A 108,075-nucleotide genomic window follows, 5' to 3' on the forward strand; every position below is an offset into this window, starting at 1 on the left:
AAGCAATTTCGTACACAGCCTAACCTACGCCGAGAAGTCACAAAGCGCGCCGAGAGTAGCAGCTTTGCCGAGGGTCGACTAGAGCCAAACATGGCCCCTACAGTCATAAACATGACTCAAGAATACCAATCAGTCATTTTAGAGCAAAAATTCTATTCTTCTAATTTTCCGCTCTAGAGCGGGGTTTTCAGGAGCAAAAAAGCTTCGCGGGCAAGCCGCGCTCCTACAGTTCAATGTCGTACGTTCCATTGATGGATGACCCTGAACTGTAGGAGCGTGGCTTGCCCGCGAATGGGCCCGCAAGACCGCCGCTGTTTCCCGCTAGGCGATATCGCGCAACTCCCGCCGCAGAATCTTGCCCACCGGCGTCATCGGCAACGAATCACGCAGCACGATGTGCTTGGGTACCTTGTAGCCGGTGAAGTTCTCCTTGCAGTAGGCCTTGAGCTCCTCGACGCTGACCCCGGCCTCCCGCGCCACCACGAACAGCTTCACCGCCTCGCCGGAACGCTCGTCCGGTACGCCGATCACCGCGCAGTTGGCGACTTTCGGGTGAGCCATCACCACGTCCTCGATTTCATTGGGGTACACGTTGAAACCGGAGACGATGATCATGTCCTTCTTGCGGTCGACGATGCGGACAAACCCATCCGGGTCGATCACCGCAATATCGCCGGTCTTGAACCAGCCCTCGTCATCGAGCACCTCGGCCGTCGCCTGTGGCTGCTGCCAGTAACCCTTCATCACCTGCGGGCCCTTGATGCACAGCTCGCCAGGCTGCCCCAGCGGTTGCTCGACACCGTTGTCATCGATGACCTTCAGCGCCGTGCCCGGCAGCGGCAGGCCGACCGTGCCCAGGCGGCCAAGCTCGCCATAGGGGTTGGTGCAGGCCACCGGTGAGGTTTCGGTGAGCCCGTAGCCCTCGGTGATGCGGCAGCCCGTGGCCTTCTGCCAACGCTCGGCCGTGGCCTTGACCAGTGCGGTGCCGCCGGAATTGGTGAGCTTGAGTGCGGAGAAATCCAGGTTCTTGAACTCCGGATGCTCCATCAGCGCGACGAACAGCGTGTTGAGCCCCAGCAATGCGGAAAATCGCCACTTCTTCAGCTCCTTGACGAAGCCGCCGATGTCCCGCGGATTGCCGATCAGCACGTTGTGGTTGCCGGTGACCATCATGCACATGCAGTTCGCGGTGAAGGCATAGATGTGGTACAGCGGCAGCGGCGCAATGATCACCTCCTGGCCTTCCTTGAGCAGCGGATGGCCGTCGGTGCCCGTCTGGGACATGCAGGCCCGCGCCTGCTGCATGTTCGCCACCAGGTTGCCGTGGGTGAGCATCGCGCCCTTGGCCAGGCCCGTGGTGCCGCCGGTGTACTGCAACACCGCGATATCGTCGAGGCCGACCTGCAGCGGCCGAATGCTCTGGCCGCGGCCCATGTGCAAGGCGCTCTTGAACGAGATGGCCTGGGGCAACTGGTAGGGCGGCACCAGCTTCTTGACCTTGTCGACCACCAGGTTGGTCAGCCAGCCCTTGGCCGGCGACATCAGGTCGCCCATCTTCGCCTCGATGAGGAACTCGATGCCGGTATCGGGCAGCACTTCCTGGACCCGCGCACCGAACAGGTTCAGGTAGACCAGTGCACGGGCACCGGAGTCCTTGAACTGGTGGCGCATCTCGCGCACGGTGTACAGCGGATTGGTATTGACCACGATCAGCCCGGCGCGCATGGCGCCGAACACGGCGATCGGGTAATGCAGGACGTTGGGCAACTGGACCGCGATGCGGTCGCCCGGACGCAAGTCGGTGTTGGCTTGCAGGTAACCGGCAAAGGCCGCGCTGTAGCGCTCCAGCTCGGCGTAGGTGAGGGTCACGCCCATGCTGCTGAAGGCCGGGCGATCGGCGAATTTCTTGCAGGAACGCTCGAAAACCTCGACCACCGACCTGAAGGCCCCCACGTCGATGTCCAGGGGTACGCCGGCCGGGCGTTTGTCATTCCAGAAATCAGGTTGCATTGTTCTTGTCCTCTTGCCTGAGCCTATCCGGAGTCGCTTCGCCAAAGCGAAAAAGCGCTGCTTAGCGGACGGTAGCAGCAATGGGGAATCAGGCAAATATGCCGGACACACTCATTAACATCATGAATCTTGCCGCCAATGTGCAGCTTGGTCTGCTTCCTGACCGAGGATGCGCTATACAATGGGGCGACTGTGTATTCATCACCTGCCCCGTTTCGTCCCGTGCAAAGGAACCGCCATGATCCATGACACTTTCTGGCTGAGCGTGAGTGACCACAGCCGCCTCTACGTCAATCGTTGGCTGCCCCAGGGCGAGCCCGTGGCGCTGGTGATGCTGTCCCATGGCATGGCCGAGCACAGCGGGCGTTATGCACGCCTGGCCCAAGCGCTGTGCGAGGCCGGGTATGGCCTGTATGCCCCCGACCAGCGCGGGCATGGCAAAACCGCCGAACAGGGCGTGCTCGGACACTACGCCGACCGGGATGGCTGGAGTACCGTGGTCAGTGACCTGGCCAGCCTCAACCAGCGCATCGGCGAAGAGTATCCGGGCAAGCCGATCATCCTGCTCGGCCACAGCATGGGCAGCTATATTGCCCAGGCCTACCTGCTGCACCACAGCGCCAGCCTGCAGGGGGCGATCCTCAGCGGCTCGAACTTCCAGCCCGTGGCGCTCTATCGCGCCGCCCGCGCCATCGCCCGTTTCGAACGCTGGCGCCAGGGACCGACCGGCCGCAGCGCATTGATCGACTGGCTGTCGTTCGGCTCCTTCAACAAGGCCTTCAAGCCCAATCGCACGGCCTTCGACTGGCTCAGCCGCGACCCGGAGGAGGTCGACAAGTACGTCGCCGACCCGCTCTGTGGCTTCCGTTGCACCAACCAGATGTGGATCGACATGCTGGGTGGCCTGCAGCAGATCAGCAAGGCCAGCAACCTGGCGCAGATCGATCCCGGCCTGCCCTTGCTGGTGATCGGCGGCGAACATGACCCGGTGAGCGAAGGCAGGCGCCTGAAGGATCTTGCCGATGCATTGCGCAATGCAGGTAGCCAGAACCTGCAATTGAGCGTCTACCCACAGGCGCGGCATGAACTGTTCAATGAAACCAACCGCGACGAAGTGACCGCCGACGTGCTGCAGTGGCTGGAACAGACCCTGGCGCATCGTCGGCCGGGGCATGCCGAATAATTTCCAACGTTTAAAATCAATGGTTTGATTTTAAGAATCTCTTCACAGGACAGGTATCAGATGACCCAGGTGACCAACACGCCTTACGAGGCACTCGAAGTCGGCCAGACCGCCAGCTACAGCAAGACCGTGGAAGAACGTGATATCCAGCTGTTCGCCGCGATGTCCGGCGACCACAATCCGGTGCATCTGGACGCCGAGTTCGCCGCCGCCAGCATGTTCAAGGAGCGCATCGCCCACGGCATGTTCAGCGGCGCGCTGATCAGCGCGGCGGTCGCCTGCGAACTGCCCGGGCCGGGCACCATCTACCTGGGCCAGCAGATGAGCTTCCAGAAGCCGGTGAAAATCGGCGACACCCTGACCGTACGCCTGGAAATCCTCGAGAAGCTGCCGAAGTTCCGCGTGCGTATCGCCACCCGTGTGTTCAACCAGCGCGATGAGCTGGTGGTGGACGGGGAGGCGGAGATCCTGGCGCCGCGTAAACAGCAGACCGTAACCCTGACCAGCCCGCCACCGATCACCATCGGCGGCGTCTGACCGGCCCCTTCGCGGGCAGCCCGCGAATACCAGGGTCGGCCCACAGCGCTTCAACGTTACCGGGAACCCATGAAAAAACGCCGGCTGAGCCGGCGTTTTTCATTCAGGCAGACACTCAGCTCGCACGAGCGATGTTGCGCAGCGCCTTGACCTGGTCATGGTTGCGCAACACACCCTGGTACTGGCGATCGACCAGATCACGCAGCCCCAGCATGTTGTGCTTGACCAGCTTCTCCAGCGCCTCGCGATAGGCCTTCTTGGCATGGTCCTCACCGCGCTCGGCCTCGTTGAGCACCGCTTCCTCACCCTTGCCGGTGAACAGCGCCTTCACATCGACCCAGCGCCGGTGCAGGTCACCGGAAAGGCTGGTGGTGGTTTCCGGGTCGCCGCCCAGCTTGCGCACTTCAGCCTGCAACTCTGCCGCCGCGGCGGCACATTCGCTGGAGCGTTTGACGAACAGCGCCTTCAGTTCAGGGTGCTTGATATCCTCGGCACAGGTCTTGAAGCCTTCCTGGCCATCCTTGCTGACCTCGATCAGGTGGTTGAGGATCGAAATGGCTTCTTTGTTCACGTCGGTCATGACTCAATTCCTTCTGGTGGTGGAAGTTGAGTCGTATATTGCAGAGCGCGTGCCAGCCTTGAATCTGGATTTTTACCTTTTATTTTCAATAACTTACGAATATCCGAAAAATCTGTATCACTGCTATTTGCATGATCTGTCAATTGGCCTGCATGCAGAATGCCGGTATTTTTCCCGTTGCTTGAACACCTGAGGCAAGCCCGCATGAACCCTGAAAAACTCGAACTGCTGGTCACGCGCGAGATGCCCTTCGGCAAGTACAAGGGACGCATCCTCGCCGACCTGCCCGGCCCCTATCTGAACTGGTTCGCCCGTGAAGGCTTTCCCCACGGCGAACTCGGGGGCCTGCTGGCGCTGATGCACGAGATCGACCACAACGGCCTCGGCGACCTGCTCGACCCGCTGCGCGCCAAACACGGCAAGCCCAAGCCCCGTCACTGAAACCCGCCCCCGAAGGAAAGTGCACGCATGCCAAGGAATCAAGACAACGCCCGCGACGAACACTTCTGGCAGGCAGTGGCCCGGCGCTACGACGTCGAGCCGGGCCCGATCAACCTGGAGAACGGCTACTTCGGCCGCATGACCCGCCGGGTGGTCGAGGAGTACCAGCGCAATATCGACTTCATCAACCGCAGCAACTCGGTGCATGTCCGCCAGCATTTCGACAGGACCGGGGGCGCGGCGATTCGCGCCGAGCTGGCCGAGCTCATGGGCGTCAGCGAACAGGCGATCACCTTCAGCCAGAACGCCACCGATTCCCTGCAGGTGCTGATCCGCAACTACAACCGCCTGCAGCCAGGCGACCAGGTGCTGTACAGCGACCTGGAATACGAGACGGTCAAGGGCGCGCTGAACTGGCTGGAGCGCCATCGTGGCGTGCAGGTGGTCCGTATCGGGCACACGCATCCGGCCAGCTACGACAGCCTGCTCGCGAGCTATCGCGAGGCGTTCGCCCGCTACCCGCGCCTGAAGCTGATGGCGCTGACCCATGTCACCCACCGCACCGGGCTGGTGATGCCGGTCAAGGCCATCGTCGACGCGGCCACCGAGCATGGGGTCGATGTGATTCTCGACGGCGCCCATGCCCTGGGGCAGCTCGACTTCGACCTGCAGGAACTGGGTGTGGCGTTCGCCGGCTTCAACCTGCAGAAATGGATCGGCGCGCCACTGAGCCTGGGGGTGCTCTACATCGCCCCCGAGCGCCTGGGCGACATCGACCCGGACATGGGCGAAACGCACTTCCCCATCACCGACGTACGCTCGCGCACGCCCCACAGCACAGCGAACATTCCGGCACTGATGACCCTGCCGACGGTGCTCGCCGAGCATTGGGAAATCGGCGGCGCCGCGGCCAAGGGTGCGCGCCTGGCCTACCTGCGCGACCTGTGGGTGAGCGAGGCACGCCAGCTGCCCGGCATCGAGGTGCTGACCCCGGACGATCCGCGGCTGTATGGCGCGATCACCTCGCTGCGCTTCACCCGCCAGGCGAACCAGCAGGTGATGGTCGAGCGGTTGCTCAAGGAATACAACCTGTTCACCGTGATGCGCAGCGGGTCGGCTTGCGGGCCCTGTATCCGGATTACTCCGGGCTTTACCACTTCGCCGCAGGAGATGGGTCAGTTGATCAGGGCGCTGGCCGAACTGAGTGGCTGACCTGGGGTCGGTGTGAAGCCCGTTCGCGGATGAGTCCAGCGCCCACCGGCGTACACCCGACACCGGGTTGGCCACTGGGAGCCGGACTCATCCGCGAACAGCCCCGCCACTTTCCCAAGGCAAAAAAAAACGGTGCGCCGACCAAGCGCACCGTAAAGCCGTAGAACACACAACGAATTCGGTAAGGGGTGAATCAGTCCAGCAGCGACAGGGCCTGGGCCGTGCATTCCTGGATGCGGCCCCAGTCACCGTTCTTGATCCACTCCGGATCGAGCATCCAGCTGCCGCCGACGCACATGACGTTTTTCAGCGCCATGTAGCTCTTGATGTTGCCCGGACCGACACCGCCGGTCGGGCAGAATTTCACTTCGCCAAACGGCCCGCCCAGGGCCTTGATCGCTGCCACGCCACCGCTGACTTCCGCCGGGAACAGCTTGAAGCGGCGATAGCCCAGGGCGTAGCCCTCCATGATCCCCGAGGCGCTGCTGATGCCCGGCAACAGCGGGATCGGGCTGTCGACGCCAGCCTCCAGCAGATCACGGGTAATGCCCGGCGTGACGATGAACTGCGAACCCGCCGCCTCGGCTGCCGCCAGCATCTGGCGATCGAGCACGGTACCGGCACCGGTCACCAGTTCCGGACGCTGCTCACGCAGGATCTCGATGGCCTTGAGGCCGAACTGCGAGCGCAGGGTCACTTCCAGGGCGGTCAGGCCACCAGCGGCCAGGGCATCGGCCAGTGGCAGCACGTCCGCCACGCGGTTGATGGTGATGACCGGCAGGATCCGCGCACGGGTGCACAACTGATCGATCAGGGCGACCTTGTCTGCCATGGAGACGGTCGGGGCATTTTTTGTCATAGCGGCTGATCCTTGGCTCATGGGCACCAGTAAATCTCTAGGGGGGGTTGCAGAAACGCACGAACCGGCATGGCGGCGAGGTCATCGCCGGCCAGGGCGGCATTCAGGGTGGTCAGTTTCGACTGACCGGAAATCGCCAATACGGTAAAGGTCGCCGAAGCCAGCAAGGCCCGGCTCATGCTCAGCCGCTGATGCGGCACGGTCGGTGCCAGCATCGGCCAGACCCGCCGGCTGCCGTCCACCTGCAAGGCGGCCTGCAGGTTCGGGCTGTCCGGGAACAGCGACGCGGTGTGGCCGTCATCGCCCATGCCGAGCACCAGCACGTCGATGTCCGGCAGTTCGGCGAGGAACTGGTCGGCCTGCTGCGCCGCTTCGTCGAGGTTGGCCGCGGCGTTGTACAGGCCGATGAAGCGCGCCTTGGCCGCCGCACCCTGCAGCAGATAACGCTTGAGCAACCCGGCATTGCTGTCGGCGTGCTCGACCGGTACCCAGCGCTCGTCCGCCAGGCTGATCACCACCTTGCTCCAGTCCAGATCCTGTTTGACCAGGTGCTGGAAAAACGCCACCGGGCTGCGCCCGCCGGAAACCACCAGGGTTGCCACGCCACGGGCGGCAATCGCCGTACGCAATTGTTGCGCCACGGCCAGGGCCTGGCCTTCGGCCAACAGCACCGGCGTGCGGAACTCGTGCCCGACCACGCCCTTGGGCAGTTTCAGTTCAGATATCGCCATACCACGACCTCCCATCCCGCGTGATCAGTGCAATGGAGCTCATCGGTCCCCAGGACCCGGCGGCGTAGGGCTTGGGCGCATCGCCGGATTTTTTCCAGCCGGCGATCAACTGGTCGCACCACTTCCACGCGGCCTCGATTTCATCCTTGCGGACAAACAGGTTCTGGTTGCCGTGCATCACTTCCAGCAGCAGACGTTCGTAGGCATCCGGAATCCGCGCACTGTGATAGGTGTCGGAGAAATTCAGTTGCAGCGGCCCGCTGCGCAGTTGCATGCCCTTGTCCAGGCCCTGGTCCTTGGTCATCACCCGCAGGGAAATGCCTTCGTCCGGCTGCAGGCGGATGATCAGCTTGTTGCTGATCTGCAGGCGCTGCTCGGGCGCGAAGATGTAGTGCGACGGTTCCTTGAAGTGGATGACGATCTGCGACAGCTTCTGCGGCATGCGCTTGCCGGTCCGCAGGTAGAACGGCACGCCGGCCCAGCGCCAGTTGCGGATGTCGGCGCGCAGGGCGACGAAGGTTTCGGTGTCGCTCTGGGTGTTGGAATTCTCTTCTTCCAGGTAGCCCGGCACGGAGCGGCCTTCGCTGTGCCCGGCGATGTACTGGCCACGCACCACCTGGGTGGTCAGCCCTTCCGGGCTGATCGGCGCCAGGGCCTTGAGCACCTTGACCTTCTCGTCGCGGATACTGTCGGCGGACAGGTCGGCCGGCGGGTCCATGGCGATCAGGCACAGCAACTGCAGCAGGTGGTTCTGGATCATGTCGCGCAGTTGCCCGGCCTTGTCGAAGTAGCCCCAGCGGCCTTCGATCCCGACCTTCTCGGCCACGGTGATTTCCACGTGGGAAATGTAGTTCTGGTTCCACTGGGTCTCGAACAGGCTGTTGGCGAAACGCAGGGCGATCAGGTTCTGCACCGTCTCCTTGCCCAGGTAGTGGTCGATGCGATAGGTGCGGTTCTCCGGGAAGAACTGCGCCACCGCGTCGTTGACCTTGCGCGACGACTCCAGGTCCGAGCCGATCGGCTTCTCCAGCACCACCCGGGTGTTGTCGGCCAGGCCGACCTTCGCCAGGTTCTCGCAGATCGCGCCATACACCGCGGCCGGCGTGGCGAAATAGGCGATCAGCTGTTCGTTGCGCCCGACGGTATCGGCCAGGGCCACATAGTCGTCGGGCTTGAGGAAGTCCACATGCAGGTAGCTCAGGCGGCCGAGGAAACGCTCGACAACCGCCTCATCGATCTCCTTCGCCTCGACGAACTCGCGCAGCTCGCTGGCGATGGTCGCCAGGTGCTCGTCGACGCTGCCCGGCTCACGGGCCAGGGCGAGAATGCGCGTGTCCTCATGCAGCAGGCCGGCGCCATCCAGGTGGTACAAGGCAGGAAACAGCTTGCGCAGCGCGAGGTCGCCCAGGGCGCCGAACAAGGCAAAGGTGCACGGTTCAACCGTTATCGAAGGCATGATGTTTGTTCTTTTATCAAGTTAAACGATAAATACCTTTTTTCGAGGCATCACTCAAGGAAAAAATGTAGTAATAACCACAACATTTCTTCAAAATCACGATTGCGAGTGGTGGTCCACAAGCGCCATCAGTAGGATAGGCCACCGCCGAGAACTGCCAAAACGCGTTCTCCCATGCATTGCAGAACCAAGGAACACCAACATGGACCGCGTGCGAAATCTGCTGGAACAGATCCAGAATCGCCTCGAAGACCTGAACAAGGCCGAGCGCAAGGTCGCCGAAGTCATCCTGCTCAACCCGCAGCAGGCGACCCGCTACAGCATCGCCGCCCTTGCCCAGGCGGCATCGGTCAGCGAACCGACGGTCAACCGTTTCTGTCGTTCGTTCGACGTCAGCGGCTACCCGGAACTCAAGCTGCAACTGGCGCAGAGCCTGGCCAGCGGCGCGGCCTATGTCAGCCGGGCGGTGGAAGCCGACGACAATTCCGAGGCCTACACGCAGAAGATCTTCGCCAGCGCCATCGCCTCCCTCGACAGCGTCAGCAAGGTGCTCGACCCCGAGCAGGTCAACCGGGCCGTCGACCTGTTGACCCAGGCCCGGCAGATCCACTTCTTCGGCCTCGGCGCTTCGGCACCGGTGGCCATGGACGCCCTGCACAAGTTCTTCCGTTTCAACATTGCGGTCACGGCCCACGCCGACGTACTGATGCAACGCATGATCGCTTCGGTGGCCCATACCGGCGAACTGTTCGTGATCATCTCCTACACAGGCCGCACCCGGGAACTGGTGGAAGTGGCACGCATCGCCCGGGCCAACGGCGCCTCGGTCCTGGGGCTGACCGCTGCCGGCTCGCCCCTGGCCAAGGCCAGCACCCTGAGCCTGAACATCCCGTTGCCGGAGGACACCGACATCTACATGCCGATGACTTCGCGGATCGTCCAGTTGACCGTGCTCGACGTGCTGGCCACCGGCATGACCCTGCGCCGCGGCGTGGACTTCCAGCCACACCTGCGCAAGATCAAGGAAAGCCTCAACGCCAGCCGTTACCCGGTGGGCGACGAGTACGACTGAGGATGTGAACCGACAGCCTGCGCGCGTGCCTGCAGGCTCAGGTGCGCCTGCTCCCCCGGGGCCAGGCACAGGCTGTCGGTGCCGCCACCGGCGGCTTCGACACAGACGAAGCCCATCACCTCGTTCCAGCTCACCCCGAGCAACGGCCGCGGCCCCGGGTGCCAGACCACGGTATCGCCGCTCTCCCCGGTATCGATGCACAACTCACGCTGCCAGGCATGGTCCTTGAGGTGCAATTCGCCCTCGTGCTGGAACACCCGCTGACAGCCACCCTCGACCCGCAACTCGCCGCGCTGCCGGCAGACCTGGCGACTCAGATGGTCGTATCCCTCGGCGCCATCGAGCCCAGACAGCGCTACCTCACCCACGTCGCCAATACGCCAATAGGCGTGCAAGGCATGACTCAACTGGCAAGGTTCGCTGTCCTGGTGCTCGGTGCTCAGGCGCAGCTCCATGCTTTCGCCAAGGCGCGCCTGCAGATCCACCTGCCAGTCGCACAGTTGCAGGCGCCAGTGCAGGCTGACCCCCTGTTCGTCGGAACTGCTCTCCAGCAACTTCCAGTCGATCAGCCGCGCCCAGCCATGGGACGGCCAGGCATTTTCGCTCGGATGGCGGCCATACCACGGCCAGCACACCGGCACCCCGCCGCGAATCGCCCCGACCTGCGGCCACTTCGCCGCACACCACAACCAGGGCTTCTGCCCGCGCGGCTGGAAGTGCAGCAACTGCGCCCCCTGGCGACTGAACACCGCCTGGCACAGCGGATGGTCGATCACCAGCACTTCACGCTGTTGGAAGCGCTCCCACTGGAACACCGGCTGTTCGCGCCGGGATTTGAAGAAACGTTGTAGCGGTTGCTCGTGCATGTGCCGCGAATCCTGGAATCTCTATCGTCGTGAAGCCAACGCGTCCTGATGCGCAAAAAAAAGCGGACGGTCGGGTGACCATCCGCAAGATGCGCACATAGAGAGAGAGCTTATCAGCCGAAGCCTCAGAAAACCGACTGAATTTTCAGGCCGGCCACCAGGGCGTTGTCGACTTGATCCACACCACCCGGATGGGTGATGTACTGCAGGTTGGGCCGTACGGTCAGCCAGTTGGTGACATGGATGCCGTAGTTGAGCTCGTAGTTGTACTCGGTTTCGCGCAGTGGCGAGTACAGCGGGTTGTCATAGTCGCTGACACCGATGGCGGCGTTGGCCAGCTCGGCGTTTTTCTTCACGTCGTCGTTGACATGGATACGGGCGACGCCGAAGCCGATGTCATCCTTGGGACGTGCATCGAACGGCCCCTTGTACACCAGCATCAGCGACTGATAGTTGTCGACGACGTTGGTGTCCTTGTCGTGGAAGGTCGCGTTGGCGGCGATGTTCAGGCCACGGGAGGCGTCGCCGTTGTGGCTGGTCAGCTGCTGCTGCGCAACGAACCAGTAGCCGTGCTTGCTATCGTGAACGCGATAGGCGTTGCCGGTGGTTGCGGCATCGGCACCATTGACGTCCTCGCGCACGTCATTGGCCGGCGCGGTGCTCTTGTAGTAGCCGACCCGGTATTCGCCCGGCAGGCTGTTCAGCTTCGGCGACCAGACCAGTTCGACCGGCAGCACGGTACCCTTGGTGCCGCTGCCGCTGAGCTTGAAGCCGTTGCCATGCTCCAGCTGCGATGGGTTCTGGTTGTAGGCGCCGACCTGCGCATACAGCTCAGGGGTGATGTGGTACTTGACCCGCAGCGCCGCCTGGCTGACCGGCCAGTTGTACCAGATGCCGGTTGCCCAGTTGCCCACCTGGGAGCCACAGAACGCCAGGTTCTGGAAGTCGCAGGGGAAGGTGTTGAAGTCTTCGCCTTCGCCGAAGTAACCGGCCTTGACGTCGAGCTTGCCGTCGAGGAACTGGTGCTGGATCCACAGTTGGGTCAGGCGGACCATGTGGCCACGGCCGTAGACTTCCTGGGAGGAACTGAGGGTGCCGGCACGCGGGTCACCGACCCGGTCATTGGAAATGTTGTAGCCGTTGCGGTTGGTCAGTTGGATCTTTGCCTGGGTGTTGTCCCAGCCCCACAGTTTCTGCAGGTCCAGCGCCACGCCGAGGCCGAACTGGTCGGCGTAACGTGCGGTCTTGTCGTCGTTGTAGCCGCCATGCAGGTTGCCACCGACTTCACCGACGTAGTCGGCCTTGATATCGATGCCCTGCTCGATGAGCCGGGTACGTTCGCCCCCCCAGTCGCCGGTCATCCACTTGGAGTCGGCGCTGAACGCCTCGTCCGCCACCGCATGGCCAGCCATGACCAAGGCCGCCGCCGCTGACAACTGGCAGATCAAGCGGGTGTTGGTGTTCCTCTTTTTCATCCCTACATCCTCGTCTTTATTGTTATTAACAGTCTTTATTGAACGTGGTTTACATCGAACGCGACGAGCGGCAAGCCGCCCGCCCTGAATTCAGCGGCCCTTGAATTGCGCCACATTGTCGCCACTGGCCTGGGGCCGGGACTGCACCACCTGGCCCAGGCGCTCGCCGGTCGCGGCGTCGAACAGCAACACCTTGGCCGGGTCGAACTGCAGGGTCAGGGTCTCGCCCACCTGCGGCGCCACATCCGGCGCCAGGCGGCAGCAGACCTTGCTGTCGTTGAGGGTGACGAACACCAGGGTGTCCGGGCCGGTCGGCTCGGTGACCTGTACCTCGGCGCGGATGCTCGGCAGATCGGCATCGCCATTGGCCAGCAGGATCTGCTCGGGGCGCAGGCCCAGTACCACTTCACGATCCTCAAGGCCGGCCTGGCTGGTGTTCAGCGGCAGTTCGCAGCGCGCCTGGCCACTGTCGAGCAGCGCCACCAGGCGACCGTCCTTGCGCTGCAGGCGCAGCGGAATGAAGTTCATCGGCGGCGAACCGATGAAGCTGGCGACGAACTGGTTGGCCGGGTCGTTGTAGATCTCTTTCGGCGTACCGAACTGCTGGATGATGCCGTCCTTCATCACCGCCACCTTGTCGCCCAGGGTCATCGCCTCGATCTGGTCGTGGGTGACGTAGACCGTGGTGGTCTTCAGGCGCTGGTGCATCAGTTTCATTTCGGTGCGCATCTCGACCCGCAGCTTGGCATCGAGGTTCGACAGCGGTTCGTCGAACAGGTAGATCTTCGGCCGCCGCGCCAGCGCCCGGCCCATCGCCACGCGCTGCTGCTGTCCACCGGAGAGCTGGCCCGGCTTGCGGTTGAGCAGGTGTTCGATCTGCAGCAGCTTGGCGACCCGGGCGACTTCCTCGTCGATGGCCGACTGGCTCATCTTGCGGATCTTCAGGCCGAATTCGATGTTTTCGCGCACGCTCATGGTCGGGTACAGCGCATAGGACTGGAACACCATGGCGATGTCGCGATCCTTGGGGCTCATGCCACTGACGTCCTGGTCGCCGATCATGATCGCGCCGCCGGTGATGTTCTCCAGGCCGGCGATGCAGTTCATCAGGGTCGACTTGCCGCAACCCGAAGGGCCGACGAGGATCAGGAACTCACCGTCCTTGATCGACAGTTCGATGTTCTTCAGGGTGTCCGGCAGGCCGGCGCCATAGGTCTTGTTTACGTTGCGAAGTTCGAGCGTTGCCATGATTACCCCTTGACTGCGCCGGCCGTCAGCCCGCGCACGAAATACTTGCCTGCGACCACATAGACCAGCAGCGTCGGCAGCCCGGCGATCATCGCCGCCGCCATGTCCACGTTGTATTCCTTGACCCCGGTGCTGGTGTTGACCAGGTTGTTCAGCGCCACGGTGATCGGTTGCGAATCACCGCTGGAGAACACCACGCCGAACAGGAAGTCGTTCCAGATCTGGGTGAACTGCCAGATCAGGCAGACCATGATGATCGGGGTCGACATCGGCAGGATGATCCGCCGGAAGATGGTGAAGAACCCCGCGCCATCCAGGCGTGCCGCCTTGACCAGCGCATCGGGGATGCTCACGTAGTAGTTGCGGAAGAACAGCGTGGTGAAGGCCAGGCCATAGACCACGTGCACGAACACCAGGCCGGTGGTGGTGCTGGCCAGGCCCATCTTGCCGAGGGTGAAAGAGGCCGGCAGCAGCACGGTCTGGAACGGCAGGAAGCAGCCGAACAGCAGCAGCCCGAAGAACAGCTGCGAACCGCGAAAGCGCCACATCGACAGCACGTAGCCGTTCAGCGCACCGATGGCGGTGGAGATCAGCACCGCCGGAACGGTGATCTTGATCGAGTTCCAGAAGTAGCCGTTGACCGTGGCCCAGGCCTTGATCCAGCCGATGTCGGTAAACACCGTCGGCCAGCTCAGCAGGTTGCCGGTGCTGATGTCGTCCGGCGACTTGAAGCTGGTCAGCAGCATCACCACCAGCGGCACCAGGTACAGCAGCACGGCGATGATCAGGACCGCGTGGATGGCGATGCGGCTCAGGCTGATGGAAGGTTTGTCGGTGAGACTAGTCATGACGCTTGGTCCTAAGCTCGGAGTACAGGTAAGGCACGATGATCGCGAGAATCGCACCGAGCATCAGAATCGCACTGGCCGAACCCATGCCCATCTGGCCGCGACTGAAGGTGAAGGAGTACATGAACATCGCCGGCAGGTCGGACGAGTAGCCGGGACCGCCCGCGGTCATCGCCGCCACCAGGTCGAAGCTCTTGATCGCGATATGCGCCAGGATCATCACCGCACTGAAGAACACCGGGCGCAGGCTGGGCAGCACCACCTTCCAGTAGATCTTCGGCATGCTCGCGCCATCGATCTGGGCGGCACGGATGATCGACTGGTCGACGCCACGCAGGCCGGCGAGGAACATCGCCATGATGAAGCCCGAGGCCTGCCAGACCGCGGCGATCACCAGGCAGTAGACGACGCGATCGGGGTCGATCAGCCAGTCCAGGCGGAAGCCTTCCCAGCCCCAGTCACGCAGCAGCTTGTCCAGGCCCATGCCCGGGTTGAGCAGCCATTTCCAGGCGGTACCGGTGACGATCATCGACAACGCCATCGGGTACAGGTAGATGGTACGGATGAAGCCTTCGCGACGGATCCGCTGGTCGAGGAACACCGCCAGCATCACGCCGATCGCCAGGGTGATGGCGATGAACAGGCCGCCGAACAGCGCCAGGTTCTTGCTCGCCACCCACCAGCGGTCGTTGTCGAACAACCGCGCGTATTGCGCCAGGCCGACCCACTTGTAGGTCGGCAGGAAAGTCGAGTTGGTGAACGACAGCACGAACGTCCACAGGATGTAGCCGTAGAAGCCCACCAGCACGATGAACATGCTCGGCGCCAGCACCAGTTTGGGTAGCCAGCGCTGCAGGAAATCGAACGGCGAGGCCTTGCTGAACACAGCAACAGAGCTCATGGGAAAATCCACTACAGGAAAAAAGGAACTGCTTCAGCGCCCCCTGTAGGAGCGTGGCTTGCCCGCGAAAGCGGTGTATCAGTCAACGGATGAACAGGCTGACAGACCGCTTTCGCGGGCAAGCCGCGCTCCTACGGGGAGGGCTTGCCTACGGGTTACTTGGCGGACTTGACCGCCGCGCCGAGCTTCTTCGCCGCGTCGGCCGGGTCGGCTTTCGGGTCGTTGATGTAGTTGGTCACCACATCAAAGAACGCGCCCTGAACAGCCAGCGTGGTCGCCATGTTGTGCGCCATGCTCGGCTGCAGGCCGCCGGTCTTGGCATCGGCCAGGAAGTCCTTGGCAGCGGTCTGCGCGCAGGAGTCGAAGCCATACTTGGCCATGTCGCCCAGCATGTCGTTGCGCACCGGGATCGAACCCTTGTTGATGCTGAAGACCTTCTGGAAGTTTTCGCCCAGCACCACCTTGGCGATGTCCTGCTGGCCGGCCGCGGTGCCCTTGTCCTTCTGCTTGAACACCGCCAGGGAGTCGATGTTGTAGGTGAAGGCCTTGTCGGTACCCGGGAAGGCTACGCACTCGTAGTCCTTGCCGGCGACTTTCTTGGCCGCGGTCCATTCGCTCTTGGCCCAGTCACCCATGATCTGCATGCCGGCCTTGCCGTTGATGACCTTGGCCGCTTCCAGGTTCCAGTCCTGGCCCTTGCCGTCGACGTCCATGTAGGTCGCGACTTTCTTCAGCTCGGTCAGGGCCTTGACCATTTCAGGACCGGTCAGGGCAGCGTTGTCCAGGTCGACCAGGGCTTTCTTGTAGCCATCGACCCCCATCACCGAGAGCACCACCGCTTCGAACACGGTGCTGTCCTGCCAAGGCTGGCCACCGTGGGCCAATGGGATGAAACCCGCCGCCTTGAGCTTGTCGCCGGCTGCGTAGAATTCCTGGAGCGTGGTCGGCGCCTTGGCGATGCCGGCCTTCTTGAAGACCTCGGGGTTGATCCACAGCCAGTTGACGCGGTGGATGTTCACCGGCACGGCGACGTAGTCACCGTCGTACTTCACGGTATCGGAGACTTTCTTGTCGAGCAGGCTGTCCCACTTCTCTTCCTTGGCCACGTCCTTGAGGACGTCGGTGTCGAGCAGCCCGGTGGAGGCCCACTCCTGAATGTCGGGCCCCTTGATCTGCGCGACGCCAGGCGGGTTGCCGGCTACGGCACGGCTTTTCAGCACGGTCATGGCCGTGGCACCGCCACCGCCGGCGACAGCCCCGTCCTTCCAGGTGAAGCCGTCTTTTTCGACCTGGGCCTTGAGCACATCGACAGCCGCTTTTTCCCCACCGGACGTCCACCAGTGAACCACTTCCACACTCCCTTTGGAGTCGGCAGCCAGTGCACTGAGGGGGAACAACGAGGCGAGGGAAATCATTGCGGCGAGGCGAGAAATCGAATTCATCTGAAGTACCTTTCTTGTTGTTATGCATGCAAGTCTGGTGCTTGCGCTGCATCGGATTCTAGTAAAGGCGAGTGCCCTCGCAGGTAACGAAGGGACGCGCAAATGTCACCGTCTGGTTACATGAGTCAGACCGCGGTTTTCGACGCAAAGTGCCGGGCCAGAGCGCTTGCCAGGCTTGGCGCCAACGGCAGGCAGGGTAACAGGAGTGCCTGGTAGGCGTGATAGAGGTCGGGCTTGCCACCCCAGATCCGCGCGCTGGGCCGGTTGTGATCGTCCAGTTCGTGATGCCAGCTGCCATACTGCCGGTCGATGAAATGCAGCTCGTTGAAGTCCCAGAAACGTCGGTACCAGGTTTCGTACTGCTGCTCTCCCGTACGCCGCAGCAGGGCCGCCGCGGTCGCGCTGGCCTCGCAGTGCACCCAGTGCAGGCGCTCGCTGACCACCGGGCGGTTGTCCCAGTCCAGGGTATAGACCACCCCCGGCCGGCCATCCGCCGCCCAGGCATGGCGACAGGCGGCGGCGAACAGTCCACGGGCGTCCTCCAGCAGCCAGTCTGGGGTTGCCAGCCCGGCTGCGCGGCGGGCCGCTTCAAGATGCAGCAGCAGCCGCGACCACTCGAAGGCGTGTCCCGGGGTGGTGCCGTAGGGGCGGAAACCGTCCGCCTGATTGTCCCGGTTGTACTCGCGCAACGGCTGCCAATGCCGGTCGAAGTGTTCGATGACCGCAAAACCGTTGTCCGCCGCCTGCCGGTGGATCAGTCGCTCGACGATCCGCAGGGCGCGGTCCAGCCAGCGACTGTCGCCCGTCACGTCGGCCAGGGCGAGGAAGGCCTCGGTGCCGTGCATGTTGCTGTTGGCGCCGCGATAGGCTTCCTCGTTGCTCCAGTCGCGGGCGAAGGACTCGCGCAGTGCGCCCTCCTCCTCACTCCAGAAATGCGTGTCGATCACCCGGATCGCCTCGGCCAGCAGGGCCGGGGCCTGCGGGCTGCCGGCGACCACCGCCGAACTGGCGGCGAGCGCGACGAAGGCATGCAGGTAGGCGGCCTTGCCACTGTTGCCATCGCGATGTTCCGGTACCGCGTACCAGCCACCGAAGGTCGCATCGCGCAGCGGCCCCCAGAGCGCGGCGACACCGTGCTCAACCAGCGGCAGGGAGCCGGGAATGCCCTGGACATGGGCCATGGCAAAACAGTGGGTCATGCGGGCGGTATTCATGGTCTCGGCCATGGCGTGGGCCGGCAGGCGCCCCTGGCCGTCGAGATTGCCGAATCCTTCATCGAGCCTGGCGGCCCTGGCGAACGCCAGCAGGCGCCGTCCTTCGTCCATCAACCAGGCACTGTGGGCAGGTGCGTTCAGCCAGCTGCCGAACGAAAATTCAAGGCTGTCGCCTGTCATGCGCTTCACCGTTCTTGTTATTCAGGAGCTTGTTCAGGGGCAGGTCGCGCGCCTGTCGTGCCGAGGATTCTAACCAGCGGCCTGGTGACGACAGGTAACGAAGGCTGACGAGAATGTCACCAACCGGTGACAATTCGCGGGCTCTGCAACGCGATGCCTGTAAGGTTCTTTCATGACGCAAAGTAGGAAAAATGCCGATTAGGCCGCTTCCCTTTTCTCTGTAGGAGCTATCCCTAAAGCCTTTTCCCACATTGAAGCTCGACTTTGCCTGAGCGAATCTCGCCATCCGTCATCCCTGACATGCCCCATGAAAAGCCGACACCCGTTAAGGAGGCACTCCCCATGGTCAACGACAATCCACGCCTGGCACGCCAGTGCTGCATCTTTCCATTGCGCCAGAGCAACCGGCAGTACGCCTGGAAGGAGGAAGTGCGGCGGGGCGGCAAGCTGCTGAGCGAAATATTCACGTTCGAGGAGTACGGTGGCGAAGAGCCGGCGCGGCTGGCCGCCGAGTCGTGCCGCAACGCACTGGTGCTGAAGATGCCGGCCGCGCTGACCTACGAGAGCCGCCAGCGCCTGCTGCCGAACAACACCAGCGGTCATCCGGGGGTGATGCGGATCGAGACCAACAACATCGGCTACTGGCGGGCCAGCACGCGGATCCATGGCTACAACCTGAACCGCAGCTTCAGCGTCGAACGCTATGGCGAGGAACAGGCCAAGCGCCTGGCGCTGAACGAGCGGCAACGGCAACTGGCGCTTTGCGAAGAGCCCTACGAACAGGCCATGAAGATCCTGCAGCAGCATTTCAGCCAGACCAACGCCCGCGTGCGCGAACACCGGATCCAGGCGGCCATCGGCCAGGCCCGGGGGCGCCGCACCTCAGCCGACAGCCAATTGTCGGGCGACCCGGCACAACTGGTCATCACCCCGGAGCAGGCCTCGCTGTCGATCAGTCGGCATTTCGCGGCAGGAACAAAGTAACCCGCAGGCCGCCTTCGCGCAGGTTCTGCAGGCTCACTTCGCCGCCATGGCTGTGGGCGATGTTGCGGGCGATACCCAGGCCCAGGCCATAACCCGGCTGCTGGCCGGACAGGCGGAAATGCGGCTCGAACACCTGTTCCAGGCGCTGCTCGGGAACCCCGGGACCTTCGTCGTCGACATGCAGGATGAACGCACTGTCATCGTCCTCGATGTGCAGGTGCGCCCGCTCGCCATACTTGAGGGCATTGTCGATCAGGTTGCCCATGCAGCGGCGCAAGGCCAGCGGCTTGCCCGGGTAGGTGGCAAGCGCACGGCCTTCGAGGCTGACCAGACCATTGCCGGTAGGCGAGAGGTAGCATTCGACCAGGGTATCGAGCGCCTGGTTGAGGTCCACCGCCTCGATATTCTCGTGGATGTCGGTGTCCTTCACGCATTGCAGCGCCCCCTTGACCAGCATCTCCAGCTCATCGAGATCGCGCCCGAACTTCAACTGCATCTGCTCATCCTCGAGCAACTCGACCCGCAGCCGCAGACGGGTGATGGGCGTGCGCAGGTCGTGGGAAATCGCGCTGAACAGCTGGCTGCGTTCGGTCAGGTAGCGGCTGATGCGCTCACGCATGGTATTGAGCGCACGCCCGACCTCCATCACCTCGCTGCCACCGCCGGCAAGCACCGGCCGCACCTCTTCGGCTCCCAGCGACATGTCCCGCGCGGCACGGGCCAGGCGCTTGAGCGGCCGGCTCTGCCAGTGCACCAGCAGGCCGATGAACAGCAGCAGGAACCCGCTGGTGAGCAGGATGAACCAGACCTGCTGGGCCGGCAGCCCCTCCTCCTCCAGGCTGGTGTAGGGTTCGGGCAACAGCGAGGCGATATAAAGCCATTCGCCGGGCGACATCTGGATCTGCGTCACCAGCACCGGCGGGTTCACCGGCTCCAGGGTCAGGGCGTAGTGGGCCCACGAACGAGGCAGTTCATCGAGTTTCAGGCCGCCGTTGAAGATCCGCAGATTGTCGGGGCTGACGAAATTCACCGTGATATCCACGTCGTTGCCCAGGGACTGGCGCAGCACCTCATGGACCGCCTCGAGCACCGCGGTCTTGCGCGGGGTCGGGCCGAGCAGTTGCATGTCCAGCGGCTTGTCGTTGAGGGTCACGACGAAGCGCGTCCCCCCCATGCTGCGCAACTGGTCGAGCACCAGCGGCCGATAGGCCAGGGGCAACGAGCGCAGGTAGCTGACGCTGGCAGTCATCGAGTGGGCCAGGCTGCGGGCACTGGTGACCAGCCCTTCGAGTTGGGTGGCACGCAGTTGCGAAAGCCAGATGACGCTGGACAGCGCCTGGGCCAGCAACACCGCGAGCAATGTCAGCAGCAGCATCCTTCCGAGCAGCGAACGCGGCACCGGCAGGCGCTGGCGCAGTTCAGAGAACATTGGCGGCCGTGACGTGGGCGGCCAGTTGGTAACCGCTGCCGCGCACGGTGCGGATCAGTCGCGGTGGTTTCCCGGTGTCGCGCAGGCGCTGGCGCAAGCGGCTGACGGCCATGTCGACGATACGGTCGAGGGGCATCAGGTCACGCCCGCGGGTGGCGTTGCCGATGGTGTCACGGTCGAGGATTTCCTGGGGATGGTCGAGAAACAGCTTGAGCAGGGCGAAATCGGCGCCGGAGAGAATGACCTCTTCACCATCGATGTGAAACAGCCGGTGGCTGACCGTGTCCAGCCGCCACTCGTCGAAAGCCAGCACCTCGCTGCCGGCGCGCTCCTGGCCGAACTGGGCACGGCGCAGCAGGGCCTTGATTCGCGCCTGCAGTTCACGGGGGCTGAAGGGCTTGCCCAGGTAATCGTCGGCGCCCAGTTCCAGCCCGATCACCCGGTCGGCCTCGTCGGAACTGGCGGTCAGCATGATGATCGGCACATGGGCCTGACGCGGGTGCTGCCGGATCCAGCGGCAGAGACTGAAACCGTCCTCGTCGGGCAGCATCACGTCGAGAATGACCAGGTCGCCGGGAGCTTCGTTGAACGCCTGGCGAAAACCGGCGCCATCACCGACCGTACGCACCTGGAAACCGGCACGACTGAGGTAGGTGTCCAGCAGTTCACGGATTTCCTGATCGTCGTCGACCAGGAGAATGGACTTACTGACTGCGCTCACGGTGGATGTCCCTGTTGTTGTGGTTAGGACCGAAACGCGGATTATGCCTCAATCGATTAAGCCGTGAAGATGTGTTGTCCTTGAGGACCCATTCGCGGGCAAGCCCAGCTCCTACAGGATTGCGGTGAGTTTGAAATCACCGCTGTGCCTGTAGGAGCCGGGCTTGCCCGCGAAGAGATCCACGCCGAATCAGCCGCAAAGCGCCTGCTGCAGGGCCACCCCCGCCCCGATCAAGCCGGAATACGGCGCCGTCACCAGCCACACCGGAATACCCTTGAAGTAGTCGCTCATGCAGCCCTTGTCGGCAAAGCTTTTGGCGAAGCCACTCTTGATGAAGAAATCGGCAAACCGCGGAATCACACCACCAACGATATAGACACCACCGCGCCCCCCCGTGGTCAGCACGTTGTTGCCCGCCACCCGCCCGAGCCAGCAGCTGAATTGCTCCAGCACTTCCTGGGCCACCGGGTCCCCGGCCAGGCCGGCAGCGGTGATCGCCTCCGGTGTCTCCAGCACCGGCTCATGTCCATCCACCGCGCAGATCGCCCGGTAGACGCGCGGCAGGCCACCACCACTGAGGGCGGTCTCGGCACTGACGTGGCCGATTTCGTCATGAATGTGCCGCCACAGCTGGGTTTCCCGCGGGCTGCTCAGGGGCAGGTCGACATGCCCGCCTTCCCCCGGCAAGGCCATGAAACCGCCGTTGCCAAGATCCAGCAGGGTGCCGACCCCGAGACCGGTGCCCGGACCGATCACCACCGCCGGCCGCCGCGGTTCCGCAGTCCCTTCGCAGACCACACGGAAGTCACCGGGTTCGAGGCGGGTCATGCCCAGGGCCATGGCCGAGAAGTCGTTGACCAGCAGCAACTGGTCGACCTGAAGGGTCGCGCAGAACGCCTCGCGGCTCAGGCGCCAGTGATTGTTGGTGAAGCGGAATTCATCGCCGCTCACCGGCCCCGCCACCGACAGGCACACCGCGCCAATGGCGCCAGGTTGCAGCCCCAGGCCACTCAGGTAGACCCTGATGGCGTCCTCGGGGCAGGCGTGGTCGGCAGTCGCCAGCACCTTGACCGAGTCCAGGCCGTTATCTTTCCACAGGGCGAAACGGGCGTTGGTACCGCCGATATCGCCAACCAGGGCCAATTTCATTCAAGGCTCTCCAGGGCCGAAGTGAAGGCACTGGCCCCCTGCTCCGCCGAGCTGAAGGCCATACGCATGAAGCCGAACAGTTCGCGGCCACAGCCGACATTATTACCCAGCAGACCGACTGCCGGCTCGCGCGCGGCGAATTCGGTGTCATCGACCAGCACCTTGAGCGTGCCCGTCACCCCGTCGACGCGGATCACATCACCGTCGCGTACCCGTGCCAGCGCGCCGCCGACATGGGCCTCGGGGCAGACATGGATCGCCGCCGGAATCTTGCCCGAGGCACCGGACATGCGGCCATCGGTCACCAGCGCGACCTTGAAGCCACGGTCCTGCAGCACACCGAGGAACGGGGTCATCTTGTGCAGTTCCGGCATACCGTTGGAACGCGGGCCCTGGAAGCGCATCACCGCCACGAAGTCCTTCTCCAGCTGGCCGGCCTTGAACGCATCGGCCAGGTCCTGCTGGTCCTGGAACACCAGCGCCGGCGCTTCGACGACCTGGTGCTCCGGCGCCACCGCGGAAACCTTCATCACGCCACGGCCGAGGTTGCCTTCCATCACCCGCAGGCCACCTTCGGGCGAGAACGCACGGGCCACCGGACGCAGGATATTTTCATCGAGGCTCTCGATCGGCCCTTCGCGCCAGACCAGTTCGCCGTCCTGCAGGAATGGCTCGCGGGTGTAGAGGCTCAGGCCACGACCGGCCACGGTATTGACGTCCTCATGCAGCAGGCCGGCCTCGAGCAGTTCACGGATCAGGAACGACATGCCGCCCGCAGCCTGGAAGTGGTTGATGTCGGCCTTGCCGTTCGGATAGACGTGGGCCAGGGTCGGCACCACCTCGGAAAGGTCGGCCATGTCCTGCCAGGTCAGGTGGATTCCCGCGGCGCGGGCGATGGCCGGCATGTGCAGGGTGTGATTGGTCGAGCCGCCGGTGGCGTGCAGGGCGACGATGGAGTTGACCAGCGCCCGCTCGTCGACGATCTCGCCGATCGGCATGAAGTTGCCGCTCTGTTTGGTCATGCGCGCCACCTGGAACGCCGCCTCGCGGGTCAGCGCGTCACGCAGCGGCGTGTTCGGGTTGACGAAGGACGCCCCCGGCAGGTGCAGGCCCATGACCTCCATCAGCAACTGGTTGGTGTTGGCGGTGCCGTAGAAGGTGCAGGTGCCGGGGCTGTGGTAGGACTTCATCTCCGACTCCAGCAACTCCTCGCGGCTGGCCTTGCCTTCGGCGTAGCGCTGGCGGACATCGGCCTTCTGCTTGTTGGAAATGCCCGAGACCATCGGCCCGCCCGGCACGAAGATGGTCGGCAGATGGCCGAAGCGTAGCGAGCCCATCATCAGGCCCGGCACGATCTTGTCGCAGATACCGAGCATCAGCGCCGCATCGAACATGTTGTGCGACAGCGCGACCGCCGTGGACATCGCGATCACTTCGCGACTGGCGATCCCCAGTTCCATGCCCGGCTCGCCCTGGGTCACGCCATCGCACATGGCGGGCACGCCGCCGGCGAACTGGCCGACCGATCCGATCTCGCGCAGGGCCTGCTTGAGCTGTTGCGGGTAGGTCTCATAGGGTTGGTGCGCGGAAAGCATGTCGTTATATGACGAAACAATTGCCACGTTGGCAGCGTTCATCATCCGCAGGGTTTCCTTGTCCTGGCTGCCGCAGCCGGCGACGCCATGGGCGAAGTTCGCGCACTGCAGCTTGCCGCGCACGGGACCGTCGCTGGCGGCACCACGAATCAGAGCCAGGTACGCCTCGCGGGTGGCGCGGCTGCGGGCGATAAGCCGTTCGGTGACCTCAAGAACGCGGGGATGCATGTGTAGAACTCCAGGCTAACGGATAGGGCGACCTGTGCGTCCTGAGGTGAGCGAAGGCCTCGGCTGGCGGGGCTTTTCGTTCATCCGGACCCGTTGATTCAGGTCACTCGTTGTAGATAAAACAAAATATTGCCACTAAAAAGGCTTGTTTTCTATTTCTATGCGAATAATCTTGTAATTCCAACAACAAAATTACGACAGGCGCTTTTCCCATGACGCTAAGAATCGCAATCAACGGATTTGGCCGTATCGGCCGCAACGTCCTGCGCGCACTCTATACCCAAGGTTACCGTCAGGACCTGCAGGTCGTCGCCATCAATGACCTGGGCGACAGCTCGATCAATGCCCACCTGCTCAAGTACGACACCGTCCACGGCACTTTCGATGCCAGCGTGGAACATGACAACGAAAGCCTGACAGTCAACGGCGACCGCATCGCGGTCAGCGCGATCCGCAACCCGGCCGAACTGCCCTGGGCCGCCGAAAGGATCGACGTGGTGTTCGAATGCACCGGCCTGTTCACCGACCGCGCCAAGGCTGCCGCGCACATCAGCGCCGGCGCCCGCAAGGTGATCATCTCCGCTCCGGCCAAGGGTGCCGACGCCACCGTGGTGTATGGCGTCAACCACGATATCCTGCGCCAGTCCCACGAGATCATCTCCAACGCCTCGTGCACCACCAACTGCCTGGCCCCGGTGGCCCAGGTGCTGCATCGCGAACTGGGCATCGAAAGTGGCCTGATGACCACCATCCATGCCTACACCAATGACCAGAACCTGACCGACGTCTACCATACCGACCCGTACCGCGCCCGCTCGGCGACCCAGAACATGATCCCGAGCAAGACCGGCGCGGCCGAAGCCGTCGGCCTGGTGCTGCCGACCCTGGCCGGCAAGTTGACCGGCATGGCCGTACGCGTGCCGGTGATCAACGTGTCGCTGGTCGACCTGACTGTGCAACTCAAGCGCGAAGCCAGCGCCGACGAGATCAACGCGCTGTTCAAGGAAGCCAGCCGGCATTCGAAGATTCTCGGCTACAACGCCCTGCCGCTGGTCTCCAGCGACTTCAACCACAATCCGCTGTCGTCGATTTTCGACGCCAACCACACCAAGGCCAGTGGCAAGCTGCTCAAGGTCCTGGCCTGGTATGACAATGAGTGGGGCTTCTCCAACCGCATGCTGGATAACTGCCTGGCGCTGTGCAACGCGGAATGACAGCACAGCCGGTTTAGTCGGCCAGAAGAAAAAGCCTCGTCAATCGCGAGGCTTTCGGGGAGGGTGGGGGTTCAACTTTGCGGTTTCAAGCCCTGTGAAAGACCGAACATGAGCAGCAACAGGTCATGATCGGGCTTGACACTCACACTGGCCTTGGCCACTCGTGGCAGGGGACAACGCTCAGCGCTCTGGGTCATGCTGAGGACCTGCGGTCGCGGCTGCTCCCAGACCACCAGCGCCAGGGAAGCGATAGCCAATGCCCCGATCAGAAACAAACCTCTAGCCAATTCTAACTTCATCACCGTAAGCCTTTGATGGTGCTGCCGAACGCCATACTGTAAAAGTAGTTCAGCCGCTCCCAGTCCGCTTCATTCCACGACGAATGGCGCCGCAGTTGCTTCATGTCGTGCTGCGCTGCCCGGCGACGGCTCAAGCGCTGGCGGGCTTTCTCGAAGTCCAGCAGGGCCACCTCGACACTGGCCGACTCGCCCTCGCCCACGACCCGGACAAACACGTGCTTGATATACAGGCAGCCATGCTGCCAGCGGCCACGGTGCATGCGCGCCAGCGTACCGGCCAGTTCCTGGAGCAGGCGATCGTGCAACACCTCGCCATGCCGTTCACGCCCACCCTGGGCATACCATTGCTCGATTTCGATGAACCCATCCAGGGCGGCGGTCACCAGCAGGGCCTGCCATTGGCCTTCGGGACCGCGGCGCGCCCCACAGAACACCAGTTCGGGGACACCGACGTCGAGCATGCGCAGGTTGTTCAGCGCCGCCTGCTCACGCAGGACGGTCGGACGACCGAAGGGGTGCAGCAGGCTGCGATAGATATGCCCCACCTGACGCTTCACGTACAACAGCCGACCGCTGCTGCCCGTCACGCGCTGGACCCCACTTTCGCCTCCGCGACGCCGGTTGGGTTCTTCGACCCACTCGCCCTTGCGCGTCCAGAAGTGCTCGAAACGATCCGTGGTGGTCTGTGCGGTATACGAAGCGTACTCAACGGTCATCCTGCTACCTCTTGCGTAAGATATAGACCCGCCACATGGCGTAAAAAGGGAAAAAATCCAGGTGTTGCTGGACGCGAAAACCCACGCGCCTGAACTCTTCTTCGACCTGCGCGGCCGGCAATACAAAACGATTCCGGTAGCTGGACGGCTGCGCCGCGGCCTCCCGCCTGCGCTCCAGGCGCTTGCGGCGCCAGGCCTTGAAATTGCCGTCCACCCACAATGAAACGATCACGCTGTCACGGGTTACCCGATAAAACTCTTTGAGCAACGCCAGCCGATGGGCCGACTCACCGATATGGTGTAGCAGACGCATGCAGAAAATGCTGTCCACCGAGTTCTCCGGCAAGTCGATATCGAATGCCGAGGTCTGCAGCGGGCGTATCCGGCTGACCACATTCGCCGGTTGCGCCTTGAGCGCGGTTTCCAGCATCGGCGCGGAATTGTCCGCGCCGATGATCACGCGGTTCGGCTTCCGTGCCAGCAAGGGCCAGAAACGCCCGGCACCGCAGGGCAGGTCGAGCACCAGGCCCGGCTCACCCGCCAGCGCCAGGGCATGACGAGCCAATTGCTCGTCACGCAGGTGGGACAACCGTCGCCACAAGCCGTTCTGATGCTTGTGCAAATATTCCTGAGCGTGCTGCTCGTCGTACTTGTCGGAAAATTCAAGTTTTACCGGGGAACTCATAACCGTCTCCTGTAAGTGACGGCCAGAGGTTAGGCAGGCACGCGTCAGCTACAGGTCGTTCCCTCGTGAAAAATTCGTACCGTCCAGGGCAAACCATTACAAATTTTTACAGGTCAACAATAATAGCAGGGGGCCACAGTCGTAAACCCCGTGGCAGTTTGTGCCCCAGCGGCGCGGGGCACGGAGGGACGGCTTCAGGAGCTGGAGCGCGCCAGGTCGACCTGGAAGCGGCAACCATTGGGCTCCATGGTCGTCAGGCTGACATGCCACCCCTGGTTCTCGCAGATCCGCTGCACCAGCGACAGACCCAGCCCCAATCCTTCGCCACGCTTTTCATCGCCCCGCACGAACGGCTGGAACATGGCTTCGCGCTTCTCCTCGGGAATCCCGACGCCCGTGTCTTCGACCACGAACCCCTCGGGTTCCAGCGTCAGCCGAATGAAACCCTGCTCCGTATAGTGCAGGGCATTACGTAACAGATTGCCCATCACCGCATGCAGGAATGTGGCGTTATAGCGCGTATTCAACGGCGAGCCCGGCTCGAAGATCAACGTCAGCCCCTTCTCCTCGATCGGGGTGCGCCACAGGCCGATCAGGTCCTCGGCCACCAGACTCAGTGAAACCTGCGGAGACATGCTGGCATCTTCCCGCTGCGCCCGGGCGAGCATCAGGAAGGTCTGTACCAGCTCGCGCATCTCCTCGCTGGCGCGGGCGATCCGCTCGACCTGGTTGCGTCCACGCGGGTCGAGCGCCGGGTTTTCCAGGAGCAGCTCGCAGGAGGTGGCCAGCACCATCAGCGGCGTACGCAGCTCATGGCTGACATCACTGGTGAACAGGCGCTCGCGAGTCAGCGCATCGCGCAGGCGGCCCAGGGTCGCATCGAAGGCCACCGCCAGCTCGCCGACTTCGTCGGCCGCGTAGTCCGGCGCCAGAGGCGGTGCAAAACCGAGCAACTGGTCGCGATGGCGTACCTGGCGGGCCAGCCGTACCACCGGCGCCATTACCCGCCGCGCCAGGATCCAGCCGAGGAAGACCGCCAGCACCAGCGCCAGGACAAAGCCCACCAGTACCACGGCGAACAGCACCCGCTCGCGCTCCTCGAAATCACTCTGGTCCTGCAGGAGCACGTAGCGGCGACCGTCGACCACCTCGACCATCGCGTGATAGGACAGTTGTTCGCGAAACACTTCATGGAAGCCCGGTTCGAGGTGTCGCAGATCCTTGGGCAGTTCGAAATCGCCCTTGCCACCGCTGTAATAGAACAACTGGTCGGGTTCGGGCCGGTGGCTCCAGTCGCTGACGTTGTCCATCAGCAGCAGGCGCTGCAGATCGCCGCCCAATCCGGCGGAGATCAGTTTCTCCTCGACCAGGTGGACCGTGGCCACGATCCCCATGGCGAAAGTGCCTGCCACCAGCGCACTCATCAGGGCGAAGGCGATGATGATGCGCTGGGCCAGACTCTGCTTAAACTCCATCGCGGCCCTCGGCCAGGCGGTAGCCGACACCGTGCACGGTGTGCAGCAGCGGCTTGTCGAATGGCTTGTCGATCACCTGGCGCAACTGGTGGACATGGCTGCGCAGGCTGTCGCTGTCCGGGCAGTCATCGCCCCACAGCGCCTCCTCCAGCACCTCCCGGCGCAATACATGCGGGCTCTTCTGCATCAATACCGCCAGCAGCTTCAATCCTACCGGGTTGAGCTTGAGCAGACGGCCCTGGCGCGTCACCTCGAGGGTATCGAGGTCATAGCTCAGGTCGCTGACCTGCAGGGCCCGCCGCCCACCACCCTGGGCACGGCGCAGGACGGCCTCGATCCGCGCGGCCAGTTCGGACAGCGCGAAAGGCTTGAGCAGGTAGTCGTCGGCACCGGATTTGAAACCCTGCAGGCGGTCATCGAGCTGGTCACGGGCGGTCAGCATGATCACCGGCGTGTCGCGCCGGGCATCCTCGCGCAACCGCTTGCAGAGGGTAAAGCCGTCGATCCCCGGCAGCATGATGTCGAGCACGATCAGGTCATAGTGCTCGGTGGCGGCCAGGTGCAGGCCCGACAAGCCGTCCTGCGCGCAGTCGACGGTGTAGCCTTTAAGCCCCAGGTAGTCGGCCAGGTTGGCGAGGATATCGCGGTTGTCTTCAACCAGTAGAATTCGCATGGGTACTCTCTCCGTGCGCGGTAACGAGCGTCTTGGCTCGCGCAGCTTACGGTGTAGCTCCGCCCACGGCTAGGGCAGGAAGATTTAATGGTTTTTTCACCCGTGGTTCACGAGACAGGCACGACACCACGGGCAAAATCGATCACCGCCGATGCCTTGCCGTCGGTTCGGCAGGCAAATCGCAGGCATGAAAAAGCCCCGCACCAGGCGGGGCTTTTTCATACGGGAGCCGGGTGGCTTACATCATGCCGCCCATACCGCCCATGCCGCCCATGTCTGGCATGCCGCCAGCGGCTGGAGCGTCTTTCTTCGGTGCTTCGGCGATCGCAGCTTCGGTGGTCAGGATCAGACCGCCGATGGAGGATGCAGCCTGCAGAGCCGAACGGGTGACCTTGGTTGGGTCCAGGATACCCATTTCGATCATGTCGCCGTATTGGCCGCTGGCAGCGTTGTAACCGAAGTTACCCTTGCCGTTCTTGACTTCGTTGACCACGACGCTTGGCTCGTCACCGCTGTTGGCGGAGATCTGACGCAGCGGTGCTTCAACGGCACGACGCAGTACAGCGATACCCACGTCCTGATCGGCGTTGTCGCCCTTCAGCTCGCTGATGGCCTGCAGGGCACGGATCAGCGCCACGCCACCGCCAGGAACCACGCCTTCCTCGACGGCTGCACGGGTAGCGTGCAGGGCATCTTCAACGCGGGCCTTCTTCTCTTTCATTTCGACTTCGGAGCCGGCGCCAACCTTGATCACTGCAACGCCGCCGGACAGCTTGGCCAGACGCTCCTGCAGTTTTTCACGATCGTAGTCGGAGGAAGTTTCGGCAACCTGGGCACGGATCTGGGCGATGCGCGCTTCGATATCGCCCTGCCCGCCGACACCGTCGACGATGATGGTGTTTTCCTTGGACAGGGTCACGCGCTTGGCGCTGCCCAGGTGCTCCAGGGTGGTGCTTTCCAGGCTCAGGCCGATCTCTTCGGAGATGACGGTACCGCCGGTCAGAACGGCGATGTCCTGCAGCATGGCCTTGCGACGGTCGCCGAAGCCAGGCGCCTTGACGGCCGCCACCTTGACGATACCGCGCATGTTGTTCACGACCAGGGTCGCCAGGGCTTCGCCTTCGACGTCCTCAGCCACGATCAGCAGTGGGCGGCCGGCTTTGGCAACGGCTTCCAGCACGGGCAGCATTTCGCGGATGTTGGAGATCTTCTTGTCGACCAGCAGGATCAGCGGGCTGTCCAGCTCGGCAGTCATGGTGTCCGGCTTGTTGACGAAGTAAGGGGACAGGTAGCCACGATCGAACTGCATGCCTTCTACGACCGACAGTTCGTTTTCCAGGCCCGAGCCTTCTTCAACGGTGATCACGCCTTCCTTGCCGACTTTTTCCATGGCTTCGGCGATGATGTCACCGATGGAGCTGTCGGAGTTGGCGGAGATGGTACCGACCTGGGCGATCGCCTTGGTGTCGGCGCATGGCTTGGACATCGCCTTCAGTTCCTTGACGATGGCCACGGTGGCCTTGTCGATACCGCGCTTGAGGTCCATCGGGTTCATGCCGGCGGCAACGGCCTTCAGGCCTTCGTTGACGATCGACTGAGCCAGAACGGTGGCGGTGGTGGTACCGTCGCCAGCGTCATCGTTGGCACGGGAAGCAACGTCCTTGACCAGTTGCGCGCCCATGTTCTCGAAGCGGTCTTCCAGCTCGATTTCCTTGGCGACGGAAACGCCGTCCTTGGTGATGGTCGGAGCGCCGAAGCTCTTCTCGATGATCACGTTACGGCCTTTCGGGCCCAGGGTCGCTTTTACCGCGTCAGCCAGAACGTTAACGCCAGTCAGCATTTTCTTGCGGGCGGAGTCGCCGAATTTAACTTCTTTAGCAGCCATGATCGTTTTTCCTTAAATACTTTGTAGTAACGGGAAGAATGAGCGGGGAATCAGCCTTCGATAACGGCGAGGATTTCGTTCTCGCTCATTACCAGCAGGTCTTCGCCGTCTACTTTCACAGTGTTGCTACCGGAGTACGGGCCGAATACGACCTTGTCACCCACCTTCACAGACAGCGCACGCACTTCACCGTTGTCCAGCACACGGCCAGCACCTACAGCGAGAACTTCACCGTGGTTGGCTTTCTCGGCAGCCGAACCTGGCAGCACGATACCGCCGGCGGTTTTCTTTTCTTCTTCGCTGCGACGAATGACGACGCGGTCATGCAGAGGACGAAGCTTCATTGTCGATCTCTCCTAATTATGATTTTCAGCGACCGGAATCTGTACCGGCCGGTTAACGAATCCGGCGTTGCCGGTTACGGCTCGACGAGCGAACCGTGGAAGACTGTCTGGCGATTTTCGCCAAAACCTTGCGGTGACCGTTACATAGGGGCACCAAAATCGATTACAAGGGTGACTGACGATTTTTTTTACACGGTCGCTGAACGACCAAAATGCACACGGCACCCGAAGGTGCCGTGTGCGGGTACAGCGCAGCATTCAGGAGTCACGGTGCTCGAACTCGCCCTCGATCACCTGCGGCTGGCGACTGTTGGCCGGCGCACTACCCGGCTGGCCACGGGCATACAGGTCATCGGCGAAGGCGCGCTGGCGCTGGGCCTGCTCCTCGGCCCGCCGACGCATCCGCCCGGCCGCCAGGCGGCGGGTCATCGGCAGCAGCAACAGCAGGCCGAACACGTCACTGATGAAACCGGGCAAAAGCAGCAGGCCGCCGCCCAGGGCCAGCATCAACCCCTCGAGCATGGTCTGTGCCGGCAACTCGCCACGATTCAGGCTCTCACGGGCGCGCAAGGCGGTGGTCAGGCCAGCCACCCGCAATACCAGCACGCCGATCGCCGAGCCGAGGATAATCAGCGCCAGCGCCGGGAAGAACCCGATCGCCGTGCTGACCTGGAAAAATACGTACAGCTCCAACACTGGAAACAGTAGAAAGAGCAAAAGAAAAGCGCGCATCGAATAAGTCCTCTTCGGAAGAAGTCCTTCCAGTTACTCTCAGATGCCGTCGATAACCCGTGAATTCAACCCTCGACGGCCTGCTTTTTCGGCCAGTGCTCGGCGCGGGCCAGGGAAACCAGGGCTTCGCGGACCTCGGTGGGCGTATTGCAAGGTGTTTCAAAGCCCAGCCAGTACAGCCCCTGGCCAATGCGCAGGTGCATGCCCTCGGTGTCGATTCCCACCAGTTGCGCCGGCTCGCGACTGGGCAGCCCGGCCAACGCCACATAGTGGGCGATGGCCTTGGCGTGATCGCTGTTCATGTGTTCGACCATGCTCGCTTCGGCCTTGCCGGCGAACGGGTTGGCCAGGGTCACCTGATCCAGCCAGTGGATCGCGCCGAAACCGCCGATATAGCGATGACGGACCGGCTCGAGCACCCAGAAATCGAAATCATGGGCCTTGTGGTAGTTCCGCGAGTCCGGGAAGTAGCGGTAGTAGCGCTCGGCGGCGGCGTCGATGGCATCCGCCTCGGTCAGCTTCTGCGCCTGGGCCAGGCAGGTCAGGCGACCGACCGCCTGGACATCCTCGGCCTCACGCTCACCCACCAGCAGCGAACACTTCGGGTCCTTCTGCAAATTGTGGGTGTGCTGGGCGATACGGCTGATGAGAATCAGTGGGCGCCCCTGGTCATCCAGGCAATAGGGCACCACGGAGCCGAACGGGAAGCCGGGCATGGCCTTGGAATGCGTCGACAGCACGCCCCGGTACTCCTTGAGCAACAATTCGCGCGCACTCTTGGCTACTTCAACGCTCACCTAATGACTCCTCATCTAGAATCCGTCACCGACGGACGAGAGGCCCGGGATGGATCCACCCCGGGCCGGCTCTGACTGGTTACTGCATACGCTGCGCATGGATGGCGGAGCATGCGAATGCAACTCAATGACAAGGTAATCATTATCCGCGGCGCTTGCCAGTGGCAGGCGACTGGCCGGACGCCGCAGGGACGAACCTACCAGGCCACGCCGAAACCGACGGTGTAGCGGGTCTTGTTCAGGCTGCTTTCATCGTCGCCATTGATAATGTCGCGTTCAGCCTTGAGGTTCAGCGAGGCCCACTCGGTGACCTTGTAGCGCAACCCGAGCTGGGCATCGAGGGAATACTTCGAAGGACCGCTCAGCGGCCGACCGACCTCGCCATTGGTGAACAGCTCGATGGTCTTGCCGACCAGGTAACGGTTGTAGTCCCACTTCATGCCCAGTGAATAGAAGTTCTTCTTCTCGCCATCGGCATATTCGTAGTGGGTGTTGTTGAGCAGCGAACCGAGGGAAAAGGCTCCCAGTTCGTCATCCCAGAACTGATAGCCGGGACCGGTACCGATGGTGCGCTGGCGCGACAGGTCCTCGACCCGGTCGCGCTTGTAGGTCAGCCGCCCCTGCCAGAACCACTTATCGGTGAGGAAGCGGTCGAGTGCGTACTCGACGCCCCAGTTGTCGGTGGTCACCACACGGTCCTGGAACTCGCGGTTGTACTCGCCTTCGGCATGATGGCGCCAGGCCCCATGGCGGGCGGTGGTCTTGAAGTCGATGTCGTAGTCGTCGGTGTCCTTTTCCGCACGCTTGTAGTCCATGGCCACGTCGACATTGCCTTTCCAGACCATGTCCTCGATCAGCGGCTTGGGCTTGACGATCTGCTGGATGCTCGCCAGCTCGACGGTTTTCGGCGCCTCGCCATTGGCCAGGGTCACCTTGCCGGCATCGGCCGCCTGCAGTGACTTGGCCTTCTCGCCGCTGTAGGCATCCTGCTTGACCAGCAGTTCCTGGTCGCTTTCCAGGGTCTTGACCTGGGACCAGTCCAGCGACACGGTGCCGGCATAGGTGGTCTGGACCACCAGCTTGCCACCGTCGAACAGCTTGATCTTGCCGCTCAGGCGATCACCGTTCTTCAACCAGACGGTATCGGCCAGCAAGGGCGTGGAGGCGCTGAAAACAGCAAGGCACAACAGGGTTCTGGACAACATGGGTAACACTGGACTCGGGTTTGCAAGAAAAAACCGGCATTATCGCGTTGGATGCCGCCTGAACAAGGACTGACCGGGCATCAACTAGCGAGTTCAGTAATCACTCTCAATAATTCAGAAAATACCTACATAAAAGGTAAGAATTGCTACAGGAATGAACGCGTGAGCGAAGAAGCCGCCAGCGAAAGCCCCGCGCAGATGCGCCGTACCGCCCTTTACCTGACCCTGGACCAGGTGCCGGAGGGCAAGGTGGTCACCTACGGCCAGCTCGCCGAGCTGGCGGGACTCGGCCGCGCCGCCCGCTGGGTCGGACGCACCCTGAGCCAACTGCCGGCCGATACCCGCCTGCCCTGGCACCGGGTCCTCGGTGCCGGCGGTCGGATCAGCCTGCCGGCCGGCAGCCCGTCCGGCGACGAGCAGCGCGCCCGGCTGCGCACCGAGGGCATCAGCGTCCTGAACAATCGTGTCGATATCAGGCGCCATGGCTGGCGCCCGATAGAGCACAGCGGTTAGAGTGCGCGCTTTGTTTCCGTCAACCCTGAGGCAGATTCCAGCCCATGCCCCGTAAAACCTGGCGCGCCGCGCTTGCTGCCTATGCCAGCCCCTCGACATTAGTGTTGCTGCTGCTCGGTTTCGCTGCCGGTCTGCCTTACATGTTGGTGTTTTCGACGCTTTCGGTCTGGCTGCGCGAGGCTGGCGTCGCCCGTGAAACCATCGGTTATGCCAGCCTGATCGGCCTGGCGTACGCGTTCAAATGGGTCTGGTCGCCCCTGCTCGACCAATGGCGCCTGCCGCTGCTGGGCAAACTGGGACGCCGCCGCTCCTGGCTGGTGCTGGCCCAGACACTGATTGTCCTGGGCCTGATCGGCATGGGTTTCTGCGACCCGCAGAAGCACCTGTCCTGGCTGATCGCGATCGCCGTGCTCGTCGCCTTCGCCTCCGCCACCCAGGATATCGCGGTGGACGCCTATCGCCTGGAAATCGCCAACGACAGCCAGCAGGCCGCTCTCGCCGCCAGCTACATGTCCGGTTATCGGGTCGCGGCACTGCTGGCGACGGCCGGTGCACTGTTCTTCGCCGAAGGTTTCGGCTCCACCGGTTTCAGCTACAAGCATTCGGCCTGGACCGGCACCTACGTGCTGTTCGGCGTATTGATGATCCCGGCGCTGCTTACCACCCTGCTGATGCGCGAGCCGCCGGTGCCATTGCGCACGCAGCTGTCGGCCGGGCGCTACAGCTTCATCCATCAGTTGGCCTCGGTATTCGTGTTGATCATCCTGCTGGTCTCGGTACCGGCGATGTTCACCCAGCTCTACAACACCGACTTCGCCAGCGTGCTGTTCCACGGCGTCACCCTGCTCGACCTGCTGCTCGAGGACCGCGCCTTCCTGCGCGCGATCCTTTACACCACCCTGACTGCCCTCTGCCTGTCGCGCCTGGGGCGCCGCGGCCTGGCGCCGGTACTGACGCCGGTCAACGACTTCATCGTGCGCTACCGCTGGCAGGCCCTGCTGCTGCTCGGGCTGATCGCCACCTACCGGATGTCGGACACGGTGATGGGGGTGATGGCCAACGTCTTCTACATCGACCAGGGCTTCACCAAGGACCAGATCGCCGGGGTCAGCAAGATTTTCGGCCTGATCATGACCCTGGTGGGCGCCGGCATGGGCGGCCTGCTGATCGTGCGCTTCGGCATCCTGCCGATCCTGTTCATCGGTGGCGCCGCCTCGGCCGCGACCAACCTGCTGTTCATGCTGCTGGCCGACATGGGGCCGAACCTGAACATGCTGATCGTCACCATCTCCCTCGACAACTTCAGCTCGGGCATGGCCACCTCGGCCTTCGTCGCCTACCTGTCGAGCCTGACCAACCTGAAGTTCTCCGCCACCCAGTACGCCCTGCTCAGCTCGATCATGCTGCTGTTGCCGCGCCTGATCGGTGGCTACTCGGGGGTGATGGTGGAAAAACTCGGCTACCACAAGTTCTTCATCGTGACCGCGATAATGGGCATTCCGACCCTGATCCTGATCGCCTTGCACTGGTATCAGGAGATTCGCCGTGGCGGCCCCGCGCCATCTCCCCAGGAAGAAAGCCAGGAAACCCCATAAATACAGGGGGAGCCGGCCTCCCCCGCCTCATGCCTGTACGCCGCCGTATCCCGCCCGTACAATGCTCCGTCATTTCCAGTCATAAGCACCGACAACGGCCAATTCATGCGCACCAGTCAATATTTGCTCGCCACACTGAAAGAAACGCCTTCCGATGCGGTCGTGATCAGCCACCAGCTGATGCTGCGCGCCGGGATGATCCGTAAACTCGCCTCCGGCCTGTACACCTGGCTGCCCATGGGCCTGCGCGTGATGCGCAAGGTCGAGGCCATCGTGCGCGAGGAAATGGACGCGGCAGGCGCCCTGGAAGTGTTGATGCCGGGTATCCAGCCAGCCGAACTGTGGCAGGAATCCGGCCGCTGGGAACAGTACGGCCCCGAGCTGCTGCGCCTGAAGGACCGCCATGACCGCGATTTCTGCGCCGGCCCGACCCATGAGGAAGTGATCACCGATCTGTGCCGCAACGAGTTGAGCAGCTACAAGCAGTTGCCGATCAACCTGTACCAGATCCAGACCAAGTTCCGGGACGAAATCCGTCCACGCTTCGGCCTGATGCGCGGCCGTGAATTCATCATGAAGGACGCGTACTCCTTCCACGCCGACCAGGCGTCGTTACAGGTCACCTACGACCGCATGCACCAGGCGTACTGCAACATCTTCACCCGCCTGGGCCTGCGCTTCCGTCCGGTGGAAGCCGACAACGGCTCGATCGGCGGTGCCGGTTCCCACGAGTTCCACGTACTGGCCGAGTCCGGCGAAGACGATATCGTCTTCAGCAACGGCTCCGACTACGCGGCGAACATCGAGAAGGCCGAGGCAGTACCTCGCGAAACCTCGCGCCCCGCACCGACCGAGGAGCTGCGCCTGGTCGACACCCCGGACGCGAAAACCATCGCGCAACTGGTGGAAGGCTACAACCTGCCGATCGAAAAGACCGTCAAGACCCTGATCGTCCACGCCGAGGAAGAAGGCAAGCTGATTGCCCTGATCGTCCGTGGCGACCACGAACTGAACGAAATCAAGGCCGCCAACCAGCCTGGCGTCGCCAGCCCGCTGGTCATGGCCTCCGACGCCGAACTGCGTGACGCCATCGGCGCCGGCGCCGGCTCCCTCGGTCCGCTGAACCTGCCACTGCCGATCATCATCGACCGTTCGGTCGCCCTGATGAGCGACTTCGGGATCGGCGCGAACATCGACGACAAGCACTACTTCGGCGTGAACTGGGAGCGTGACCTGCCCGTACCGACTGTCGCCGACCTGCGTAACGTCGTCGCCGGCGATCCGAGCCCCGACGGCAAGGGCACCCTGGAAATCAAGCGCGGCATCGAAGTCGGGCACATCTTCCAGTTGGGCACCAAGTACAGCGAAGCGATGAAGTGCCAGGTGCTGGGCGAGAACGGCAAGCCGGTCACCCTGACCATGGGCTGCTACGGCATCGGCGTATCCCGCGTGGTGGCAGCGGCCATCGAGCAGAACAACGATGACAACGGCATCATCTGGAGCGACAGCCTCGCGCCCTTCCAGATCGCCCTGGTACCGCTGCGCTACGAGACCGAGCAGGTTCGCGAAGCCACCGACAAGCTCTACGCCGAGCTGACTGCTGCCGGTTTCGAGGTGCTGCTGGACGACCGCGACAAGAAGACCAGCCCGGGCATCAAGTTCGCCGACATGGAGCTGATCGGTATCCCTCACCGGATCGTGGTCAGCGACCGTGGCCTGGCCGAAGGCAACCTGGAATACAAGAGCCGTACCGAGAGCGAGGCGCAGGTGCTGCCGGTTGCCGACGTCCTGTCGTTCCTCCAGGCCCGTATCCGTCGCTGAACCCGGATAGAGCCCTCATGTCCAGTCGAAGTACCTTGACCCTAGGGGGCGCCGCCTTGTGCGGCGCCCTGCTGCTGGCCGGCTGTGCCAACCCGATGTCACAGCGCAGCGAGCACGAGGAACGCGTCGAGCGCAAACTGCTCGAACACAGCCTGCAGATCGATGTCGGCGAGCCGAAGATCCTCGAATTGCCACAGCGTCGCGTACGCATCCACGAACAGAAGACCTTCGAGGTCACCGAGTTCGATGTCACCCGTCGCTACGACCGCTATACACCCTACCAGCCCTGGCGCAAGGCCTACGAGATACCGCTGGGCGCCGTGGCGCTGGTCGGTGGCATCGGCGCCAACGTGGTCAACGTGTTCGCCCTCGGCTCCCTGCCCACCAGCGTGACCCACGACTGGCTGAGCTACGGTGTCGACGGCCTCAACCCGTTCATGAACATGCAGTCCCATGGCCGGGCGCAGCAGAACCTGGCCGCCATCGAGGAAGTCCAGCGCGACAAGCGCATGGAATACTCGAGCCTGCCCTGGGCCGAGCGTCCGGTCGAGGTGATCGCCGGTCGCCAGACCTACGAACTGACCACCGACCGCCACGGCGTCCTGCGCCTGAACCTGCTCGACAGTCCGTTTGCCGAGCAGGACCTGAACCAAATCGGCAGCCTGACGATTCGGGTCGAGGACACCCAGGACCAGATCCATTCCGACTCCAGCCTGTCCATCAGTAGCAAGCTGCGCGGCAAGCTGGTCGAGGCTCACGCGCTGATCTACGACGACCTCGAGGGCGACGATGTCAGCCAGTGGGTGCATCGGGTCAAGCGCCTGTCGGAGTTGGGCCTGGAAGAGGAAGCCAGCGAGCTGGAACAGAGCCTGATCGAACTGACCCGCAACGATCCCGAGTTGCAGCGGGAGTTCCTCAAGTCGCTGACCAGGAACGCCGGACGCCTGGTGGCCGATCCCGGGGCTATTTGAGTCGATCGGGGGCCCAGCTTCTGCGAGGCGGGCCCTTCAACGACTGAACAGTTCCAGTTGCTCATGCCCGCCGCGCAGATCCTGCAGGCGCACGCCAATTCCCAACAGGCGAACAGGCTTGCCACCCCGGGCGAACGCCTGGCTGAGCAACTGCCGGTAACTCTCCAGATCCCGCGTGGCCCCGGCCTGCTCCAGGGTGGTCTGGGTGAAGTCGTGGAACTTCACCTTGACGAACGGCTTGCCCGGTCGATAGCTGCTGTCCAGCCGCGCCATGCGTCCGGCCAGGGTCTCCATCAATTCCGGCAGTTTTTCCAGGCAATGCTCAAGATCGGGCAGATCGGTGTCATAGGTGTTTTCCACGCTGATCGACTGCCGCCGACTGTCGTTTTGCACCAGACGCTCGTCGATGCCCCGCGCCAGCCCCCAGAGACGCTCGCCAAAACTGCCGAACTCGCGCACCAGGGCCAACTTGCCCCACTCGCGTAACTGCAGGCAGTCGACGATCCCCAGCCGCTCCAGCTTCTGTGCCGTGACCTTGCCGACGCCATGCAGCTTGCTCACCGGCAGCTCGGCGACAAAGTCCTCCACCTGGTCGGGCGTGATCACGAACAGCCCATCGGGTTTTCTCCAGTCGCTGGCGATTTTCGCCAGGAACTTGTTCGGTGCAACACCTGCCGAGACCGTGATGTGCAACTGCCGGGAGACCCGTCGCCGGATATCCTGGGCGATGCGCGTCGCACTGCCGGCAAAGTGCGGGCTGTCGGAAACATCGAGATAGGCCTCGTCGAGCGACAACGGCTCGATCAGGTCGGTATAGTCGCGGAAGATCCCCTGGATTTCCTTCGAAACCTCCCTGTACACCTCCATCCGCGGCTTCACGATCAGCAGGTCCGGGCACAGCCCCAGGGCGTGCCGCGAGGACATCGCCGAACGCACACCGAATGCCCGTGCCTCGTAATTGCAGGTGGCGATCACCCCCCGGCGTTCCGCTGAACCGCCCACCGCCATTGGCCTGCCTGCCAGGCTCGGATCGTCACGCATCTCGATGGCGGCGTAGAAGCAATCACAGTCGACGTGAATGATTTTGCGTTGCGTCATGTAGGACAGTTCTGGAAACGGATGCCATAGAGCGCCAGTATCGCACCAGTAACTGTATATAGCACCAGTAGTTTGCACCTCCTTCGCAGATTGTGCGGATCAGCCCCAATGAATTTATTTTTTCAATCGACGCTTCGACCACAATAGAGCTGAAACCCTTGCCTGGCATGGCCCCGAGCTACCTCAAAGCCTGTCGGCAGAGGCTAAGCAGTTGAACAATAAAGAGGTTTTTTGAAATTAGGGTTTGACAGACCCGCACAGATCTGTAGAATGCCGCCACATCAGACGCGGGATGGAGCAGCCTGGTAGCTCGTCGGGCTCATAACCCGAAGGTCGTCGGTTCAAATCCGGCTCCCGCAACCAAACATCAGGAAAGGCCATATCGAAAGATATGGCCTTTTTTGTTTCTGGCTATTTCTACCCAGCACCACTCCCCTTCGATTCAAAAAAGCCTTGGCTGCCTGAGGCTTATGGAAGCCATAGAGTCATTCCCGGCATTTCTGCATTTTTTTGACCTTTCGGACCATTAATGGTTGACAGCGCGCCGTTCGACTGTAGAATGCCGCCTCACTGACGCGGGATGGAGCAGCCTGGTAGCTCGTCGGGCTCATAACCCGAAGGTCGTCGGTTCAAATCCGGCTCCCGCAACCAAATATCAGAAAAGGCTACTCGAAAGAGTGGCCTTTTTTGTATCCGTCGAAAAAGTCCTTCCAGCCAACCGCACGAACCCTCGACGGAAATCGGAGTCAATCGCTGCACAGGCTATGCTGAATTCGCAACAAACTTCCTCTACAAAAGCCCCGGGGCGTGGGTCGCCGCAAAGCGGCGAGACGCGTTAATATTTGTAATTATTTTGTCCATAGGGATTGGTAACTTGGCTGGATACCTCCATCCTGTCGCGCACAATCCTAGAGGTGATTGATGCGCGCCAACTCGTCTGAACCACAAGACTCCGTCACAGCGACACACCCGATTGCAGCCACCCGTTTGCGCTGGCTGGATCTGTTGAGCAAATATCGCCAATCCGTCGGCTTGGCCGTCACTCTGCTGCTGTTCGCCATTGCCCTGGTCGCCTGTCGCCATCTGCTGATGGAGCTGGACCTGGATGCACTGCACGACTCGATCATGAGCGTGCCCAAGCCGGCCCTGGGCGGAGCGGTGGCGGCCACCGCCATCGGCTTCCTCATCCTGCTCGGCTATGAGTGGTCCGCCAGCCGCTACGCGGATGTCCAACTGCCCGGCAAGACCCTGATGCTCGGCGGCTTCACTGCCTTCGCCATCGGCAATGCCATCGGCCTGTCGCTGCTCTCCGGCGGTTCGGTCCGCTACCGTCTCTACGCCCGCAATGGCCTGGGCGCCGCCGAAGTCGCACGGATGACCCTGTTCGCCAGCCTGTCGCTGGGCTGCGCCCTGCCACCGCTGGCTGCCCTGGCGACCCTGAGCAACCTGCCGGCGGCCTCCCAGGCCCTGCACCTGCCGCCCTATCTGCTGGGCGGCATCGCCGTTGCCATCCTCGGTCTGTCCGCACTGCTGGCGCTGGGCATCTATCGCCGTCGCCTGCCGGAACAACCGATTCCGAACAATCTGCTGGTCAAGGTCGGCCGCCGGACCCTGCGCCTGCCCAGTGCGCGCCTGACCCTGCTGCAACTGGTCATCACCGCCCTGGACGTGGCGGCGGCGGCCACCGTGCTCTATCTGCTGCTGCCGGAGGCGCCGCCGTTCGGTGCCTTCCTGCTGGTCTACCTGCTGGCGCTGGCGGCCGGGGTACTGAGCCACGTGCCCGGCGGTGTCGGGGTGTTCGAAGCGATCCTGCTGGCCGCCTTCACCAATGAACTGGGCGCGGCACCACTGGCTGCGGCGCTGCTGCTGTATCGTCTGATCTATGTACTGCTGCCGCTGCTGCTGGCCTGCCTGGCGCTGCTGAGCACCGAAGCCCAGCGCCTGATCGCCTCGCGCCAGAGCATGCGCGTGGCCTCCGGCCTGGCCGCGCCGATCCTCGCGGTACTGGTCTTCCTCTCCGGTGTGGCCCTGCTGTTCTCCGGCGCCACCCCGGAAATCGACACCCGCCTGGAAGGTATCGACTTCCTGGTGCCGGACCGCCTGATCGACGCCTCGCACTTCGGTGCCAGCCTGGTCGGCGTACTCTGCCTGCTGCTGGCCCAGGGCCTGCGCCGGCGCCTGTCGGCCGCCTGGATGTTGACCATGATCCTGCTGCTGGTCGGCGCCCTGCTTTCGCTGCTCAAGGGCTTCGACTGGGAAGAAGCCAGCATGCTGACGGCCACCGCCTGCCTGCTGGGCATGTTCCGCCGCTCCTTCTACCGCCCCAGCCGCCTGACCGAACTGCCGTTCTCGCCGCTGTACCTGGTGGCCAGCCTGTGTGTACTCGGCGCGTCGGTATGGCTGCTGCTGTTCGCCTACCAGGACGTGCCCTACAGCCATGAACTGTGGTGGCAGTTCGCACTGGATGGTGACGCCCCCCGTGGCCTGCGCTCGTTGCTGGGCGCCGCCGTGCTGCTGGTAGTGGTCTCGCTGACGTGGTTGCTGCGCACCGAACGCCCGGTGATCCACCAGCCCAATGCCGAAGAACTGGACCGCGCCCACAAGATCCTGCTGGCCTCCGACCAGCCCGACGGTGGCCTGGCACTGACCGGCGACAAGGCGTTCCTGTTCCACCCCAGCGATACCGCCTTCCTCATGTATGCCCGCCGCGGCCGCAGCCTGGTGGCGCTGTACGACCCGATCGGCCCGGCGCGCCAGCGTGCCGAACTGATCTGGCAGTTCCGCGACCTGTGCGACACCCATCACGCCCGTCCGGTGTTCTATCAGGTCCGCGCCGAAAACCTGCCGTACTACATGGACATCGGCCTGACCGCCATCAAGCTCGGCGAAGAGGCCCGGGTCGATCTCAAGCGCTTCGACCTCGAGTCCAAGGGCAAGGAGATGAAGGACCTGCGCTACACCTGGAACCGTGGCAGCCGCGACGGCCTGTCCCTGGAGATCTACGAGCCGGGACAGGCGCCGATGGACGAGCTCAAGGTGATCTCCGACGCCTGGCTGACCGGCAAGAACGTCCGCGAGAAAGGCTTCTCCCTGGGCCGCTTCAGCACGGACTACATCAATCACTTCCGGGTGGCGATCATCCACTTCGAAGGTCGCCCGGTGGCGTTCGCCAACCTGCTCGAGACCCACAGCCACGAGCTGGCCAGCCTCGACCTGATGCGCTCGCACCCCGATGCACCGAAGCTGACCATGGAGTTCCTGATGGTCGGCCTGATCCAGCACTACAAGCAGCAGGGCTACGCCCGCTTCAGCCTTGGCATGGTGCCGCTCTCCGGCCTGCAACCGCGGCGGGGTGCGCCACTGACCCAGCGCCTGGGCTCGATGGTGTTCCAGCGCGGCGAGCAGCTCTACAACTTCCAGGGGCTGCGCCGCTTCAAGGACAAGTTCCAGCCTGACTGGGAACCCCGTTACATGGCCGTACCAGCCGGACTCGATCCGCTGGTCGCCCTGGCCGATACCGCTGCCCTGATCGCGGGTGGCTTGACTGGATTGGTGAAACGCTGATGATTCGACGCTCCTGGCGGTTTGTACTGGTAATAGTGGTAGTCCTGGCCGCGCTTCTCGGCGTCGGCTACTGGTTCTCGAAGCGTCCCGCGCCGGAACCGGCCATCGAACACCTGGCCCAGCCCGATGGCTCGCCCCTGACCCGCCTGATTCCCGGCACCAAGCCCAAGGCCCAGGTCATCGTTGCCACGCTCGCCGAAGACGCCCTGAGCGACAAGCAACTGGCGGCCTTGAGCCGCGGTGGCTCGGCGCAGATCGTCCAGGTGATCCTGCCCAAGGACGACTGCAAGCTGCAGCAGGCTGCGCTCGACGCGGCGATGAAGCAGTTGAACGGTCCGGCCACCGTGGTCACCGGCATCGGCCCCGGCGCCTCCCTGGCCTGGAACTGGCTGGCCAGCCAGAGCAACGACAAGGCCCAGGCCATCTCGGTCGGTTTCACCCTCGAGCAGCCGGGCTGCAGCACGCCAGTACCGAAAACCGCGGCCCATGGCCACTGGCTGGTGGCCTGGAACGACGGCCCGGACGATCCGAGCGCGGCCTTCGTGCGCGATCAACCCAACGCCGAGACCAGCATCAGCGACTACGACATCCATCTGCCGCAGGTCCTGAACAACGAACTGCGCAAGATGCTGGTGGGCAACGAGAACGGCGGCCTGGCGATCCCGGTGGTCGAGGTGCCGGCCGGCCAGACCACCGACACCGTGACCCTGTTCCTTTCCGGCGACGGTGGCTGGCGCGACCTGGACCGTGACGTCGCCGGCGAAATGGCGAAGATGGGCTACCCGGTGGTCGGCATCGACACCCTGCGCTACTACTGGCAGCACAAGAGCCCGGAACAGAGCGCCGTCGACCTGACCGAACTGATGCAGCACTACCGGCAGAAATGGGGCACCAAGCGCTTCGTGCTGACCGGTTACTCGTTTGGCGCGGACGTGCTGCCGGCGATCTACAACCACCTGCCGGAAGCCGAACAACAGCGGGTGGACGCGATTATCCTGCTGGCCTTCGCCCGCAGCGGCAGCTTCGAGATCCACGTCGACGGCTGGCTGGGCAAGGCTGGCATGGAGCTGGACACCGGCCCCGACATGGCCAGGCTGCCAGCAGCCAAGGTGCTGTGCATCTACGGCAAGGAAGAGGTCGACGAAAGCGGCTGCACCACCAAGACCGCCGTGGGCGAGCCGATGGAACTGCCAGGCGGGCACCACTTCGACGAGAACTATCCGGCACTGGCCAAGCGCCTGATCGCGGCGATCGACAAGCGCCAGAACAAGGACAAGGCTGAGTAGGCTCAAGCCAGACCGATAAAAAAGCCCCCGCTACCGCCAGGTAACGGGGGCTTTTTCATGCTCCGGGATTACATCTCGACCTGGGTCCCCAGCTCGATCACCCGGTTGACCGGCAGCTTGAAGAACCGCAGGTTGCCGTTGGCATTCTTCAGCATGAAGGCGAACAGCGACTCGCGCCAGCGGGCCATGCCGACCAGTTTCGAGGCAATCACGGTCTCGCGGCTGAGGAAGTAGGTGGTACGCATCGGGCTGAAATCCAGCTCGTCGAGATGGCACAGCTTCAACGCTTCCGGCACGTCAGGCTCGTCGGTGAAACCGAAGTGCAGAATGACCCGGAAGAAGCCCTCGCCATAGGCGTCGACCTCGAAGCGACGCTGGGCCGGCACCCGCGGAATATCCTCGTAGACCACCGTCAGCAGCACCACCTGCTCGTGCAGCACTTGGTTGTGCAACAGGTTATGCAGCAAGGCATGGGGCACCGCATCCGGGCGCGCGGTAAGGAACACCGCCGTACCCTGAACACGGTGCGGCGGCTGCACGCGGATACTGCCGATGAAGATCGGCAGTGGCAGGCCGCCTTCGTCGAGGCGATCGACCAGCAGCTCCTTGCCGCGCTTCCAGGTGGTCATCAACAGGAACAGCACGATCCCCGCCAGCACCGGGAAAGCCCCGCCCTGGACGATCTTCGGCACGTTGGCGGCGAAGAACAAGCCATCCACCAGCAGGAACCCGACCAGGATCGGCACGGTGAGAATCGGTGGCCATTTCCACAACAGCAGCATCACCGCCGACACCAGGATACTGGTGATCAGCATGGTGCCGGTCACCGCCACGCCGTAGGCCGAAGCCAGTGCGTTGGACGATTCGAAACCGAGCACCAGCAGGATCACGCCAACCATCAGGGTCCAGTTCACCGCTCCGATGTAGATCTGCCCCTGCTCGGCGCTCGAGGTGTGCTGGATGTACATGCGCGGGATATAGCCGAGCTGGATCGCCTGGCGGGTCAGCGAGAAGGCTCCGGAAATCACCGCCTGGGAGGCGATGACCGTGGCCAGGGTCGACAGTCCCACCAGCGGGATCAGTGCCCAGGACGGTGCCAGCAGGTAGAACGGGTTGCGCGCCGCCTCCGGGTTCTCCAGCAGCAGGGCACCCTGGCCGAAATAGTTCAGCACCAGCGCCGGCAGCACCAGGGCGAACCAGGCACGGGCGATGGGCTTGCGACCGAAGTGCCCCATGTCGGCATACAGCGCCTCGGCACCGGTCAGCGCCAGCACCACGGCGCCAAGGATCGCCACGCCCATGCCGGGATGCACGATGAAGAAGCGCACACCCCACATCGGGTTCAGTGCGCTGAGCACCTCCGGATGCTGGGCGATACCATGCACCCCCAGGAACGCCAGCACCAGGAACCAGGCGACCATCACCGGGCCGAACAGCTTGCCGATGCTCGCCGTGCCGTGTTTCTGGATCAGGAACAACCCCACCAGCACAATCAGCGCCAGGGGCACCACCCAGTGTTCCAGGCCATCGAAAGCCAGCTCCAGGCCCTCCACCGCCGACAGCACCGAGATCGCCGGCGTGATCATGCTGTCACCGTAAAACAGCGCCGCGCCGATCAGACCGAGAATGATCAATATCGCCCGCAACCGCGGGTAGGACGCCGACGCGCTTCGCGCCAGTGCGGTCAGGGCCATGATCCCGCCCTCGCCCTGGTTGTCCGCGCGCAGGATGAACAACACGTACTTGATCGAGACCACCCAGATCAACGACCAGAAAATCAGTGCCAGAATCCCGAAGACGCCATCGTGATTGACCTGAACCCCGTAGCCGCCGGCGAACACCTCCTTGAGGGTATACAACGGGCTGGTGCCGATATCGCCGTACACCACCCCCACCGCGGCAACCAGCATGCCCAGCGGCTTCGCCGCCGGGTGCCCGGCTTGCGCCTGACTCACTGCCTGACCCATCAACTACTCCCCCACAACCCGGACCGGGGCTTCTTCAAAGAAGCACTATTCTTTTTTCAGTTCAGCATGTCAGTTCAGCATGCGCTGCTTTTACTACCGTTGCCGATGCTCAATCTTTTGCCGGTAATTTGAAACAAAAAATAACAGCGAAGCGCATCGCGGCGAAGCATAGCGCAGCACTCGTCGCATTTCCCTCCATAAAGCTGTTCAAGTGCCGCGTCCGCCGCTAGAATTGCGCACTTTTTGATCAGAGGCGCGGCAAGCGCCCGTCGTCGCCGACCCTGCGCGTCGCCGAACGACCTGACACCCCAACCGAGGTTAGACATGTCCACCCCCACCGCGCCGGCCAATCCCAAGGTCGGATTCGTAAGTCTTGGTTGCCCGAAGGCCCTCGTGGACTCCGAGCGCATCCTCACGCAACTGCGCATGGAAGGCTATGACGTCGTCTCCACCTACCAGGACGCCGATGTCGTGGTGGTCAACACCTGCGGTTTCATCGACAGTGCCAAGGCCGAGTCCCTGGAAGTGATCGGTGAAGCGATCAAGGAAAACGGCAAGGTCATCGTCACCGGCTGCATGGGCGTGGAAGAAGGCAACATCCGCGAGGTGCACCCCAGCGTGCTGGCGGTGACCGGCCCGCAGCAGTACGAGCAGGTGGTCGGCGCGGTGCACGAGGTGGTGCCGCCACGCCAGGACCACAACCCGCTGATCGACCTGGTACCGCCACAGGGCGTCAAGCTGACCCCACGCCATTACGCCTACCTGAAGATTTCCGAAGGCTGCAACCACAACTGCAGCTTCTGCATCATCCCGTCGATGCGCGGCAAGCTGGTCAGCCGCCCGGTCGGTGACGTCCTCGACGAAGCCCAGCGCCTGGTCAAGGCCGGCGTCAAGGAACTGCTGGTGATCTCCCAGGACACCAGTGCCTACGGCGTCGACGTGAAGTACCGCACCGGCTTCTGGAACGGCGCCCCGGTCAAGACCCGCATGACCGAGCTGTGCGAAGCCCTGAGCAGCCTGGGCGTCTGGGTGCGCCTGCACTACGTCTACCCGTACCCGCACGTCGACGAACTGATCCCGCTGATGGCCGCCGGCAAGATCCTTCCGTACCTGGACATCCCGTTCCAGCACGCCAGCCCCAAAGTGCTCAAGGCCATGAAACGCCCGGCGTTCGAGGACAAGACCCTGGCGCGGATCAAGAACTGGCGCGAGATCTGCCCGGAACTGATCATCCGTTCGACCTTTATCGTGGGCTTTCCCGGCGAAACCGAGGAAGACTTCCAGTATCTGCTCGACTGGCTGACCGAGGCCCAGCTCGATCGCGTCGGCTGCTTCCAGTACTCGCCGGTCGAAGGCGCCCCGGCCAATGACCTGGGCCTGGACGTGGTCCCGGACGAGGTCAAGCAGGAGCGTTGGGAGCGTTTCATGGCGCACCAGCAGGCCATCAGCTCGGCTCGCCTGCAACAGCGCATCGGCAAGGAAATCGAAGTGCTGATCGACGAAGTCGACGAAAACGGCGCCGTTGGCCGCTGCTTCTTCGACGCACCGGAAATCGACGGCAACGTGTTCATCGACGGTGCCGGCGACCTCAAGCCGGGCGACAAGATCTGGTGCCGGGTGACCGACGCCGACGAGTACGATCTCTGGGCCGAGCGCCTGTAAGCCGTAAAAAAGTCGAAAAGCCCCGCTCTTTCCACGAGATGCGGGGCTTTTTTACGACTATCGTTTGGCTGAACGACCCGCCTCGCGTCAGACAAGGAAACGGCGACATGCGCCAGCACTCAGCCATCTACACCCCCAGGCCGAACGACTACCTGGAATTGACCGAGGTCTGGGAAGCCTCCGTACGTGCCACCCACGATTTTCTCCCGGACAGCTACATCGAGCTGCTGAAGAACCTGGTGCTGACCCGCTACCTGGACGCGGTGATGCTGATCTGCACCCGCGATTCACGCCAGCGGATCAGCGGCTTCGCCGGCGTCGCGGCAGGCAAGGTGGAGATGCTCTTCATCGCCCCGCCACACCGCGGGCAGGGCCTGGGCAAGCTGCTGCTGTGGTATGCGATCGACCATCTGAACGCCAACCGGCTGGACGTCAACGAACAGAATCCACAGGCCATCGGCTTCTACTTCAAACAGGGTTTCGAGGTGGTCGGGCGTTCGGAGCACGACGGTATGGGGCAGCCGTATCCACTGCTGCACCTGCAACTGAAACGCTGAGCGGGAAACAAACTCGCCTGCTGTGAGGGCCGGGCAGGTACAATGACAGCCCTTTTTCGTTACGGCCGCTGTCATGTCTGAACCCATTCGCCTTTCCAAACGCCTCATCGAGCTGGTCGGCTGCTCCCGCCGGGAGGCCGAGCTGTTCATCGAGGGTGGCTGGGTCACGGTCGACGGCGACGTCATCGACGAGCCACAGTTCAAGGTCGACAGCCAGAAGGTCGAGCTGGACCCGAATGCCAAGGCCACCGCGCCAGAGCCGGTGACCCTGCTGCTGAACCAGCCCGCCGGCCTCGATACCGACAGCGCCCGCCAATTGCTGGGCGCCGCCAGCCTGTCCGAGGAGCACCGCTACGGCAAGCGCCCGTTGCGCGGGCACTTCCTGCGCCTGAGCAGTGCAGCCGAACTGCAGGCCAATGCCAGCGGCCTGCTGGTGTTCACCCAGGACTGGAAGGTCCTGCGCAAGCTGACCGAGGATATCGCCAAGGTCGAGCAGGAGTACGTGGTCGAAGTCAGCGGCCAGATGAGCGAGAACGGGCTGGAACGAATTGGCCGCGGTATCACCGTCAAGGGTCGCGAACTGCCGGCGGCCAAGGCCAGTTGGCAGAACGAAAACCGCCTGCGCTTCGCCCTGAAGAACCCGCAGCCGGGCCTGATCGCCCAGCTTTGCGAAGCCGTCGGCCTCCAGGTCGTGGCCATCCGCCGGATTCGTCTCGGCGGTGTCTCCATCGGCAAGGTGCCGGTCGGCCAGTGGCGCTACCTGTCGCCCAAGGAAAAGTTTTAATTTCAACGCCGCTGCGGATACGCGGCGTCTCCCCCCCCCCAGGACTGTCCCCATGATTCACAACGATGTGCTGCGCAGCGTGCGCTACATGCTCGATATCAGCGACGCCAAGCTCGCCGATATCATCAGGCTGACCGGTTTCGAAACCTCCCGGACAGATATCGTCAGCTACCTGAAAAAGGATGACGAAGAAGGCTTCGTGCACTGCCCCGACGAGGTCATGGCCTACTTCCTCGACGGTCTGGTGATCTTCAAGCGCGGCAAGGACGATAGCCGCCCGCCGCTGCCGATCGAACTGCCGGTGACCAACAACATCATCCTGAAGAAACTGCGGGTGGCGTTCGAACTCAAGGAAGACGACCTGCACACGATCCTCAAGTCGGTCGATTTCCCGATTTCCAAGCCGGAACTGAGCGCGCTGTTCCGCAAGGTCGGCCACAACAACTATCGCCCTTGTGGCGACCAGTTGCTGCGCAACTTCCTCAAGGGCCTGACCCTGCGTGTACGCCAGTGACCCAGGCCGGCGCGGGCCGGCCGGTTCCACGGGCATGACGCGACATTCCCCGGGGCAATAATGGCTCCACTGGCCGAGTCCGGCGGCTAGGGTATGACGACCCTTTCCCGCTCAGGACTCGCCATGCATCCCTACTTTTCCCTGCAAGGCCGCACCGCTCTGGTGACCGGCGGCACCCGTGGTATCGGCAGGATGATCGCCAAGGCCTATGTCGAGGCCGGTGCCACGGTCTATGTCTGCGCTCGCGATGCCGAGGCCTGCCGGCAGACCGCCGCGGAGCTTGGCACCCTCGGCCGCTGCCATGCCCTGGCTGCCAACCTGGCCAGCGAAGCGGGCGTCATGGAACTGGCCACGCAGTTGGCGGGGCTCGTCGATCACCTGGACATTCTGGTGAACAACGCCGGCACCACCTGGGGAGCGCCGCTGGACAGCTACCCGGCCAAGGGCTGGGAGAAGGTCATGCAACTGAACGTCACGGCGGTGTTCGGCTGCATCCAGCAGTTGCTGCCTCTGCTGCGCCGGGCCGGGTCGGCAGAGAATCCGGCACGCATCATCAACATCGGCTCGGTGGCGGGTATCGCCTCCTTTGGGGAACAGGCCTACGCCTATGGCCCGAGCAAGGCGGCGCTGCACCAGATGTCGCGGATACTGGCGCGGGAACTGGTGAGCCAGCATATCAACGTCAACGTGATCGCCCCCGGGCGCTTTCCGAGCAGGATGACCCGGCATATCGTCGAGGACGAACAGGCCCTGGCGCAGGATTGCGCGCTGATCCCGATGAAACGCTGGGACCGCGAGGAAGAGATGGCGGCGCTGGCCATCAGCCTGGCGAGCACCGCCGGAGCCTATATGACCGGCAATATCATCCCGTTGGATGGCGGGTTCAGCCTGTAGCTGATGGTTCGCGGCTGGCAACCGCCAGCCCCCCTCAGATCCCCGCGCGCAGAACGCTCCCGGGCAATGCCTCGCCCCGCTCGACCGTGGCCGCCACCTGCTCGATCAGCTCACCCAGGGCATACCCCTGGGCCTTGAGCCAGGCCTCGTCGTAATAGGTCGTGGCATAACGCTCGCCACCATCGCAGAGAATCGCCACGATCGAACCGCTCTCCCCGGCCTCGACCATTTGCCGTGCCGCCATCAGCGCACCGATCAGGTTGGTCCCGCTGGAACCGCCGACCCGCCGCCCCAGGCGCCGTGCCAGGTAGTGCATGGCCGCCAGCGACAGGGCATCCGGCACCTTGACCATCGCATCGATGACCTTGGGCAGGAACGACGCCTCGACCCGTGGCCGGCCAATACCCTCGATCCGCGAACCGCAGTCTAGACGCAGGCTGGCATCGCCGCTCTGGTAATACTCGAAGAACACCGAACGCTCGGCATCGGCACACAGTACCCGGGTGCAGTGCTGGCGGTAGCGCACGTAACGGCCCAGGGTCGCGGTGGTGCCGCCGGTGCCAGGGCTGGAGATCAGCCAACTCGGCTCAGGATGCCGCTCGAAGCGCAACTGCTGGAAGATCGATTCGGCAATGTTGTTGTTCGCCCGCCAATCGGTGGCCCGCTCGGCATAGGTGAACTGGTCCATGAAATGACCGCCACTCTCGCGGGCCAGGCGTTCGGACTCGGCGTAGATCTGCGTCGGGTCCTGTACCAGATGGCTCTTGCCCCCGTAGAAGGCGATCTGCGCGATTTTTTCCTGGGACGTGGTTGCCGGCATCACCGCAATGAACGGCAGCCCCAGCAGCCGGGCGAAGTAGGCCTCGGAGATCGCCGTCGAACCGCTGGACGCCTCGATCACCGGCGCTCCCGGTTTCAGCCAGCCGTTACACAGCGCATAGAGGAACAGCGAGCGCGCCAGACGATGCTTCAGGCTGCCGGTGGGATGGCTGGACTCATCCTTGAAATACAATTCGATACCCGGCAGCCCGGGCAATGGCAGGGGAATCAGGTGGGTATCGGCACTGCGCTGGAAATCGGCCTCGATGATCCGGATCGCTTCCCGGGACCACTGTCGGTTATCGCTCATGATGGATTACTCGTTGTCACGGACACGCCCGAAGGCGCTGACGGGCTGGCGTCGCATAGCTGAAGGCCAAACCACGAAAAGAACAAGGTGAGAGATTCACCCGGCAGCAACTATAGGAATTTTCCTACAATCGGCACAGATACAGTGAGGACGCATTTGCACAGGTAACTGCTAGGCTGCCATGAGTTGATCCCCCAGCTTTGTGGTTATCGCAAATAGAAATACAGGTTCTGCTTCAACAACTCAGGGTACGGGTTTGGGTGTCCCACCTTTTGACTTCATCGATGGAGGGCGAACCTTGCCCCTGCGTAGCACTTTCACACGGTTCTTTCAGTTGGAAGCCGCCAGCGGTCTGTTATTGATTGCCGCTGCAGTCCTGGCCCTGATTATCAACAACTCACCGCTGTCGCACCTGTACAACGGCTTCCTGGAGGTTCCGGTGGTCGCCCAGGTTGGCGCCCTGAAGATCGCCAAGCCGCTGCTGCTGTGGATCAACGATGGCCTGATGGCGCTGTTCTTTCTGCTGATCGGCCTGGAGGTCAAGCGTGAGGTGCTGGAAGGCCATCTGTCCAAGCCTTCGCAGGTGGTCCTGCCGGGCGCGGCGGCGATTGGCGGCATGGTGGTGCCAGCGCTGATCTACTGGCTGATGAACCGGGAGAACCCGGCGGCAATCGATGGCTGGGCGATTCCCATGGCCACCGATATTGCCTTCGCCCTCGGTGTACTGGCCCTGCTGGGCAAGCGTGTGCCGGTGTCGCTGAAGCTGTTCCTGATGACCCTGGCGATCATCGATGACCTCGGGGCGATCATTGTCATCGCGATGTTCTACTCCGGCCAGTTGTCGGAGCTTTCGCTGCTGCTGGCGGGTACCTGCCTGCTGGCCCTGATCGCGATGAATCGCCTGAGGGTGATCAATCTCGGCCCCTACCTGATCATCGGCCTGATTCTCTGGGTCTGCGTGCTCAAGAGCGGCGTCCATGCGACCCTGGCGGGCGTGACCCTGGCGTTCTGCATCCCGCTGCGTACGAAGAACGCCGAGCCGTCACCCCTGCTGAACCTGGAACATGCCCTGCATCCCTGGGTAGCCTTCGGCATCCTGCCACTGTTCGCCTTCGCCAACGCCGGTGTATCGCTGGTGGGCATCAGCCTGGAGAGCTTCACCCATCACGTACCGATGGGGATTGCCGCCGGCCTGCTGGTCGGCAAGACCATCGGGGTATTCGGCCTGACCTGGCTGGCGATCAAGGCCGGCATGGCGGCACTGCCCCAGGGCGCCAACTGGGGCCAACTGCTCGGTGTGGCGGTCCTCTGCGGGATCGGCTTCACCATGAGCCTGTTCGTCGGTTCCCTGGCTTTCATCCCGGGCAGCAGCGACTACGCCGGCATGGATCGCATGGGTATCCTCACCGGTTCGATTCTCGCGGCAGTGATCGGCTACGTGGTCACGGCCATGGCCAGCCGGCGCAGCGCCCTTCCATAGGAACATGGCTTGCCATTGCAAGAGCAGACTTACCCTGTGGGAACCTGACTTGCCATCGCCGGAGCAGATTTGCTCCTACAGCGGGAGGCGCCGTGAGGGAGCGGACCGGTACGCTCCGGACAAAAGAAAACCCCGGCCAGGAAACTGGCCGGGGTTTTCTGTTACAGCCTGATCGCAGGGATCAGTGGGAAACGCGGCTGGTACCACCGACGGTGGAGATACGCACGCGCTCGCCGACACGGAAGATCTCGTTCGGCGCAACTTCCTGCACGTAGGCACGCAGGCTGCCGTCATCTTCACGTACGGTGATTTCCACGCCCTGGGTCTTGGTCAGGCCCTTTTCAGCCATGTTGCCCAGAACGCCACCGGCCACCGCACCGATCACCGCGGTGACGATACTGCCGCGGCCGCCACCGATGGCGCTGCCGCCAACACCACCGACGATCGCACCGGCACCGGCACCGATTGGCGAGTTGGTGCCTTCGATCTGGACCGGACGCAGGGATTCGATGGTACCCAGGCGGATGGTCTGTACGCGACGGGCCTCATCACGGGAATAGGTATCGCCGGTCAGGCTGTTGGTGCAGCCACCGAGCAGCATGGCCATTGTGGAGAAGGAAGCAATCAGCAGAACAGACTTACGCATGGGAGGCAGCTCCAAAAGGACATTGTTCAATTAAACTCCGCGGCTTGACCTCTGTCACGACAGCCTGCGGATAAAATGGCTTTCATTCAGCGCCAGTACAGACTCGGCGCACATCAGAAACGGGCACAGGGTAGCGCGCTTTCAAAACGCCCGCCCCGCCTGCCACAAGGACCGTCATGGATTACTTCATCATCGCCATCACCACTGCCGCCGGTTTGTATTTCCACGGGCGGCTGTATGTGAAAACCAGACGTTGGATGGATCGTGACCTCGCATTATCTCTTGCGGGAGACAACGAGGCACGAAAAAAGTTCATGCTGCAGCGTCTCGAGGATGCCAGGAAGCAGAAGGTCAAGCGGCGGGATCTGCAGCGTTGGCTGGAAGCCGCCGCTGCAGAGTTTCCGGGTTAGGGAGCCAGGCGCGAACGCGTCCAGCCATTGCCCGCCAGGCGATAGTCGAGGCGGTCATGCAGGCGGCTGGCACGGCCCTGCCAGAACTCGATGCGTTCCGGCAGCAGGCGATAACCGCCCCAGTGCTCCGGACAATGCGGCTGGGTATCGCTGAACCGGGCCTGGGTGGCCTGAAGCAGGCCTTCCAGTTCCGCACGGTCGGCGATCACCCGGCTTTGCGGTGACGCCCAGGCCCCCAGGCGGCTACCCAGCGGGCGCACCTGGAAGTAGGCATCCGATTCCTCTGGCGAGACCTTGACCACCCGCCCCTCGATCCGCACCTGGCGCTCCAGGGTCGGCCAGAAGAACGTCATGGCCGCGAACGGCCGCGCCGCCAGGTGCCGGCCCTTGTCGCTCTCGTAGTTGGTGAAGAAGGTAAAACCTTGTTCGTCCAGGCCCTTGAGCAACAGGATGCGGCAATGTGGCCGACCGTCCTCGTCGACGGTCGCCAGGGTCATGGCGTTGGCCTCCACCGGTGCCTGTTCGGTCTTCACCGCCTCGGCGAACCACTGGTGGAACAGCGCGAACGGCTCGGCCGGGGCCTGGGCCTCGGTGAGGCCATCGCGGGTGTAGTCGCGGCGCATATCGGCCAGGGCTTGGGTCATGGCGCTTTCCTTTTCAATCCAGGATCGGTCGGTCGCGAATCAGTTCTTGGCCGAGCTGTCGGCTGCCGCGTCTTTCTTCGCCACAGTCGCCTTGGCTGGCGCAGCTTTCTTGGCCGGAGCCTTTTTCGCCGGAGCCTTGGCCGGAGCTTTCTTGGCCGCGGCGGCCTTGCCCTTGGCGGCTGAAGCCGGTTTCTTGGCTGCCGGAGCCGCTGCCGCAGGCTTGACGTCCTGGGCGGCGACCATGGTCGCCGGCACTGGAGCCGGAGCCGGGATGCTGTACTTGCTCAGCAAGGCCACCATAGTGTTCTGCGGAGTCAGGATGATTTCCATGCGACGGTTCAGCGCACGCCCTTCATTGCTGTCGTTGGCCGCACGTGGCATCACCGAACCCATGCCGCGCAGGATCAGGCGATCACGCTGCAGGCCGCTGAGGCGGAAGATCGCCGCGATGGACTGGGCACGTTGCTGGCTCAGGGACTGGGCAGCTTCGGTACCCAGGACGTTGTCACCATGGCCCAGCACCAGTACTGCGGTTTGCGGGTCGGACTCGACTGCCTTGGCAACCTTGGAGAACGGGCCAAGGGTGATGGGCAGCAGCATTTCCGGACGCTTGGGATTGTAGAAACCGTCGATCGGGGCCACCACCACCAGCACGTTCTCGCGGCGTTCCAGCTTCAGCGAAGTGTCCTGGATAGCGGCGCGCAGACGCGGCTCATGGTCGTCGAGCCAGGCCTGGGTGATTTTCGGATCAGGCATCGGCACGGCCTTGACCGGCGGCTGGTCGGCATCCTTGGCCTTGTTCGAGCCGCCAAACGGCCACCACCAGTGGGTTTCCGCAGGAGGCGTCGGGTTGGTCGCGGCAGCGACGGCAGTCGCCAGGGGCACCGGCTTCTCGTCAGCCTTGGCAGCGGCAGGTGCTGCGGCCTTGGCGTCCTTGGCCGCCGCGGGAGCGGGCGCGCCGGTCGAAGCCTGGGCAGCGTCCTTCTCGGCCACCTTGTCCGAAGAACCGAACGACCACCAGTGGCCGCCATCTGCATCTTGTAGAGTTTGTGCGCAACCGGTGATGGTCAGGCAAAGGGCCAGGGCGAGGGACTTGTTAGATGACATTGGAGATCCACAAAATGAAGTAGTAGTTACAAGGGCCCTAGGGCCGTATAAACAGACGTTTCGAAAGCAGAAAAGCCACAGGGTTCCGACCTGGGGCTTTGCGCACGCATTCTACAGACAGCCGGCCAGAATCCGTACCAGCTTCTGGGCCCGCGGGTCCATCAGAACGTACGGGCCCAGGGTGTTGGTGACGAAACCGAAGGCGACATCATGCTCCGGATCGGCAAAGCCGACCGAGCCCCCTGCCCCCGGATGCCCGAAAGCCCTGGCACCGAGGCCGAACGTGGCGTTGGCGACATCCGGCTGGTCCAGCATGCAGCCCAGGCCGAAACGGGTCTGGGTCAGCAGGGTCCGGTCCATGCCCAGGCTGTGTTCGCGCGTCAATTCGTCGAGCATTTCTCCTTCCAGCAGGCTGCCATCGAGCAGGCCGCTGTAGAAGCCGGCCAAGCTGCGCGCATTGCCGTGTCCATTGGCCGCCGGCTGCTGCATGCGCCGCCATTCCGGTTTGTTGGTGCTGGTCATGATAGACGGAGGGTTGGTGAATGCACGAGTGGTCATCGCCGTCGGCTCGCGCATGGTCACCTGCAGCAGCCGCTGGGCCGCCGCATCACCGACATTGCCCTTGCCCCGGGCGATGTGCGCCACCCGGTGGAATTCCTCATCCGGCAGGCCGACATGGAAATCCAGCCCCAACGGACGCGCGATCCGCGCGGCGATGGACTCGCCCGGGCCGCGGCCGTCAGCCCGGCGCAACAGCTCGCCGATCAGCCAGCCATAGGTGATCGCCGCATAGCCGTGGCCGTCACCGGGCGTCCACCAGGGCGCCTCGGCGGCCAGCGCATCGACCATCACCTGCCAGTCGTAGAGGGCTTCCGGTGCCAGCAGCTCGCGCAGGGCCGGCAGGCCGGCCTGATGGCAAAGCAGCTGGCGCAAGGTGATGTGCTCTTTCCCGGCGGCGGCGAACTCGGGCCAGTAACGGGCAACCGGCACGTCCAGCTGCAACTTGCCCTCGGCCACCAGTTGCAACGCAGCGACGGCGGTAAAGGTCTTGGTGCAGGAGAACAGGTTGGCAATGGTGTCACTGTGCCAAGCCTCGGCACCGTCCTTGTCGGCGGTGCCGGCCCAGAGATCGACCACGGTTTCCCCGCCGATCTGGATGCAGAGCGCGGCGCCGCGCTCCTGGGGATCGTCGAAGAGGGCCGCGAACGCCTCGCGAACCGCCTCGAATTGAAGCTCGAAATGACCCTGAATCTGCACCCTTGAATTCCCCCGGGCAAACGCCTGACAAAGTGCGTGCATTGTTCCAGCGATTGTCGGGTTTGGGAACAGACACGGGTCGAACGGTTCTCACACCCGTCCTGTAGGAAAAGACGCCACTGAGTCGGCCCAGGGCGTCTTTTCGATCAGTGGCCGTTGCCCGAGTGTCCGCCGGCATGCCCGGCGGCACCCGAGCCGGCGCTGCCGGAGCGGCCCTTGCCGCCACTGTCGTCGTGGTCGATGCCCTTGGCCGCCTTCTGCTGGGCGTCGACCTTGGCTTTCTCCGCGGCCTTGCCCAGCAGCTCAATGGCCTGCAGGTTGCTCTTGCGCACGCTCTCGACGAAGCCCTGGAACGGCACGTCGGTGATACCCACCAACCCGAAGTGACCGTTTTCACCATCGAGCAGGCGACCGGTCACCGGCTGATCGAGATACTGGAACCAGTGCACACCGACGATGGACGGCTCGTTCACCGCCTGCCTGATGAAGTTGGCGTAGGCCGGACCACGATCCTCTTCCTTCGCCACCTCGGTCACCCCGCCCCAGAACGGGCCACGATCGCGTGAGCCGAAGTTGAATTCGGTGATCAGCACCGGCTTGTCCAGCGCCTTCAACTGGTCGAAGTCGTAGCCGTCGCGGGGTTGCAGGGTATAGAAGTTGAAGCTCAGCACATCGCAGTACTGGGCACAGGAGGCCACCGCCTCCGGTGTACTGACGGCAAAGCGTCCGCCCAGCAGCAGGTGGTTGGGGGCGTGCCACTTCAGCGAATCGGAGATGGTCTTGAAGTAGGTATCGGCAAAGACCTTCTGGAAATACTTGAGGTCAGCCTCGATTTCCGGGTGCTCCGGGTTCGGCAGCGGCGCCTCGAAGCCCGGGTCCTCCATCTGCTCCCAGGTCGGGATATCCACACCCCAGGCCTTCGACAGCCCCTGCTGGTTGCGATACTTGTCGCGCAACTGCTTGAGGAACGCACGTTTGGCAGCCACGTCGGTGGTCAGGCGCAAGGTGCCATAGGCCAGCGCATAGCGGGATTTCGGATCGTCGCCGGGACCGGCCCAGGCCAGCTCGTTGTCGGCGAAATAGCCCACCAGCCACGGGTCGTCGCGATGATCGCGGGCAGCGATGGCGACTGCACGCTCGGTCGCCATGGCAAAGCGCGGGTCGAACGGGTCGGGCATACCGCCCCACCAGTCGTTGCCGGTGCTGATGCTGGCGTAGTCACCGACGATCGACAGCGGCAGGGTGTAAGGCACGCGATCGTTCAGGCCCAGGGCCGGATCGCTCCAGTTGCCGATGGTGTTGAAACCCCAGGCCTGCAGTCGGTCCAGCGTGTGCGTCTGCCAGCGTTTGGCATCGAAACCTTCGGCGCACGGCGGCTCCGGCTCACCCTCCTTGGGCTGGACGCAAGGCTTGCCATAGGTACGTTGCAGGTTGGCACCATAGAAGTCGAACCAGCGTCCACGGTTGAATCCACGTCCGGCGTTGGAGGCCAGGGCGACGCTGTTATCGCCCTGGCCGTAGTAGGCGGCCAGGGGCTCGCCGTCCCTGGGCAGGTCACCGAACATCCATTCACGCCCCTCGACATAGGTCTGCTGGTCGCTGGCGCTGACCGTATTGACCCCGAGGGAATAGAACGGATGGCCTTCCGGCGTCACCAGGTACCAGCGCCCGTCATGCTTCTCGGTACGGAAAAAACCCGTGGCGTCGAAGCCCGGGCCCTTGGTCCAGCCACCGAACTTGTCCAGGCCGTTGCGTTCACGCTCGGCCAGCCAGCCCTTGAGCTGTTGACCCTCGCGATTGGCCGCACTCCTGAGTTGCTCATCGGACGTGACCTTCTCCGGCCACCTGGCGCGGTTCGACTGGCCGTAGCCATCGACCAGCGAGCTGTAGGCGGCCTTGATCACATCATCGCCGTTCTGCACGCCAAAGCGCTCCAGCAGGATGTTCTGCGCCACTTTCGGCTTGTCCATCGACAAGGTCACCGACACCACCTGCTTGCGGTCCAGCTCACCGACGCTGCTGGCCAGCAGCACCCGCTGGCCATCCACGCTCAGGGGCATCGGTGGGCCGGCGCGCATGCCCTGGCTCAGCGGCGAAAAGGCCTGCAACGGCACCAGCAGGGTCTGTGCCGGGCCGGCCGGCAGGTCGACGCGACTGGTGAGGGTCTTGCCGTCGTTGCTCTGGATCGTCACGTTGAGCGTCAGCGCCCAGTCCATCGCACTCTGGATGCGCAGGCTCATCACCCCGGACTGCGACCAGTCCCACGCACCGCTCTGGGGCGTCAGACGCAGACTCGGTTGCGCCGTCGGGGTGAAGGTGACGCGACGCAGCACCTCGCCCTCGGCTGTCTGTTCGGCGTTGGATTGCGGCAGATCCGTACCATTGGTCACCACCTGCACCACATCGGCGGGGCGAACGAAGTTGAACAGGGTCTGCTGGCCCGCAGGCGCGGCCAGCAATGGCGCGGCAAACAGCAGAGCAAAAACGGTGGGCAGCGTACGGCGAATCATTTGAATCCAGTTCTCCCTATCGGCCAGTCAACGGCCTGCGTGGCGCCGGGCTCTGCACGAAAGCGGCTGGGCAGTTTCGTGCGGCCCTCGAAAGCGCCCTCCATAGACAACGAAATAGGCGATTTAACCTACGTCACATCAAGATATTTCACGCCGGAATGGTGGCAAGGCATTGAGGATAGCCTTCCCGTAGCGCTGAGTGACCAGGCGCCGGTCGAGCAAGGTGATGATCCCCCGGTCCGCCTCGGTGCGCAGCAGCCGGCCACAGGCCTGCACCAGCTTGAGCGAGGCGTCCGGCACGGCGATCTCCATGAACGGATTGCCGCCACGGGCCTCGATCCACTCGGCCAGCGCCGCCTCGACCGGATCGTCCGGTACGGCGAAAGGAATCTTGGCGATCACCACGTGTTCGCAATAGGCACCGGGCAGGTCGACCCCCTCGGCGAAGCTCGCCAGGCCGAACAGCACGCTGGAATCGCCAGCGTCGACCCGCGCCTTGTGCTTGTTGAGGGTTTCCTGCTTGGACAGGTTGCCCTGGATGAACACCTGGCGGCGCCAGTCGCGATCCAGGCCGTCGAACACGTCCTGCATCTGCTTGCGCGAGGAAAACAGCACCAGCGAACCGCGGGAGCCTTCGACCAGTTCCGGCAGGTCGCGGATGATCGCCGCGGTATGGGCGGCGGCATCACGGGGGTCGGCCTTGAGATCCGGCACCCGCAGCACGCCGGCATCGGCATGATGGAACGGGCTCGGTACCACTGCCGTCACCGCGGTCTTCGGCAGGCCTGCACGCATGCGGAAACGATCGAAGGTGCCCAGGGCGGTCAGGGTCGCCGAGGTCACCAGGGCGCCGTAGGCCACGTTCCACAGGTTACGGCGCAGCATGTCCGCAGCCAGGATCGGGCTGGCATTGACCTCGATGTCGAACAGCGCACCGCTTTCGGCCAGGGTCAGCCAACGCGCCATCGGCGGATTGTCCTCGGGGTCCTCGGTGGTGAACGCGGTCCACAGTTCCCAGTTGCCCTGGGCGCGGGACAGCAGGCTGCCGAACAGCGGATACCATTCCTCGGCCTGGCTGCTGGTGATGCCGATGCTGACCTCGCCGTCCATGCCTTCCTTGAGCAGGTCGGTCAGGCGGGTGAACAGGTCGTTGAGACGGGCGAAGCCCTTCTTCAGCTCGATGCCGATTTCCCGAAGGTGCTCGGGGATCACCCCACCGACAAAGCGATGGCGCGGCCGTTCGCGGCCCTCCATGTCCTCGCCGCTGCGGAAGTCGGCCAACTGCTCGCAGGCGCTGAACATGAACTGCTGCTGGGTCTTGATCTCCCGCGCCAGCTCCGGGACCTGTTCGATCCACTTGCCCAGGTCACCCGGCAGCGGGTGCTGGGCCAGCAGCTTGGTCAGGTTCTTGGCAGTCTGTTCCAGCCAGTCGGCGGTCGAACGCAGGCGGGTGTAGTGGGCGAAATGGCCGATGGCCTTGTCCGGCAGGTGATGGCCTTCGTCGAACACGTACAGGGTGTCACGCGGGTCCGGCAGCACCGCGCCGCCGCCAAGGGCGAGGTCGGCCAGCACCATGTCGTGGTTGGTGACGATCACGTCGACCTTGCCCATGCCCTCGCGGGCCTTGTAGAAGGCGCACTGGCCGAAGTTCGGGCAGTGGCGGGTGGTGCACTGGCTGTGGTCGGTGGTCAGCCGCGCCCAGTCGGCGTCCTCCAGGGCGGTGGGCCAGCTGTCGCGGTCGCCGTCCCATTTGTTGCCGGCCAGTTTCTCGATCATGCTGGTGAACAGCTTCTGGCTGGCCTCATCGACCTCGATCTTGAAGCCTTCCTCCTCGAACAACTGGGCCGTGGCGGTTTGCGCATGGCCCTCCTGCAGCAGCATGTCGAGCTTGGACAGGCACATGTAGCGCCCACGGCCCTTGGCCAGGGCGAAGCTGAAATTCAGCCCGCTGCTGCGCATCAGGTCCGGCAGGTCCTTGTAGACGATCTGTTCCTGCAGCGCGACGGTCGCGGTGGCGATCACCAGGCGCTTGCCGGCGGCCTTGGCGGTGGGGATCGCGGCCAGGCTGTAGGCGACGGTCTTGCCGGTACCGGTGCCGGCCTCGACCGCCACCACCGCCGGCTCGCCGTCGCGACGGCCTTCGGCGTCGGTGTCGATATCGCCGAGAACCTTCGCCACTTCGGCGATCATCAGCCGCTGGCCATAACGCGGCTTGAGGCTCTTGGCTTCGAGGAAACGCGAGTAGGCGCCCTGGATCGTGGTTTTGAGTTCGGTGCTGATCATGATTCTTCGGGCGCGAAAAACGCTGGATAAATTTTCAGTGGTTCGAATGGCCGCTATCATACCCCGCTAATTCATCCCGCGCCGAACGGAGTGCCCGAATGACCGTTTTTGCTCTCGCCTACACCTTGCATCTGCTGGCGGCCCTGATCTGGGTCGGCGGCATGTTCTTCGCCTGGATGGTCCTGCGCCCGGCGGCCATGGCCGCACTGGAGGGGCCGGCCCGCCTGAAATTGTGGGTCCAGGTGTTTCAGCGGTTCTTCGTCTGGGTCTGGATCGCGGTGGCGGTTCTGCCGATCAGCGGGGTGGGCCTGCTGCAACTGCGCTTCAGCGGGTTCGAGACGGCGCCACGTTACGTGCAGATCATGATGGGGCTATACATCGTGATGTTGGCACTGTTTCTTCGTATCCAGTCGTTGCAGTTGCCGGAACTGCGCAAGGCGGTCGAAGCCGGGCAATGGGCCGAGGGAGCGGCGGTACTGGGAAGGATTCGGCGGCTGGTGGGCGTCAATCTGCTGATCGGCCTGGCGCTGGTGGCGATCGTCGCGGCGCGGCCGATGTTCTAGACGGGCTTGCAGGGGCGCCCGACCGGCGCCCCTCAGGCGTCCTAAAGCCGCTGGATGGTGACACTGCCCGCCTCGCCCTGGGGCCCTGGCTGCCCAGCCAGGCCAGGTCGGCCAGGCTTGCCAGCCGCCGTGTCATAAATGAAGCAGCCCTTGGACTTGCCACCCGCCCCCGGGCGTCCCGCCGCTCCCGCCGGGCCACCGGCTCCGCCATCGACCTGAACCTTGATCTGTTCGGCCGGGTAGTCTCGCGGCAACTGCAGGTGGACCTGCGCCCCCGGCGCACCCTGGCGGCCATCTCCGCCATTGTCACCGTCCGAGCCGCGTCCGGCACTGCCCCAGGTGCAGCCCGGCTCCGCGCCGTTGGCCCCATCGAGCCCGACATAACCCGGAACGCCGGTCCCGCCACGGGCATCCACCGACAACAGCGGCCCTTTCAGCGCGTCGATCCGTACATTCAGGTTCCGCCCAGGCAAGGGCGCCTTCTGATAGGTACCCGGAGCACCGCGAGCGGTGATCTGGCTGCCACTGTCGAGTTCGGCGCGTACAGCCTTGAGCTCGAAAGCCTGCTCACTGGGCACGATGGCGATACGCGCCTCGCGTCCGAGGTGCAACTGACCCACTTCCAGACGGGTGATGCCCGCAGGAACCAGCAGGGTGCCGTTGTCGGCCACCTCCAGGCGTTCCAACTGCAGGGAACTGGTATTGCCCGGCAGACGCAACACGGAATGGGACTCGACACTGACGACCTGGGCGAACGCCAGGGGACTGCACAGGGCTGCCAGCAGGCAAAGACTACGCATGGCTGGCCTCCTCACGGGATGGCAGTGGCAGAACCTGCACGTGGAACATGCCGAATATCAGGATCTGCGCCCGATCACGCCAGGGATGGGCACGCTCGCGCAGGCTGCCGTCGAACAGCGCCACTTCCAGCAAATGAGTCAACAACAGCAGGCTCCCGGCCAGACTCACCAACAGGCGGAACGGACTGATCAGCGGGTTCACCACGTTGACCAGCACCACCAGCCAGAACAGCAGCGTCAGGACTTTCCCCAACCCCCAAAGCACCTTCATACGCCCCTCTCGTGAATTTATTCTTTGGGCGCACAGTAACGGCTTGCACAGGCAATTTGCCAGTGGGCTGGAGAAATTATTCTCCAACGGTAGCTTTGCCCGCCGGTTCGACGAAATTCATCGATTCAGAGCGGCCTATCCACTAGTCTTTACAGTCCTGATTGAGGATTTTCGATGACCGAGAGCATTTCTTCCCGCACGCCCCAGCAAGCCCTGGCCGCACTCCTGGACCGCTATGCCCCGCAGACCCTGCTGCTGGTTGGCGCGAGCAGCTTTCCGGCGCTCGAGGCCTTCCAGGCGGCGCACCCGCAGACCCAGGTCGCCTTCGCCGGGCCGGGTGCCCTGCCGGCGGAACTGGCGGCACGACGCTTCGACCTGGCCCTGGTGCTCGACTGCCTCGAACACCTGCCCAAACGTGCCGGCCGGGAACTGCTCGGCGGTATCCGCAACCTCAATGCCAGCCGCATGGCGGTGCTGGTGGACATGCCGGCCGCCGACTGGCAGGACAGCGACTTCTTCGCCCTGGCCCTGCAGAGCAGCGAGCGCTTCCAGCGCGACGAACAGGTGCTGACGCTGTTTACCTATGACCTGCGCGAATACAAACAGGTGCCGGACTGGCTCAACGCCAAGTTCTGGGCCAACCCGGAAAACTTCGGCAAATACTGGTGGTGACTCCCGTGAGCGTATCCATTTGCCCCTGCGGCAGCGGCAACCTGCTGGACACCTGCTGCGGCCATTATCACGCCGGTCATCCGGCGCCCTGCGCCGAAGCGCTGATGCGCTCGCGCTACAGCGCCTACGTGCTGGGACTGGTCGATTACCTGGTGGCGACCACCCTGCCGATCCAGCAGGGCGGCCTGGACCGCCAGGCCATCGGCGACTGGAGTGCCCAAAGCACCTGGCTGGGCCTGCAGGTCGAAAGTTCGGAGGTGCTAGGCGGCCAGCCGGAACATGCCTTCGTCACCTTCACCGCACGCTGGCACGACAGCGCTGGCGAACACAGCCACCGCGAACGTTCCGCCTTCGTGCAGAACAGCGGACGCTGGTACTTCATCGACCCGACCGTGGCGCTCAAGGCCGGGCGCAACGACGCCTGCCCCTGCGGCAGCGGGCAGAAATACAAGAAGTGCTGTTCGAGCTACCTGGCCGGCTGAGGCCGCTCAACACAGTTTCAGGTGGGAGGTGTCCGGCACCGCAGGTGCGGCGGGTGCCGGGATCTGGCCCATGTCGCTGCCCACCGGCGCCACGCTGAACGCCGACAGGTCGAACACCGGCGCAGCCGGCACGGGCCTCGGGTCCTGCATATCGCTGCCGACCTCGGCAAGCGCATAGTCCGGTGCATCGACCTCGCTGAACGCAGCCATGTAGGCATCACGTGGTACCACCCGGGCACGGCCGGCCGGCTCGGGCACAGCGCCCGGCTCGACCGCATCCACCTGCATCGCCTGTACCTCGACCCGCGCCCCGGCCCGCTCGATGGTCGAACGGTACTTTTCGGCAGCCGCCGCATCGAGGTTGTTCTTCAATACCAGCCGGCGCCCGGAGAACAGCCGTTCGATGCGCTGGGCATCGGCCTGGAACAAGCGCGCCAGGTTGCTGCGCACCTGCTCGGCGGGGGCACCGGGAAGCAGCTCGCCACTGAAGACAATCTCGTAAAGGCTCATGACCCTGCTCCTGTCCACCGGCTCGGTCCGTTGCCGGCCGGTCTTGAGTATGGACCAGGAAGTTTTACCGCCACAACCGGCGGGTAGCCGGCTAGACTGGGCTTCGAGAGGAGGAAGCCATGCACCCAAGGACACTCGCTGCGTTCGCCCTGCTGGCCGCCCTGGCGCTGTCCGGCTGCACCTCCTGGCTCGATGCCGGGCCGCGGGACCCCGAGCTGAGCGTGGTCCGGGTGGAACTGGTCAAGGCCACGCTGCTGCAACAGAAGTTCAAGCTGCACTTTCGCCTCGACAACCCCAATGACAACACCCTGACCGTGCGTGCCCTGCATTATCGGATCTATCTGGACCAGTGGCTGCTGGCCGAAGGCGACTACGACCGCTGGATGACCGTGGAGCCCAACAGCCGGGCGTTTTTCGTGGTGCCGGTGCGAACCAACCTCTGGCAGTACATGAAACCGCTGGCCAAGCGCCTGGAAAAACTCGGCACGCCAATCCCCTATCGATTGGAAGGCACCCTGGAAACCGGATTATTCATCGGCTATGACGTGCACCTGGAGCACAAAGGCGAGATAATTCCCGGCGATCTTATTTCGGAGTAATTCCAGCATGACCCAGCAACCTCACGTCCATGGCCCTGATTGCAACCACGATCATGATCACGCGCACCACGATCACGGCCACGTTCACGGCCCGCACTGCAACCACGCGCACCAGGAGCCGGTCCGCAACGCCCTGAAGGACGTGGGCCGCAATGACCCGTGCCCATGCGGTAACGGCAAGAAATTCAAGAAGTGCCACGGCGCCTGAGACCCCGGGCATCGCTGTTGTGGGTGGCGGCCGGGCGGCATACCGCTGGCTGGCGATAGCATCCTCGCGAACGCTGCATCAAGGCGCGCAATGGCCGCCTTTGGCGGATAGCCAGCAGGCCGGCCCCACAGGTGATGCAGCTCGCCCCTCAGGCACGGATCAGTGCCACGGCCAAGCGGTTTGCACCTAGTCATCGCGCCGCTCGAACGCCAGCGTGACCTCCAGCCCGCCGCCCTCGCGATTGCGCAAGATCATCCGGCCACCATGGGCCGCCGCGATGGTATGGGCGATACTCAGCCCCAGGCCATAGCCGCCAGTTTTCGCATTGCGCGAGCCCTCGACCCGATAGAAAGGCTCCACCACCTGCTCCAGCAGCGCCTCGGGAACACCCGGGCCGCGATCACTGATGACGATCCGCAGTTGTGGCGACTCGTCCTCGATCCGCACCACCACCTCGCGACCATACCGCACCGCATTCTCCAGCAGGTTCTGCACGCAGCGCTTGAGGCTGCGGGCATAGCCGGGCAAGGGCCGTTGCGCCCAGCCCTCGACACGGATCGGCTCGCCGATATCCTCCAGGTCGGCCTGCAGGCTGCGCAGCAGGGCATTGATATCGATGTTCTGGCGTTCCTCATTCACTTCCCCGCTGCTGACGAAGTCCAGGGTGCTGGAAACCATGTGTTCCATGTCCTCCAGGTCCGTGCGAAAGCGCTCCTTGACCTGGTTGTCCTCCAGCAGTTCGGTGCGCAGGCGCAGCCGGGTGATCGGCGAGCGCAGGTCATGGGAAATCGCCGCGAGGAAGCGGGTGCGCTCGGCGATGCTGGCGATCAGTTGCTGTTGCATGACGTTGAAGGCCTGGGCCGCGCGTCGCACCTCGGTCGGCCCGTCCAGGGGCAGCGGCGGTCGGCGGATGTCCCGGCCCAGCGCCTCGGCGGCCTTGGCCAGGGCGTTCAGCGGACGGATCGCCAGGCGCACCGCCAGCAGGGCAATGATCACCACCACGACGATCCGCAGCAGATAGATGCGCATCACGTAGTCGAACAGCAGGTCCAGCGGCGAAGTGCTGGTCCAGCCCTGTTCCTCCCTGGCCTCCACCAGCAGCCAGCGGCCATCCGGCAGGCGCAGGTCGATCAGGAAGCGGCCGATCGCCGGATGGGCACCGAACAGCGTGGACAGGCCGGCGATCTGACCCTGCTGATCCACCACCGACAGTTGCAGCAGACGCAGGGTCTGCGAGTAACCGGTCTTCTCCGACAGCACCTTGTTCAGCAGCCGCTCGGTATCCAGGTCCTTTTCGCTCAGGCGGCTGGGAATACCACTGGCCTGCTCGCTCAAGGTCAGGTGGAAGTGCGGCGAGTCGATCAGCTCGATCAGGCTGTCCGCACGCTGCGGATCAAGATGCGATAGACGGACGATATTGGCCAGCCGGGTGGCGATCAGGCGGGTAGGAATCTCCAGCACCTGGCTGTGGCGCACGTCGTACCAGATGCTGCTGGTGAGGATCTGCGCCGCCAGCATGCCGGTCACCAGGATCAGCACCAGCCGACCGAACAGCGAACCCGGCCACCATCTCACGACTGGGGTTCCACATCGGTGGCGGTCAGCATGTAGCCCTCGTTGCGCACCGTCTTGATCAGGCTCGGCTCCAGTTGCTGACGCAGGCGGCTGATGCACACGTCGATCGAGCGGTCGAACGGCGTGCTGTCTTTTTCAAACACGTGATTGAGCAGAAAATCCCGGCTCAACGGCCGGTTGGGATGCTGCAACAGCAGGCGCAGTACACGGAAATCGGTGTTGCCCAGGCTGATCACCAGTCCCTGCGGAGACAGCAGTTGGCGGGCCCGGGTATCCAGTTGCCAGCCGGCGAAGCGAATGGTCGGCACATCGTCGATCCGTGCCCGCTCGGGAAAGCTCTGGGCCCGGCGCAACACCACCTTTATCCGCACCAGCAGCTCCCGGGGGTCGAACGGCTTGGGCAGGTAATCGTCGGCACCCAGTTCCAGGCCGAGGATCCGGTCCACCAGGGTGCCACGGGCGGTCAGCATGATCACCGGGATGTTGGAGGTCACCCGCAGTTCGCGGCACAGGCTCAGCCCATCCTCTCCCGGCAGCATCAGGTCGAGGACGATCAGGTCGATGACATTCAGTTCCAGGCGCCGGCGCATCTCCTTGCCATCGCAGGCGGTGGAGGTCTGATAGCCGGCGTTGGTCAGGTACTCGGACAGCAACTGACGGATTTCCGGATCGTCATCGACGATCAACAGGTGATCTGGCTTGCTCATGAGGAAAGGTCGTATCCGAAAAAAGCTACGGGATAGCCGAAAGTTCTCGGCCTGTAGAAATGAAATGTAATGGAATGTGTTGAGAAGCGTTTGTATGCGGTTCCAATACAAAGAGCGCCCCGTCCGCCGAGGCGGGCTCTTTAGACTACCGAATCTAAATAAGATTGATTTTAATTTAGCACAGGTTGTCCCGCATGCCATCGTCGCCCCAGCCCTCCGCCTCCCGCCTGCAACCCCTGTCCCTGCCCGGCACCCTGGCACCGGTGTTCGGTCTGATGGCCATGGGCGCGCTGCACCCCGCCATGGCCCGGGAGACGGAAACCCCTGGCGTCCTGACCCTGCCGGACCTGAAGGTCGAGGGCGAGTACAATTCGCCGTTCAAGGTTGACCGCGCCAGCTCGGCCAAGCTCAGCCAGCCGCTGCTCGACACCCCGCAAAGCGTCACCGTGGTGCCGCAGCAGGTGCTCAAGGAGCAGAACGCCCAGACCCTGCAGGAAGTGCTGCGCAACGTACCCGGCATCACCTTCATGTCCGGCGAAGGCAACCTCGGCTGGGGCGACCTGTTCTCGATCCGCGGCTTCTCTTCGGAACAGAGCTTGACCGTCGACGGTGTACGCGATGCCGGCATGTCGACCCGTACCGACACCTTCAACCTGCAGCAGGCCGAAGTGTTCAAGGGCACCGGCGCCATCGAGTCGGGCATCGCGGCGGTCGGCGGCAGCGTCAACCTGGTCAGCAAGGAAGCCCACCTGGGCGACAGGAACAAGCTCTCGGTCGGCGTCGGCAGCGACAACTACCGCCGCCTCACTGCAGACCTCAACCATGAGTTGAACGACACCACCGCCGTGCGTATCAACCTGATGCGCCACTACAACCAGGTGGCCGAGCGCGACGATGTCGACTACGACCGCTGGGGCCTGGCCACGTCCCTGGGGATGGGCCTGGGCACGCCGACCCGGGTGCTCGTCGATCTGTTCTACCAGAAAGACGACAACACCCCGGACGGCGGCCTGCCGATCCAGCGCAGCACCCATGGCGACACCATGCCGGGAGTGAAACGCTCCAACTGGTACGGCGACTCCAGCCTCTATACCCAGCAGACCGAAACCCTGTCGCTGACCGCGCGCCTGGAGCATGATTTCGACAACGACGCCAAACTGAAGAACCAGATCCGCTGGGAACGCACCGACAACTTCGCGGTACTGTCGCCGGCGCGTTTCTTCGCCGCCAGCGCCAACGGCCAGAAAACCTGCACCGGTACCCGCTGCGCGACCCTGGGCTACACCGGCGTCGGGACGGTCGGCCAGGTACCCGGCTCGACGGTCAATGCCTACCCCGGCCATGTCGCCAATGGCGATACCGCCTACGGCATCCTGCGCGGCTCCGACTTCGGCCAGTCCAAGCGCTACACTATTCTCGACAACCAGACCGACTTCAGCTTCGGCTTCAACACCGGCAGCGTGTCCCACGCGGTGGTCAGCGGCCTTGAGCTGTACCACGAGACCTACGGTGGCCTGAAGCGCAACGCCGAAGTACCCGCCGGCGACATGTTCTTCGACATGGCCGATCCGCAGCACGACTTCGCCAGCACCTGGGTGACCAAGGGCGAAGGCGAACCACGCTCGATCATCGACAACGCCGGCCTCTACATCGGCGACACGGTGACCCTGAACGATCAGTGGCAGGTGCTCGGCTCGCTGCGCTACGACCACTGGCGCGCCCAGACCACACAGCGTGGCCAGGCCGATATCGACAGCAGCGACGGCGCCGTGAGCGGACGCGCCGGCGTGGTCTACAAGCCACTGCCCAACGGCAGCCTCTATGCCTCCTACAGCGAGGCGGCGGAACCATCGGCAATCGGCGCCTCGACCAACAACCAGATCTACGGCGCCTCGAGCACCACCCAGTACTCGCCGGCCAAGTCCAGGACCTACGAAATCGGTACCAAGTGGGACCTGCTCCACGACCAGGTGAACCTGACGGCCGCGCTGTTCCGCACCGAGCTGGAAAACTCCTGGGAATACCAGAGCGGCGAAACCGCACCGGTGCGGGCCCTGCCGGCCAAGCGCGTCGACGGCGTCGAACTCGGCCTGCAGGGCAACATCACCCCGCAATGGACCGTGTACAGCGGCTTCTCCGCCCTCAAGAGCGTACAGACCAAGGGTGCCAACAAAGGCGCCGAGGCCAAGAACGTTCCGGACCTGACCGCCAACCTGTGGACCACCTACCAGGTCACCGAGGACCTGAGCCTGAGCTACGGCGCCAACTACGTCGGCCGTCGGCGCTACAGCGACAACAAGTATGTCGGTGGCCTGAACAACAACAGCAGCTATGCCACCGGGCCGGCCGGGGTCTACGCGGTCTACGTGAAGGACGACGAAAAGGCACCGGGCTACTGGCTGCACAACCTGGCGGCGCAATACCGGATCAACTCGCAAACCCGGGTCAACCTGAACCTCAACAACGTGTTCAACACGTTCTACTACAGCCAGATCGGTGCCTCGCTGGACGGCTTCCAGCTGTACGGCATCCCCGGTGCCGGCCGCACGTTGACGGCGAGCGTCGACTATGAATTCTGAGGTCTCTACCCGCCGTTGTTCGACCGCTGAAGACAGCCTGCCGCCAGGCATGGATATGGCGATCCGGCGCCTGGGTGCGCAACACGCCGATGAACTGCCGCTGCGACAACCGAGCGGCGCTTACCACACCCCGTTGCGGCGCTGGAGTGACGTCTGATGCGCCGCCTGCCCCTGGAGAAATCGTGATGATCAAACCCCGTGCGCTGTTGCGCCTGAGTGCCCTGTTCACCGTTCTGCTGCTTGGCCCCGCGACGGCGGCCTCGGCCCATGAAGTCACCGACGTGCTGGGCCGCAAGGTGGATGTACCGGACCACGTCCAGCGCGTGGTGCTCGGTGAGGGCCGGCTGATTTCCGCCTTCGCCCTGCTCGACCGCGAGGCGCCGTTCCAGCGTATCGTCGGCTGGCAGAACGACCTGCGCCTGCTCGACCCGCACACCTATGCGGCCTATGCCGCCAGGTTCCCGAAGGTCAAGGACATCCCGTTGATCGGCCAGGCCTCGGAGCAGAGCGTCAGCGCCGAGGAAATCCTCAGCCTCAAGCCCGACCTGGCAGTGTTCAGCATCTCCGGCCACGGCCCGACCGAACACAGCCCGGTCGCCGATGTGCTGGCCAAGGCCGGTGTCGCGGTGCTGTTCGTCGACTTCCGGATCAACCCGATCAAGGGCACCCACGCCAGCCTCGACGCCCTCGGCCAGGCCCTCGGTCGCCAGGCGCAAGCCAAGGCCTACCTGGACTTCTACGACCAGCACCTGAAAGCCATCACCGACCAGGTCGGCAACCTGCCGGACAGCCAGCGGCCTAAAGTTTTCCTCGAACTGCTGGCCGGTGCCTGGCAGGCGCCGGGGCATACCACCGGCAAAAGCGGCATGGGTGAAGTAATCCGTACCGTCGGCGGCGTGAACATCGCCGAAGGCGTGGTGCCGGGTGCGCTCGGCGACATCAGCGTCGAGTACGCGCTCAAGGCCGATCCGGACCTGTATGTCGCCACTGGCAACCACAAGCCGGGCCTGGTCCTCGGTGCCGAGGTCGGCCAGAACGAAGCCCGCGCGGCCTTCGACACGGTGCTGGCGCGGCCCGAGTTCAAGAACCTGCGGGCGATCCGCACTGGCAACGCCCACGGCCTGTGGCATGACTTCTACAACTCGCCGTACAACCTGCTGGCGATCGAAGCTCTGGCCAAGTGGATTCACCCGGAGCTGTTCGCCCGGTTGAACCCGCAGGACACCCTGGATGCGATGAACAAACAGTTCCTCGACACCCCGCTCAAGGGTGCGTACTGGATCGACGCGCAAGCCAAATAACCGCCTTGTCCCCTGAGGAAAAGGGCCTCCCGGCCCCACACCGCCCTGGAGGAGCGGGTTTGCCCGCGAAGCTTTTGAAGGCCTCACTGGCCGCTTCGCGAGCAAGCCCGCTCCTACAAGGCGGTGAGACGATGCCTGGGCCCAACTGATCGTGATGACCACATCCCTGAACGCTTCGCCCCTGGACCTGGCCACGGCCAGCCAGGGTTATCGCCGCCTGCTGTTGCGCCGCCTGTGGTTATTGGTGCTGCTGGGCGGCGCCCTGCTGTGCGCGATGCTCGTCGACCTGGCCAGCGGTCCTTCCGGCCTGGGCCTGGCCGCGCTGCTCGACGGCCTGCTGCACCCCGACCACCTGAGCCTGACCGACCAGGTGATCGTCTGGAACGTGCGCCTGCCCTACACCCTGATGGCCGTGCTGGTCGGCTGCGCACTGTCGCTGGCCGGGGCGGAAATGCAGGCGATCCTCAACAATCCGCTGGCCAGTCCGTTCACCCTCGGCGTGTCGTCGGCAGCGGCGCTGGGCGCCTCGCTGGTGATCGTGTTTCCGGTGACCACCGCCTGGCTGTCGAACAACACGGCGATCTCCCTCTCGGCCTTCGTCTTCGCCGCCGCCTCGGTGTTCCTGCTGCAGGCCATGTCGCGGCTGCGCGGCGCCGGGGTGGAGAGCCTGGTGCTGTTCGGCATCGCCCTGGTCTTCAGTTGCAACGCGGTGGTGGCGCTGCTGCAACTGGTCGCCACCGAGGACGTATTGCAACAGCTGATCTTCTGGACCCTGGGCAGCGTGACCCGGGCCAACTGGGACAAGCTGGGTATCCTGGCGCTGGTGATCGCCCTGGTCATGCCCTTCTCCTTCGCCGCCGCCCCGCGCCTGACCCTGCTGCGCATGGGCGAGGACCGTGCGATGAGCTTCGGTGTCGATGTGAAACGCCTGCGCTTCGCCTCGCTGCTGCGCATCAGCCTGCTGTCGGCGACGGCGGTGGCCTTTGTCGGCACCATCGGTTTCATCGGCCTGGTCGGCCCGCACATCGCCCGTATCCTGGTCGGCGAGGACCAGCGTTTCCTGCTGCCGGCCAGCGCCCTGGTCGGCGCCCTGCTGCTGTCGCTGTCGTCGATCGCCAGCAAGCTGATCATGCCCGGTGTGGTGGTGCCGGTGGGGATCGTCACCGCCCTGGTCGGCGTGCCGATCTTCGTCGTGCTGGTATTCAAGCGTGGGAGGCAACCATGAGCGAGCAACCACAAGGCCTGACGGTCGAACATGCGGTGATCGGCTACGGCCGCCGCCAGGTGGTCCGCGGCCTTAGCCTGCCGGCTTTGCAGCCGGGCACGCTGACCGCACTGATCGGCCCCAACGGGGCCGGCAAGTCGACCCTGCTGCGCGGCATCGCCGGCCTGGAAAGCATGAGCGGCGCGGTGCGCCTGAACGGCGAGAACCTGGCACGCCTGTCGGTGGCGGAACGCGCCCGGCGGGTCACCTACATGCCGCAGAACCTGCCACCGGGCCTGAGCCTGAGCGTGATGGAAAGCGTGGTCGCGGCCTTGCGCGTCGGCCGGCTGTCGCACCAGCAATGCCTGGATGAAGCCTTCGACGCCTTGCGGCGCATCGGTATCACCCATCTGGCCGACCAGTGGCTGAGCAGCCTGTCCGGGGGCCAGCGGCAACTGGTCAGCCTGGCGCAACTGATCGCCCGCCGGCCGCAGGTGATGCTGCTGGACGAGCCCACCAGTGCCCTGGACCTCAACTACCAGTTGAAGGTGATGGCCTGCGTGCAGTCGCTGGTGCGTGAACACCGCTTGATCGCCGTGGTGGTGCTGCACGACATCAACCTCGCCGCGCGGTATGCCGACAACCTCGCGGTCCTGCGCCAGGGGCAACTGTTCGCCAGCGGCGAGCCGCAGGCGATCCTCGATGCGCGCCTGTTCGCCGAGGTCTATGGCGTCGAGGCACGGATCGAGCGCTGTTCGCGACAGACCCTGCAGATACTGGTGGATGAAGCGATGGGCTGATCCCTCCTGTCGGGGCCTAGCGCTCCATCACCTCGGCCGCGGACACCACCGTCGCGTACTCGCCATGCAGGTTGCCCAGGGACATGGCATGCACCTCCTGGGCAGTGCGCATCTGGCCGAAAAAATCCGCCTTGTCGAAGGTGTAGCACGCATCCTCGACCACCCGGGTGGCGAAGCCAAGATTGCCCGCCGTACGTGCCGTCGCTTCCACCGAGTTGTGGGTCGCCACGCCGACGATCACAAGCTCACGGATTCCCGCGGCCTGCAAACGGGCTTGCAGCCCGGTGGCGCAGAAAGCATCCGGTACATCCTTCTGGATCAACCACTCCCCCGGCCACGGCCGAAACCGCTCCTGGAACTCGACGCCCGACTGGCCGGGCCAGAACACCGATTCCGACGAACGGGAAAGATGCTGCACATGCACCACCGGCCAGCCCCGCTCGCGCCAGTGCTGCAGCAGTTCGGCGATCCGCTCCTCGGCCGCGGGATTGTTGCGTGGCCCGAGCCGCGGCTCAAGGATGCCCTGCTGCTGGTCGATCACGATCAATGCCGCCCTGTCCATCGTCTTGTTCACTCCCCTTGCGCCAGGAACCGCCAGGATCGCACAAAACCGCAAAATAACCGCAGCCCCCGTCTTGCGCGGCCTGGTCCCGCTCACTAACGTAGCGCCTTTACTGACGCTACCCCCGCAGGAGCCTTGCCATGGCCTCGCCAGCCTACCCTCTCTTCTTCAAAAAATGTGGCGTCGCCGCCGCCGTGGCGGGCCTGCTCGGCCTGGCCGGCTGCCAATCCTGGAACGCCCGGGACAGCCTGCCGCCGACCTCCGGCGTGCAGCCGATCAAGGGCCTGGCACAGAACGTTTCGGTGCGCCGCAACAGCCTGGGCATGCCGCTGATCGAAAGCAGCAGCTTCCATGACGCCCTGTTCACCCTGGGTTATGTCCACGCCAGCGACCGTATCACCCAGATGGTCACCCTGCGCCTGCTGGCCCAGGGCCGCCTGGCCGAGATGAACGGCGCCCAGGCCCTGGATACCGACCGGTTCATGCGCGCGGTCAACCTGAAGAAAAGCGCCGGCGAGCTGTACAACGCCGCCTCGCCACGCCTCAAGCGTTTCTTCGAAGTCTACGCGCGGGGCGTCAACGCCTACCTGTTCCGCTACCGCGACAAGCTGCCGCCGGATCTGGCCAGCACCGGCTACCTGCCCGAATACTGGAAGCCGGAAGATTCCGCACTGATTTTCTGCCTGCTGAACTTCCAGCTGTCGGCCAACCTGCCGGAAGAGATCTCCTCGCTGGTCATCGCCCAGAAAGTCGGAATCGACAAACTCGCCTGGCTGACCCCGACCGCTCCCGACGAACCGCTGCCACAGGCCGAGGCGGACAAGCTCAAGGGCGTGGCCCTGAGCCAGATCGCCGGGCTGGCCGCGGTCGACAAGGCTTCGGCGCAAGTCAGCGCGCTGAACGGTTTCGGCGCCGGCACCTCGACCAACTGGGCCATCGCCCCGCAGCGCAGCCGCAGCGGCAAGAGCCTGCTGGCCGCCGATCTGCAGCAACCGACCAACGCCAGCGCCGCCTGGAACTACGTGCAGATCCGCGCGCCCAAGTACCAGGCCGCCGGCCTCTCGGTCGCCGGCCTGCCGGCCATCCTCAGCGGTTTCAACGGCAAGGTCGCCTGGAGCCTGGCGGCGGTACCGGGCGACAGCCAGGACCTGTTCCTCGAGAAGCTCAAGCGCCAGGGCAACGCCCTGTACTACGAAGCCGACGGCAAATGGCTGCCGGCGCTCGTGCGCAACGAAACCTACTTCATCAAGGGCCAGCGCTCGATCCGCGAGACCGTCTACGAAACCCGCCACGGCCCGCTGCTCAACAGCGCCCTGGGCGATGCACCGCTGGCCGGCGGTTATGGCCTGGCCCTGCAGACCGCGCCGCTCAAGGACGACAGGAGCCTCGACGCGTTCTTCGACCTGTCCCGCGCCCAGAACGCCGAGAAAGCCTCCGACGCCAGCCGGGAAATCCGCGCCATCGCCCTGAACATGATCTTCGCCGACGCCAGCAACATCGGCTGGCAGGTCACCGGCCGCTACCCGAACCGTCGCGAAGGCGAAGGCCTGTTGCCGTCGCCGGGCTGGGACAGCCGCTTCGACTGGGACGGTTATGCCGACGCGATGCTCCACCCCTACGACCAGACCCCGCCGCAAGGCTGGCTCGGCACCGCCAACCAGCGCACGGCGGCCAAGGGCTACGGCATGCAGTTGTCCAACTCCTGGTACTACCCGGAGCGTGGCGAACGCCTGGCGCAACTGGCCAGCGCCGGCAAGCAGGACAGCCGCAGCACCATCGCCATGCAGTACGACCAGAGCACCACCTTCGCCGACAAGCTGAAGCGGATGTTCGAGGCTCCGGGCATGGCCCAGCCCCTCAAGCAGGCCATCGACGCCCTGCCCGAGGCCGAACGCGCCAAGGCGCGGGAAGCCCTCAGCCGGCTGATGGCGTTCGATGGCAGACTCAGCCCGGTTTCGGCCGACGCCGCGCTGTACGAGCTGTTCCTGCAGGAAAGCATGAAGCAGATCTTCCTCGACAAGCTCGGCCCGGAGAACGGCCCGGCATGGCAGGCCTTCATCGCCAACGGCCGGCTGTCCTACTCGGCCCAGGCCGATCACCTGCTGGGGCGCGAAGACAGCCCGTTCTGGGATGACAGCCGCACCCCGCAGAAGGAAGACAAGCCGGCGATCCTCGCCCGTAGCCTGGCGGCGGCGATCAGCGCCGGCGACAGCCAGTTGGGCGGCGACCGCAAGGCCTGGCAATGGGGCAAGCTGCACCGTCTCGAATGGAAGAACGCCAGCGGCCAGAGCCTGCGTGGCCCGGTTCAGGTCGGTGGCGATCACACCACCCTGAACACCACGGCCTACCTGTGGGGCGGTAGCGACTTCGAGACCATCCTGGCGCCGGCCGTGCGGATGATCGTTGACTTCGGCCAGCTCGAACCGATGACCGGCCAGCAGAGCCCGGGCCAGTCCGGCAACCCGGCCAGCCCTTACTACGCCAATGGCCTCGATGCCTGGCTGAAGGCCCAGTACGTCAGTTTCCCGATGCAGCCGCAGAACCTCGACAAGGCCTACGGCAGCAGTCGCCTGACCCTGACACCGGGCAAGTAGCGCCAGCCCTTCGCGGATGATATCGGGGTGCCGGATCGCCGGCCCCCCGGCTCATCCACGAGTACGCCCGCAGGGTCCCCCTCGGGCTACCCGGCTCCCAAAGCCACTCTCCCCAGGACCGGGAACGTTCTCACTTGCGGGATTTTTCGCACCAATAGAGTGCGCCAGTTTTTTGCTGCCCGATTTCGGGCATGATGAGCTGGCTTGTAGCCATATTCCTACCTTTTGAAACGCTTGTTCGGGACTATGGTTCGGAAATTGCTACTTTTATCCGGTCATACGCGTTCCAGTAACAGTACTTAGTGCGCCACAAGCGCTCATTCTGGTCTTCAGGGATTAAATAATGAAAAAAGCATTGCTGACCCTTTCCGCACTGGCTCTCTGCATGGGCGCAGGCTCCGCCATGGCCAAGGAATACAAGGAACTGCGCTTCGGCGTGGACCCGTCCTACGCGCCCTTCGAATCCAAGGCCGCTGACGGCAGCCTGGTCGGCTTCGACATCGACCTGGGCAACGCCATCTGCGCCGAGCTGAAAGTCAAATGCAAATGGGTCGAAAGCGACTTCGACGGCATGATTCCAGGCCTCAATGCCAACAAGTTCGACGGTGTGATCTCGTCGATGACCGTGACCGAAACCCGCCAGAAAGCCATCGACTTCTCCAGCGAGCTGTTCTCCGGCCCGACCTCCCTGGTGTTCAAGAAAGGGGCGAACTACTCCACCCCCGAATCCCTCAAGGGCAAGACCGTGGGCTACGAGCAAGGCACCATCCAGGAAGCCTACGCCAAGGCCGTGCTGGACAAGGCCGGGGTAACCACCAAGGCCTACGCCAACCAGGACCAGGTCTACGCCGACCTGACTTCCGGCCGTCTCGACGCCTCGGTACAGGACATGCTCCAGGCCGAACTGGGCTTCCTGAAGTCGCCAGCCGGCGCCGGCTACGAAGTCAGCAAGGCGATCGACGATCCGCTGCTGCCATCGAAAACCGCGATCGGTATCAAAAAAGGTAACAAGGACCTCAAGGCTCTGCTGGACAAAGGTATCGAAGCGTTACACAAGGACGGCAAATACGCCGAAATCCAGAAGAAGCACTTTGGCGACCTGAATCTGTATAGCGGGAAGTGATCCCCTGGGCGCCCCCTGCAAAAGGGGGCGCTTTCTTGACGGCCAAAGGCACACGTTCATGTTCGACAACCTCCTGCACACCCTGGGGCTCTCCGCCTTCAGCTTGAAGGGCTTCGGCCCGATCCTGCTGCAAGGCACCTGGATGACCATCAAATTATCGATACTGTCGCTGCTGGTGAGCGTGCTGCTCGGCCTGCTCGGCGCCAGTGCCAAGCTTTCCAGCATCGGCCTGCTGCGCCTGCCGGCGCAGATCTACACCACGCTGATCCGCGGGGTACCCGACCTGGTACTGATGCTGCTGATCTTCTACAGCCTGCAAACCTGGCTCTCCAGCCTGACCGATGCGATGGACTGGGAATACATCGAGATCGACCCGTTCGCCGCCGGGGTCATCACCCTGGGTTTCATCTACGGCGCCTATTTCACCGAAACCTTCCGTGGCGCGATTCTCGCCGTGCCGCGCGGACAGCTCGAAGCCGCCACCGCCTACGGTCTCACCCGGGCCCAGCGCTTTCGCTTCGTGACCTTCCCGCAGATGATGCGCTTCGCCCTGCCGGGAATCGGCAACAACTGGATGGTGATCCTCAAGGCCACCGCGCTGGTTTCGATCATCGGCCTGGCCGACCTGGTCAAGGCCGCCCAGGATGCGGGCAAGAGCACCTATCAACTGTTCTACTTCCTGGTGCTCGCCGCCCTGATCTACCTGCTGATCACCAGTGCCTCGAACTATGTCCTGCGCTGGCTTGAACGGCGCTATGCCGCCGGTGCCCGGGAGGCCGTGCGATGATCGAACTGCTCGAACAATACTGGCGCCCGTTCCTCTACAGCGACGGCCAGCACATCACCGGCCTGGCCATGACCCTGTGGTTGCTCAGCGCCTCGATCTTCATCGGTTTCCTGCTGTCGATCCCGCTGTCGATCGCCCGGGTCTCGCCCAAGCGCCGCATCCGCTGGCCGGTGGAGTTCTACACCTACCTGTTCCGCGGCACGCCGCTGTATATCCAGTTGCTGATCTGCTACACAGGGATCTACAGCCTGGAGGCCGTACGCAACCAGCCGTTGCTCAACTCGTTCTTCCGCGATGCGATGAACTGCACCATCCTCGCCTTCGCCCTGAACACCTGCGCCTACACCACGGAGATCTTCGCCGGGGCGATCCGCAGCATGAACCATGGCGAGGTCGAGGCGGCCAAGGCCTATGGCCTCACCGGCTGGAAGCTCTACGCCTACGTGATCATGCCGTCGGCCCTGCGCCGCTCGCTGCCGTACTACAGCAACGAAGTGATCCTGATGCTGCACTCGACCACGGTGGCCTTCACCGCGACCATTCCCGATATCCTGAAGATCGCCCGGGACGCCAACTCGGCGACCTACATGACCTTCCAGTCGTTCGGCATCGCCGCGGTGATCTACCTGGCGATCACCTTCACCCTGGTCGGCCTGTTCCGGCTGGCCGAACGCCGCTGGCTGGCCTTCCTCGGCCCGGCCCACTAGGACTTGCCCATGCGTCATGTCACTCATGACCTGCTGGCGCCCGTACCGGGTACCGCACGTCAGATCCACAGTTTCCACTTCGGCCCGGAACAGGCCGAACGCAAGGTCTATATCCAGTCTTCGCTGCACGCCGACGAACTGCCCGGCATGCTGGTCGCCTGGCACCTCAAGCAGCGCCTGGCCGAGCTGGAGCAGGCCGGCCGCCTGCGGGGCGAGATCGTGCTGGTACCGGTGGCCAACCCGATCGGCCTGGAACAGGTGCTGATGGACGTGCCCCTGGGACGCTACGAGCTGGAAAGCGGGCAGAACTTCAACCGCTGGTTCGTCGACCTCAGCGAGGAGATCGGCAACCGCGTCGAGCCCCTGCTCAACGATGATCCGCGACACAACCTGTGGCTGATCCGGCGCGAACTGAAGACGGCGCTGGCGGCGGAGGTCCCGGCCACCCAACTGCAATCCCAGCGACTGGCACTGCAACGGATCGCCTGCGATGCCGACATGGTGCTCGACCTGCATTGCGACTTCGAGGCCGTCACCCACCTGTACACCACGCCCGAGGCCTGGCCGCAGGTCGAGCCGCTGGCCCGCTATATCGGTTCCGAGGCCAGCCTGCTGGCGACCGACTCCGGCGGCCAGTCCTTCGACGAGTGTTTCACCCTGCTCTGGTGGGACCTGCAGCAACGCTTCGGCGAGCGCTTCGCGATGCCCATGGGCAGCTTTTCGGTGACCGTCGAATTGCGCGGCCAGGGTGATGTCACCCACCCGCTGGCGAGCCAGGACTGCCAGGCGATCCTCGACTACCTGAGCCACTTCGGGGTGATCGAAGGCGAGATCGCGCCACTGCCGGCACTGCGTTATCCGGCAACGCCGCTGGCCGGGGTCGAACCGGTAGCCACGCCATTCGGCGGCCTGCTGGTATTCCATGCCCTGCCGGGCCAATACCTGGCAGCCGGGCAACTGATCGCCGAAGTCATCGACCCGATCAACGACCGGGTCACCCCTGTTCACAGCGCCACCGCGGGCCTGCTCTATGCCCGTTCGCTGCGCCGCATGGCGACCGCCGGCATGGTCATCGCCCATGTCGCCGGCCACGAAGCCTATCGCAGCGGCTATCTACTTTCTCCTTGAGGTACCCATGTACAAACTGACCATTGAAGGCCTGCACAAGAGCTATGGCAACCACGAGGTGCTCAAGGGCGTCTCGCTCAAGGCCAGGACGGGCGATGTGATCAGCCTGATCGGCGCCAGCGGTTCGGGCAAGAGCACCTTCCTGCGCTGCATCAACTTCCTGGAAACGCCCAACGACGGTGCCATGACCCTGGACGGCCAGGCGATCCGCATGGTCAGCGACCGGAACGGCATGCGCGTCGCCGACGAAGCCGAGTTGCAACGCATCCGTACCCGCCTGGCGATGGTGTTCCAGCACTTCAACCTGTGGAGCCACATGAGCGTGCTGGAAAACATCACCATGGCGCCGCGCCGGGTGCTGGGCGTCGATCGCAAGGAGGCCGAGGACCGGGCCCGCCGCTACCTGGACAAGGTCGGCCTGCCGGCGCGGGTCGCCGAGCAGTACCCGGCGTTTCTCTCCGGTGGTCAGCAACAGCGGGTGGCAATCGCCCGGGCGCTGGCGATGGAACCGGAAGTGATGCTGTTCGACGAGCCGACCTCGGCGCTCGACCCGGAACTGGTGGGCGAAGTGCTGAAGGTGATCCAGGGGCTGGCCGAGGAAGGCCGGACGATGATCATGGTCACCCACGAAATGAGCTTTGCCCGCAAGGTATCGAGCCAGGTGCTGTTCCTGCACCAGGGGCTGGTGGAGGAGCAGGGAGCCCCCGAGGACGTGCTGGGCAACCCGCAGAGCGAGCGGCTGCGGCAGTTCCTCAGCGGTAACCTCAAGTAATTGCGCAAGGCCTGAGGGCCTGTTCGCGGGCAAGCCACGCTCCTACAGGGGTTGCTGCCATGCCCGGAATACGTGTACGGCGCAATACTGTAGGAGCGTGGCTTGCCCGCGAAGAGGCCATCACGCTCTGCCTCAGTTATGGGCGGCCTGCCATGGGTAGGCCAGCCACTTCTGCATGCGCTTGGCGAACCGCCCGCTTTCCATGTCCTGGTGCAACCACTGGTCAACGTACTGTTTAAGCACGATGTCCCGTGGCAACAGCACCGCCTTCTCGGAAAAATCGAACGGCTGGTCCGGATGCACCGCGCATAACTGCGGGTGCAGCTTCTCCTGCAGGCGTGTCTCCACCGCGTCGGTCATCATCAGGTCCGCCTTGCCGTCGACGATCTGCTGGAAGATGGTGACGTTGTCGTCATGCACGACGATCCGCGCCTGTTTCAGGTTGGCCCGGGCGAATTTCTCGTTGGTGCCTCCCGGATTGACGATGGCCGTCACCTGCGGCTGGTCGATCTGTTCCAGGGTCTGGAAGGCCTGCTGGCGGGAGCACAGGGTGATCGGTGTCTTGCCATCACGCTGGTAAGGCTGTGAAAAAAATGCCTTTCTCTGGCGCTCCATGTTCACCGAGATGCCACTGATCGCCAGGTCGAAGTGGTCCGCCTGCAAATCGTTCATCAGCGTCGGCCAGGTCGTCGGCACCAACTGCAGCTTCGCCCCCATCGATTGCGCCAGCTCCTGTGCCAGCTCGATGTCCAGGCCGATGAAATGCTCGCCACTCTTGTAGCTGAAGGGCTTGTAGTCACCCGTGGTGCCGACTCGCAGTACACCCTGCTGGATGATCCGGTCGAGCCGACCGACCACCTGCACCGGCGCAGCATCCTGCGCCAGCTCGGCAGCCTCGGCCAACGGGGTGGCGACCAGCAGCGCCGACAGCAGGAGCCGGGAAAATCCCAGGGGAATGGAAAACGTCATGGGCAGCCCTTCTTATTGTCTGATATCCGTGAGTGCGCGTTGATGGCACTGGCGCAGACTACCTGCAAGGACTGAAACAGGCGACCCCTGGACGGCACGCGGCCGTCCAGTCGGGCACGGATCAGGCGACCGGAGCCGGTGGTGGCTCGTCGGGCAGCACCGGTTCACCCGGTTCGGTGGGCTGTTCGTTGGGGGTATCGGGATCCGGCTGGCCGGGAATCCCACCGGCCAGGCTCTGTGGATGGGCGAGCAATGACCAGGCCAGCAGGCCCACTTGATTGGGTTCCAGTCTTGCCAGTTCGGCACTGATGCTTGGATCGATCTTCATGGGTGACTCCTGGGCGAAATGGCCCGGCCAGCCTTGCGCCAACCAGGACGGTACACTCTGTAGAGTGCACCGGCGCCCAGGAATTCCCTCGGACTGGCCGCCCTTCGTCAGGTGCGCGGCAGGGTCACGCCACGCTGGCCCTGATACTTGCCGCCGCGGTCCTTGTAGGAGACTTCGCACTCCTCGTCGGACTCCAGGAACAGCATCTGCGCCACGCCTTCATTGGCGTAGATCTTCGCCGGCAGGGTGGTGGTGTTGGAGAACTCGAGGGTCACGTGGCCTTCCCACTCCGGTTCCAGCGGGGTCACGTTGACGATGATCCCGCAGCGCGCGTAGGTGCTCTTGCCCAGGCAGATGGTCAGCACGTTGCGTGGAATGCGGAAATACTCGACGGTACGGGCCAGGGCGAAGGAGTTCGGCGGGATGATGCAGACATCGCTCTTGATATCGACGAAGCTGCCGGCGTCGAAGTTCTTCGGATCGACGGTCGCCGAGTTGATGTTGGTGAACACCTTGAACTCGTCGGCGCAACGCACGTCGTAGCCATAGCTCGATACGCCGAAGGAAATCAGCCGATCGGCGCCTTCGCCACGCATCTGGCGCTCGACGAAGGGTTCGATCATGCCGTGCTCTTGCGCCATGCGGCGAATCCACTTGTCCGATTTGATGCTCATGGCGGGTGTCCTGAATAGCGAGGTGGAGAAATTCTGCCCGGCATCTTACCGGGGCGCATCGCCCGGTTCAAAGTCCGGGGCTCGATTTGCCACAAAATAGCTGCCCCGGATCCCCCCGCCAAACCCCGCAAAAACCTTTGTGGCGGGCGCCTGCTGGCCGGCCGGGACACCGTCAGTCACGAAATAGGCGAAACCTTGGCAAAGACCATTGGCACGTTCTGGAAAAAGGGTTAAGGTGGCATCACTGTGCTGCTTGTGTCACTGAGAATCTCTCCACGATGTTGAATTTCGATCCAACCATCTCCAAGAATTTTTCCTGCTCTTTGCACTCAGTCTCGGCCAGGGCGTTTCCTGAGCCGCAGTTAACTTTGTCCAAGGAGACATCAAATGTCTAACCGCCAAACCGGTACCGTCAAGTGGTTCAACGATGAAAAAGGCTTCGGCTTCATCACCCCACAATCCGGTGACGACCTGTTCGTACACTTCAAAGCTATCAAGGCTGACGGTTTCAAGACCCTGAAAGAAGGCCAGCAGGTTTCTTTCGTCGCTACCCGCGGCCAGAAAGGCATGCAAGCTGAAGAAGTAGAAGTTATCTAACTTCTGTTGATTCAGTAGAAAGCCCCGCTCTCTGACGAGATGCGGGGCTTTTTTGTGCCCGGATGTTTTCCCGGGCCGCGCCGAAAGCTGCTTGTGCTGGGCGGACAGCCCGGCACAAGCAACCCTACCGGTCAGTCGTCGCTGATGGTGATGTTCGGCAACGCCTGGCTTGCCGCTTCCTGCAGCACGATCCGCGCGCCCACATGGCGCGCCAGTTCCTGATAGACCATGGCGATCTGCCCATCCGGCTCGGCCGCCACGGTCGGCTTGCCGCCGTCGGCCTGCTCGCGGATGACCATCGACAACGGCAGCGAGGCCAGCAACTCGACGCCGTACTGCGAAGCCAGCTTCTCGCCACCGCCCTCGCCGAACAGGTGCTCGGCATGGCCACAGTTCGAGCAGATGTGCACCGCCATGTTTTCCACCACACCCAGCACCGGAATGTTCACCTTGCGGAACATCTCCACGCCCTTCTTCGCATCGAGCAGAGCCAGGTCCTGCGGAGTGGTGACGATCACCGAGCCGGCCACCGGGACCTTCTGCGCCAGGGTCAGCTGGATATCGCCGGTGCCCGGCGGCATGTCGATCACCAGGTAGTCCAGGTTGCCCCAGTCGGTCTGGGTCACCAGTTGCAGCAGGGCGCCGGAGACCATCGGCCCACGCCAGACCATCGGCGTGTTGTCATCGGTCAGGAAGGCCATGGACATGACTTCCACGCCCAGCGATTCGATCGGCACGAACCACTTCTGCTCCTTGATTTTCGGCCGGGTGCCTTCGGCGATCCCGAACATCACGCCCTGGCTCGGGCCGTAGATATCCGCATCGAGAATCCCCACCCGGGCCCCTTCGCGGGCCAGCGCCAGGGCCAGGTTGGCGGCGGTGGTCGACTTGCCCACCCCGCCCTTGCCGGACGCCACCGCCACCACGTTCTTCACGTTGGCCAGCCCCGGGATCTGCGCCTGGGCCTTGTGGGCGGCAATCACGCAGTCGATCTCGACCCTGGCAGAGGCCACGCCGTCCAGGCCTTCGATAGCCAGTTGCAGCATCTGCGCCCAGCCGTTCTTGAACAGCCCGGCGGCATAACCCAGTTCGAGGCGGACGCTGACGCGGTCGGCCTGGATGTCGATGGCCTTCACGCACCCGGCGCTGAGCGGGTCCTGATTCAGATAAGGATCGGTGTACTGGCGAAGGACGGCCTCCACCGCTGCGCGATTGACTGCGCTCATGGGCAACTCCCGAAAAAGGCTGAGTGAAACAGACGGCTATCGTAACCGTTCTGGGCCGATGCGACATGCCAGACATTGATTTGTCGCGACTACGAGGGGGAAACCGCCACAGGTGAAATATATTTCCCGGCGCTTTATAGTGTCCGGTCTCCGTTTCACTTCAAGTAGCCGAGCCCCATGTCCGAGCCACGCCAGATTCTCGTCACCAGCGCCCTGCCCTATGCCAATGGTTCCATCCACCTCGGCCACATGGTCGAGTATGTCCAGACCGACATGTGGGTGCGTTTCCAGAAGCACCGCGGCAACCAATGCATCTATGTCTGCGCTGACGACGCCCATGGCTCGGCCATCATGCTGCGTGCCGAGAAGGAAGGCATCACGCCGGAACAGCTGATCGCCAACGTCCAGCTCGAACACAGCAGCGACTTCGCCGACTTCCTGGTCGACTTCGACAACTTCCACTCGACCCACGCCGAGGAGAACCGCGAGCTGTCGACGCAGATCTACCTGCGCCTGCGCGACGCGGGGCACATCGCCAACCGGGCGATCACCCAGTATTTCGACCCGGAAAAGCAGATGTTCCTGGCCGACCGCTTCATCAAGGGCACCTGCCCGAAATGCGGCACCGAGGACCAGTATGGCGACAACTGCGAAAAATGCGGCGCCACCTACGCCCCGACCGACCTGAAGGATCCGAAGTCGGCGATTTCCGGCGCCACGCCGGTACTGAAGGAATCCCAGCACTTCTTCTTCAAGCTGCCGGACTTCCAGGCCATGCTGCAAGGCTGGACCCGCAGCGGCACGCTGCAGGATGCCGTGGCGAACAAGATCGCCGAATGGCTGGACAGCGGCCTGCAGGAGTGGGACATCTCCCGCGACGCGCCATACTTCGGCTTCGAGATCCCGGATGAGCCGGGCAAGTACTTCTACGTGTGGCTGGACGCACCGATCGGCTACATGGCCAGCTTCAAGAATCTCTGCGCCCGCCGTCCGGAACTGGACTTCGACGCGTTCTGGGGCAAGGACTCCAAGGCCGAGCTGTACCACTTCATCGGCAAGGACATCGTCAACTTCCACGCCCTGTTCTGGCCGGCGATGCTCGAAGGCGCGGGCTACCGCAAGCCTACCGGGATCAACGTGCACGGCTACCTGACCGTCAACGGCCAGAAGATGTCCAAGTCCCGCGGCACCTTCATCAAGGCCCGGACCTACCTCGACCACCTGTCGCCCGAGTACCTGCGCTACTACTACGCGTCCAAGCTGGGCAAGGGCGTCGACGACCTCGACCTGAACCTCGACGACTTCGTGCAGAAGGTCAACTCGGACCTGGTCGGCAAGGTGGTGAACATCGCCAGCCGTTGCGCCGGTTTCATCCACAAGGGCAACGCCGGTGTGCTGGTCGCGGGCGATGCCGCTCCCGAGCTGACCGAGGCCTTCCGCGCTGCGGCCCCGAGCATCGCCGATGCCTACGAGAGCCGCGACTTCGCCCGCGCCATGCGCGAGATCATGGCCCTGGCCGACCGCGCCAACGCCTGGATCGCCGACAAGGCGCCATGGGCCCTGGCCAAGCAGGAAGGCAAGCAGGATGAAGTCCAGGCCGTCTGCGCCGCGGGTATCAACCTGTTCCGCCAGTTGATCATCTTCCTCAAGCCGGTGCTGCCGCTGCTGGCCGCCGATGCCGAGGCGTTCCTCAACGTCCCGCCGCTGACCTGGAACGATCACGCCAACCTGCTGGCCAACCATCAACTGAACGCGTTCAAGCCGTTGATGACCCGTATCGACCCGGCAAAAGTGCAGGCGATGACCGACGCTTCGAAGGAAGATCTCGCCGCCAGCCAGACCGACACCGGCAGCGCCGCGCCGAAGGGCAACGGCGAACTGGCCAAGGACCCGCTGTCGCCGGAGATCGAATTCGACACGTTCGCCGCGGTCGACCTGCGCGTCGCGCTGATCGTCAAGGCCGAGGCGGTCGAGGGTGCGGACAAGCTGCTGCGCCTGACCCTGGACATCGGTGACGAACAGCGCAACGTGTTCTCCGGAATCAAGAGCGCCTACCCGAATCCGGCCGAGCTGGAAGGTCGCCTGACCATGATGATCGCCAACCTCAAGCCGCGCAAAATGCGTTTCGGCATCTCCGAGGGCATGGTCATGGCCGCAGGCCCCGGCGGCGAGGAAATCTACCTGCTGAGCCCGGACAGCGGTGCCAAGCCTGGCCAGCGGATCAAGTAACGCTGTCCTGCCTGACCTCGCGGGCCACGATCTTCGTGGCCCGCGACGTTTCATAGCTAGTACGGCCCGTTCGCTTGCCGGATAATTCACGCCATACGCTTGCCCGGCACGATCAATGACCGACCTCCTTCTCACCCTCGTCAGCGCCGCCCTGATCAACAACGTCGTGTTGCACTGGCCGCTGGGCGTCGATCCGTTGCTGCAGGACACCCGGGGCGAGCGCCGCCGGCTGCATGCCCTGGGCATCGCCACCACCTGGGTGATGCTGGTCGCCACCCTGCTGAACCATGGCCTCTATCACCTGGTATTGCTGCCGCTGCAGTTGGGCGCCTTGCAAGTATTGGTGTTCCTGCCCGTCAGCTTCGCCCTGATCGGCCCGAGCCTGAAGCTGCTGGCGCGCTGGCTGCCCGGCCTGCCGTTCGAACGGCTGTGGCCGCTGCTGCTGACCAACGCCGGCATTCTCGGCGTGGCCCTGATCGCCACGCAGGACGACCACGGCCCAGGGCAGGCGGCGCTGTCGAGCCTGGGTGGCGGCCTGGGTTTCTGGCTGGTCCTGGTCCTGTTCCACGACCTGCGCCGGCGTACCTATCATGAAGAAGTGCCCCTGCCGTTTCGCGGGCTGCCGATCGAACTGATCAGCGCCGGCCTCATGGCCCTGGCCTTTCTCGGTTTCAACGGACTGTTCAAGTCATGAGTCTGATTCAACACATCGACGCGCTGCTGCCGCAGACCCAATGCGGCAAATGCGGCCACCAGGGCTGCAAACCCTACGCCGAAGGCATCGCCAACGGTGAAGCGATCAACAAATGCCCGCCGGGCGGCAGTGAAACCATCGCCGCCCTGGCCAGCCTGTTGCGCGTACCGGTCCTGGAACTGGATACGGAACGCGGCACCGCACCGGCCCAGGTCGCGTTCATCCGCGAAGCCGAGTGCATCGGCTGCACCAAGTGCATCCAGGCCTGCCCGGTGGACGCCATCGTCGGTGCCGCCAAGCTGATGCACACGGTCATCCTCGACGAATGCACCGGTTGCGATCTGTGCGTGGCGCCCTGTCCGGTGGACTGCATCGAAATGCGCCCGCTGCCGGCCAATGTCGTCCCCATTATCGGCGGGTTGGCCCATGACGCCGGGCAACAGCAGGCTCGCAGCGAAAAACGCGCCCGCGCCCGGCGCCGCTTCGACCGGCACAACGCCCGGCTGCAGGGCGAGGAACAACGACGCAATGCCGAGCGCCAGGCCAGGGCGGCGCGCCCGGCGCAAACCGACCACACGGCGAACGATCCGGTCAAGGCCGCCCTGGAACGGGTCAAGGCGCAAAAGGCCCTGGACTCCGATGCCGCGCTGAAAAAGGCCAGGATCGACGTGGCCATGAGCCGTGCGCAATTGAACAAATCCCTGAAGGCCTTCGGCCATCCACCGACTGCCGAGCAGGCCGCACAACTGGTGGTGCTGCAGCAACAGTTCGAAGCCGCGGAGCTGGCCCTTGCCCGCCTGGAAAGCGCCGCTGCCGCCAACCCGGCGCCCGCGATGCCCCAGGATGCCGAACTCAAGCGCGCCAAGATCCAGTTGGCCATGCGCCGCGCCGAGCTGAAGAAGGCCGAGGCGAATGCGGCGCCAGCCGAGCAGGTCGCCCTCCTCAGCGCCGCGCTCGCACAGGCCGAGCGCGACCTGCATGCCGCCGAGGATGCCTCCGGGAAGCCCGCCCCCGATCTGGTTCGTATCGAAAAAAGGCCGATCGATCAGCAGCTCAGGGCCCTTAAAACTGAACTGGCCTATGCCCGTGCCGAACTTGGCAAACTGCAGCGCCGCCCTGATACCTCGGCACAGGCGCTGAGTGACGCCCAACGCAGGCTCGAGGAGGCCCAGCGCCAGGTCAATGCCCATGTTGCGCCCTGACCAGCCGGACAGGCGCATCCGGCAGGCCATGCAGTGGGTGCTGCTCGCCACGTTGCCCGGCGCGCTGGTGCTGTTCGGGCTGTATGGCTGGGGCGTGCCGATCAATCTGCTGCTGTGCGCGAGCACCGCACTGCTGACCGAAGCCGCTGTGCTGCGGCTGCGCGCACGTCCGCTGCGGCCCGCGTTGCAGGACGGCAGCGCGTTGGTCAGCGCCACCCTTCTCGGCCTGGCGCTGCCACCCTACGCGCCGTGGTGGCTGGCGGTGTTCGCCAGCGCTGGCGCCCTGCTGGCGGGCAAGCACCTGTACGGTGGCATCGGCAGGAATCCCTTCAACCCGGCGATGCTCGGTTATGCACTGGCGCTGGTGAGTTTCCCGCAGCCGATGACACACTGGCCGGCGCCCCATGGCCTGGACCTGCTCGGCGGCCTGCAGCAGGTATTCGGCCTGCATCTGCCCGGCCAGCCCGACGCCTGGGCCCAGGCGACCGCCCTCGACAGCCTGCGGCTCAATAAAAGCCTGACCATGGAAGAACTGTTCGCCAGCCATGCCGCTTTCGGCCGTTGGGGCGGCAAGGGCACCGAGTGGGTCAACCTGGCCTTTCTCGCCGGCGGCCTGTTGCTGTTGAAACAGAAGGTTTTCAGTTGGCATGCCCCGGTCGGGATGCTGGCGGGTCTGTTCCTCGCCAGCCTGATCGGCTGGAACGGCAGCGGTTCGGATTCCAACGGCTCGCCGCTGTTTCACCTGTTGAGCGGCGCGACCATGCTCGCAGCCTTCTTCATCGTCACCGAACCGGTCTCAGGCCCTTCTGGTGCCAGGGCCCGCCTGCTGTTTGGTGCCGGGGTCGGGCTGCTCACCTACCTTATCCGCACCTGGGGTGCATACCCCGATGGCGTGGCCTTCGCCGTGCTGTTGATGAACCTGGCGGTGCCGGCTGTGGAGCGCTGGTCGGTCCCTCGTGACGAGCGCAGCACGCCATGAACAGAACCGGCTCGCTGGTGATGGTGGTCGCCCTGGCAGCGCTGCTTGCGGGCCTGGTCTGGGAGCTGCAGCGACAGGTGACACCGCGCATCCAGGCGCAGCAACTGGCAGTCCAGACGCGAGCGCTGTCCCAGGTGCTCCCGCCCGGTGAATACGAGCGCCAGTCGCTGGCATTGGACGCCAGTGAGCTGGCCCATAGCAGCCTGACTCAAGGCTATCGGATGCGGCTGCACGGAAAGCCGGTGGCCATCGTGCTCCAGAGCAGAACCCGGGGTTACGGCGGGCCGCTCGAATTGCTGGTCGGTATCGACACGAACGGCAGACTGCTGGGCGTGAAAACCCTGTCGCAGCGGGAAACTCCCGGGCTGGGTGCCAGGATCGCCGAGGACGGCGGCGCCTGGCTGGGCACCTTTCTCGGCAAGTCACGCACGGATACTCCCGACACGGCGTGGAAGCTGAAAAGGGACGGTGGCCAGTTCGACCAGATGGCCGGTGCCACGATCACCTCGCGGGCGGCGGTCGATGCGACCCATGACGCCCTGCGCTACTTCGACGAGCACCGCGGGCAACTGCTGGGAGAGCCGGACCAATGAATAGAAGCACGCTGCTGCCCGGCTCATTGATGTTTGCCCCCCTGCTCGGAGCCAGCGACTCGCTGATCAAGGCCGCGTCCCTGTGGCTGGCAAGCCTGCTGGTGGCCGTACTCTATGGCGCATCGAGCCGCGCCCTGAAACCCTGGCTCAATCCAGGCCTGGCGTGGCCGGCGCAGGCCCTGCTCGCCGCTGCCAGCGCCAGCCTGGTCTCGCTGGGACTGCAGGTCTGGTCCTGGGAATTGCAGCAGGCCCTTGGCTTCTACCTGGCCCTGCTTGGCGTGCAATGCCTGGCGCTGGAACATCTGGGCTTTTTCCGCGCAGGCGGGTTGAGAGAGAATATTCATCTGTTCGCCGGCTTCGGCGCCCTGTCGATCTGCCTGGGGCTGCTGCGCGAACTGCTGGCGGACGGCACGCTGTTCGCCCACCTGCAATGGTGGATCGGCTCGGCGCCCCCAGAGCCTGTCAGGGTATTCGCCGCAGCGAGCGGCTTGCGCCTGGCCGGGCTGATGCCAGGGGCGTTTCTCCTGCTCGGTCTGCTGCTGGCCCTGAAACAAGCCTGGACCCTGCGTTCAACCTCACACCGAGTGCTTCCAAGGAAATGACTGCCCCATGAATGCCGCCAAACGCCTGGAAATTTTCCGTCGGCTCCACGAAGACAATCCGGAACCCAAGACCGAACTGGCGTACTCGTCACCGTTCGAGTTGCTGATTGCCGTGATTCTTTCCGCCCAGGCCACCGACGTCGGCGTGAACAAGGCGACGGCACGGCTGTACCCGGTCGCCAATACCCCCGAAGCGATCTACGCGCTGGGGGTCGAAGGGCTGTCCGAGTACATCAAGACCATCGGCCTGTATAACAGCAAGGCAAAAAACGTCATCGAAACCTGCCGACTGCTGATCGAGCTGCATGGCAGCGAGGTGCCGCAAACCCGTGAAGCCCTGGAGGCATTACCCGGGGTTGGCCGCAAGACCGCCAACGTGGTGCTCAATACCGCCTTCCGGCAGCCGACCATGGCGGTCGACACGCATATTTTCCGGGTCAGCAACCGCACGGGGCTGGCACCCGGGAAGAACGTGCTGGAAGTGGAAAAACAATTGATGAAATTCGTACCGAAACAATACCTGCTCGACTCCCATCATTGGCTGATCCTGCTCGGCCGCTACGTTTGCCAGGCCCGAAAGCCGCGCTGTGGCAGTTGCCGAATCGAGGATCTGTGCGAATACAAGCACAAGACATCCGACGATTGAGCCTCCATTACTATTATTGATAAGTCGATTGAAAAAATCTTTTTTACCCGATCGTTAATTATCGATATAAGGAGCGCCAACGGCAGTCTTAGCCCGGAGTTGACTTTATGAGTACCGATAAAGAAGCGCTGGATATAGAGGACGACCTGATGCAGGTCGATCCGGACGAAACGGAGCCTCAAGTAGAGGTGGCGAAGACCAATCTGAGCAAGCGTCGTACCATCGACAACCTGCTGGAAGAACGCCGCCTGCAAAAGCAGCTGGCTGATTACGATTTCGACCTGTAGTAACGAGCCCCTCCCATCAAAAGCCTCCTGTTCGGAGGCTTTTGGCTATGACGACAGGCGTGTCGTCCCGCCCTCATCACTCCGACCTTGCCAACGCCTCCCCCACACTGCCGGAACGGCGCTCAAACCAGACCATTACGCTGGGCGAGTTCGATCAGGTCGACCAGGGAACGGGCATTGAGCTTCAACAGCAGACGTGTCTTGTAGGTACTCACGGTCTTGTTGCTCAGGAACATGCCATCGGCGATTTCCTTGTTGCTCTTTCCCCTGGCCAGTTGTTGCAGCACCATCATCTCGCGACCGGACAACCGGTTGACCATATCCGCCTCACTGGCATTGCCCATGCTGGAACGCACGGTATGCAATGCCTGGTTGGGGAAATAACTGTAGCCGGAAAGAACGGCCTTGATGGCGCTGAGCATCTCGGTCAGGTCCTGCTGCTTGCACACGTAACCGGCAGCTCCCGCCTGCATGCAACGCATGGAGAAATGACCGGGAGCCTGCGAAGTCAGCACCAGCACCTTGAAAGAGAGCCCCATGGAAGTTAGACGGGCAATCACTTCAAGCCCATCCAGCTTGGGAATTCCTATATCGAGTATAACTATGTCCGGCGTATGCTCTCGCGCCAGTTGCAAGGCGTCCACGCCGTTATCCGTCTCCGCGATGACTTCGTATCCATGCCGTTCCATCAGCATACGTACGGCAAGACGAATGACGGGATGATCATCCACGATCAGCACTTTATTCATGGGCAAGTCCAAATTTCGCTGTTCGAATTTTCAGAATCAGCACAATAGCCTAGTCACAACCTCCTGGGCATAGCACCTACCCCAGGCAGTATCAGCCAAAGACCTTCCCTACAAACAACAAGGAATTGCCCTACAAAAAAAGCACCACAAGAAAAGTACCGTTTTCAGGAACGAGGTGATGACACCCCCATTCGGAGATTCTGCGCTACAAGCCCCTGGCTCGCTGCATGGATATCGCCTCATGAAGCGGAAAAAGAAACCAATAAACAAAATGAACAAACATACGACTCACGACACCTTGCTTATTACACATCAACCTTAGAGATACCAGGCATTGAATGTCTATTGGTTTTCTGCAACAAGAAATAACCCACCTACCTGCGGCAACCCCCCGCCCCCCCCTCTCACAAGACCGCTTCCAGTGCCAACCGGCCTTGCCGCAGGCACCACAGTCGACCGTCACACCTGAATCGATGTCGCGCCAGAGCCTGGGCCACGCAATAAACATGTTTATCATTTGATGACACAAGCGCGGCCAAAAAGCGTTTATCTGTCAATCAGGAGCCCGGCTGGACGAGCCTCGGCGAAACCCGACAGAAAAGACTGTGCTCCGGTACCAGATAAATCTTTGCAAAAGGATAATTAAAAACATTCAAAAAAATCATAACACAACAGCACCAAGACAATTCACATCCACACCAACCTCAACTTAAAGAAACGGACTACATCACCAAAAGAACGCTTACCAAAACATTAAAACTTGCCAACCGAAAAAATTACCGGCAACTGAGCAACATGCTTTTCCCTTGCAGGCAAAAATTTATCCCGCTAGCTTCTTTGAAAACAGGAACCGCCTCGACCCGGTCCCCTCGCAGGAAAATCCATTACAGCCTATCCACTTCCACGAGCAGGCTATATATCATGAAAAACGCAAAAATAAACAAAGAGAACACTCCCTGTAAACCTCACGAACTGGAACTGGCCATCAGCGAGTTCATCAAAAGCGGTGGAACGATAGATACCAGCGCAAGAAAAGAGTCACCCGCCAACAATCGCACAGCAGCAGGCTGTTCGGAAAAAGCCACTGAAACAGAGGAGGACTACACAAGGAAAGTTGAACTTCTGAAAGACCTGATAACGAAGGGCGCAGGTATTTATGCCTTGCAATATTCGTTGAAGATGAACAAGGAAGAAATAAAAAGAATGGCCCGGGACCAGGGGCTGAAAATCGCCCAGCGACGCCCGTTGGCGGCTGCCAGGAGGTACCGCCATCCCCAGCCGGACGTTGGCGGCCTGCAGGATGATGACGTGATCGCCGGCCATGCCATGCACTACGCGGCATTGGGATACACCGCCCAGGAGATTGCCCAGACGCTGGAGTTGAGTGTGCGCCAGGTGTGGGAACTGGCGAAGAACTACCGCTTCGGGCTCCACCATCAACGGGAGGAGCACCCGGATTGACCCCTGGCACCGCCTGTTCGCGCCAGATCAGCCTTATCTCTCCCGCCGCACACCTCAACCAGCAGGCCGAACGAGAAGATGCCCCCGAGGCGCACTCCGCCTACTGTTCACGACGCAAAAAAAACCCGGCCTGCATGGCCGGGTTCTTTTCAGGCAGGCACTGGATCAGAACAGCTTGCGGCCCTTGTTCGCGGCAATGCGCATGCGCAACGCGTTGAGCTTGATGAAGCCGGCAGCATCGGCCTGGTTGTAGGCGCCGCCATCTTCCTCGAAGGTTGCGATGTTGGCATCGAACAACGACTCGTCGGACTTGCGGCCGGTCACGATCACGTTGCCCTTGTACAGCTTCAGGCGAACCACGCCGTTCACGTGAACCTGCGAAGCGTCGATCATCTGTTGCAGCATCAGACGCTCAGGGCTCCACCAGTAGCCGGTGTAGATCAGGCTGGCGTACTTGGCCATCAGCTCATCCTTGAGGTGAGCGACTTCGCGGTCCAGGGTGATCGACTCGATCGCCCGGTGCGCGCGCAGCATGATGGTACCGCCAGGGGTTTCGTAGCAGCCGCGGGACTTCATGCCCACGTAGCGGTTCTCGACGATGTCGAGACGACCGATACCGTGTGCGCCACCGATACGGTTCAGGGTCGCCAGCACGGTGGCCGGGGTCATTTCGACGCCATCCAGCGCAACGATGTCGCCGTTGCGGTAGGTCAGTTCCAGATACTGCGGCTTGTCGGGAGCGTTCTCCGGGGAGACGGTCCAACGCCACATGTCTTCTTCGTGCTCGGTCCAGGTGTCTTCCAGCACGCCGCCTTCATAGGAGATGTGCAGCAGGTTGGCATCCATCGAGTACGGCGATTTCTTCTTGCCATGACGCTCGATCGGGATGGCGTGCTTTTCAGCGTAATCCATCAGTTTCTCACGGGACAGCAGGTCCCATTCGCGCCACGGAGCGATCACTTTCACACCCGGCTTGAGCGCGTAGGCGCCCAGCTCGAAACGCACCTGGTCGTTACCCTTGCCGGTGGCTCCGTGGGAAATGGCGTCGGCGCCGGTTTCGTTGGCGATTTCGATCAGGCGCTTGGCGATCAGCGGACGCGCGATGGAAGTACCCAGCAGGTACTCGCCTTCGTAGACGGTGTTGGCACGGAACATCGGGAAGACGAAATCGCGTACGAATTCTTCGCGCAGGTCGTCGATATAGATCTCTTTGACGCCCATGGCCTGCGCCTTGGCACGAGCCGGCTCGACCTCTTCGCCCTGACCCAGGTCAGCGGTGAAGGTCACCACTTCACAGTTATAAGTATCTTGCAGCCACTTGAGGATCACCGAAGTGTCCAGGCCGCCGGAATACGCGAGAACGACCTTTTTTACGTCGGCCATGCCATCACTCCACGGGGGTTGTACGGAAAGGCCCGATTCTACCGACCCGGTTCGTGGTTTTACAGAGGCGCGACAGCCAAGGATGTCAATGCGACAGATACTGTCGGGAGCGCGACGAGAACAGCCGTTTCAGGAAGTTTTCGCCGCGCTGCCAGCCGCTGCGGTCGGTGCCGGCTTTTCGGCTGGCTTCTCGGGCGTCGGCGCAGCGGGCGCTGCCGCGGCGGGAGCGGGTGCGGCGGGAGCCTCCGGGGCACGTTCAAGGTGGATGTTGACCCGACGGTTCTTCGCCCGGTTGGCGGGATTGGTGTTGGGCACCAGCGGGTAACGCTCGCCATGGAAACGCATGACGATCTGCGACTCCGGAATACCGGCCGCCTTGAAGAAATCCATCACCGCCAGCGCACGTCGACGTGACAGGTCGCGGTTGGTCAGGCGGTTGCCGCTGTTGTCCGAATGGCCGTCGAGCTCGATGTGATTGACGGTCGGATCGGCCTTCATGAAGTCCAGCATCACCTGCAATTGGGCCTTGGCCTGGGCGTTGAGCTCGATGCCGCCATCCGGAAAACCGACCTCGGCCTGCTTGATCTGCTCGAAATTCTTCGGCAGCAGCTTGGCGGTACAGCTCTGGAAGTCGCTGTAGGCCTGGTTGAATTTCACCGGCAACAGGCGCACCTCGGAAACCCCGCCCTCACGGGAATAGTGACGGACCAACGGGCTACGGCCTTCGAGCAGCCCATGGAACAGGCCGCCGGCCTGGCCCTGGGAACTGTTGAACAGCACATCGCCATTGCCGATTTTCACCGAGCCCAGGTTGATGTCGCCGCGCCCGGGCTGCCAGGGCGCCGCCGCGGCCAGCAGGGTCGCCGAACCGCCGCCGAACATGTGGTTATTGGACTTGAGCCGGAAAATCGCCTGCTCGCCCGCACGTCGCACGAACTCGCCGGCACCGAAGTCGGTGATCGGCTGAGTCAGCCGACACTCGAATTTGTCCCCTTCCACCTTCCATTCGATGCTTTCCAGACGGGTCTGGAAAGTCAACGCCATGGCCGGCAGGCTGGCAAACATACTGAGCAGGGCTAAATAACGCTGGCGCACGGGAGGCTCCAATGGTTCTACGGCTGTGAGACTGACGTACCGGTTCTACGCCATACCTTCGGGATATCGGTTGCATCCGGCAAAACTTGATAGCGAGTGCCTGAGAGAGTCTTTTCCGGTAGCATTCCCCTGAGTTCGACCCGCCTGGAATCCCCAATGTCCGACCGCCTGACCCTGCTGCGTCCCGACGACTGGCATATCCATCTTCGCGATGGTGCTGCGTTACCCCACACTGTTGCGGATGTTGCGCGCACCTTTGGTCGCGCCATCATCATGCCAAACCTGGTGCCACCGGTACGCGATGCCGACGAAGCCGACGCCTATCGCCAGCGCATTCTCGCGGCGCGGCCGGCCGGCAGCCGTTTCGAGCCGCTGATGGTGCTCTACCTCACCGACCGCACCCAACCCGAGCAGATCCGCGCCGCCAAGGCCAGTGGTTTCGTCTACGCGGCCAAGCTGTACCCGGCTGGCGCGACCACCAACTCGGACTCCGGCGTGACCAGCGTGGACAAGATCTTCCCCGTCCTGGAGGCCATGGCCGAAGTCGGCATGCCGCTGCTGGTGCACGGTGAAGTGACCCGTAGCGAGGTCGACGTGTTCGACCGCGAGAAACAATTCATCGACGAGCACATGAGTCGTGTGGTCGAGCGCTTCCCGACGCTGAAGGTGGTGTTCGAGCACATCACCACGGCCGACGCGGTCCAGTTCGTCAACGCGGCGTCGGGCAACGTCGGCGCGACCATCACCGCCCACCACCTGCTGTACAACCGCAACCACATGCTGGTGGGTGGCATTCGGCCGCATTACTACTGCCTGCCGATCCTCAAGCGCAATACGCACCAGTCGGCCCTGCTCGACGCCGCCACCAGCGGCAGCGAGAAGTTCTTCCTCGGCACCGACTCGGCGCCCCACGCCCAGCACGCCAAGGAAGCCGCCTGCGGCTGCGCCGGTTGCTACACCGCCTATGCGGCCATCGAGCTGTATGCCGAGGCGTTCGAGCAGCGTAATGCCCTGGACAAGCTCGAAGGGTTTGCCAGCCTGCACGGCCCGCGCTTCTACGGCCTGGCGCCGAACAGCGAGCGCATCACCCTGGTTCGCGAAGAGTGGACCGCCCCCGCCAGCCTGCCGTTTGGCGAGCTGTCCGTGATCCCGCTGCGCGCCGGTGAAAAACTGCGCTGGCGCCTGCTGGAGGAAACCCTGTGAGTGATGATCATTTCGACGACGAACTGGAAGGCAACGGTGCTTCAGGTGGCCCCCGCCACCCGATGGCCGCACGCTTTCGCGGCTACCTGCCAGTGGTCGTCGACGTAGAGACCGGTGGCTTCAACGCCGCCACCGACGCCCTGCTGGAAATCGCCGCGACCACCATCGGCATGGACGAAGATGGCTTCGTGTTCCCCGAGCACACCTACTTCTTCCGGGTCGAGCCGTTCGAAGGTGCCAACATCGAGGCGGCGGCCCTGGAGTTCACCGGGATCAAGCTCGATCACCCGCTGCGCATGGCGGTCAGCGAGGAAACCGCGCTGACCGACATCTTCCGCGGCGTACGCAAGGCACTCAAGGCCAACGGTTGCAAGCGGGCGATCCTGGTCGGCCACAACAGCAGCTTCGACCTCGGCTTCCTCAACGCCGCCGTGGCGCGCCTGGACATGAAGCGCAACCCGTTTCACCCGTTCTCCAGCTTCGACACCGCCAGCCTGGCCGGCCTCGCCTACGGCCAGACCGTACTGGCCAAGGCCTGCCAGGCCGCCGGTATCGATTTCGATGGTCGCGAGGCCCACTCGGCGCGCTACGACACCGAGAAGACCGCCGAGCTGTTCTGCGGCATCGTCAACCGCTGGAAGGAAATGGGCGGCTGGGAAGACTTCAACGACTGATCCCGCCCGAACGAATCGCGCCCATGAAAAAACCGGCCCTGAGGCCGGTTTTTTTGTCCGTGAAGCGGCGGCTTACAGCTTGCCGGCGTTCTCGGTCAGGTAGGCGGCAACGCCTTCTGGCGAGGCGTTCATGCCCTTGTCGCCTTTTTTCCAGTTGGCTGGGCAGACTTCGCCGTGCTCTTCGTGGAACTGCAGGGCGTCGACCAGACGGATCAGCTCTTCCATGTTACGGCCCAGTGGCAGGTCGTTGACGATCTGCGAGCGGACGATGCCCTTGTCGTCGATCAGGAAGGCGCCACGGAAAGCCACGCCGCCTTCGGACTCGACGTCGTAGGCCTGGGCGATTTCGTGCTTCAGGTCGGCAGCCATGGTGTACTTGACCTTGCCGATGCCGCCGTCGTTGATGGCGGTGTTGCGCCAGGCGTTGTGGGTGAAGTGCGAGTCGATGGACACGGCAACCACTTCGACGTTACGCGCCTGGAAGTCCGCCATGCGGTGGTCCAGGGCGATCAGCTCGGATGGGCAGACGAAGGTGAAGTCCAGCGGGTAGAAGAACACCAGGCCGTATTTGCCCTTGATGGCCGAGGACAGGGTGAAGCTGTCGACGATTTCGCCATTGCCCAGTACGGCCGGCACGGTGAAGTCGGGGGCTGGTTTGCCTACGAGTACGCTCATTGGATATCTCCTGGTGATAGTCACGTTCAGAACGAGGTCGGTGCAAGGATGCCCCCTTTAAGCGACAAGCCTATGACGCGACGACCTCGTGTCCTTGGAACCCACCATCATACACCGCGTTTTTTGACGCTCCTAAACGGTTTTTGCAAGGCCGTCCCCTTATGGCCCGCACGCCATTCGTCAGACGGTATTCGAATCGCCGAAATGCCCGCCCAAACCACTTTGACAATCATTCTCGTTAACATTAAGATCAACGGCAATCGAGTTCCAACCAGCGACGGTTCCCACCCTATGTACGTTTGCCTCTGCAATGGCGTTACCGACGGACAAATCCGCGATGCGATCTTCGAAGGCTGCTGCAGCTACCGTGAAGTACGCCAGGCGACCGGCGTTGCCAGCCAATGCGGCAAGTGTGCCTGCCTGGCCAAGCAGGTGGTGCGTGAAACGCTGACCGAACTGCAAAGCAGCCAGGCCGCCCTGCCCTATGCCGTAGAATTTTCTGCCGCATAAAACAGCGAATTTTAAGGAACCGGACTTAGTGTCCGGTTTTTTATGTCCGCAATTCAATTGCTTAGCGGCATAACGCAGAATAAAAACATTCTTATTCCGATTAATTTTTATATATTATTCAATAACTTAGGTTTGACACTCGAAGTTGCCGGGATCAAACTCCGCCCTATAGACAGCGATTACAGGGCAGGACCCCATCATGAAAGGCGATAAAGTAGTCATCCAGCAGCTCAACAAGATCCTTGCCAATGAGCTGATCGCGATCAACCAATACTTCCTGCACGCGCGGATGTATGAGGACTGGGGCCTGAACAAGCTGGGCAAGCACGAGTACCACGAGTCCATCGATGAGATGAAACACGCGGACAAGCTGATCAAGCGCATCCTGTTCCTGGAAGGCATCCCTAACGTACAGGATCTGGGCAAGCTGCTCATCGGCGAGCACACCCGGGAAATGCTTGAGTGCGACCTGAGGCTCGAACGACAAGGCCACAAGGATCTGAAGGAAGCGATTGCCTGCTGCGAGAAACACAATGACTTCGGCAGCCGCGAACTGCTGGAAGATATCCTCGAATCCGAAGAAGAGCATATCGACTGGCTGGAAACCCAGCTGGGCCTGATCGACAAGATCGGGCTTGAAAACTACCTGCAATCGCAGATGGGCGACGAGTAAAAACGTCACCCAATAAAAAGCCCCGCCCTCTTGTCGAGAGGCGGGGCTTTTTATTGGGCGTCAGAAACGGTGCGGTCAGGGCTTGCTCGCCAAGCGGCTGGCTTCGGCAAGCCCGACGCCGCAACCGCCGATCAGGCCTCGGTCTTGGCCGCGGCTTTCTGGGCAGCGTCCTTGATCAGGGTCTGCAGTTCGCCGTTGGCGAACATCTCGGCCATGATGTCGCTGCCGCCGACCAGCTCACCGGCTACCCACAGCTGCGGGAAGGTCGGCCAGTTGGCGTACTTGGGCAGGTTGGCGCGGATTTCCGGGTTCTGCAGGATGTCCACGTAGGCGAACTTCTCGCCACAACCCATGACCGCCTGCGCGGCTTTCGCGGAGAAGCCACACTGAGGGGCATTCGGCGAGCCTTTCATGTAAAGCAGAATGGTGTTGTTGGCAATCTGCTCTTTAATCGTTTCGATGATATCCATGGAACACCTCGGCAAAAACTTTCCGACTCGGTTGTCGGCACGGTGAGGCATTGTATCGGAAAGCCGAGCGCGCTGCTCGGTCTCCCCGATGATAATCGCATGAGCCTGGCCGCCTGCGGCCAGACAGCACAGCCCTCAAGCCGCGACCACCCGTACCGGTACGCCATTCAACGCCGCATTGCCCGATACCCGGTCCACCTGCCGCTCATCGGTCAGGTCATTGGCGCTGGAGCCCGGCTGGCCGCTGGCGATCGCCATCTGCACGCCCGGTCGCGCATGCCCCCAGCCATGGGGCAGGCTCACCACCCCCGGCATCATCTCGACGCTGGCAACCACCTCGACCTCGATCGTCCCGACCCGTGAACTGACCCGCACCCGCTGCCCGTCTTCGAGCCTGCGGCTGGCCAGGTCATCCGGGTGCATCAGCAACTGGTGCCGCGGCTTGCCCTTCACCAGGCGATGGTAGTTGTGCATCCAGGAGTTGTTGCTGCGCACATGGCGGCGCCCGATCATCAACAACTCCCCCGCCTGCGGCAGCTGTTGCGCGGCAAAACGCTCCAGGTCGGCGAGAATTTCCGGTGGCGCGGCCCGAACACGCTGGTCGGGTGTCTTCAAGCGCTTGCCGAGGTTGGGCCTGAGCGCGCCAAGGTCGAGCCCGTGGGGGTGCTCGGCGAGCCGCTGTACCGACAGTTTGTACTCGGAGCCGTCGCCATAGCGCCCCAGGCGCAGGCCCATGTCGATCATCTGCGCCGGTGGCAGCGTCGGCTTCAGCTCCTTGCCGGTACGGGCGGCAAACGCCCTGGCCAGGCCAACGAAGATCTCCCAGTCATGCAGGGCCCCTTCGGGCTTGGCCAGGATCGCCCGATTGAAGCGCGTGACGTTACGTACGGCGAACAGGTTGAACGTGGTGTCGTAGTGATCGTTCTCCAACGCCGAGGTCGACGGCAGGATCAGATCGGCGTACCGGGTGGTCTCGTTGATGTACAGGTCGATGCTGACCATGAACTCCAGACCGGCGAGCGCCTGTTCCAGCTGTCGGCCATTGGGCGTCGACAGCACCGGGTTGCCGGCCACCGTCACCAGTGCCCGCACCTGCCCTTCGCCGGGCGTGAGCATTTCCTCGGCCAGCGCCGATACCGGCAACTCACCGCCATACTCCGGCAAGCCGGAAACCCGGCTCTGCCAACGATTGAAATGCCCGCCGCCGGTGGAGGCCACCAGATCCAGCGCCGGCTCGGTGCACAAGGCACCACCCACCCGGTCGAGATTGCCGGTCACCAGGTTGAGCAGTTGCACCAGCCAATGACAGAGAGTGCCGAAGGCCTGGGTGGAAACGCCCATCCGCCCATAGCAGACCGCCTTGTCCGCCGCGGCGAAATCCCGCGCCAACTGCCGGATCTGCTCGGCGGGGATGGCGCACAGCGGGCTCATCGCCTGCGCCGTGAACGGCGCCACTGCGGCCCGCACCTCATCCAGGCCGTCCACCGGCAGATGGCTGCCACGGGTCAGGCCTTCCTCGAACAACGTGTTGAGCAGACCGAAAAGCAAGGCCGCATCGCCCCCCGGACGCACGAACAGGTGCTGGTCGGCGATGGCTGCGGTTTCACTGCGCCGCGGATCGACCACCACCAGCCTGCCGCCACGCGCCTGGATCGCCTTCAGGCGCTTCTCCACATCGGGCACGGTCATGATGCTGCCGTTGGAGGCCAATGGATTGCCACCGAGAATCAGCATGAAGTCGGTGTGATCGATGTCGGGAATCGGCAGCAGCAGTCCGTGGCCGTACATCAGGTAACTGCTCAGGTGCTGCGGCAACTGGTCGACCGAAGTCGCGGAGAAGCGGTTGCGGGTCTTGAGCAGCCCGAGGAAGTAGTTGCTGTGGGTCATCAGCCCGTAGTTATGCACACTCGGGTTGCCCTGGTAGGTCGCCACGGCATTCGGCCCATGCTGTTGCTGGATCGCGGCCAGGCGCTCGGCCACCAGGTCGAAGGCCTGCTCCCAGCCGATCGGCTGCCATTGCTCACCCACCCTCAGCATCGGCTGGCGAAGGCGATCAGGGTCGTTCTGGATATCCTGCAACGCCACCGCCTTGGGGCAGATATGACCACGACTGAACGTGTCCAGGGCATCCCCCTTGATCGAGGTGATTTGAACCTGATCGGCAGTGGTGGTGGTTTCGATGGTCAGGCCGCAAATGGCTTCGCACAGATGGCAGGCACGGTGGTGAAGAGTCTTGGTCATGGCCAGTCTCTGTCTTGTTCTGGGCAGCCCGACAGGCTGCGGAAACAGAACTATGGCCCGTGGCGGACAGGCCTGCCAGCGACGTTCGTCTTGTGAATCGGGGAGTATCAGGCGAGCCGATGGCGCCTGCGGGGATCAGGACAGGGGCAACCTGGGGGTGGACTGCATCTGGATTTCCTGGACGGTCTGGACCTGCTCGTGGGCCACCTGCACGCCGGTCAGCTCGCCGATCAAGCGCCAATGTTCGTCGAGGCCGGAGCTGATGGTGGCCATGCGATCGATCATTCGTCGTCCGGACGCACGCGTGACTTCGTCGTCACTGCGCAACAATTCGAAAGACATTGCGGTCACAGAGGCGGTCATATGCGTCAGCGCCTGTGCAGTCAGCCTTAGCAATTCCATGAGCTGTTGCTCTTTCGATTCCATTCCAAAGCCTCTGTGTGTCTGCAATGACACATTTATAACCTAGCCACATAGTTTAGGAAATGTTTCCGCTTTTGCCTGGCCACGCGAGCATGACCGCAAAAGATTCGACCACCGGTTCAGAAAACGACCCGCAGCCGCCTGCCGCCGCCGCGTCAATTGCCAAAGGCGGTGGCAGCCGTGTACAAATGGCACATTGCGATTATCGGTACAGGCTTGGAAAACTGTAGCAAAAAGCGCGGAAATAACCCTCGCGCCCTCGCTTCATCATTCCAAAACGAAGCCTCCTATTGGTATCACGCGACATTTTCTTATACGATCGCGTCTCCCCCTATTTCGTCGCCCCGTGCGGCTTACGCCGCAGGTCTCACCCGTTTTTCCGAAAAACCCGGTTTTGAGCATCTGCGGTCTGTTGCAAAAAGGTAGTCAATGATGAGCGCTAGGAACTTTCTCTCCCTGATGGATTGCACGCCCGCTGAACTGGCCGGGCTGATTCGTCGAGGCATCGAGCTGAAGGACCTGCGTGATCGAAGTGTCCTGTTCGAGCCGCTCAAGGGCCGTATTCTCGGGATGATCTTCGAGAAATCCTCGACACGTACCCGGGTCTCGTTCGAAGCCGGCATGATCCAGCTGGGCGGCCAGGCGATCTTCCTGTCGCCGCGCGACACCCAACTGGGCCGTGGCGAGCCCATCGGCGACAGCGCCATCGTGCTGTCGAGCATGCTCGACGTGGTCATGCTGCGCACGTTCAAGCACAGCACCCTGACCGAGTTCGCCGCCAACTCCCGCGTACCGGTGATCAACGGCCTGTCCGACGAACTGCACCCGTGCCAGTTGCTCGCCGACATGCAGACCTTCCTCGAACATCGCGGCTCGATCCAGGGCAAGACCGTGACCTGGATCGGCGACGGCAACAACATGTGCAACAGCTACATCGAAGCGGCGATCCAGTTCGACTTCCAACTGCGTATCAGTTGCCCCGAAGGCTACGACCCGAGCCCGGCGTTGCTGGCCCAGGCCGGCGAGCGGGTACGCCTGGTCCGCGACCCACGGGAAGCGGTGCGCGGTGCACATCTGGTCAGTACCGACGTCTGGACCTCCATGGGCCAGGAAGAGGAAACCGCCAAGCGCCTGGAGCTGTTCGCACCCCTGCAGGTCACCCGTGAACTGCTCGACCTGGCAGCCCCGGACGTCGTGTTCATGCATTGCCTGCCCGCCCACCGCGGCGAGGAAATCAGCGTCGACCTGCTCGACGACAAGCGCTCGGTCGCCTGGGACCAGGCCGAGAACCGCCTGCATGCGCAAAAGGCCCTGCTCGAGTTCCTGGTCAAGCCGGCGTACCGCCCTGCATGAGCCATTCGCTACTGCTGAATCTGCACGACCTGGCTTGCGGTTATCAGGACCAGCGAGTCGTGCAGAACCTCAACCTGCATCTCAATGCCGGCGACATCGGTTGCCTGCTGGGCCCTTCGGGTTGCGGCAAGACCACCACGCTGCGCGCCATTGCCGGTTTCGAGCCGGTCCACCAGGGCGAGATCCAGCTGGCCGGCGAGGTCATCTCCAGGGCCGGTTTCACCCTGGCCCCGGAGAAACGCCGAATCGGCATGGTATTCCAGGACTACGCGCTGTTTCCGCACCTGAGCGTCGCGCAGAACATCGCCTTCGGCATTCGCAGGCACCCGGACCTGGAGCGGATCACCGCCGAGTTGCTGGAGCTGGTGAACCTCAAGGGCCTGGGCCAGCGTTATCCCCATGAGCTTTCCGGTGGCCAGCAGCAACGCGTGGCCCTGGCCCGGGCGCTGGCACCGGAGCCGCAGTTGCTGCTGCTCGACGAACCCTTCTCCAACCTCGATGGCGAATTGCGCCGCAAGCTCAGTCACGAAGTCCGCGACATTCTCAAGCTGCGCGGCACCAGTGCGATCCTGGTCACCCATGATCAGGAAGAGGCCTTCGCCGTCAGCGATCATGTCGGGGTCTTCAAGGAAGGTCGGCTGGAGCAGTGGGATACGCCCTATAACCTCTATCACGAGCCGGCGTCGCCATTCGTCGCCAGCTTTATCGGCCAGGGCTACTTCATCCGCGGGCAGTTGCAGACGCACGAATCGGTGCAGACCGAACTGGGTGTGCTGCGTGGCAACCGCGCCTATGCCTGGCCGGCGGGCACGGCGGTGGATGTACTGCTGCGCCCGGACGACATCGTCCCGGCGCCGAAAAGTCCGCTGAAGGCGCGGGTCACCAGCAGGACGTTCCTCGGTGCCGCGACCCTCTATCGCCTGCAATTGCCCAGTGGCAGCCAATTGGAGTCGATCTTCCCCAGCCATGCCGATCACCAGCCGGGCGAGGAAGTCGGGATCAGCGTGGCCGCCGAGCACCTGGTGCTGTTTCAGGCCTAGGCTATGTACGAAATCGCTTGAAACTTGGTTATGCGGCGTTAAAAACCGGCTCGGAATGCTCATTGACAACCAGTCAA

The 108,075-nt window shown here is 63.2% G+C and carries 104 protein-coding genes and 2 tRNA genes; 54 read left to right on the forward strand and 52 right to left on the reverse strand.

What is annotated here, in order from left to right; all coding sequences use genetic code 11:
* Window positions 1-321: 321 nt before the first annotated feature.
* Window positions 322-2,010 carry a long-chain-fatty-acid--CoA ligase FadD2 gene (gene fadD2 / locus PF66_RS00245; RefSeq protein WP_054057554.1) on the reverse strand — a complete coding sequence of 563 codons (1,689 nt, stop codon included), beginning with the start codon at window positions 2,008-2,010 and terminating at the stop codon, window positions 322-324.
* A 238-nt stretch (window positions 2,011-2,248) separates the two neighbouring features.
* Here fadD2 and PF66_RS00250 point away from each other — a divergent pair, with 238 nt between their 5' ends.
* A complete protein-coding gene (locus tag PF66_RS00250) occupies window positions 2,249-3,193 on the forward strand; it encodes an alpha/beta hydrolase (protein WP_054061616.1) in 945 nt (314 codons plus the stop codon).
* 60 nt (window positions 3,194-3,253) lie between these two features.
* On the forward strand, window positions 3,254-3,730 hold the full coding sequence (locus PF66_RS00255) for a MaoC family dehydratase (RefSeq protein WP_017905299.1): 477 nt from the start codon (window positions 3,254-3,256) through the stop codon (window positions 3,728-3,730).
* A 115-nt stretch (window positions 3,731-3,845) separates the two neighbouring features.
* Here PF66_RS00255 and PF66_RS00260 read toward each other — a convergent pair whose 3' ends face one another.
* On the reverse strand, window positions 3,846-4,310 hold the full coding sequence (locus PF66_RS00260) for a PA2169 family four-helix-bundle protein (RefSeq protein ID WP_054057556.1): 465 nt from the start codon (window positions 4,308-4,310) through the stop codon (window positions 3,846-3,848).
* A gap of 204 nt (window positions 4,311-4,514) precedes the next feature.
* Between PF66_RS00260 and PF66_RS00265 the strand changes: the two genes are divergently transcribed.
* Window positions 4,515-4,751, forward strand: coding sequence for a DUF3820 family protein (locus PF66_RS00265; RefSeq protein WP_054057557.1), 237 nt, complete (start codon window positions 4,515-4,517; stop codon window positions 4,749-4,751).
* A gap of 27 nt (window positions 4,752-4,778) precedes the next feature.
* Complete coding sequence (locus PF66_RS00270) at window positions 4,779-5,963, forward strand: aminotransferase class V-fold PLP-dependent enzyme (RefSeq protein ID WP_054061617.1); 1,185 nt, start codon at window positions 4,779-4,781, stop codon at window positions 5,961-5,963.
* A gap of 193 nt (window positions 5,964-6,156) precedes the next feature.
* On the opposite strand, the gene PF66_RS00275 is transcribed toward PF66_RS00270, so the two are convergent.
* From PF66_RS00275 to zwf, 3 genes are read right to left on the reverse strand one after another with little or no spacing between them, the layout of a single operon-like run.
* On the reverse strand, window positions 6,157-6,822 hold the full coding sequence (locus PF66_RS00275) for a bifunctional 4-hydroxy-2-oxoglutarate aldolase/2-dehydro-3-deoxy-phosphogluconate aldolase (protein ID WP_054061618.1): 666 nt from the start codon (window positions 6,820-6,822) through the stop codon (window positions 6,157-6,159).
* A 17-nt stretch (window positions 6,823-6,839) separates the two neighbouring features.
* On the reverse strand, window positions 6,840-7,553 hold the full coding sequence (pgl, locus tag PF66_RS00280) for a 6-phosphogluconolactonase (protein WP_054061619.1): 714 nt from the start codon (window positions 7,551-7,553) through the stop codon (window positions 6,840-6,842).
* Entirely contained in the window at window positions 7,540-9,009 is a 1,470-nt protein-coding gene (gene zwf / locus PF66_RS00285; protein WP_054057561.1) for a glucose-6-phosphate dehydrogenase, read from the reverse strand. The genes pgl and zwf overlap by 14 nt, the downstream gene beginning before the upstream one ends.
* Before the next feature lie 211 nt (window positions 9,010-9,220).
* Here zwf and PF66_RS00290 point away from each other — a divergent pair, with 211 nt between their 5' ends.
* Complete coding sequence (locus PF66_RS00290; protein ID WP_192842675.1) at window positions 9,221-10,081, forward strand: MurR/RpiR family transcriptional regulator; 861 nt, start codon at window positions 9,221-9,223, stop codon at window positions 10,079-10,081.
* On the opposite strand, the gene PF66_RS00295 is transcribed toward PF66_RS00290, so the two are convergent.
* The 7 genes from PF66_RS00295 to PF66_RS00325 all read right to left on the reverse strand — a co-directional run bounded on the left by PF66_RS00295 (window position 10,054) and on the right by PF66_RS00325 (window position 18,255).
* Window positions 10,054-10,947, reverse strand: coding sequence for a D-hexose-6-phosphate mutarotase (locus PF66_RS00295; RefSeq protein ID WP_054061620.1), 894 nt, complete (start codon window positions 10,945-10,947; stop codon window positions 10,054-10,056). The genes PF66_RS00290 and PF66_RS00295 overlap by 28 nt on opposite strands.
* Before the next feature lie 125 nt (window positions 10,948-11,072).
* A complete protein-coding gene (locus tag PF66_RS00300; RefSeq protein ID WP_054057564.1) occupies window positions 11,073-12,422 on the reverse strand; it encodes a carbohydrate porin in 1,350 nt (449 codons plus the stop codon).
* 90 nt (window positions 12,423-12,512) lie between these two features.
* A complete protein-coding gene (locus tag PF66_RS00305) occupies window positions 12,513-13,670 on the reverse strand; it encodes an ABC transporter ATP-binding protein (RefSeq protein ID WP_054061621.1) in 1,158 nt (385 codons plus the stop codon).
* Between the two features lie 2 nt (window positions 13,671-13,672).
* The gene (locus PF66_RS00310; protein WP_054057566.1) at window positions 13,673-14,518 is read right to left on the reverse strand and encodes a carbohydrate ABC transporter permease; all 846 of its coding nucleotides are present in this window, start codon (window positions 14,516-14,518) and stop codon (window positions 13,673-13,675) included.
* Entirely contained in the window at window positions 14,511-15,419 is a 909-nt protein-coding gene (locus PF66_RS00315; protein WP_026145004.1) for a carbohydrate ABC transporter permease, read from the reverse strand. Before PF66_RS00315 ends, PF66_RS00310 begins: the two co-directional genes overlap by 8 nt.
* 155 nt (window positions 15,420-15,574) lie before the next feature.
* Entirely contained in the window at window positions 15,575-16,861 is a 1,287-nt protein-coding gene (locus PF66_RS00320) for an ABC transporter substrate-binding protein (RefSeq protein ID WP_054057567.1), read from the reverse strand.
* 125 nt (window positions 16,862-16,986) lie between these two features.
* A complete protein-coding gene (locus tag PF66_RS00325) occupies window positions 16,987-18,255 on the reverse strand; it encodes an AGE family epimerase/isomerase (RefSeq protein ID WP_054061622.1) in 1,269 nt (422 codons plus the stop codon).
* Between the two features lie 342 nt (window positions 18,256-18,597).
* On the opposite strand from PF66_RS00325, the gene PF66_RS00330 reads away from it, so the two are divergent.
* Complete coding sequence (locus tag PF66_RS00330) at window positions 18,598-19,239, forward strand: AP2 domain-containing protein (RefSeq protein ID WP_054061623.1); 642 nt, start codon at window positions 18,598-18,600, stop codon at window positions 19,237-19,239.
* On the opposite strand, the gene PF66_RS00335 is transcribed toward PF66_RS00330, so the two are convergent.
* The 4 genes from PF66_RS00335 to edd all read right to left on the reverse strand — a co-directional run bounded on the left by PF66_RS00335 (window position 19,208) and on the right by edd (window position 24,361).
* Window positions 19,208-20,668 carry a sensor histidine kinase gene (locus PF66_RS00335; RefSeq protein WP_054057569.1) on the reverse strand — a complete coding sequence of 487 codons (1,461 nt, stop codon included), beginning with the start codon at window positions 20,666-20,668 and terminating at the stop codon, window positions 19,208-19,210. The two genes, PF66_RS00330 and PF66_RS00335, sit on opposite strands and share 32 nt — an antisense overlap.
* Complete coding sequence (locus PF66_RS00340; protein ID WP_054057570.1) at window positions 20,658-21,389, reverse strand: response regulator; 732 nt, start codon at window positions 21,387-21,389, stop codon at window positions 20,658-20,660. Before PF66_RS00340 ends, PF66_RS00335 begins: the two co-directional genes overlap by 11 nt.
* A gap of 189 nt (window positions 21,390-21,578) precedes the next feature.
* Window positions 21,579-22,538 carry a glucokinase gene (locus tag PF66_RS00345; protein WP_054057571.1) on the reverse strand — a complete coding sequence of 320 codons (960 nt, stop codon included), beginning with the start codon at window positions 22,536-22,538 and terminating at the stop codon, window positions 21,579-21,581.
* Complete coding sequence (gene edd / locus PF66_RS00350) at window positions 22,535-24,361, reverse strand: phosphogluconate dehydratase (protein WP_054061624.1); 1,827 nt, start codon at window positions 24,359-24,361, stop codon at window positions 22,535-22,537. The genes PF66_RS00345 and edd overlap by 4 nt, the downstream gene beginning before the upstream one ends.
* Before the next feature lie 212 nt (window positions 24,362-24,573).
* Here edd and gap point away from each other — a divergent pair, with 212 nt between their 5' ends.
* Window positions 24,574-25,575: a type I glyceraldehyde-3-phosphate dehydrogenase gene (gene gap / locus PF66_RS00355; protein ID WP_054057573.1), complete on the forward strand. Its 1,002-nt coding sequence runs from the start codon at window positions 24,574-24,576 to the stop codon at window positions 25,573-25,575.
* 71 nt (window positions 25,576-25,646) lie between these two features.
* Here gap and PF66_RS00360 read toward each other — a convergent pair whose 3' ends face one another.
* From PF66_RS00360 to PF66_RS00405, 10 genes are all read right to left on the reverse strand, one after another.
* A complete protein-coding gene (locus tag PF66_RS00360) occupies window positions 25,647-25,874 on the reverse strand; it encodes a hypothetical protein (RefSeq protein ID WP_054057574.1) in 228 nt (75 codons plus the stop codon).
* The gene (locus PF66_RS00365; RefSeq protein WP_054057575.1) at window positions 25,874-26,590 is read right to left on the reverse strand and encodes a lipopolysaccharide kinase InaA family protein; all 717 of its coding nucleotides are present in this window, start codon (window positions 26,588-26,590) and stop codon (window positions 25,874-25,876) included. Before PF66_RS00365 ends, PF66_RS00360 begins: the two co-directional genes overlap by 1 nt.
* A 4-nt stretch (window positions 26,591-26,594) precedes the next feature.
* A complete protein-coding gene (locus PF66_RS00370) occupies window positions 26,595-27,275 on the reverse strand; it encodes a class I SAM-dependent methyltransferase (protein WP_054061625.1) in 681 nt (226 codons plus the stop codon).
* A gap of 194 nt (window positions 27,276-27,469) precedes the next feature.
* The gene (locus PF66_RS00375; RefSeq protein ID WP_054061626.1) at window positions 27,470-28,750 is read right to left on the reverse strand and encodes a sensor histidine kinase; all 1,281 of its coding nucleotides are present in this window, start codon (window positions 28,748-28,750) and stop codon (window positions 27,470-27,472) included.
* Window positions 28,740-29,423, reverse strand: coding sequence for a two-component system response regulator ColR (colR, locus tag PF66_RS00380; protein ID WP_054057578.1), 684 nt, complete (start codon window positions 29,421-29,423; stop codon window positions 28,740-28,742). Before colR ends, PF66_RS00375 begins: the two co-directional genes overlap by 11 nt.
* A 238-nt stretch (window positions 29,424-29,661) precedes the next feature.
* The gene (gene groL / locus PF66_RS00385) at window positions 29,662-31,308 is read right to left on the reverse strand and encodes a chaperonin GroEL (RefSeq protein ID WP_054057579.1); all 1,647 of its coding nucleotides are present in this window, start codon (window positions 31,306-31,308) and stop codon (window positions 29,662-29,664) included.
* 50 nt (window positions 31,309-31,358) lie between these two features.
* The gene (locus PF66_RS00390) at window positions 31,359-31,652 is read right to left on the reverse strand and encodes a co-chaperone GroES (RefSeq protein ID WP_010448650.1); all 294 of its coding nucleotides are present in this window, start codon (window positions 31,650-31,652) and stop codon (window positions 31,359-31,361) included.
* Window positions 31,653-31,910: 258 nt separating this feature from the next.
* Window positions 31,911-32,384, reverse strand: a complete 474-nt coding sequence (locus PF66_RS00395; protein WP_054061627.1) for an FxsA family protein — start codon at window positions 32,382-32,384, stop codon at window positions 31,911-31,913.
* A 65-nt stretch (window positions 32,385-32,449) separates the two neighbouring features.
* Window positions 32,450-33,181: a HugZ family protein gene (locus PF66_RS00400; protein WP_054061628.1), complete on the reverse strand. Its 732-nt coding sequence runs from the start codon at window positions 33,179-33,181 to the stop codon at window positions 32,450-32,452.
* Window positions 33,182-33,378: 197 nt separating this feature from the next.
* On the reverse strand, window positions 33,379-34,386 hold the full coding sequence (locus PF66_RS00405) for a DUF481 domain-containing protein (RefSeq protein WP_054061629.1): 1,008 nt from the start codon (window positions 34,384-34,386) through the stop codon (window positions 33,379-33,381).
* A 198-nt stretch (window positions 34,387-34,584) separates the two neighbouring features.
* Here PF66_RS00405 and PF66_RS00410 point away from each other — a divergent pair, with 198 nt between their 5' ends.
* The 4 genes from PF66_RS00410 (at window position 34,585) to PF66_RS00425 (ending at window position 39,286) form a co-directional block, all read left to right on the forward strand.
* Window positions 34,585-34,899, forward strand: a complete 315-nt coding sequence (locus PF66_RS00410; RefSeq protein ID WP_054061767.1) for an MGMT family protein — start codon at window positions 34,585-34,587, stop codon at window positions 34,897-34,899.
* 44 nt (window positions 34,900-34,943) lie between these two features.
* Window positions 34,944-36,494, forward strand: a complete 1,551-nt coding sequence (locus PF66_RS00415) for an AmpG family muropeptide MFS transporter (RefSeq protein WP_054061630.1) — start codon at window positions 34,944-34,946, stop codon at window positions 36,492-36,494.
* Between the two features lie 105 nt (window positions 36,495-36,599).
* Window positions 36,600-38,315 (forward strand): proline--tRNA ligase, encoded by a 1,716-nt coding sequence (locus PF66_RS00420; RefSeq protein ID WP_054060934.1) that lies wholly within the window; start codon window positions 36,600-36,602, stop codon window positions 38,313-38,315.
* Window positions 38,316-38,332: 17 nt separating this feature from the next.
* Window positions 38,333-39,286 (forward strand): hypothetical protein, encoded by a 954-nt coding sequence (locus PF66_RS00425; RefSeq protein ID WP_054061631.1) that lies wholly within the window; start codon window positions 38,333-38,335, stop codon window positions 39,284-39,286.
* Between the two features lie 36 nt (window positions 39,287-39,322).
* On the opposite strand, the gene dinB is transcribed toward PF66_RS00425, so the two are convergent.
* Window positions 39,323-40,384, reverse strand: coding sequence for a DNA polymerase IV (gene dinB / locus PF66_RS00430; protein ID WP_054061632.1), 1,062 nt, complete (start codon window positions 40,382-40,384; stop codon window positions 39,323-39,325).
* 286 nt (window positions 40,385-40,670) lie between these two features.
* On the opposite strand from dinB, the gene PF66_RS00435 reads away from it, so the two are divergent.
* The 4 genes from PF66_RS00435 (at window position 40,671) to PF66_RS00450 (ending at window position 45,234) form a co-directional block, all read left to right on the forward strand.
* Window positions 40,671-40,747: transfer RNA gene (locus PF66_RS00435), tRNA-Met, on the forward strand.
* Window positions 40,748-40,958: 211 nt separating this feature from the next.
* Window positions 40,959-41,035, forward strand: a tRNA-Met gene (locus PF66_RS00440).
* Between the two features lie 270 nt (window positions 41,036-41,305).
* Complete coding sequence (gene mprF, locus PF66_RS00445) at window positions 41,306-43,948, forward strand: bifunctional lysylphosphatidylglycerol flippase/synthetase MprF (protein ID WP_054061633.1); 2,643 nt, start codon at window positions 41,306-41,308, stop codon at window positions 43,946-43,948.
* On the forward strand, window positions 43,948-45,234 hold the full coding sequence (locus PF66_RS00450; protein ID WP_054056650.1) for a virulence factor family protein: 1,287 nt from the start codon (window positions 43,948-43,950) through the stop codon (window positions 45,232-45,234). Before mprF ends, PF66_RS00450 begins: the two co-directional genes overlap by 1 nt.
* 68 nt (window positions 45,235-45,302) lie before the next feature.
* Here the strand turns inward: PF66_RS00450 and PF66_RS00455 are convergent, their stop codons facing one another.
* On the reverse strand, window positions 45,303-47,201 hold the full coding sequence (locus PF66_RS00455; RefSeq protein WP_054056649.1) for a potassium transporter Kup: 1,899 nt from the start codon (window positions 47,199-47,201) through the stop codon (window positions 45,303-45,305).
* Between the two features lie 324 nt (window positions 47,202-47,525).
* On the opposite strand from PF66_RS00455, the gene rimO reads away from it, so the two are divergent.
* The 5 genes from rimO to PF66_RS00480 all read left to right on the forward strand — a co-directional run bounded on the left by rimO (window position 47,526) and on the right by PF66_RS00480 (window position 51,612).
* On the forward strand, window positions 47,526-48,863 hold the full coding sequence (gene rimO, locus PF66_RS00460; RefSeq protein WP_054061634.1) for a 30S ribosomal protein S12 methylthiotransferase RimO: 1,338 nt from the start codon (window positions 47,526-47,528) through the stop codon (window positions 48,861-48,863).
* Window positions 48,864-48,970: 107 nt separating this feature from the next.
* Window positions 48,971-49,420 (forward strand): GNAT family N-acetyltransferase, encoded by a 450-nt coding sequence (locus PF66_RS00465; RefSeq protein ID WP_054061635.1) that lies wholly within the window; start codon window positions 48,971-48,973, stop codon window positions 49,418-49,420.
* 73 nt (window positions 49,421-49,493) lie between these two features.
* Window positions 49,494-50,204: an rRNA pseudouridine synthase gene (locus PF66_RS00470; protein WP_054056646.1), complete on the forward strand. Its 711-nt coding sequence runs from the start codon at window positions 49,494-49,496 to the stop codon at window positions 50,202-50,204.
* A 52-nt stretch (window positions 50,205-50,256) separates the two neighbouring features.
* Complete coding sequence (locus PF66_RS00475) at window positions 50,257-50,718, forward strand: DUF1456 family protein (protein WP_054061636.1); 462 nt, start codon at window positions 50,257-50,259, stop codon at window positions 50,716-50,718.
* 123 nt (window positions 50,719-50,841) lie between these two features.
* Window positions 50,842-51,612, forward strand: a complete 771-nt coding sequence (locus tag PF66_RS00480) for an SDR family oxidoreductase (protein ID WP_054061637.1) — start codon at window positions 50,842-50,844, stop codon at window positions 51,610-51,612.
* A 34-nt stretch (window positions 51,613-51,646) separates the two neighbouring features.
* Here PF66_RS00480 and PF66_RS00485 read toward each other — a convergent pair whose 3' ends face one another.
* Window positions 51,647-52,744 (reverse strand): PLP-dependent cysteine synthase family protein, encoded by a 1,098-nt coding sequence (locus PF66_RS00485; protein WP_192842647.1) that lies wholly within the window; start codon window positions 52,742-52,744, stop codon window positions 51,647-51,649.
* A 295-nt stretch (window positions 52,745-53,039) separates the two neighbouring features.
* Between PF66_RS00485 and nhaA the strand changes: the two genes are divergently transcribed.
* On the forward strand, window positions 53,040-54,221 hold the full coding sequence (gene nhaA / locus PF66_RS00490) for a Na+/H+ antiporter NhaA (RefSeq protein WP_054061638.1): 1,182 nt from the start codon (window positions 53,040-53,042) through the stop codon (window positions 54,219-54,221).
* Between the two features lie 181 nt (window positions 54,222-54,402).
* Here nhaA and PF66_RS00495 read toward each other — a convergent pair whose 3' ends face one another.
* Entirely contained in the window at window positions 54,403-54,867 is a 465-nt protein-coding gene (locus PF66_RS00495) for a glycine zipper 2TM domain-containing protein (protein ID WP_010450521.1), read from the reverse strand.
* Window positions 54,868-55,043: 176 nt separating this feature from the next.
* Between PF66_RS00495 and PF66_RS00500 the strand changes: the two genes are divergently transcribed.
* A complete protein-coding gene (locus PF66_RS00500) occupies window positions 55,044-55,277 on the forward strand; it encodes a hypothetical protein (protein ID WP_054061639.1) in 234 nt (77 codons plus the stop codon).
* On the opposite strand, the gene pdxH is transcribed toward PF66_RS00500, so the two are convergent.
* From pdxH to dinG, 5 genes are all read right to left on the reverse strand, one after another.
* Window positions 55,274-55,921, reverse strand: a complete 648-nt coding sequence (gene pdxH / locus PF66_RS00505; protein ID WP_054056640.1) for a pyridoxamine 5'-phosphate oxidase — start codon at window positions 55,919-55,921, stop codon at window positions 55,274-55,276. The two genes, PF66_RS00500 and pdxH, sit on opposite strands and share 4 nt — an antisense overlap.
* A gap of 39 nt (window positions 55,922-55,960) precedes the next feature.
* A complete protein-coding gene (locus PF66_RS00510) occupies window positions 55,961-57,028 on the reverse strand; it encodes an OmpA family protein (protein WP_054061640.1) in 1,068 nt (355 codons plus the stop codon).
* Window positions 57,029-57,139: 111 nt separating this feature from the next.
* A complete protein-coding gene (locus PF66_RS00515) occupies window positions 57,140-58,285 on the reverse strand; it encodes a serine hydrolase domain-containing protein (protein ID WP_054061641.1) in 1,146 nt (381 codons plus the stop codon).
* 146 nt (window positions 58,286-58,431) lie between these two features.
* Window positions 58,432-60,795 carry a beta-galactosidase gene (locus PF66_RS00520; RefSeq protein ID WP_054061642.1) on the reverse strand — a complete coding sequence of 788 codons (2,364 nt, stop codon included), beginning with the start codon at window positions 60,793-60,795 and terminating at the stop codon, window positions 58,432-58,434.
* A 138-nt stretch (window positions 60,796-60,933) separates the two neighbouring features.
* Window positions 60,934-63,078, reverse strand: a complete 2,145-nt coding sequence (gene dinG / locus PF66_RS00525) for an ATP-dependent DNA helicase DinG (protein WP_054056636.1) — start codon at window positions 63,076-63,078, stop codon at window positions 60,934-60,936.
* A gap of 98 nt (window positions 63,079-63,176) precedes the next feature.
* Here dinG and PF66_RS00530 point away from each other — a divergent pair, with 98 nt between their 5' ends.
* Entirely contained in the window at window positions 63,177-63,641 is a 465-nt protein-coding gene (locus PF66_RS00530; protein WP_054056635.1) for a CopD family protein, read from the forward strand.
* A 41-nt stretch (window positions 63,642-63,682) separates the two neighbouring features.
* Here PF66_RS00530 and PF66_RS00535 read toward each other — a convergent pair whose 3' ends face one another.
* Together PF66_RS00535 and PF66_RS00540 are read right to left on the reverse strand one after the other, a co-directional pair.
* A complete protein-coding gene (locus PF66_RS00535; protein WP_054061643.1) occupies window positions 63,683-64,441 on the reverse strand; it encodes a hypothetical protein in 759 nt (252 codons plus the stop codon).
* Window positions 64,434-64,712, reverse strand: a complete 279-nt coding sequence (locus PF66_RS00540; protein WP_054061644.1) for a DUF1145 domain-containing protein — start codon at window positions 64,710-64,712, stop codon at window positions 64,434-64,436. Before PF66_RS00540 ends, PF66_RS00535 begins: the two co-directional genes overlap by 8 nt.
* 174 nt (window positions 64,713-64,886) lie before the next feature.
* On the opposite strand from PF66_RS00540, the gene PF66_RS00545 reads away from it, so the two are divergent.
* Both PF66_RS00545 and PF66_RS00550 read left to right on the forward strand, forming a co-directional pair.
* Window positions 64,887-65,384 carry a DUF6231 family protein gene (locus PF66_RS00545; RefSeq protein ID WP_054061645.1) on the forward strand — a complete coding sequence of 166 codons (498 nt, stop codon included), beginning with the start codon at window positions 64,887-64,889 and terminating at the stop codon, window positions 65,382-65,384.
* A 5-nt stretch (window positions 65,385-65,389) separates the two neighbouring features.
* A complete protein-coding gene (locus tag PF66_RS00550; RefSeq protein WP_054061646.1) occupies window positions 65,390-65,866 on the forward strand; it encodes a YchJ family protein in 477 nt (158 codons plus the stop codon).
* 6 nt (window positions 65,867-65,872) lie between these two features.
* Here the strand turns inward: PF66_RS00550 and PF66_RS00555 are convergent, their stop codons facing one another.
* Window positions 65,873-66,376, reverse strand: a complete 504-nt coding sequence (locus PF66_RS00555; protein WP_054056630.1) for a hypothetical protein — start codon at window positions 66,374-66,376, stop codon at window positions 65,873-65,875.
* 119 nt (window positions 66,377-66,495) lie between these two features.
* On the opposite strand from PF66_RS00555, the gene PF66_RS00560 reads away from it, so the two are divergent.
* Window positions 66,496-66,975, forward strand: a complete 480-nt coding sequence (locus PF66_RS00560; RefSeq protein WP_054056629.1) for an LEA type 2 family protein — start codon at window positions 66,496-66,498, stop codon at window positions 66,973-66,975.
* Window positions 66,976-66,982: 7 nt separating this feature from the next.
* Window positions 66,983-67,183 carry an SEC-C metal-binding domain-containing protein gene (locus PF66_RS31735; RefSeq protein WP_037006349.1) on the forward strand — a complete coding sequence of 67 codons (201 nt, stop codon included), beginning with the start codon at window positions 66,983-66,985 and terminating at the stop codon, window positions 67,181-67,183.
* Between the two features lie 186 nt (window positions 67,184-67,369).
* Here the strand turns inward: PF66_RS31735 and PF66_RS00570 are convergent, their stop codons facing one another.
* Both PF66_RS00570 and PF66_RS00575 read right to left on the reverse strand, forming a co-directional pair.
* Window positions 67,370-68,758 carry an ATP-binding protein gene (locus tag PF66_RS00570; RefSeq protein ID WP_054061647.1) on the reverse strand — a complete coding sequence of 463 codons (1,389 nt, stop codon included), beginning with the start codon at window positions 68,756-68,758 and terminating at the stop codon, window positions 67,370-67,372.
* A complete protein-coding gene (locus PF66_RS00575; protein WP_054056626.1) occupies window positions 68,755-69,465 on the reverse strand; it encodes a response regulator in 711 nt (236 codons plus the stop codon). Before PF66_RS00575 ends, PF66_RS00570 begins: the two co-directional genes overlap by 4 nt.
* A 194-nt stretch (window positions 69,466-69,659) precedes the next feature.
* On the opposite strand from PF66_RS00575, the gene PF66_RS00580 reads away from it, so the two are divergent.
* From PF66_RS00580 to PF66_RS00595, 5 genes are all read left to right on the forward strand, one after another.
* Window positions 69,660-72,044: a TonB-dependent receptor gene (locus tag PF66_RS00580; protein WP_054061648.1), complete on the forward strand. Its 2,385-nt coding sequence runs from the start codon at window positions 69,660-69,662 to the stop codon at window positions 72,042-72,044.
* The gene (locus PF66_RS32985) at window positions 72,034-72,201 is read left to right on the forward strand and encodes a hypothetical protein (RefSeq protein ID WP_160319816.1); all 168 of its coding nucleotides are present in this window, start codon (window positions 72,034-72,036) and stop codon (window positions 72,199-72,201) included. Before PF66_RS00580 ends, PF66_RS32985 begins: the two co-directional genes overlap by 11 nt.
* Before the next feature lie 28 nt (window positions 72,202-72,229).
* The gene (locus PF66_RS00585; RefSeq protein ID WP_054061649.1) at window positions 72,230-73,345 is read left to right on the forward strand and encodes an ABC transporter substrate-binding protein; all 1,116 of its coding nucleotides are present in this window, start codon (window positions 72,230-72,232) and stop codon (window positions 73,343-73,345) included.
* 154 nt (window positions 73,346-73,499) lie between these two features.
* Window positions 73,500-74,570 (forward strand): FecCD family ABC transporter permease, encoded by a 1,071-nt coding sequence (locus tag PF66_RS00590; protein WP_054061650.1) that lies wholly within the window; start codon window positions 73,500-73,502, stop codon window positions 74,568-74,570.
* Window positions 74,567-75,349, forward strand: coding sequence for an ABC transporter ATP-binding protein (locus PF66_RS00595; protein ID WP_054061651.1), 783 nt, complete (start codon window positions 74,567-74,569; stop codon window positions 75,347-75,349). The genes PF66_RS00590 and PF66_RS00595 overlap by 4 nt, the downstream gene beginning before the upstream one ends.
* 16 nt (window positions 75,350-75,365) lie before the next feature.
* On the opposite strand, the gene PF66_RS00600 is transcribed toward PF66_RS00595, so the two are convergent.
* The gene (locus PF66_RS00600; RefSeq protein WP_054056621.1) at window positions 75,366-75,911 is read right to left on the reverse strand and encodes a cysteine hydrolase family protein; all 546 of its coding nucleotides are present in this window, start codon (window positions 75,909-75,911) and stop codon (window positions 75,366-75,368) included.
* Between the two features lie 140 nt (window positions 75,912-76,051).
* On the opposite strand from PF66_RS00600, the gene PF66_RS00605 reads away from it, so the two are divergent.
* From PF66_RS00605 to PF66_RS00630, 6 genes are all read left to right on the forward strand, one after another.
* Window positions 76,052-78,505, forward strand: coding sequence for a penicillin acylase family protein (locus tag PF66_RS00605; protein WP_054061652.1), 2,454 nt, complete (start codon window positions 76,052-76,054; stop codon window positions 78,503-78,505).
* A gap of 343 nt (window positions 78,506-78,848) precedes the next feature.
* The gene (locus tag PF66_RS00610; protein ID WP_054061653.1) at window positions 78,849-79,628 is read left to right on the forward strand and encodes a transporter substrate-binding domain-containing protein; all 780 of its coding nucleotides are present in this window, start codon (window positions 78,849-78,851) and stop codon (window positions 79,626-79,628) included.
* A 58-nt stretch (window positions 79,629-79,686) separates the two neighbouring features.
* The gene (locus PF66_RS00615; RefSeq protein WP_054056618.1) at window positions 79,687-80,415 is read left to right on the forward strand and encodes an ABC transporter permease; all 729 of its coding nucleotides are present in this window, start codon (window positions 79,687-79,689) and stop codon (window positions 80,413-80,415) included.
* Window positions 80,412-81,122, forward strand: a complete 711-nt coding sequence (locus PF66_RS00620; protein WP_054056617.1) for an ABC transporter permease — start codon at window positions 80,412-80,414, stop codon at window positions 81,120-81,122. The genes PF66_RS00615 and PF66_RS00620 overlap by 4 nt, the downstream gene beginning before the upstream one ends.
* 9 nt (window positions 81,123-81,131) lie before the next feature.
* Window positions 81,132-82,250 (forward strand): succinylglutamate desuccinylase/aspartoacylase family protein, encoded by a 1,119-nt coding sequence (locus PF66_RS00625; RefSeq protein WP_054061654.1) that lies wholly within the window; start codon window positions 81,132-81,134, stop codon window positions 82,248-82,250.
* Window positions 82,251-82,257: 7 nt separating this feature from the next.
* Window positions 82,258-83,022 carry an ABC transporter ATP-binding protein gene (locus tag PF66_RS00630; RefSeq protein WP_054061655.1) on the forward strand — a complete coding sequence of 255 codons (765 nt, stop codon included), beginning with the start codon at window positions 82,258-82,260 and terminating at the stop codon, window positions 83,020-83,022.
* A gap of 132 nt (window positions 83,023-83,154) precedes the next feature.
* On the opposite strand, the gene PF66_RS00635 is transcribed toward PF66_RS00630, so the two are convergent.
* The 3 genes from PF66_RS00635 to dcd form a co-directional block, all read right to left on the reverse strand.
* Entirely contained in the window at window positions 83,155-83,979 is an 825-nt protein-coding gene (locus PF66_RS00635; protein ID WP_425357879.1) for a transporter substrate-binding domain-containing protein, read from the reverse strand.
* A gap of 133 nt (window positions 83,980-84,112) precedes the next feature.
* Window positions 84,113-84,319, reverse strand: coding sequence for a hypothetical protein (locus PF66_RS00640; protein ID WP_054056613.1), 207 nt, complete (start codon window positions 84,317-84,319; stop codon window positions 84,113-84,115).
* A gap of 107 nt (window positions 84,320-84,426) precedes the next feature.
* Window positions 84,427-84,993 carry a dCTP deaminase gene (gene dcd / locus PF66_RS00645; protein ID WP_010445012.1) on the reverse strand — a complete coding sequence of 189 codons (567 nt, stop codon included), beginning with the start codon at window positions 84,991-84,993 and terminating at the stop codon, window positions 84,427-84,429.
* A 387-nt stretch (window positions 84,994-85,380) separates the two neighbouring features.
* Between dcd and PF66_RS00650 the strand changes: the two genes are divergently transcribed.
* Window positions 85,381-85,590 carry a cold-shock protein gene (locus PF66_RS00650; RefSeq protein ID WP_054056612.1) on the forward strand — a complete coding sequence of 70 codons (210 nt, stop codon included), beginning with the start codon at window positions 85,381-85,383 and terminating at the stop codon, window positions 85,588-85,590.
* Window positions 85,591-85,721: 131 nt separating this feature from the next.
* Here PF66_RS00650 and apbC read toward each other — a convergent pair whose 3' ends face one another.
* Window positions 85,722-86,816 (reverse strand): iron-sulfur cluster carrier protein ApbC, encoded by a 1,095-nt coding sequence (apbC, locus tag PF66_RS00655; protein ID WP_054056611.1) that lies wholly within the window; start codon window positions 86,814-86,816, stop codon window positions 85,722-85,724.
* 177 nt (window positions 86,817-86,993) lie between these two features.
* On the opposite strand from apbC, the gene metG reads away from it, so the two are divergent.
* From metG to PF66_RS00695, 8 genes are all read left to right on the forward strand, one after another.
* Complete coding sequence (gene metG / locus PF66_RS00660) at window positions 86,994-89,045, forward strand: methionine--tRNA ligase (protein WP_054061657.1); 2,052 nt, start codon at window positions 86,994-86,996, stop codon at window positions 89,043-89,045.
* Between the two features lie 115 nt (window positions 89,046-89,160).
* Complete coding sequence (locus PF66_RS00665) at window positions 89,161-89,739, forward strand: electron transport complex protein RnfA (protein WP_054056609.1); 579 nt, start codon at window positions 89,161-89,163, stop codon at window positions 89,737-89,739.
* Window positions 89,736-90,941: an electron transport complex subunit RsxB gene (gene rsxB, locus PF66_RS00670; RefSeq protein WP_054061658.1), complete on the forward strand. Its 1,206-nt coding sequence runs from the start codon at window positions 89,736-89,738 to the stop codon at window positions 90,939-90,941. Before PF66_RS00665 ends, rsxB begins: the two co-directional genes overlap by 4 nt.
* Entirely contained in the window at window positions 90,928-91,920 is a 993-nt protein-coding gene (locus PF66_RS00675) for an RnfABCDGE type electron transport complex subunit D (protein WP_054061659.1), read from the forward strand. Before rsxB ends, PF66_RS00675 begins: the two co-directional genes overlap by 14 nt.
* Window positions 91,917-92,513, forward strand: coding sequence for an RnfABCDGE type electron transport complex subunit G (locus PF66_RS00680; protein WP_054057490.1), 597 nt, complete (start codon window positions 91,917-91,919; stop codon window positions 92,511-92,513). Before PF66_RS00675 ends, PF66_RS00680 begins: the two co-directional genes overlap by 4 nt.
* Window positions 92,510-93,115, forward strand: a complete 606-nt coding sequence (locus PF66_RS00685) for an Rnf-Nqr domain containing protein (RefSeq protein ID WP_054061660.1) — start codon at window positions 92,510-92,512, stop codon at window positions 93,113-93,115. Before PF66_RS00680 ends, PF66_RS00685 begins: the two co-directional genes overlap by 4 nt.
* Window positions 93,116-93,122: 7 nt before the next feature.
* The gene (gene nth, locus PF66_RS00690) at window positions 93,123-93,761 is read left to right on the forward strand and encodes an endonuclease III (RefSeq protein ID WP_054061661.1); all 639 of its coding nucleotides are present in this window, start codon (window positions 93,123-93,125) and stop codon (window positions 93,759-93,761) included.
* Window positions 93,762-93,868: 107 nt separating this feature from the next.
* On the forward strand, window positions 93,869-94,048 hold the full coding sequence (locus PF66_RS00695) for a PA3496 family putative envelope integrity protein (RefSeq protein WP_054057487.1): 180 nt from the start codon (window positions 93,869-93,871) through the stop codon (window positions 94,046-94,048).
* A gap of 122 nt (window positions 94,049-94,170) precedes the next feature.
* Here PF66_RS00695 and PF66_RS00700 read toward each other — a convergent pair whose 3' ends face one another.
* Window positions 94,171-94,797 carry a response regulator transcription factor gene (locus PF66_RS00700; protein WP_010445030.1) on the reverse strand — a complete coding sequence of 209 codons (627 nt, stop codon included), beginning with the start codon at window positions 94,795-94,797 and terminating at the stop codon, window positions 94,171-94,173.
* A gap of 921 nt (window positions 94,798-95,718) precedes the next feature.
* Between PF66_RS00700 and PF66_RS00705 the strand changes: the two genes are divergently transcribed.
* Window positions 95,719-96,258, forward strand: a complete 540-nt coding sequence (locus PF66_RS00705) for a hypothetical protein (RefSeq protein ID WP_054061662.1) — start codon at window positions 95,719-95,721, stop codon at window positions 96,256-96,258.
* Window positions 96,259-96,423: 165 nt separating this feature from the next.
* Here the strand turns inward: PF66_RS00705 and PF66_RS00710 are convergent, their stop codons facing one another.
* Both PF66_RS00710 and PF66_RS00715 read right to left on the reverse strand, forming a co-directional pair.
* Entirely contained in the window at window positions 96,424-97,641 is a 1,218-nt protein-coding gene (locus tag PF66_RS00710) for an argininosuccinate synthase (RefSeq protein WP_054061663.1), read from the reverse strand.
* 129 nt (window positions 97,642-97,770) lie between these two features.
* Window positions 97,771-98,736 carry a flagellar protein MotY gene (locus PF66_RS00715; protein WP_054057484.1) on the reverse strand — a complete coding sequence of 322 codons (966 nt, stop codon included), beginning with the start codon at window positions 98,734-98,736 and terminating at the stop codon, window positions 97,771-97,773.
* Between the two features lie 156 nt (window positions 98,737-98,892).
* Between PF66_RS00715 and pyrC the strand changes: the two genes are divergently transcribed.
* Complete coding sequence (gene pyrC / locus PF66_RS00720; protein ID WP_054057483.1) at window positions 98,893-99,939, forward strand: dihydroorotase; 1,047 nt, start codon at window positions 98,893-98,895, stop codon at window positions 99,937-99,939.
* Window positions 99,936-100,613, forward strand: a complete 678-nt coding sequence (gene rnt, locus PF66_RS00725) for a ribonuclease T (RefSeq protein ID WP_054057482.1) — start codon at window positions 99,936-99,938, stop codon at window positions 100,611-100,613. Before pyrC ends, rnt begins: the two co-directional genes overlap by 4 nt.
* A gap of 72 nt (window positions 100,614-100,685) precedes the next feature.
* Here the strand turns inward: rnt and PF66_RS00730 are convergent, their stop codons facing one another.
* A complete protein-coding gene (locus PF66_RS00730) occupies window positions 100,686-101,288 on the reverse strand; it encodes a peroxiredoxin (RefSeq protein WP_054057481.1) in 603 nt (200 codons plus the stop codon).
* Window positions 101,289-101,579: 291 nt separating this feature from the next.
* Between PF66_RS00730 and PF66_RS00735 the strand changes: the two genes are divergently transcribed.
* Window positions 101,580-101,798: a bacterioferritin-associated ferredoxin gene (locus tag PF66_RS00735; RefSeq protein WP_054057480.1), complete on the forward strand. Its 219-nt coding sequence runs from the start codon at window positions 101,580-101,582 to the stop codon at window positions 101,796-101,798.
* 199 nt (window positions 101,799-101,997) lie between these two features.
* Complete coding sequence (gene bfr, locus PF66_RS00740; protein ID WP_054061664.1) at window positions 101,998-102,471, forward strand: bacterioferritin; 474 nt, start codon at window positions 101,998-102,000, stop codon at window positions 102,469-102,471.
* Window positions 102,472-102,602: 131 nt separating this feature from the next.
* Here the strand turns inward: bfr and grxD are convergent, their stop codons facing one another.
* The 3 genes from grxD to PF66_RS00755 all read right to left on the reverse strand — a co-directional run bounded on the left by grxD (window position 102,603) and on the right by PF66_RS00755 (window position 105,608).
* The gene (gene grxD / locus PF66_RS00745) at window positions 102,603-102,941 is read right to left on the reverse strand and encodes a Grx4 family monothiol glutaredoxin (RefSeq protein WP_017902756.1); all 339 of its coding nucleotides are present in this window, start codon (window positions 102,939-102,941) and stop codon (window positions 102,603-102,605) included.
* Window positions 102,942-103,076: 135 nt separating this feature from the next.
* Window positions 103,077-105,182, reverse strand: coding sequence for a molybdopterin oxidoreductase family protein (locus PF66_RS00750; RefSeq protein ID WP_054061665.1), 2,106 nt, complete (start codon window positions 105,180-105,182; stop codon window positions 103,077-103,079).
* A 135-nt stretch (window positions 105,183-105,317) separates the two neighbouring features.
* A complete protein-coding gene (locus tag PF66_RS00755; RefSeq protein ID WP_054057477.1) occupies window positions 105,318-105,608 on the reverse strand; it encodes a hypothetical protein in 291 nt (96 codons plus the stop codon).
* Between the two features lie 429 nt (window positions 105,609-106,037).
* On the opposite strand from PF66_RS00755, the gene argF reads away from it, so the two are divergent.
* Window positions 106,038-106,958 carry an ornithine carbamoyltransferase gene (gene argF, locus PF66_RS00760; RefSeq protein ID WP_054057476.1) on the forward strand — a complete coding sequence of 307 codons (921 nt, stop codon included), beginning with the start codon at window positions 106,038-106,040 and terminating at the stop codon, window positions 106,956-106,958.
* On the forward strand, window positions 106,955-107,998 hold the full coding sequence (locus PF66_RS00765; RefSeq protein WP_054061666.1) for an ABC transporter ATP-binding protein: 1,044 nt from the start codon (window positions 106,955-106,957) through the stop codon (window positions 107,996-107,998). Before argF ends, PF66_RS00765 begins: the two co-directional genes overlap by 4 nt.
* Window positions 107,999-108,075: the final 77 nt, after the last annotated feature.

It is taken from the genome of Pseudomonas asplenii (assembly GCF_001293465.1).
In the GTDB taxonomy this organism is placed as follows: domain Bacteria; phylum Pseudomonadota; class Gammaproteobacteria; order Pseudomonadales; family Pseudomonadaceae; genus Aquipseudomonas; species Aquipseudomonas fuscovaginae_B.

What these genes read in the sequence shown, in the direction of transcription:
- PF66_RS00535 (WP_054061643.1), bottom strand. Translation starts at nt 64,441, where the DNA reads ATGCGTAGTCTTTGCCTGCTGGCAGCCCTGTGCAGTCCCCTGGCGTTC.
- pgl (WP_054061619.1), bottom strand. Translation starts at nt 7,553, where the DNA reads ATGGCGATATCTGAACTGAAACTGCCCAAGGGCGTGGTCGGGCACGAG.
- PF66_RS00475 (WP_054061636.1), top strand. Translation starts at nt 50,257, where the DNA reads ATGATTCACAACGATGTGCTGCGCAGCGTGCGCTACATGCTCGATATC.
- metG (WP_054061657.1), top strand. Translation starts at nt 86,994, where the DNA reads ATGTCCGAGCCACGCCAGATTCTCGTCACCAGCGCCCTGCCCTATGCC.
- PF66_RS00320 (WP_054057567.1), bottom strand. Translation starts at nt 16,861, where the DNA reads ATGAATTCGATTTCTCGCCTCGCCGCAATGATTTCCCTCGCCTCGTTG.
- PF66_RS00585 (WP_054061649.1), top strand. Translation starts at nt 72,230, where the DNA reads ATGATCAAACCCCGTGCGCTGTTGCGCCTGAGTGCCCTGTTCACCGTT.
- edd (WP_054061624.1), bottom strand. Translation starts at nt 24,361, where the DNA reads ATGCATCCCCGCGTTCTTGAGGTCACCGAACGGCTTATCGCCCGCAGC.
- PF66_RS00555 (WP_054056630.1), bottom strand. Translation starts at nt 66,376, where the DNA reads ATGAGCCTTTACGAGATTGTCTTCAGTGGCGAGCTGCTTCCCGGTGCC.
- dinB (WP_054061632.1), bottom strand. Translation starts at nt 40,384, where the DNA reads ATGACGCAACGCAAAATCATTCACGTCGACTGTGATTGCTTCTACGCC.
- zwf (WP_054057561.1), bottom strand. Translation starts at nt 9,009, where the DNA reads ATGCCTTCGATAACGGTTGAACCGTGCACCTTTGCCTTGTTCGGCGCC.
- PF66_RS00650 (WP_054056612.1), top strand. Translation starts at nt 85,381, where the DNA reads ATGTCTAACCGCCAAACCGGTACCGTCAAGTGGTTCAACGATGAAAAA.
- PF66_RS00335 (WP_054057569.1), bottom strand. Translation starts at nt 20,668, where the DNA reads ATGTTCTCTGAACTGCGCCAGCGCCTGCCGGTGCCGCGTTCGCTGCTC.
- PF66_RS00500 (WP_054061639.1), top strand. Translation starts at nt 55,044, where the DNA reads ATGGATTACTTCATCATCGCCATCACCACTGCCGCCGGTTTGTATTTC.
- PF66_RS00405 (WP_054061629.1), bottom strand. Translation starts at nt 34,386, where the DNA reads ATGTTGTCCAGAACCCTGTTGTGCCTTGCTGTTTTCAGCGCCTCCACG.
- PF66_RS00630 (WP_054061655.1), top strand. Translation starts at nt 82,258, where the DNA reads ATGTACAAACTGACCATTGAAGGCCTGCACAAGAGCTATGGCAACCAC.
- PF66_RS00765 (WP_054061666.1), top strand. Translation starts at nt 106,955, where the DNA reads ATGAGCCATTCGCTACTGCTGAATCTGCACGACCTGGCTTGCGGTTAT.
- grxD (WP_017902756.1), bottom strand. Translation starts at nt 102,941, where the DNA reads ATGGATATCATCGAAACGATTAAAGAGCAGATTGCCAACAACACCATT.
- PF66_RS32985 (WP_160319816.1), top strand. Translation starts at nt 72,034, where the DNA reads ATGAATTCTGAGGTCTCTACCCGCCGTTGTTCGACCGCTGAAGACAGC.
- PF66_RS00270 (WP_054061617.1), top strand. Translation starts at nt 4,779, where the DNA reads ATGCCAAGGAATCAAGACAACGCCCGCGACGAACACTTCTGGCAGGCA.
- PF66_RS00455 (WP_054056649.1), bottom strand. Translation starts at nt 47,201, where the DNA reads ATGGGTCAGGCAGTGAGTCAGGCGCAAGCCGGGCACCCGGCGGCGAAG.
- PF66_RS00620 (WP_054056617.1), top strand. Translation starts at nt 80,412, where the DNA reads ATGATCGAACTGCTCGAACAATACTGGCGCCCGTTCCTCTACAGCGAC.
- dcd (WP_010445012.1), bottom strand. Translation starts at nt 84,993, where the DNA reads ATGAGCATCAAATCGGACAAGTGGATTCGCCGCATGGCGCAAGAGCAC.
- PF66_RS00395 (WP_054061627.1), bottom strand. Translation starts at nt 32,384, where the DNA reads ATGCGCGCTTTTCTTTTGCTCTTTCTACTGTTTCCAGTGTTGGAGCTG.
- PF66_RS00325 (WP_054061622.1), bottom strand. Translation starts at nt 18,255, where the DNA reads ATGACAGGCGACAGCCTTGAATTTTCGTTCGGCAGCTGGCTGAACGCA.
- mprF (WP_054061633.1), top strand. Translation starts at nt 41,306, where the DNA reads ATGCGCGCCAACTCGTCTGAACCACAAGACTCCGTCACAGCGACACAC.
- PF66_RS00480 (WP_054061637.1), top strand. Translation starts at nt 50,842, where the DNA reads ATGCATCCCTACTTTTCCCTGCAAGGCCGCACCGCTCTGGTGACCGGC.
- PF66_RS00315 (WP_026145004.1), bottom strand. Translation starts at nt 15,419, where the DNA reads ATGAGCTCTGTTGCTGTGTTCAGCAAGGCCTCGCCGTTCGATTTCCTG.
- PF66_RS00615 (WP_054056618.1), top strand. Translation starts at nt 79,687, where the DNA reads ATGTTCGACAACCTCCTGCACACCCTGGGGCTCTCCGCCTTCAGCTTG.
- PF66_RS00415 (WP_054061630.1), top strand. Translation starts at nt 34,944, where the DNA reads ATGCCCCGTAAAACCTGGCGCGCCGCGCTTGCTGCCTATGCCAGCCCC.
- PF66_RS00425 (WP_054061631.1), top strand. Translation starts at nt 38,333, where the DNA reads ATGTCCAGTCGAAGTACCTTGACCCTAGGGGGCGCCGCCTTGTGCGGC.
- PF66_RS00730 (WP_054057481.1), bottom strand. Translation starts at nt 101,288, where the DNA reads ATGAGCGTACTCGTAGGCAAACCAGCCCCCGACTTCACCGTGCCGGCC.
- PF66_RS00410 (WP_054061767.1), top strand. Translation starts at nt 34,585, where the DNA reads ATGCGCCGTACCGCCCTTTACCTGACCCTGGACCAGGTGCCGGAGGGC.
- PF66_RS00530 (WP_054056635.1), top strand. Translation starts at nt 63,177, where the DNA reads ATGACCGTTTTTGCTCTCGCCTACACCTTGCATCTGCTGGCGGCCCTG.
- PF66_RS00295 (WP_054061620.1), bottom strand. Translation starts at nt 10,947, where the DNA reads ATGCACGAGCAACCGCTACAACGTTTCTTCAAATCCCGGCGCGAACAG.
- apbC (WP_054056611.1), bottom strand. Translation starts at nt 86,816, where the DNA reads ATGAGCGCAGTCAATCGCGCAGCGGTGGAGGCCGTCCTTCGCCAGTAC.
- PF66_RS00700 (WP_010445030.1), bottom strand. Translation starts at nt 94,797, where the DNA reads ATGAATAAAGTGCTGATCGTGGATGATCATCCCGTCATTCGTCTTGCC.
- PF66_RS00560 (WP_054056629.1), top strand. Translation starts at nt 66,496, where the DNA reads ATGCACCCAAGGACACTCGCTGCGTTCGCCCTGCTGGCCGCCCTGGCG.
- PF66_RS00465 (WP_054061635.1), top strand. Translation starts at nt 48,971, where the DNA reads ATGCGCCAGCACTCAGCCATCTACACCCCCAGGCCGAACGACTACCTG.
- bfr (WP_054061664.1), top strand. Translation starts at nt 101,998, where the DNA reads ATGAAAGGCGATAAAGTAGTCATCCAGCAGCTCAACAAGATCCTTGCC.
- PF66_RS00685 (WP_054061660.1), top strand. Translation starts at nt 92,510, where the DNA reads ATGAATAGAAGCACGCTGCTGCCCGGCTCATTGATGTTTGCCCCCCTG.
- PF66_RS00750 (WP_054061665.1), bottom strand. Translation starts at nt 105,182, where the DNA reads ATGACCAAGACTCTTCACCACCGTGCCTGCCATCTGTGCGAAGCCATT.
- PF66_RS00590 (WP_054061650.1), top strand. Translation starts at nt 73,500, where the DNA reads ATGACCACATCCCTGAACGCTTCGCCCCTGGACCTGGCCACGGCCAGC.
- PF66_RS00330 (WP_054061623.1), top strand. Translation starts at nt 18,598, where the DNA reads ATGGTCAACGACAATCCACGCCTGGCACGCCAGTGCTGCATCTTTCCA.
- PF66_RS00575 (WP_054056626.1), bottom strand. Translation starts at nt 69,465, where the DNA reads ATGAGCAAGCCAGATCACCTGTTGATCGTCGATGACGATCCGGAAATC.
- pdxH (WP_054056640.1), bottom strand. Translation starts at nt 55,921, where the DNA reads ATGACCCAAGCCCTGGCCGATATGCGCCGCGACTACACCCGCGATGGC.
- PF66_RS00345 (WP_054057571.1), bottom strand. Translation starts at nt 22,538, where the DNA reads ATGAAATTGGCCCTGGTTGGCGATATCGGCGGTACCAACGCCCGTTTC.
- PF66_RS00255 (WP_017905299.1), top strand. Translation starts at nt 3,254, where the DNA reads ATGACCCAGGTGACCAACACGCCTTACGAGGCACTCGAAGTCGGCCAG.
- PF66_RS00275 (WP_054061618.1), bottom strand. Translation starts at nt 6,822, where the DNA reads ATGACAAAAAATGCCCCGACCGTCTCCATGGCAGACAAGGTCGCCCTG.
- PF66_RS00470 (WP_054056646.1), top strand. Translation starts at nt 49,494, where the DNA reads ATGTCTGAACCCATTCGCCTTTCCAAACGCCTCATCGAGCTGGTCGGC.
- groL (WP_054057579.1), bottom strand. Translation starts at nt 31,308, where the DNA reads ATGGCTGCTAAAGAAGTTAAATTCGGCGACTCCGCCCGCAAGAAAATG.
- PF66_RS00640 (WP_054056613.1), bottom strand. Translation starts at nt 84,319, where the DNA reads ATGAAGATCGATCCAAGCATCAGTGCCGAACTGGCAAGACTGGAACCC.
- PF66_RS00680 (WP_054057490.1), top strand. Translation starts at nt 91,917, where the DNA reads ATGAACAGAACCGGCTCGCTGGTGATGGTGGTCGCCCTGGCAGCGCTG.
- PF66_RS00710 (WP_054061663.1), bottom strand. Translation starts at nt 97,641, where the DNA reads ATGGCCGACGTAAAAAAGGTCGTTCTCGCGTATTCCGGCGGCCTGGAC.
- PF66_RS00250 (WP_054061616.1), top strand. Translation starts at nt 2,249, where the DNA reads ATGATCCATGACACTTTCTGGCTGAGCGTGAGTGACCACAGCCGCCTC.
- dinG (WP_054056636.1), bottom strand. Translation starts at nt 63,078, where the DNA reads ATGATCAGCACCGAACTCAAAACCACGATCCAGGGCGCCTACTCGCGT.
- PF66_RS00675 (WP_054061659.1), top strand. Translation starts at nt 90,928, where the DNA reads ATGTTGCGCCCTGACCAGCCGGACAGGCGCATCCGGCAGGCCATGCAG.
- fadD2 (WP_054057554.1), bottom strand. Translation starts at nt 2,010, where the DNA reads ATGCAACCTGATTTCTGGAATGACAAACGCCCGGCCGGCGTACCCCTG.
- PF66_RS00705 (WP_054061662.1), top strand. Translation starts at nt 95,719, where the DNA reads ATGAAAAACGCAAAAATAAACAAAGAGAACACTCCCTGTAAACCTCAC.
- rimO (WP_054061634.1), top strand. Translation starts at nt 47,526, where the DNA reads ATGTCCACCCCCACCGCGCCGGCCAATCCCAAGGTCGGATTCGTAAGT.
- PF66_RS00510 (WP_054061640.1), bottom strand. Translation starts at nt 57,028, where the DNA reads ATGTCATCTAACAAGTCCCTCGCCCTGGCCCTTTGCCTGACCATCACC.
- PF66_RS00305 (WP_054061621.1), bottom strand. Translation starts at nt 13,670, where the DNA reads ATGGCAACGCTCGAACTTCGCAACGTAAACAAGACCTATGGCGCCGGC.
- nth (WP_054061661.1), top strand. Translation starts at nt 93,123, where the DNA reads ATGAATGCCGCCAAACGCCTGGAAATTTTCCGTCGGCTCCACGAAGAC.
- PF66_RS00495 (WP_010450521.1), bottom strand. Translation starts at nt 54,867, where the DNA reads ATGCGTAAGTCTGTTCTGCTGATTGCTTCCTTCTCCACAATGGCCATG.
- PF66_RS00360 (WP_054057574.1), bottom strand. Translation starts at nt 25,874, where the DNA reads ATGAAGTTAGAATTGGCTAGAGGTTTGTTTCTGATCGGGGCATTGGCT.
- PF66_RS00310 (WP_054057566.1), bottom strand. Translation starts at nt 14,518, where the DNA reads ATGACTAGTCTCACCGACAAACCTTCCATCAGCCTGAGCCGCATCGCC.
- PF66_RS00600 (WP_054056621.1), bottom strand. Translation starts at nt 75,911, where the DNA reads ATGGACAGGGCGGCATTGATCGTGATCGACCAGCAGCAGGGCATCCTT.
- PF66_RS00540 (WP_054061644.1), bottom strand. Translation starts at nt 64,712, where the DNA reads ATGAAGGTGCTTTGGGGGTTGGGGAAAGTCCTGACGCTGCTGTTCTGG.
- PF66_RS00450 (WP_054056650.1), top strand. Translation starts at nt 43,948, where the DNA reads ATGATTCGACGCTCCTGGCGGTTTGTACTGGTAATAGTGGTAGTCCTG.
- PF66_RS00370 (WP_054061625.1), bottom strand. Translation starts at nt 27,275, where the DNA reads ATGAGTTCCCCGGTAAAACTTGAATTTTCCGACAAGTACGACGAGCAG.
- PF66_RS00300 (WP_054057564.1), bottom strand. Translation starts at nt 12,422, where the DNA reads ATGAAAAAGAGGAACACCAACACCCGCTTGATCTGCCAGTTGTCAGCG.
- PF66_RS00580 (WP_054061648.1), top strand. Translation starts at nt 69,660, where the DNA reads ATGCCATCGTCGCCCCAGCCCTCCGCCTCCCGCCTGCAACCCCTGTCC.
- PF66_RS00605 (WP_054061652.1), top strand. Translation starts at nt 76,052, where the DNA reads ATGGCCTCGCCAGCCTACCCTCTCTTCTTCAAAAAATGTGGCGTCGCC.
- PF66_RS00265 (WP_054057557.1), top strand. Translation starts at nt 4,515, where the DNA reads ATGAACCCTGAAAAACTCGAACTGCTGGTCACGCGCGAGATGCCCTTC.
- gap (WP_054057573.1), top strand. Translation starts at nt 24,574, where the DNA reads ATGACGCTAAGAATCGCAATCAACGGATTTGGCCGTATCGGCCGCAAC.
- colR (WP_054057578.1), bottom strand. Translation starts at nt 29,423, where the DNA reads ATGCGAATTCTACTGGTTGAAGACAACCGCGATATCCTCGCCAACCTG.
- PF66_RS00595 (WP_054061651.1), top strand. Translation starts at nt 74,567, where the DNA reads ATGAGCGAGCAACCACAAGGCCTGACGGTCGAACATGCGGTGATCGGC.
- pyrC (WP_054057483.1), top strand. Translation starts at nt 98,893, where the DNA reads ATGTCCGACCGCCTGACCCTGCTGCGTCCCGACGACTGGCATATCCAT.
- PF66_RS00420 (WP_054060934.1), top strand. Translation starts at nt 36,600, where the DNA reads ATGCGCACCAGTCAATATTTGCTCGCCACACTGAAAGAAACGCCTTCC.
- PF66_RS00625 (WP_054061654.1), top strand. Translation starts at nt 81,132, where the DNA reads ATGCGTCATGTCACTCATGACCTGCTGGCGCCCGTACCGGGTACCGCA.
- PF66_RS00375 (WP_054061626.1), bottom strand. Translation starts at nt 28,750, where the DNA reads ATGGAGTTTAAGCAGAGTCTGGCCCAGCGCATCATCATCGCCTTCGCC.
- argF (WP_054057476.1), top strand. Translation starts at nt 106,038, where the DNA reads ATGAGCGCTAGGAACTTTCTCTCCCTGATGGATTGCACGCCCGCTGAA.
- PF66_RS00735 (WP_054057480.1), top strand. Translation starts at nt 101,580, where the DNA reads ATGTACGTTTGCCTCTGCAATGGCGTTACCGACGGACAAATCCGCGAT.
- rsxB (WP_054061658.1), top strand. Translation starts at nt 89,736, where the DNA reads ATGAGTCTGATTCAACACATCGACGCGCTGCTGCCGCAGACCCAATGC.
- PF66_RS31735 (WP_037006349.1), top strand. Translation starts at nt 66,983, where the DNA reads ATGACCCAGCAACCTCACGTCCATGGCCCTGATTGCAACCACGATCAT.
- PF66_RS00610 (WP_054061653.1), top strand. Translation starts at nt 78,849, where the DNA reads ATGAAAAAAGCATTGCTGACCCTTTCCGCACTGGCTCTCTGCATGGGC.
- PF66_RS00520 (WP_054061642.1), bottom strand. Translation starts at nt 60,795, where the DNA reads ATGATTCGCCGTACGCTGCCCACCGTTTTTGCTCTGCTGTTTGCCGCG.
- PF66_RS00390 (WP_010448650.1), bottom strand. Translation starts at nt 31,652, where the DNA reads ATGAAGCTTCGTCCTCTGCATGACCGCGTCGTCATTCGTCGCAGCGAA.
- PF66_RS00665 (WP_054056609.1), top strand. Translation starts at nt 89,161, where the DNA reads ATGACCGACCTCCTTCTCACCCTCGTCAGCGCCGCCCTGATCAACAAC.
- PF66_RS00695 (WP_054057487.1), top strand. Translation starts at nt 93,869, where the DNA reads ATGAGTACCGATAAAGAAGCGCTGGATATAGAGGACGACCTGATGCAG.
- PF66_RS00260 (WP_054057556.1), bottom strand. Translation starts at nt 4,310, where the DNA reads ATGACCGACGTGAACAAAGAAGCCATTTCGATCCTCAACCACCTGATC.
- PF66_RS00755 (WP_054057477.1), bottom strand. Translation starts at nt 105,608, where the DNA reads ATGGAATCGAAAGAGCAACAGCTCATGGAATTGCTAAGGCTGACTGCA.
- PF66_RS00365 (WP_054057575.1), bottom strand. Translation starts at nt 26,590, where the DNA reads ATGACCGTTGAGTACGCTTCGTATACCGCACAGACCACCACGGATCGT.
- PF66_RS00545 (WP_054061645.1), top strand. Translation starts at nt 64,887, where the DNA reads ATGACCGAGAGCATTTCTTCCCGCACGCCCCAGCAAGCCCTGGCCGCA.